Source organism: Pseudomonas sp. P1_F7 (assembly GCF_056405655.1).
Genome location: NZ_JBFUBR010000020.1, coordinates 1 through 96,775, shown reverse-complemented (window position 1 = coordinate 96,775; position 96,775 = coordinate 1). Strand labels below are relative to the sequence as shown.

The following is a 96,775-nucleotide window of genomic DNA, read 5'->3' as shown; positions in this document are numbered from 1 at the left end:
AGGGTCGCGTCGGTGCTGCCATCGTCGACGACGATGATTTCGTACGATTCAGCGGCCAATGCGACGCGGATTTCCTCAAGCAGTGGCTTGAGGTTGTTCGCTTCGTTCTTGGCGGGGATCAGTACGGATACAAAAATGTCTTGGCTCATCGGGTCTCTCTAGCCCTTTTTGATTTTTTCGAGATCAGAGGCGAACGCTTCAAATCCGGTAGAACTGTCGATACCACTTCACAAACTCGCCAACGCCGGTTTCGAGCGTCACCTGCGGGCTGAAGCCCACCCACTCGGCCAGTGCCGAGACATCGGCCCAGGTCTTGACCACATCACCGGCCTGCATCGGCATATAGTTGCGCCGGGCCTGCAGGCCCAGGGCGGATTCCAGGCAGTCGACGAAATCCAGTAACGCCACCGGCATGCCACGACCGATGTTGAAAAGCCGGTTTACCCCGGCGGCGGAGCCTTCCGGCACCGGAGGCTTCGGACGTAGTCGGGCGATACCTTCGACAATGTCGTCGACATAGGTAAAGTCGCGCGACATCTGCCCCTCGTTGTAAATGTCGATGGGCAGGTCTTTGAGGATGGCGTCGGTAAACTTGAACAGTGCCATGTCCGGGCGGCCCCACGGACCGTAGACGGTAAAAAAGCGCAGGCCACTGGCTTTCAAGCCATACAAATGGCAGTAACTTTCGGCCAGCAGTTCATTGGCGCGCTTGGTGGCGGCGTACAGCGAAACGGGATGTTCGACAGGATCCTCGACACTGAACGGCATCTTGCTGTTGGTGCCGTACACCGAACTGCTCGAGGCGTAGATCAGATGCTCGGGGCGATGGTGCCGACAGGCTTCCAGCACATTGAGGAAACCCACCAGGTTCGATTGCGCATAGACATCCGGGTTGTCCAGCGAGTAGCGCACTCCGGCCTGAGCAGCCAGGTGCACCACCTCGGTAAAAGCGTGTTCTTGAAACAGGCTCATCAGGGCCGGTTTGTCGACGATGTCCATTTTCCGGAAACGAAAACCCGGCAAAGTCTCCAGCACCTTGAGGCGTGCGTGCTTGAGCTCCACGTCGTAGTAGTCGTTGAGGTTGTCGATCCCGACAACCTCCTGACCCTCGCGGCACAAGCGCTGGACCGTATGAAAACCGATGAAACCGGCCGCACCGGTGACCAGAACGGTCATTGGATGCACGCCTGCGACTGCGCCGCGATCGGCGCGAGATTACTGATCCAGACCCTCGTCAGCTTCATATATAGCTCCTGCTTATGGCGTCATTCGCGCACGGTTTCGTTATGAAGCTTATAAAACAGAAACATTTCAGTTTCGATAACGCCTCGCACAACCAAAGCAAAAAAACAATATTTGGCCGAAAACGCCGCTACTATTTGGCCGATTCGTCATGGGGCTTGTAAAACCGGAACAAGCCGATATCCACGGTCTTGATGTATTGCGTGGCCCAATCCGGCTTGACCGTACGATCATGGAAATACAGGGCACCCTGGGTTCGGTCCGGCAGCTCCTTGTTCAGGGCCTTGCGCGCGATTTCCTTGGCCATCGTATAAGGCACCTCTTCCTGGACCGAATCGGACTTGCCGTCGCACCACCAGGAAAACTGGCAACTCTTGGTCTCCGAACCCTGTTTGACCACTTTGCACACCGTGTCCGGAAAGCCCTCGTGCCCCAGACGATTCATGACCACGTTGGCCACCGCCTCCATGTCGGCGGGGTCGTTGCCCCTGGCTTCCCAGTAAATGGACCGGGCCAGGCACGTGATCGCGTCGTCCAGCGGCGCGACACCCGCCGGGTCAACGGCCTGGACTTCGGACGGGGTAATCGCTTCAGCCTTAGGCACCGGTGCGGGGTTGTTGTTCTCCGCGGCTTTCTGTTCCAGCACCTCGGCCTTGTTCTCGGCCGCTTGCTGTTTTTGCTCTTGATCCGTAGCGGATACCGGGCTGGCAAGCAACATGAGGACGAGGCAAGTGGCGATCCAGTCGAGACGCATGGTCAGTGTCACTCGGTGAGCGGTTCGATTCAGTCTAGTAGTGAAATGATTCCACCCACCCCACTACACTCTGGATAAATCCGTTGCCCTGGATGGGCCAACTTCGCGCATCATGGGCGCAATCTGCTCAAGGGGGATCTTCATGGGTTTCATCTCATCCGCAATGCGTTTGACCGGCTTGTCTCTGGGCCTGGTATTCGCCGCCCACGCCGTGGCGGCGGACGAAGCGCAATTGATCGAATCGATCAACGTCTACCGCAGCCAACTGCAGCGCTGTGCCGGCCAGGTCTCATCGGAGCTGCCGCCGCTGTCGGCCGACCCGCGCCTGGTACTGTCCGGCCCGAGCATCGGCAATCTGCAGCAGGCCATGGCCACTGCGGGTTATCCCATGAAGAATGTGCAGGCCATCAGCCTGTCCGGGCCCCGTGATGCGGCCTCGGCGATGAAGGCAATTCAGGAGAGCTTTTGCCAGATCGTACTCGACCCGCAATTCGTCGATGTCGGCGTCAGCCGCCAGGACAATCAGTGGCGCATCGTCTTGGCGCGGCCACTGCTGAGTTCACGCCTGGGCGACTGGCAGACCGAGGGCCAGAAGCTGCTCATCGAACTCAACGCCGCACGGGCCAAGCCGCGTCAATGCGGCACCCAGTCTTTCAATGCGACCGCGCCGCTGGCCTGGAACGCCATACTGGGCACGGCCGCCGAAACCCACTCGCGCGCCATGGCCAACAACAACTTCTTCGACCACAAGGACCGCGATGGCCGCACCCCGGGTGACCGTGCGGAACTGGCGGGCTACGACTTCCAGCAGATCGGCGAAAACATCGCCGCCGGACAGGACAGCGTACGCAAGGTGGTCGAAGGCTGGCTGACCAGCCCTGGCCATTGCGCCAACCTGATGAACCCGCAGTTCCGCGAGTTGGGCGCGGCGTATGCGACCGACCCGAAGAGTGATGCGGGGATTTACTGGACGGCGATGTTTGGGGCGCAGTAAAGACAAGACTCTGTGCCCTTTAAGAAAGTTTTTGCGGTGAGACCGAAGTCCTTGGCGCACAGAGTGTGGCGTGGGCGGCCTTCCGACGGGGCAGATCAAGATCAAAAGCCAGAGCTACTTCGTACCTGTAGGAGCGATGCTTGCTCGCGAAAAACGTCTGAACAACGCGATCATTCAGACAGCACGCGTTATCGTTGACGTCCATCGCGAGCAAGCATCGCTCCCACAGGGAAACGAGTTCAATTGCGATCAGGCCGGCCGGTAGGCCGCCAAGCTTTTGCTTTGGCTTTAGCTTTTGATCTTCTTGCCCCCTCGAGAGGCCGAGTGGAGGTTCTGCGCAGTGGGCAACCCGGCATGGATGCCGGGTTAGCCGCCCCCGGCCATGGATGGCCGATGGCGGCGGGCCCACGGAGCAGGACCGGAGCGAGGGCATGCCGAGCCTAGGCGAGGCACCGAACGTCAGGGGCAAGAGCCCTTTGGTTACTTTGGGGCTTTTCCAAAGTGACCCGCTGTAAGAGCGGAACCATAGGTGGCCGTTACCGCAGGAATGGATATTCACCCAATCCAATCCATACGCCTCAAAGTGAACTGGAACCCTTTAATGACTTGCCATCAGTGGCTGCTCATCCCGGCCGCCTGCATCAACATCCGCAACGCCCCCGCCACCACACCCAACGCAACCACACTGCCCAGCCAGATCAACACCAGCCACCCAAGGCGCTTGTACCAAGGCGCCGGTGCTGGTTCACGGGAATCAATGGTAGCCATCGCCAATCCTCACTTTGCCGCGGAAAACGTAGTAGCTCCAGACCGTGTACATCAGGATGATCGGCAGGATGAACAGAGCGCCGATCAGGATGAACAACTGGCTGGTCGGTGGTGACGCCGCAGCCCACAGGCTGATCGAAGGCGGCACGATGTTCGGCCAGATACTGAACGCCAGGCCGATGTAGCCCAGGAACACCAGCATCAGGGTGAAGGCGAACGGCCAATGGGTGTGGCGTTGGCGCAGGGTCTTGAGCAAGCCGAACATCGCCAGCAAGGCCAGCACCGCCAGGCCACCGAACACCGCCAGGTGTGCATGGGCAAACCAGCGCGTGGCGATTTCCGGATGCAGGAGCGGCGTCCATACACAGATCACCCCGATCACCGCCAACAGCAGCCAGGCCAGGGGCCGGGTGAACAGACGCATCCGCGATTCGAGCATGCCTTCGGTCTTGACCAGCAACCAGGTGCTGCCGAGCAATGCGTAAGTGACGATCAGGCCGACTCCGCAGAACAGCGGAAACGGTGCCAGCCAGTTCAGCGAACCACCGGCGAACTGCCGGTCGACCACCGGGATGCCGGCAATGTAAGCACCGATCACCACGCCCTGGGAGAAGGTCGCCAGCAGCGAACCGCCGATGAACGCCATGTCCCAGACATGACGCTTTTCAGGGCTGGCCTTGAAACGAAACTCGAACGCCACGCCGCGGAAGATCAAGCCGCACAACATCAGGATCAGCGGCAGGTACAACGCCTCCAGAATCACCGAATAGGCCAGCGGGAATGCGCCATACAGCGCCGCGCCGCCCAGCACCAGCCAGGTCTCGTTGCCGTCCCAGACCGGTGCCACAGTGTTCATCATTACATCGCGCTCCTTCGCATCCGGGATCAGCGGAAACAGAATGCCCAACCCCAGGTCGAAGCCGTCCATGATCACGTACATCATCACGCCGAAGGCGATGATCACGCCCCAGATCAGCGATAAATCGATACCTTGAATACCCATGACTCAACTCCCTTCCTTCAATTGACGCGGGCGTCGGTTTCGAGGATTTCAGCGTCGGCGGACAGCGGCCGGCGCGGTGTGATGACCTGATCGGAATGCCCGTCGACGGGGTGCCCGTGATGCGGCTGCGGCCCTTTGCCGACCAGTTTCATCATGTAGCCGATGCCCACCGTGAACACCGAGAAATAGATCACCACGAACAGCGCCAGCGAGATGCTCAACTGCGCGACACTGTGATTGGACGCGGCATCGGCAGTGCGCAGCAGGCCATACACCACCCACGGCTGACGTCCGACTTCGGTGGTGATCCACCCGGCCAGCATGGCGATCAGGCCGCTTGGGCCCATCCACAACATCAGGCGCAGGAACCAGCGATTGCGGTAGATGGCACCGCTGCGGCGCAGGGCAAGACCGAGCACGCCGGCCAGCACCATCAACATGCCGAGCCCAGCCATGACGCGGAAACTCCAGAAGATCACCGTCGCATTCGGCCGGTCCTCTTTCGGGAAGCTCTTGAGCGCCGGGATCTGCTTGTCGAGGCTGTGGGTCAGGATCAGGCTGCCCAGGTAGGGAATCTCGATGGCGTATCGGGTTTTCTCGGCCTGCATGTCGGGGATGCCGAACAGCACCAGCGGCGTCGCTTCACTGCCGTTGTTTTCCCAGTGCCCTTCGATGGCAGCGATCTTCGCCGGTTGATGTTCCAGGGTGTTCAAACCGTGGGCGTCACCGACCACGGCCTGGATCGGGCAGACGATCAACGCCATCCACAACGCCATCGACAGCATCTTGCGCACTTGTTTGGTGTCGTTGCCGCGCAGCAGGTGCCACGCCGCCGACGAGCCGACAAAGAACGCCGTGGCCACGAACGCGGCGATCGCCATGTGCGCCAGGCGGTACGGGAACGACGGGTTGAACACGATGGCCAGCCAGTCCAGTGGCATCACGCGACCGTCGACAATCTCGAAACCCTGGGGCGTTTGCATCCAGCTGTTGGACGCAAGAATCCAGAAAGTCGAGATCAAGGTGCCGATGGCGACCATGACCGTCGAGAAAAAGTGCAAGCCACGCCCTACCCGGTTCCAGCCGAACAGCATGACCCCGAGGAACCCGGCTTCAAGGAAGAACGCGGTGAGCACTTCATAAGTCAGCAACGGCCCGGTGATGCTGCCGGCGAAGTCGGAGAAACGGCTCCAGTTGGTGCCGAACTCGTAGGCCATGACCAGCCCCGAGACCACGCCCATGCCGAAGTTGACGGCGAAGATCTTCGACCAGAAATGGTAGAGATCGCGATAGGTGTCGTTGTGGGTCTTCAACCAAAGCCCTTCGAGCACCGACAGGAAACTGGCCAGCCCGATGGTGATGGCGGGAAAGATGATGTGGAACGAAACCGTGAACGCGAATTGCATGCGCGCCAGGTCCAGTGCCTCCAGGTTAAACATGTCGATATCCTCATCGCGGCTGAAAAACGGCGGCACACGGCCGGGCCACCGTCAGGCCGGAGGGCCTGCAGCCAATACAAGTCGAAAGGGTTACGTGAGCGGCTTCGGGCCGCCCCCGGTGCTAGGCGGCGGAAGTCGAAATCAGGTTGCTGGCCTTCGCCTGCTCCAGCCGGATGGCGACGAACTTGGAAGTCGGGGTGAAGGTGCGGTCACCGTAACTTTCCAGCGGCACCAGCGGGTTGGTTTCCGGGTAGTACGCCGCCGCCTGACCGGCCGGAATGTCGTAGGCGATCAGGGTGAAACCGCTGACCCGACGCTCGCGCTCATCGTCCCACAGCGCCACCAGGTCGACCTTCTGCCCCGGTTCGAAACCCAGTCGACGAATGTCCTGCTCGTTGGCGAACACCACGTCGCGCATGCCGTAGACCCCGCGATAGCGATCGTCCAAACCGTACAGCGTGGTGTTGTACTGATCGTGGGAACGCATGGTCTGCAAAATCAAATGCGGCTTGACCGCCAGGTTACGCACGCCCTCGCTGATCAGGTGCTCCGGCAGCACGCTCGGGGTGAACTGAGCCTTGCCGCTGGCGGTTTTCCAGATGCGCTTGGCTGCGTCATTGGGCATGTGGAAACCGCCCGGATGCAGCAAGCGCCGGTTGAAGTCTTCGAAGCCGGGAATGGTGTCGGCAATCATGTTGCGGATACGGCCGTAGTCGCCGATGGCCCAGTTCCAGTCGATCGGGTGCTTGCCCAGCGTCGCAGCGGCAATTCCAGCAATGATTGCCGGCTCGGAGCGCAAGTTTTTCGACTTGGGTTTCAGTTGACCATGGGAGATGTGGATCATGCTGAAGGTGTCTTCCACGGTCACTCCTTGCGGCCCTTCGGCCTGGATGTCGATGTCGGTGCGGCCCAGGCACGGCAGGATCAGCGCTTCACGACCGGTGACCAGATGGCTGCGGTTAAGCTTGGTGGCGATGTGCACGGTGAGGTCGCATTTGCGCAACGCAGCGTGGGTGCGCGGCGTGTCGGGGGTGGCCTGGGCGAAGTTGCCGCCCAGGGCGATAAACACTTTCGAGCGCCCCTGTTCCATCGCGCCGATCGCCATCACGGTGTTGTGACCATGCTCGCGCGGCGGCTTGAAGGAGAAGCGCTTTTCCAGGGCATTGAGCAGCTCGGTAGGCGCCAGCTCGTTGATGCCCATGGTGCGGTCGCCCTGCACGTTACTGTGACCACGCACCGGCGACAGCCCCGCGCCGGGACGGCCGACGTTGCCGCGCAGCAGCATCAGGTTGATGACTTCCTGCAGCGTCGGCACCGAGTGCGTGTGCTGGGTCAGGCCCATCGCCCAGCACATGATCACCCGCTTGGACCGGGCGTACATGCGGGCGGCGAGTTCGATGTCAGCCAAAGTCATGCCCGACTGCTGTTCGATGTGCTCCCAACTGGTGGCGTCGACTTCGCCCAGGTAGGCGCCCATTCCCGAGGTGTGCTCAGCGATGAACTCGTGGTCGAACACCGGCTCGCCGCCGCTGACCTGTGCTTCGCGCTCCCACTGCAGCAGGAACTTGACCATGCCGCGCATGACCGCCATGTCACCGCCCAGTGCCGGGCGGAAGTACGCGGTGTTGGTCGGCTCGGAGCCGTTCATCAACATTTCGATCGGGTGCTGTGGATGCTGGAAGCGCTCCAGACCGCGCTCCTTGAGCGGGTTGATGCAGATCACCTGCGCACCGCGCTTGACCGCTTCGCGCAACGGTTCGAGCATCCGCGGGTGGTTGGTGCCGGGGTTCTGGCCGATGACGAAGATCGCATCGGCATGTTCCAGATCGTCAAACACCACGGTGCCTTTGCCCACGCCGAGGCTTTCGATCATGCTCACCGCGCTGGCTTCGTGGCACATGTTCGAGCAGTCCGGGAAGTTGTTGGTGCCGTAGGCCCGGACGAACAACTGATAGAGAAAGGCGGCCTCGTTACTGGCCCGGCCCGAGGTGTAGAACTCGGCCTGATCCGGCGATTCCAGCGCATTGAGGTGCCGGGCGATCGTCGCGAACGCTTCGTCCCAGGTGGTTTCCACGTAGCGGTCGGTGGCCGGGTCATAGCGCATCGGGTGGGTCAGGCGACCCTGATACTCCAGCCAGTAATCGCTCTGCTCGGCCAGCGCCGAGACGCTGTATTTGTTGAAGAAGGCCGGGTCGACCAAACGGCCCGTGGCTTCCCAGTTAACCGCCTTGGCGCCGTTCTCGCAAAACTTGACCATGCCGTTTTCCGGCGACTCGCCCCAGGCGCAACCGGGACAGTCGAACCCGCCGTTCTGGTTGGTCTTGAGCATGGCGCGAATATTCTTCAGCGCGTTTTCACTGCCCAGCCAGTTCTTGGTAACAGCGATCAGCGCGCCCCAACCGGCGGCGGCACCTTTATAGGGTTTGTATCGGTCGACTTGAGACATGGTACTTCTCCGTGACAATGCACACAGGCTTCGACCTGATTCAGGTCATTGTTCGATTTGCGGAGGAAGCATATGAATGGCGTTTAAATATTGTCTAATCGCTATTTACGACCACATTATCGAAACGCTCTATCATGGATTTTTTTCTTTGTTTTTCAGTAGCTTAAAATCAATAAACTTTCATTTAAGAACAAAATAAAGTTCATCATAGATCCGCTCGATCACACGGTTATTAATAGTGATTGGACACCCGTTAAAGTTGCTCTTAGCCTGCGCTCAACAAGTCCGTTAATGACGGAATTTCATACAAAAAAGCGCCAAGCGAGGGTGTCATGTCAGAACGAGTCTTGATCGATGGCTTCTCCCGGCGCGTGGACTATCTGCGGATGTCGGTCACCGACCGCTGCGATTTCCGTTGCGTGTATTGCATGGCCGAGGACATGCAGTTTCTGCCGCGCCAACGGGTACTAACGCTGGAAGAGATTTATCAGCTGGCCGAAAGCTTCGTCGCACTGGGCACCCGCAAGATCCGCCTGACCGGAGGCGAGCCGCTGATCCGTCCGGGCGTGGTGCAGTTGTGCGAGAAGATCGCCGCCTTGCCCGGCTTGCGTGAACTGTGCATGACCACCAACGGTTCGCAGCTGGCCAAACTGGCCGGGCCGTTGTTCGAAGCCGGGGTCAAGCGCCTCAACATCAGCCTCGACTGCCTGGACCCGCAACGTTTTCGCGAACTGACCCGCACCGGTGATCTGGCGCAGGTCATCAAAGGCATCGACGCGGCCAACCAGGCAGGATTTCGCAACAGCAAGCTCAATTGCGTGGTCATGAAAGGCCGCAACGACCATGAGATCAATGATCTGGTGAGCTTCGCCATCGACCGCAACCTCGACATCTCCTTCATCGAGGAAATGCCGCTGGGCACCATCCACGAACACAGCCGCGCCGAATCATTTTTCGCAAGCAGCCAGGTCCGCGAACGCATCGCCGAACGCTACACTTTGATTGATTCCGCCGAGTCGACCCAAGGGCCGTCGCGCTACTGGCGCCTGGCCGAGGCGCCGCAGATTCGCCTGGGGTTCATCTCGCCCCACAGCCACAACTTTTGCGGCACCTGCAATCGGGTGCGGCTGACCGTGGAAGGACGTCTGCTGTTGTGCCTGGGCAATGAGCACTCGGTGGATCTCAAGGCTGTCTTGCGCAGCCACCCCGGACAGCCCGAGCGCCTGGAAAAAGCCATTATCGAAGCGATGAAACTCAAGCCTTATCGACACAACTTCGAAGTGAACGACGATGTTCAGGTTGTTCGCTTCATGAACATGACGGGCGGCTGAAACCCATGATCGTGAGACCCAAACCCAACCTGATCGGCGTCCTGACGTCCCTCAAGGGTTCGATCGCCAAGCGCATTGCCTGGCGCAGCCTGATGGTGACGTTGCTCGCCTCGGCCATCGTGCTCATTGAAACCTTGCATCCCAGCTACTTTTCCAAGGTCAGCGCAACGCCCTTCACGCTGCTGGGTTTGTCGCTGTCGATCTTCATGAGCTTTCGCAACAACGCCTGCTACGACCGCTGGTATGAAGCGCGCAAGGCCTGGGGCGATGTGATCGTGGAGATCCGCTCGATGATTCGTGAAACCCTGGTGATCAAGGACACGGATGAACGCCACACGATCCTCAGCAACCTGTGCGGCTTCGCCCATGCCCTCAACGCGCGGCTGCGCCAGGAAAACGAACTGGCCGCCAGTGGCGACTGGCTGCAGCCGATGCCCAAGGGCAACACCACGGACATCAGCGGGCAAATCCTGATGCAGGTCGGTCAGCAGTGTTCGACACTCAACGAGTCCGGGGCGATCAACGACTGGCGCTACACGCTCATGGCCAACCACCTGGCCAGCCTGACCCACGCCCAGGCGGTCTGTGAACGGATCAAGAACACCCCGCTACCGTTCCCCTACACCCTGTTGCTGCACCGCACCATCTACCTGTTCTGCATCCTCCTGCCGTTTGCCATGGCCGAACCCCTGGGCTGGCTGACACCGATTTTCACCGCGATTGTCAGCTACACCTTTTTCGGCCTGGATGCGATTGCCGATGAACTGGAAGACCCCTTCGGCCGCGACGAAAACGACCTGCCCACCGACGCCATCGTGCGCAACATCGAGCGCGATGTGTTGGCGGCCCTGGGCGTGACGGAGTTACCGCCACAACTGGAGCCGGTGGATTTTGTGTTGAACTGATACTCAAGAAACACACAAATTCTGTGGGAGCGAGCTTGCTCGCGATAGCGGTCTGCCTGCCAACATCTCTATTGGATTTGCCGGCCTCATCGCGAGCAAGCTCGCTCCCACAGTTTGTTTGCGGAATTCAGAACAACTCGCTGAACGGAATAAACCGCGCCGTATCGCCCACTTCCAGTGTGCAACCTTCCGGCACTTCCACCAGTCCATCCGCCCAGGATGCGCCCAGCAATACGCCTGAACTCTGGTTCGGATACAGCACCGCCTGACCGCCTTCGAGTTTCACCCGGAGGTACTCGCGGCGACTCCCGGGTTTGGGCCAGGCAAAGCCGACCCTGGCCGGGAAGCTCAAAGGCTCGACGTCTTCGACGCCCTGAATCCGCAACAGATAAACCCGGGCCAACAGACCGAAAGTCACCAACGCCGATGTCGGATTGCCTGGCAGGCCAATCACCGGCACGCGGCCGAAGTGGCCCACGGTCAATGGCTTGCCGGGTTTGATCGAGAGTTTCCACAGCAACGGCTTGCCGCACTCGCGCAGCACCTGGCCGAGGCAGTCGGCGTCACCGGCGGACACGCCGCCCGTGCTGAGCATCAGGTCCGCCGTGTGTTGCAGCTGTTCGAGCTTGAACCGCGTCTGGCGTGGCTCGTCGGGGAGAATGCCGGCATCGATGACCTCGCAACCCAACGCACTCAACCAATGGCTCAACAAGGTGCGGTTGCTGTTGTAGATGCTGCCGGGCTTGAGTGGCGTGCCCGGTTCGACCAGTTCATCGCCGGTGGACAGTAACGCCACCCGTGGTCGCCGCACGACCTGCACATGGGTGCAACCCTGCGCCGCCGCGACCGCCAGTTCGAACGGGCCGAGGCGCTTGCCGGCGCGCAGCAGCACATCGCCGACGCGGTTCTCCTGGCCTTGCGGGCGGATGTTGCTGCCGGCGCTCAGGGGCTGCTTGAAACGGATACGTCCGTCATCCAGTACCTGCGTGTTCTCCTGCATCTCCACGCAGTTGGCACCCTGCGGAACCGGGGCGCCGGTGAAGATGCGCGCGCAGGTTCCCGGTGCCAGGGCTTCGGGGGCATGACCGGCAAATACCTGTTGCGACACGGTCAGTGGTTCCCCGTCCCAACCGTCGACATTCAGGGCATAGCCGTCCATGGCGCTGTTCGGCCAGGGCGGCAGATCGAGGGTCGCCACCAGGTCATTGGCCAACACCCGTTGCCTGGCGGCACTTAGCGGCACCGCTTCGCTGTCTTCAATCCACTGCGCCTCGGCCATTGTCAGCAACCGGTCAACGGCTTGCTCCACCGACATCAGCGATGAAGCGCTCATCCCCGCGTCCCGCAGGCTTGCACAGGCTTGAGGTGCGGCACGAAATTGCACGGCCGGTGGCGAGCATCGAGTTGCTCGGCGAGGATGCCTTCCCAGGCGGTGCGGCAGGCGCCCGTGGAACCCGGCAGGCAGCAGACCAGCGTGCCATTGGCCAACCCGGCCAGGGCCCGGCTTTGTACTGTGGAGGTGCCAATGTCGAGGATCGAGATCGCCCGGAACAGCTCACCGAAGCCATCGATCTGTTTATCCAGCAAACAGGCCACTGCCTCGGGTGTGCTGTCGCGGCCGGTGAACCCGGTGCCACCGGTGATCAGCACCACCTGAATGCCGTCGTCGGCAATCCAGTTCGCCACCTGCGCGCGGATCTTGTACAGGTCGTCCTTGAGCAGATTGCGCTCGCTGAGGGTGTGGCCGGCTTCCAGCAAACGACTGACGAGCAGTTGGCCGGAGGTGTCATTGGCATATTCACGGGTATCGCTAACGGTCAGCACGGCAATATTCAAAGGTATAAACAAGGCATCCGGTTTGACGCTCATGGAATTCTCCAGCAGGTATTAATTAAATAACTTCCTGAGACTAGATCGATAAAACTGACACTGTCTAATCACTCTAACCAACCAGACTATCGAGCCTGTCTATCAATATAAAAAGACCAGAAAACCACCGACGATAGAGCACATCGATAACCTCTTAAATACCAGTGATTGGACACACACCAAAGACAATGAGATCGTCCGCACCTAACGATTCCTGCCTCGCCTTGTGTCTTGCGCACCTGAGTCAATACTTACCCCTTCACTCCCCCGCCAGCAGGTGCCGTCATGGACATCAAACAACTCAAGTTCCTGATCGCCCTGGAGCAAACCCGCCACTTCGGCCAGGCGGCCGCGCGCTGCCACATCACCCAGCCCACGCTGTCGATGCGCCTGCGCAACCTGGAGGATGAACTGGACCTGGTGCTGGTCACCCGGGGCCAGCGCTTCGAAGGTTTTACCGAGGCCGGCGAACGTGTACTGGCGTGGGCCAGAACCCTGCTGGCCGCCCACGACGGGCTCTTCGCCGAAGCCGCCGCGTGCCGGGGCCAGCTCGTCGGCAACTTGCGCCTGGGGCTGGTGCCCCTCAGCAGCTTCAACCCGGTCACCTACATCCAGGGCCTGTCCCGCAGCTTTCCCGAGCTCAAGTACAGTCTGTCTTCCTTGAGTTCCGACCAGATCATCGAGGGCCTTGGCAACAATCAGCTGGACCTGGGCGTGTGCTACCTCGATCACGTCAACCCGAGCTATTTCGAGTTTTTCGAGATCGGCGAGACCCGCGTCGGCCTGCTGTACGACACCCGCCACTTCCATTTCGACGGCTCGCAAATGAGTTGGGAGGACGCCGCCGAACTGCCGCTGGGGATGCTCAGCAATGGCATGCACTACCGCAAATCCATCGACCTGAGCTTTCGCAGCCGCGGACTGGACCCGCAGCCGATCCTCGAAAGCGATTCGACCTACCAGTTGCTGCAGGCGATTCACGAAGGTTTCTGCTGCGCGATCATGCCGCTGGACAGTGGCCTGGAAGAGCCCATTGAACACCTGTCGTTCATCGAATTACCGGATGCCAGCGTACTCGCACCCCTGGGCCTGGTGATGCGCAAGACCGAACCGCGCTCGGCGATTGCCGAGAAGTGTTTCGCCGAAGCACGAACGTTATTCAGCCGGACCAACTGATCAAGTTTCAGCTTTATATAAAACCGAACCGGACATGTTTGCCCAGCTTGATAGACATCACCAATCGGCGCATCGGAACAAGCGATTGGACGCTATGAAAAGTTACCCGTAGCCTGAACTTAATTCAGCGCTTCGAGGTTCTTTTCATGTTGTGCCAAGTTGAACAAGCCGATGTTCGAAGCGACACTAACGCCCCCGCGCCCAAACCGCTGAGTGTGAACTTTCGCGAGTACGACAATGCCGCGTCAGTTTGTCAGGCGGCGCTGGCATCAGAGATTGCCCTGGCGATCACCTACAACGGTTTGAGTCAGGCCGTGATGATGGTGTCGCCGGGCAACCTCGAAGATTTTATCCGTGGTTTCAGCGTCAGCAACGACATCGTTGAGGACCAGAGCGAAATCTACGACCTGCGCCTCACCCACTTCGACCAGGCCGTTCAGGCAGACGTACAGATCTCCAGCCGCGCATTCTGGGCGCTGAAGAACCATCGCCGGCAAATGGCCGGCACCAGTGGCTGCGGGCTGTGCGGTGTGGAAGCGCTGGAGCAGGCCCTGCCGAAACTGGACATTCTCGACCCGGTTGCCCTGCCGCCCGCCGAGCACTTCATCGACATCCGCAACCGCATCGAACAGGCACAACAAATGGCCCGCAGCAGCGGCGCGCTGCACGCAGCTCTGTACTTCGACTCCCAAGGCAATGCGCTGATCTGCCGCGAAGACATCGGCCGCCACAACGCGCTGGACAAGTTGATCGGTGCCCTGCAGCACGCCGGCATCGACAGCCGCAGCGGCTTCACCCTGGTCACCAGCCGTTGCAGCCTGGAGCTGATTCACAAAGCCGTCAGGGCCAGGCTCGGCACGCTGGTCAGTCTGTCGGCGCCCACCGCCCTGACCGTGCAATGGGCGATCAAACATCGCCTCAACCTGATTCACGTGCCCCACCGCAACGCACCACGCATTTACAGCCCGGCATGATGCCTTCACCTGATCACCGCGCTGGCCAGCGCAGGAACTTCCCATGACAAACCTTTCAGATGCATCGCCCAATGGCCTGACCCACCTCGACAGCCAGGGTCGCGCCAACATGGTCGATGTCAGCGAAAAATCTCCGACGCAGCGTGAAGCCCAGGCCCAGGCCTGGGTGCGGATGCGCCCGGAAACCCTGAAGCTGATTCAAAGCAACGGCCATCCCAAAGGCGATGTGTTTGCCGTCGCACGAATCGCCGGAATCATGGCGGCGAAGAAAACCCATGAGCTAATTCCGCTGTGCCACACCTTGCTGCTCAGTTCGATCCACGTCGAACTCAAGGCCTGCACACCGGACAGCGTGAAAATCGTCGGCACATGCCGCGTCGAGGGCCAGACCGGGGTCGAACTCGAAGCCCTGACCGCCGTCAGCGTGGCGGCGTTGACCCTCTACGACATGTGCAAGGCGGTGGACCGCGGCATGGTCATCGATGACATCCGGCTGCTGAGTAAACAAGGTGGCCGCTCCGGTCATTTCAAGTTCGAGGACGCACAATGATCCTGATCAATTACTTCGCCCGTTACCGCGAGCAGCTCAACCTGGGTGGTGAAAAACTGCCCCTGACCGACAGCCTCAGGACCATCGAAGACGTGCGCCGATTGCTGATGGCCCGCGGTGAGCTGTGGAGCCATGTGCTCGGTGAAAATAACCTGATGTGTGCGCTGAACCAGGAGCTGTGCCATCCGGACCGGGTGATCGAGGACTATGACGAGATCGCCTTTTTTCCACCGGTCACCGGGGGCTGAGACATGACGGTTCGGGTCCAGCGTGAAATGTTCGACGTCGGCGGCTTGATCGACAGCTTGCAAGCCAACGATCCGGGCGTGGGTGCCGTGGTCAACTTCGTCGGCTACGTGCGCGACATCAATCAGGGTGAGGCGGTCGCCGGGCTGTTTCTGGAACACTACCCGGGCATGACCGAACGTTCGCTGCAGAAAATCATCGACAACGCCAGGGCCCGATGGCCACTCCGGGCCGTGGAGATCGTGCATCGGATCGGCCCGTTGTCGATCAGCGAACCGATCGTGTTTGTCGGCGTCAGCAGCCAGCACCGTCAGGCCGCTTTCGAAGCCTGTGCGTTCATCATGGACTACCTGAAAACCGACGCGCCGTTCTGGAAACGCGAAGACGTGGCGAGCGGCGCACGCTGGGTCGATGCCCGTGACAGTGACCGGTCAGCCGTCGCGCGCTGGGCAGATACGCAGCATCAGGCGACTATCCAACGCGCTCCGGCATTGCATTGCTGCGGTTCAAGCGCGGGGTGATCGAGGTGTTGATCGGCTGCGGGTTGATCGGCCTCGGTGTGCACCTGATGTTCTGAATCAAACATTTACACGCGTCACAATCCTCCCTAGTATCCAGCCATCCCCGGATGGCTTGTTCTACTGGCCACCGACGATTTCCGCCGCCGGAAACCTGCGCCATGCGTACTTTGCCGTCAGAACAGCACCTGCTGAACATTTCGATCCAGGCCTCCTCGCTGCTGACCGTGGACGGCATTGCATGAAGCGCATCGTCAACCTGCCCATGGCCCTGCGCCGTTCCAAATTGCGTCACTCCGCACGTCCGCCGGATAGCACCCTGCTCGCCTGATCGCGTCAACAACGCGTAGAGCCCTCTCCTTTGTTATCCCTTGCCTGCACGCCCCGGGTCTGTACCCGTCGTTGTGCCATGGCCTGAATTCGCGCGCCTGTGCGGCGCCAACGCGAGACAAGAACAATGACTCCACGTTGCAATTCCTACTACACCGCCACCCTCAACCAGGACACCGATTACCCGACGCTGCAAGGCCGGCACCGGGTGGACGTGGTGATCATCGGCGGCGGTTTCACCGGCGTGGCCACCGCCGTCGAGCTGGCGGAAAAAGGCCTGAAGGTCGCCATCGTCGAAAGCCACAAGATCGGCTGGGGCGCCACCGGACGCAACGGCGGCCAGGTCACCGGCAGCCTGTCGGGCGACGAAGCCATGCGCAAACAGATGCGCCGGACTATCGGCGATGAAGTCGACGATTTCATCTGGAACCTGCGCTGGCGCGGGCACCAGATCATCCAGCAGCGCGTGAAAAAATACGGCATCGCCTGCGACCTCAAGCACGGCCACCTGCACGCGGCGTACAAACCCGCGCACATGGACGGCTTGCGCAAGGATTACCACGAGGCGGTGCACCGTGGCATGGGCGATGAGGTCAGCCTGCTCGACCGCAGCCAGGTGCGCGATCTGCTGCAAAGCGACCTCTACCACGGCGCAATCAAGAACACCCGCAACATGCACCTGCACCCGCTCAACCTGTGCATCGGCGAGGCCCGCGCAGCCGAAAGCCTGGGCGCGTTGATCTTTGAAAACAGCGAAGTGCTGGAGATCATCCATGGAGACACACCAGGTGTGCGCACCGCCCACGGGCACATCGACGCCAATCAGGTGCTGCTGGCCGGCGACGTCTACCACAAGCTGGAACCGGGCAAGCTCAAGGGCAAGATTTTCCCGGCCATGGGCGGCATCGTCACCACCGCGCCGCTGGGCGATCTGGCCAGACAGATCAACCCTGAAGACCTGGCGGTGTACGACTGCCGCTTCGTGCTCGATTACTACCGCCTGACTGCTGACGGCCGCTTGTTGTTCGGTGGCGGCGCCAACTACAGCGGCAAGGATTCGCGCGACATCGCCGCCGAGCTGCGCCCGTGCATCGAGCAGACCTTCCCGGCGCTCAAAGGCGTGGCCATCGACTACCAGTGGAGCTGCGCAATGGGCATCGTGATCAACCGCATCCCGCAACTGGGCAAGCTGTCGGACAACGTCTGGTATTGCCAGGGCTACTCCGGCCACGGCATCGCCACCACCCACATCATGGGCGAAATCATGGGCCGCGCGATCACAGGAAAACTGGAGCAGTTCGACACCTTCGCCGCCTGCCAGCACATCCGCGTGCCCATGGGCGACCTGCTCGGCAACCCGATGCTCGCCGCGGGCATGTGGTACTACCAGATGCTTGAGCGACTGCGCTGAGGTTGTTGGCCAGCACATTCAGCATGGATGCTGCCTGGGCTGGCCTCTCGCGAGCAGGCTCGCTCCCACATTTTGATTTTCAGTGACCGCAAAAATTTGGTCACCCAAGATCCCTGTGGGAGCGAGCTTGCTCGCGATGGCGGTGTGTCATTCAGCAGTGATGTCGGCTGAAAGTACGCCATCGCGAGCGAGCTCGCTCCCACAAAAACTCACTCAAGCCTGCACCACCTCGATCCCCAGCGCCCGGTAATCCTCGACATTGCCTGACGCCACATGCCGTTCGGTGAACAGCGTGTGCACGCGGTTACAAGGCGCGACGACAAAGGGTTCCACCGCGCCGAGCTTGTCCGCCGTAGTCACGGCAATCACGTGGGAAGCACAGTCGAGCATCGCCTGTTTCACCGGCACTTCATCGAAGTGCAGTGAGCTGAGGCCCACCTGCGGGTGGATCGCGCAGACCCCGGTAAACAGCAGATCGGCCTTGATGCCCGCCAGCAGCCGCAGGGTTTCGTGGCCGCTGGCCGACATCGTCGCCGGGTTGAGCTGGCCGCCGGCCAGGATCACCTTGATGCCTTTGTATTCGGACAAGGTAATGGCCGTCATCGGGGACGCGGTGATCGCGGTGATGGCGATCTCCGCCGGCAGCGAACGCGCAATCTGCAAGGTGGTGGTGCCGGAATCGAACACCACGATCTGACCGTCCTGCACCCGTCGCGCAGCCAGTTGCGCCAGATGGGTTTTCACTTCATCGGTTTCACTGATCCGGGTGAAATAGTCCTTGCCCGTGTCTTTGGGCCGGGGCAACGCCCCGCCGTGCACCCGCTGCACCAGGCCGACACTGGCCAGCTCCGCCAGATCGCGGCGGATGGTGTCTTCGGACACTGCGAAATGCTGGCTCAACTCCGACGCCATGACCTTGCCGTCACGTTCGAGGATCAACAGGATTTTTTGCCGGCGCACTGATGGAAGTTCGGCAGCAGAATGGTTGTCATGCATGTTTTTGCTCGTTTATGCGTTAAGTTGCGCGTTTAGGCGAGATTAGCCAATGCACGGGGCAAACACAAACGGGCGGCCGGGCAAACAGCTCCAAGTATCATTTTTTTCGATCTTTCAAATCATTACGCCGAATTTTTCATTTTCCTGTGACCTGTTCAAGATGGCGCCGTCACTCATGTTTTGGATGGAAACTTCATGAATATCAATTTTGCTTTTGCGTGCATGATCGTGGTCTCGTTTACGATTGCACTGGTTCACGCCTGACCGGTGCCGGTCGTACAACAAAGCGGTAAAAGCCTGACAAATCAGGAATATGGCCTATAAACAGTGGTGTCATGATTTCCGATCAGGGGAACTGGAAGGCTCCCCCGGAAGTTGATCTCTAAAAAAGCTGCGGACAATTGAGTGCCCGCCTGGAGACACCACCGATGAAAGCTCTGAAAATCGCCGCCAGTGAAGGCGCATCCGAATGTTTCCTGAACGCCCGCGAGGTGGTCCCGCTCGGTCACACCGACTTCACCGACGTCGCCGTGGCCGTGGTGTCGGTCAATGATGTGTTGGCCGGAGCCCTGGACGCCATTCAGCGCACCGGTTTTGATATTCCGATTTTCCTGGTGGCGTCCCCCGGCACCAGCACCCACCCCCGGGAAGTCTACAAACACCTGAATGACGTGCTGCTGCAAGTGAACGGCATCTTCGACCTGTCACCCAGCAACGTCGAATACCATGGCAACCAACTGGAGACCGCGGCCAAAGCCTACGAAGAAAGCCTGCTGCCGCCGTTCTTCGACTCGCTCAAGCATTACACCGAAGCCGCCAACGCAACCTTTGCCTGCCCCGGTCACCAGGGCGGCCAGTTCTTTCGCAAGCATCCGGCGGGTCGGCAGTTTTTCGACTTCTTCGGCGAGACGCTGTTTCGCGCCGACATGTGCAATGCCGACGTCAAGCTCGGCGACCTGCTGATCCACGAAGGCCCGGCGCTGCTGGCGCAAAAGCATGCCGCGCAAGTGTTCAACGCCGACAAGACCTACTTCGTGCTCAACGGCACCTCGGCGTCGAACAAGGTGGTGACCAACGCCCTGTTGACCCCGGGCGATCTGGTGCTGTTCGACCGCAACAATCACAAGTCCAACCACCAGGGCGCGCTGTTACAGGCCGGTGCCACGCCGGTCTATCTGGAAACCGCGCGCAACCCTTATGGCTTCATCGGCGGCATCGACGCCCACTGCTTCGAAGAAAGCTACCTGCGCGAACTGATCGCCGAAGTCGCCCCGGACAAGGCGCAACTGCCCCGGCCATTCCGCCTGGCGATCATTCAACTGGGCACCTACGACGGCACCGTGTACAACGCCCGGCAAGTGGTCGACCGCATCGGCAAGCTGTGCGACTACATCCTGTTCGACTCGGCCTGGGTCGGTTACGAACAGTTCATTCCGATGATGAAGGACTGCTCGCCACTGTTGCTCGATCTGAACGAGAACGACCCCGGCATCTTCGTCACCCAATCGGTGCACAAACAGCAGGCCGGTTTTTCCCAGGCCTCCCAGGTGCACAAGAAAGATCGCCACATCAAGGGCCAGGCCCGCTATTGCAACCATCACCGGCTCAACAACGCTTTCATGGCCCAGGCCTCGACCAGCCCGTTCTACCCGCTGTTCGCTTCGCTGGATGTCAACGCGCGCATTCACTCGGGCCGCAGCGGCCTGCGTTTGTGGGAAGACTGCGTGAAGTTCGGCATCGAAGCGCGCAAGTTGATCCTCGAAGCCTGCACCATGGTCCGCCCGTTCGTGCCGTACACCATTGACGGGCGTGCGTGGGAAGACTATCCAACGGAAGACATTGCCAATGACATCCGCTTCTTCGAGTTCCATCCCAAGGATCGCTGGCACGCCTTTGCTGGTTATGCCGAGAAGCAGTACTTCATCGACCCGTGCAAGTTGCTGTTCACCACGCCGGGCATCGACCCGGTGGACGGCAGCTACACCGACTTCGGTATTCACGCCGGCATCCTGGCCAACTTCCTGCGCGAGAACGGCATCGTTCCGGAAAAATGCGACCTGAACTCGATCCTGTTCCTGCTCACCCCGGCCGAAGACTGGGCGAAGATGACCCACCTGGCCGCACAGATCGCCCGTTTCGAACGTTTCATCAGCGATGACGCGCCGATGAGCCGGGTGCTGCCGGCGATCTACGCGCAGCATCAGGAACGCTATCGCAACTACACCATTCGCCAGCTCTGCCAGGAAATGCACGACCTGTATCGCAGCCACAATGTGCAGCAGTTGCAGAAGGACATGTTCCGCAAGGAACACTTCCCGAAAAAGGCCATGAACCCGCAGCAAGCACAAATCGAGTACATCCGTGGCAACGTCGAACTGGTGGCGCTGGCGGATGCCGATGGCCGCATCGCCGCCGAGGGTGCGTTGCCTTACCCGCCGGGCGTCTTGTGCGTGGTGCCGGGCGAAATCTGGGGTGGCGCCGTGCTCAAGTACTTCCTGGCCCTGGAAGAAGGCATCAACCGCTTGCCCGGTTTCACACCGGAGCTGCAGGGCGTGTACCTGAAGCAGGAAGGCGGTCGTACCCGGGCGTATGGGTACGTGCTCAAGGCCTGATGACAGGCTGCAGGAGCCGGCCTGGGCTGACTCCTGCAGCATGCATCGATCAGAATTTTTCCGGGATGAACTTGAACGGATAGTTCGGATCCCGATAGTTGCCGGGACTTTGGCGCTTGGGCAGTTTCACTTTTGCCCGCGGTACTTCTTCATAAGGAATACTGTTCAGCACATCACTGATGATGTTCAGTCGCGCCCGTCGCTTGTCATTCGAGTTGGCGACCCGCCACGGGGCGAATTCGGTATCGGTGGCCTCGAACATGTCGTCCCGGGCACGGGAGTAGTCGTACCAGCGGTTATAGGACTTGAGGTCCATGGGTGACAGCTTCCAGATCTTGCGCCCGTCGGTGATACGCTCCTTGAGGCGTCGGGTCTGCTCTTCCTGGCTCACTTCAAGCCAGTATTTGATCAGGATGATTCCCGATTCGACCAGTGCATGCTCGACGCGCGGCACCACGCTGAGAAAATTGCGCACCTGCTCTTCGCTGCAAAACCCCATGACCCGCTCTACACCGGCGCGGTTGTACCAGCTGCGATCGAAGATCACCACTTCACCAGCCGCCGGCAGGTGCGGCAGATAACGCTGCACATACATCTGGCTTTTTTCCCGCTCGGTCGGCGCCGGCAGCGCCATTACCCGGAACACCCGAGGACTGACCCGTTCGGTGAGCGCCTTGATGGTCCCGCCCTTGCCGGCGCCGTCACGGCCCTCGAAGATGATGCAGACCTTGGCGCCCGTGTGCTGCACCCACTCCTGCAGCTTGACCATCTCGACATGCAGCTGCGCCAGCTCCTCGAGATACACCTTGTTCTTGAGCTTGCCGCCTTCAGCCGGTTTACCTTTCGATGCAGCCTTCTTCTTTGCCATGCCCGTTACCTCCTTCAATGCGTCACATAGCGTCCGGAGCGCGCCCGGCCACGTTCATTCAGCCTCGACTGCGCTGGTAGTGTTCAACCGCCTGCTCCAGGTTCAGGAACATGCGCGCCTCGCCCAACGTATGGCCCAAGGGTGCCTTGATAACCATGTCCCAGACGCCCGGGCTCATGCCCACCAGCCACAATGAAATGCCTTTTTCCTGCAGTCGCTGTTCCGCCCCGGTGAGCATTTTCAGGGCTGTGTACTCCAGGTCGAACACGCTGCGCAGGTCCAGAATCACCACGGCGGGTCTTGCTTGTTCGATCAGGGGCCGCATCTTCATACCGACGCGCTGGGCGTTGGCGAAAAAAATCCGGCCTTCCGGTCGCAGCAACAGCAGCCCGTCAAAGTGTTCGTCATCGAGGTGTTCGGCGGACTGCGGCCGGTACACATTGGTGCCAGGTTTGCGCCCGAGGATGTGCACGGGTGGGTCCGAGACCTGATAGGCCAGTGCCAGCAACGAAACCACGATTGCCACGACGATCCCTTGCAGCGTGCCCAGCAGCATCACGCCGATCATGGCCACCACGGCCCAGGCAAATTCGGTACGGCGAACCGACAGGATCTCGCGAAACTCCGCCGGCTCGATCAGGCCCACCGAATACACAATCACCACGGCGGCGAGCGTGGCGTTGGGCATCAGGCCAATCAGCGGCGCCAGCAGCAGGCAAGTGCCCAATGCCAGCGCAGCGGTGACCAGTGCGGCGAGTTGCGAACGGGCGCCGGCCAAGCGGTTCACCGCCGTTTGAGTGGTCCCGCCACCCGCGACCATGGCCCCGAGAAATGCGCCGCCGATGTTGGCAACGCCGGTGGCCAGCAGCTCCCGATTCGGCTGTGGCGCGGGCTCGTCACTGCGGGCGAACGCGCGTCCCGCCGCGATGGTTTCGGTGAAACTCATCAGCGCGATGCCCATCGCCGAAGGCCACAGGGTTTCGGCCAACGACCATACCGGCAGGGTCGGCGCGGGCAATCCGATCGGCACCAGGCCGACGGCGGACACACCAAAGCTCTCCAGGCCGAACAGGCTCATGGCGATGATGCCCAACGCCACCGCAATCAACGGTGCGGGCAGTCGTGGCGTAAAACGCTTCATGCCGACCAGCAGCACGACCATGAACACGCCGACCGCCACGGTCGGCAACGAGGCATGACCGATGCTCTGAACAGTGGCCAGCAGATTGTGCAGGAAGCCACCTTTGTCGATGTGAGTACCCAGCAATTTGGGTAGCTGGTCGAGCACGATGACCACGCCGATGCCAGCCTTGAAACCCACCAGCACCGGTTCGGAAATGAAATTGGCGACGAAGCCCAGGCGCAGCAATGCCGCGACGATCAGGATCGCGCCCACCATCAGGGCCAACGTGGCGGAAGCCGCGAGCAAGGTCGCCGCATCGCCATTGGGGCTGATCTGGCCCAACGCTGAGCCGGCGAGAATGGCCAGGGTGGTCGTGGTGCTGACACTGAGTGGGCGCGAAGTACCGAGCACGGCATAGATCACCATCGGCACCAGCACCGTGTACAGCCCGACCTGCACCGGCAAGCCGGCAATGGTGGCGTACGCCAGCGCCTTGGGAATGACCACCGCCGCTGCCGTCAGCCCGGCGACCACATCGCCTCGCAGCCAGTCGGGCCGGTAATTGCCGAGCCATTCCGGGATCAACAGGCTGCGCACGGTACCCCGCAATGGAGTGCCTGGAATCCGCTCTTGCGGATGGCTGCCTTGTTGATTCATGAGTCACTCCAGTCGCAATTCGTCCCATGCGGATGATGAGTAGACTCAACTGACCGCACAATCCTTTAACTGCACGCGTAACCACTGCAAACCTTCATCGGCATCAAAGCGTGTGTACCAGCAGGCAATCCACGCAGGCTCGGCCAGTTACAAATGTAGCCGGTTTGCACGGCTACGCCGCCATATGGCTGGCGAAGGGGACAGACGCCCCACCATCACCGGTCAAAAATGGAAAGCCTTATATGGACGACGCCATGAAAGCGATAAATGAGCTATACCCGCTAACTCCCCCCATTGCAGTTCTTCAGCTCAGGAGTTTGGCAATGAAGCTCAAAACCTCACTGGCAGCACTCATGGTTGCAGCAAGCCTTTTCGGCTGCACCACTTCATCGACCCACGGCGTGAACGTTACCCTGGTCGCCACCCGGCAAAACGCCGGTCAGATCGGCACCGTCACGCTGACGGACTGGGACAAGAAAACCGGGCTCAGTTTCTTCATCAGCGGTGCTCCAATGGGGGTTACCCTGCCCCTGCGTCTTTACTCCTTCATCAATAACGGCAGCTGCGAGCAACCCGGGTCAGTCGCCTACGCGATGAACGACACCGTCAACACCGAACGCCAACCCGTACGCGGTTGGTCTTTTACCAGGACCGCGCCTGTGCCGTTGCAAACCCTGGTTGACGGCAAGTATTCGGTGGTCGTGCGAACGGCTTCGACCGATGGCAACGTCGATATTTTTTGCGGGGATATCAAGCCTGAAGTGCCGGCGAAATAGCCGCGACCATTTCAGGCCAGCCCTCGGTACCGCTCGTGCCACCGGTTGTCCGGTGCGAGCGGTGGCGTCTGGTGAGTGCAAATGGGGCCGGTAGAAGCTGCGGTCACAAACCTGTCATTACTCACTGATAACGTCCAAGCGCTTTCCCGAACCGCATCCGCTCGATCTCCGATCGCCAGTTCCCTGTACCAGGGCTTTGCCCCTCCGCTCAAGGTGACACTTCAGGTGTACTCAAGCACGACGCGCAAGCAAATCATCATCCGATCCAACGACATGAGCTGCGACGACTTTGGCGCGTTGTTCTCGAACCTGTTCGGCAACCTTTATTCCGACTCTCCACCGCCACCGAAAAACATCATCATCGGCGGAGTCTATGGCAGGCATGAAGGTGTCAGTTTTCGGCGCATGTACTATCGCGGTGACTTCACGGTGGCTTTTCCCGCCCCCCTTGATGAAATCACCTTCGTCATTCCCACCGCCGGCAAGATCATCTTCAACCACGTTACCGAGTCGGTAGGTTTTGCCCAGGTCGGCCTGGCGATCGACAAAGCCGAGGTCCGCTCGGCGCGCTTTGTCGACAATCATGCGCAGCACGGGATTTCGATCAGCCGGGCGCTGATTACCGAACGACTGTCGATGCTGCTGGGCAAGCCGATCCTGCAAAAAATCTGTTTCGAGCCTGTGGTGGATCTGAACATATCCGCCTTTCAGGGCATCAAGGCACTGGTGGACCTGGCCACGGGCACCGAGTTCGACCTGCTGATCAACACAGGTTCGCTGATGCCTTCGCGCCTTCGCGAAATGCTGGTCGATGCGGTGCTCGAAACCTGGCCGCACAACTTCACCGAAGCCCTTCAACGCCCTTCCCCACTGATAGCGCCGCGGCATGTGAAGCTGGCCGTCGAGTACATTCAGGCACATCCCGACCACCTGGCCAGCGGCACGGAACTGGCGCAGTTGACCAACGTCAGCCTGCGCGCATTGCAGGAAGGTTTTCAGCGCTTCATGGGCACTTCGATCGTTGCCTATCAACGCCAGGTACGCCTGGAACGCGCCTATGCCGCGCTGTCCCAGGGGGTTTCGCCGTCGGTGACAGACGTGGCCTTGCAACACGGCTTCAGCAATGTCGGGCGGTTTTGCCAGTATTTCCAGAGTGCCTACGGCATCAGTCCCGCAGACGTGAGAAAGGGCCAGCGAACGCGGCCGATGGCGACCAATTGAGGCTCGCCCCCACCCTTTGATCGGTGTCGAACACAATTCCCACGCACGACAAAAAACCACTGTGGGAGCGAGCTTGCTCGCGATGGCGTCGTGTCAGGCAACATGGATGTTGAATGCGAAATCGCGATCGCGAGCAAGCTCGCTCCCACATTCAATCCGTGTCGCCCCACCAGTCCTGCGTAGGACAAACAACACCGCTCCCACTGATTGCCTAGACTGATCGTCAGAACAGATAACTGGCCTTCAGCCCGCCATTGAAGCCGTGGCTGTCGCCGCCACCGCTGGCGCCGATTTGCGCACCCACGCTCCACGCACCCAGGTTGGCCATGACGTTGACGCCACCGGTGAACTGGTCACGGTTATCGAAGGCGGCTTGCTGTTCAACGTCCAGGCCCAACAGGTGCCCTTCGCTGTCGACTTCAGGGTCGCCCAACACATGCTCGTAGCCCACTTGCACGCCAGGCACCACTTGCCAGGCGCCCAGGCCGACAGGTGCAAAGGATGCGTTGAGATTGGCCACCGCGCTCTTGCGGGTCTGGTGGATGCCGTCGACGTCCAGGGCCAGTTCGCTGCCTTTTTCCTGGAAGCCCGACAGGTTGACGTGGCTGACCCGCACGCCGAGGCTCGGTTCGAGGGTCACGCCGTTCACCGGCACACGGTAACCGAGCGCCAGGGTCGCGCCGGTGAGATTGCCATGGCTGTCGCCCTTGGCCGTGCCCAGACCGCCGCCGAGTTCGCGCTTGCTCTCGTAATCGAGATAGCCGGCGCTGGCATCGACATCCACAAACAGGCCGCGCTCCAGACCATTCGGTGCGAAGCGTGCGCCAACGCTGAAGAAGGTCAGGTCGGTATCGGCCTCGCCACCTGCGCCACCGACATTGCCGCTGCTGTAGCCGAAACCGGCATGGGCGCTGAGCTGTTCGGAAAAGCGCTGGGTCAGGCCAATCATCATGCCCTGGGTATGCTCATTGCTGCTGGAGGCCTGAGACGAGCCGTCGGTGCCCAGATACCCCGCCAGGGCGGTGCTCCACAGGCGATATTGCCCGGCCTTGAGGTCGATGCCGCTGGTGAACGGCGCCGCAGCCTGTTCGATCATCGCGCCCTGGCGCAGCAGATAGCTGGCAGCGTCGGCGTGCACCTGGCCGCCGATGGTGGACTGGACGCCGCCGAGGCTGCGCGCATCGATGGCCGATTGCAGGTAATAGTTGTAGGCGCTGTAGGTGCCCGACAGGTTGCTGCTCTGCAGTTGTTGCAACAGCTGCGCGCCGGCCGCGGCGTTGCCGGCCAGGTCCGCCGCGCCCGGCAAGCTGTTGTAGAACACCATCTTGCCGCGCAGCACGTAGATGGTTTCCTGAGACAGGCCGAGGCCTTGCTTGAGGTAGTTATCCATCGTGCCGTACTGCGCGGTCACTTGGTCCAGGCCGGCTTGCAGGTAACTGGCCTCCACACCGATCAGCGGCCCATAGATGGTCGCCATGCCCGGTGGCAACGCCGCCAGGGTCGCCTTGATGCGCGCGGCGGTGTAGTCGTTGGTCGCCAGGTAGTTGCTCATGATGGTGGCATCGTCGACCCCGGCGATGCTTTGCAGCACGGCGGCGGTCCAGCCCGTGCGGTCCTTGCCGGCCGTGCAATGGAACAGCGCGGCACCGTCGACCGCGGCCAGTTCATTGAACAGCTGGTTGAATTCGCTGCGCATCCCCGCGTTCCTGACGAAATCACGGTTGGTGTCCTGCATCATGGCGGTGGCTTCGGCGGCGCTGTGAAACGCGATGTTGGTGACGTTCGCGCCGGACGTGGAGCCGCCGATGATGTCGATGTTGGTGTACGTCGCGCCGGTGAGCATCTTGTCGGGTGTGGCGGCGATCTCGCTGGGCGTGCGCAGGTCGTAGACCGCCTTGATGCCCAGGCCGTTCAGGGTCGCCAGATCCGCCGCAGACGGCGTCAGCGCGTTGGAGCGGTAAAACACCCCGCCACGCAGGGTGCCGTCATTGGCCGTGGTGTACGCGGTGGTGAGACCGGCGACATCACGGAAATTGTCGATGCTCTTCAGGCGTGGCGTGTTGAGGGGGATAGTCTCGGCAGCCTGGGCGGCAGCGATGGACAGGCTCAAAACAGACAGCGAACACACAAGTCGTTGGAACACAGTGCAGCCTCATTGGAATACCGTTGGGCTGACTAATATCTACATTGAAATGACGCTGAACATGACAAATCGCCCGCGCAGGCAAATCACTGCGCGATGTGTCCGGGCGGCTCGTTTTCTGTCCGTGCAATGCCCGTTGTGCGGCGAACCTGGGGGGCAGGTTTTGAGTGATGGCTGGCGGGGAACAAGATGTGCGGTGGCCGTTGATCAGTTTCCGGGTATAAAAAAACCCGCCTTCCAGCGGGTTTTTGGCTTTTCAGAATCTGATCTCTACCGCTGCGAACTCAATGGGTTTTTTTCGAGGTCGACAGCCCGGCTTTACTCAAGCCTTTGGTGTTGTGCTCACCCGGGGTCGAGGCCGAAATAGCGCTGGCCTTGGCGACGCCACGGGTATCGGAGTGGGCGAGGCCCGAGGTCGTGGTGCCATGACCGTTATCATCATTGCGCTCACTACCGTAGTGGTTCCCGCTCAGGCCACGGTCGCGCACGGACTTGCCGGCATGGTCGCTGTCCAGCCCGTTACCGCGGCCGTTACTGCCGGAGTGGCCTGTACCGGCGTGTCCGCCACCCATACCGCCGCCGTGGCCTGCGCCGTTTCCGCCGCCATTTCCGCCACCATTTCCACCGCCGCCACCGCCGCCACCACCACCGCCACCGTCCTTCGCGTATGCCGAACCCATGATCGACAGGCTATCAGGGAGTAACGGGGCGGCTGCAAGCATCATGGCGCATGACATTACAGCAACGAGACTCTTGTTTTTAAAAAGCATGATTGCTTCCGTAGGAGGTTGATATCGCGTGACGTATGACGCGATATCCCTCCAACAGTTCAAGTACCACGACAAACGGCTGGAGCACCTTGAATCAGCGGGAAGACTACCTTCCACACTTTAATCAAACGCACCGTCGAGAATTTCATAGACAAGCCCGGTGGCCAGCGCAACCAGGATCAGGTCCGTGCCGACTTGCTGCCATTCGTAGCCGTCATAGTGGGGCAGCCTGCCGACCAGTCGGCCATCCAGTTTTTTGGCGATGCCGGGTGGAAGTGGTTTGCCTCGGGCAAGGTTCTTTTGAATACCCGGTGGCAAGTCGGATCCGGGGCTCCAGTAGCCGGTATTCACGCCAATGATCTCGAGCACGCTGCCACGGTTGATGCTCGGGCCATTGCTCCAGTCCCCGCCGCCGGAATTCTTGTTCTTGTTGCCATGACTGCCCTGGTTGCCATGGTTGACCTTCCCGTTGCCCTGGCCGTTACCGGGATCGGCCAGCGCCGTCACCGAGCCGCAGACCAGAGTCAAACAGGTAACAGCTGCAATCAATGATCGAGTCCTGAACATGATTCATTCCTTCGTGGTGGGGAATAGTCCCTGAAATTTAGACTTTATAGACGAAGTTGGTTCCATGAAGTCACCCACCGCCAAACCGTCTACGCTCATCCGATCGAAGCCTTGCGGGCATTTGCCGGAGGATGGGGCTTGTCGATTATAGGCATCTTGATACGTCGCAGATACTTCAGTGCGTGGCGCTGTTTCCCGATTGTTACCTCAGCGCCGCAGTTGTCACTTCTGCGCCGCCGAGCTGACCAATAGAGTATGGCCGTCGGTGTGGAACAGGGTCGTCGACTTGTCGGCCCGCGCTGGCACCGATCCCCCCATCACGGAAGAGGTGAATCATGAGTTTCGTCAAAGTGGAAAAAAACCAGAGCAGCGCCCCGTCGGATATCGACATGAAAAAAGCCATGGTCGAGTCGGGCGGCAAGCCGGGCGAGGTCACCGGGACCAATGCCGCCCGCACCCTGACCTACACCGGCGTGGTCAATCACACGGTGTACGAGAACAAGCTGATCGAGATCGCCAAGGGCAAACGCACCAGCTGGAACTTCGTCTGGGCCGATGCCAAGGCCGCCTGAGGTCAAGGCGGGGCGGCCGATCGGCTGCCCCGCTGACTCAGCCCCTGATACAACCCCGATACCCGCTTGTAACACCACGACACTTAGCCGCCCTGCCCCTCGCCCCTAGAGTGAAGCCGTCAATGGACTGCAGCGCCAGGCGCCAGCAACCCATTGATTGTCCAACACACCACCAAGGAAGAGGGAAACCATGAGCAAATCAATCGCTGTCAGCCAACAGAGCCAGCAGCTTCACAATGATGTGCAAGAAGCCGTCAAGTCGATCATGGGTGCAACGCAACTGAAGGCGGCAGATTACGGCCGGGTACTGAGGTCAGCCCTGGCAGCTTCGCAAAAAACCGTCACCATCGAAATCGCCGCCGGCGACCTGGCGCAGCTGAAGAAGTCCGGCTACAAGCTGTGCTTTGCCAAGAAGGTGGGTGACGCCGACTACAACGTGGTCTGGCAGTCCTATGACGCTTACCTGAGCAACAACGAGTTCAGCTGGACGCCTCAATATCAGCTGTTTGCGTCCAACCTGTTCAAGGCAAATGTGCAGGTCAAAGTCTCGACCAACATCGTCAATATCGGCCTGGGGCAAACATCGACACTCGATGAGCACGGTCTGCTGAGTTCGGCGGTTACCGGGGGGCCGAACATTTCCATGACCTTTGTAAACGACTACGCCCCCATCCATCCGGGTATCAACCAGCTATCTACCGGCATTGATGGCAATCAGGTCAGCACCCCCATTTACGTTGCGGTGGATCAGGTGGTCACCGGTGAAACCGTGCTGACGCCGGTGGAAACCATCCTCGTGTGGTTCGAACAGAACGTACAGACCAGCACCATGTTCAGTACCTCACGCTCCAAGGCGATCGAAATCGACTTGACGTTCGATAACACCGCAGGTCGCCTTTACGAAGGCGGTCAGTGGAAAACCGTGTAACCGTCATGCCGGGGCAACCTTGCGGTTGCCCTTTCACTCCTCTTTGCCCGCCGTGGCGAAGTAGCCCGTCAGCGAGCGACAGATCGACTGCGCGAGGTCCTCCTGGGTGGCGATGCCATGGGGTCGATCACGATCGAACTGCGCCGACCAGCGAATCCGCCCCTGCGCCACATCCACCAGGCGCAATGACGCTCGCACCCGCGAAGGCTCGACCCGCACGCTGCCCTCCAGGCAATAGCTGTAACGCCCGCCACGCTTGAAGTCCGGTACCGGCTCGCTGCTGCGTGCCACCCGCATCAACACATGATTGGTCCCGGTCTGCGCCTGCTCGAACGACTCGAACAGTCGGCAGCTCAACTCCTCGCACAAGCCCCGGGTAAAGTCATCGCCATCGCGGGTGAGGCAGGTAAACGGCTGGATCTGGACCACAGGATGGCGAGTGCCGACGCCCTTGGGCCGCAGCTGCTGATAGGTCAAACGATAACACCCCGGTGGAATGCTGAAGCGCACCGGGTCCTGCTGGCCGTTGCCGGCGTAATGCGCTGCGAGCTTGCGCCGCAAGCGCCCCACCTGCACTCGCACCACCGGATCGTCGCCCGTGCAATACATTGCCGGGTCACGACGAAACACCGCGATGCCGATGGCGTGTTCGGTCAACGGCGTATTGCAAGCCTGAAGGTCGTGCTCGACCAGAAAGCGCAACAGACTGCCCATGCGCCTGGACTTGGCAAATAACGGACTGACCAGCAACAGCGCCAGCACCCGCTCGATTTCTTCCCGATCGAGCGGCTCGGGAACCCCCGCCGCAGTCGAATCGGCCATGCTTTTGATCACCATCGCCTGCCTCCGTGCAGGTTGCCGACAGGAATGGATGTCGCACTCCGTGATTACCCTTGCAGCGTGAGCAGGAATGGGACTCGGGCACTGCAACGACCAAGCGTAGCAGCCGTGTTGATATCGGCAGGCAATTGCGATGGTAGCAACCCGCCATCCGACGAACGTTCAATCTTGACGCCTGAAAAATTTGTAGGACTTGTCCCTTTGTGGCGAGGGAGCTAGCTCCCGCTGGGCTGCGAAGCGGCCCTGATCCTTTGCAACTCATTTCCTCAGACCCATCGCAGTGCCCGGTTTTACGGCGGCAGAGCCGCCGAACGGGAGCAAGCTCGCTCGCCACAGGGGCCGTTTGGCGTCCTACAGGCCGGTTGCAGCACTGGTAATCGATGCCTAATGTGCGCCCGTCGCTGACTTGAATTGGCGACAGGGTTTCGCAGCCCTGTAGAAGATGGAACACAGCTAAATGACAACTGTGGCAAAATTTGCCGCCGTTTCGTTTTATGGCGGCTGTGTGTGGGAGACCTTCGGGTCTGCCGGTTTCACTCTTCTCCGGTCTGCGAACCCGCACATAGCTGCCACCCATTTGTTTCGCAGCAAAAGGTGGCACTTCATGATCCTTTGAAGAGTTCTACCTTATGACAATGCAAAACCCGCCTCGCCGCTTCACCCCCATGAAACAAATCGCCACCAGCTACCCCGTCCTTCTCATCGACAGCGACGCCCCGCTGCGCGAACTCCACAACTGCGCCGCCGAACGCCTCAACGCCGTCCTGCAATACCTCAACCTCATGGCCTGCACCAGCCTCCCCGACTACGCCGAAAACGACATCAACACCGTCACCAACATTTCGCGGATTCTGCTGCAGGATGTGCGGGATGTGTTTGGGGTGATTGAGCAGCGGGGGTTTGAGGTGCCGAAGAAGCAGTGACATTTTTCAAGCACAAAAAACCCGCATTTCTGCGGGTTTTCAATGGCCATCGTTCAGTTGGCTTTAGCAGCCATCAGCAGACTGACGCACAGGAACTGTTTTTGAATACCGTCTAAAAAATTTATCTCCCCGGCCGATTCATTTAGACTCGACTGTTGGCTCATGGGGCCAGGCCAAGCCCTATAACGGATATCCAAGACAGCTCTTCATGAAAAAAATAATCAGTTATTTGCGAAATAGTTACTGGAAACGATGGATTCGCAAACACAAATGCAAAGTGGCGGGCGGTGTATTGTCACTGCACAAAAGATCGACACTGACCATTGAAGAAGGCGTGACGCTTGGGCATGTGGTCATAGAGTCGAAAAAGCTGGAAATCGGTGCGCATACCTATATCCGCAGTGACTGCTTCCTTTCGGCGGTCTCATCCATTGGCAGGTTTTGTTCCATTAGTAGCAGCTGCTTTATCGGCCAACAAAAGAGCTCGCATCCGTTGGACTGGCTCAGTTCACATCCCTTTCAATATTCCGACACTGCGCTGGTTTACGACCCGGAGGTTGCGGACATCACGATTGGGCATGACGTCTGGATCGGCCATAGCGCGATGATCCTGGAAGGCGTGACCATTGGCACCGGCGCAGTCATCGCAACCCGCGCCCTGGTTGCCCATGACGTGCCACCGTACGCCATTGTTGCCGGCACCCCGGCAAAAGTTGTCAAGTATCGGCACACACCCGAGTTGATTGAGGCGCTGATCAACAGCAAGTGGTGGGATGTTGATGTCGAGGTACTCAAGACATTACCGCTCAATGATCCGCAAGCCACTTTGTCTCTGTTGGCCACCCTGCAGAAAGAAACGCGCGCCGACTACCAACAGATCGAGATATCCCGCAAAGGGTGCAGTATTTCGTCTTGAACAGCAGGAATGGCCACCATTGAACATTCAAGATGCCAGGCCATAACCAAATCCGAATGATAAAAAACCCGCATCAGATGCGGGTTTTAACGGCTGGCTGTTGATGAACCCTGCCCGCAAAGCGGTTATCAGAAGTTCGCCGGAGTGTTGGCACTGATGATTTCCGCCTCATCCGCCCCGATATTACGAAACCGATGCGGCAACGTCGTCGGGAAGTAGTAGCCATCCCCGGCGTTCAGCACGCTCACCTGCCCATCCACGGTCAATTCCACCGTGCCGCGTGTCACCAACCCGCACTCCTCGCCTTCGGAATGCACGATCGGCTCTTCGCCGGAGCTTGCGCCCGGTGCATATTGCTCGCGCAGCAAGCGCATCTGCCGGCTTGGCACGGACGCGCCGATCAGCAGCAGGCGCAGGCCATGGCGGCCGAGGTCGGGCTGTTCGTTGGCGCGGAAGACGTATTGGTGTTCGCGCGGTGGCTGATCGAAGGTGAAAAAGTCGGCCAGGGACATGGGGATGCCCTCCAGCAATTTCTTCAGGGAGCTGACGGAAGGACTGACCCGATTCTGTTCGATCAGGGAGATGGTTGCATTGGTGACGCCGCTACGCCGGGCCAGCTCGCGCTGGGACATTTTGTAGCTTTCGCGTACTAATTTGAGTCGTGAGCCCGTGTCCATGACAGCCTTATGTGCGTGCTACTTAAGGGTAATGGGGGTGGAGTGCAGGCGCGGATCACGCCGTTTTCCGGTCCCGGAAACGTGAAAGGCGGCTATTAAATCACGTTTGTTCGTAATGCTCAGCAGGTTCGATAAACGGCAGAAGAAAAGAACCTGTTGATGATAATTCTGAGTCAAGACACAGACCTGTGGGAGCGAGCTTGCTCGCGATGGCGGCGGGTCAGTCAACATCAATGTCGAATGTCAGACCGCTATCGCGAGCAAGCTCGCTCCCACAAAGGGCGGCGGTGTTTCTGGTGTTAAAAAGCCGGCAGCACCCTTTGGGGAGTAGCCGCCGGCGAGGTAAAGCTTAGATGCCGAAACGGTCGCGCAGCGAGTAGTACACGGCGCCGAGGGCGGTCAACGGCGCCGAGAAGGTGCGCCCGCCGATCATTGGCATGTGCGGCAGCGAGGCAAACGCGTCAAAACGCTCGGCGTCACCACGGATCATTTCCGAGATCAGCTTGCCGGCCAGGTGCGAACAGGTCACGCCGTGGCCGCTGTAGCCCTGCATGTAGTAGGCGTTTTTCTCGATACGGCCGAATTGCGGCATGCGCGACATGGTCAGCAGGAAGTTGCCCGTCCAGCGGTAGTCGATCTTCACGTCTTTCAGTTGCGGGAAGGTCTTGAGGATTTTCGGGCGGATCAGTTGTTCGATGTCATCCGGCTCGCGCGCCCCGTAGACCACGCCACCGCCATAGAGCAGGCGGTTGTCAGCAGTGAGGCGGTAGTAGTCGAGCAGGTAGTTGCAGTCTTCGACGCAGTAGTTGTTTTTGATCAGGCTGCGGGCCTGTTTTTCCGACAACGGCTCGGTGACGACGATCTGCGAACCGCACGGCATGCTCTTGCTGGTCACGCGGTTGTCCAGGCCTTGCGGCAGGTAGGCGTTACCGGCGATCAGCAGGTACTTGGCCTTCACCACACCTTTTGCGGTGCGCACGGTGATTGGCTCGCCGTAGGTGATTTCCACCGCCGCCGATTGCTCGTAGATCTTGCCGCCCAGGCCGATGATCGCCGAGGCTTCGCCGAGGGCCAGGTTCAGCGGGTGAATGTGGCCGCCCTGCATGTCCAGCAGGCCACCGACGTAGGCATCGGAACCGACTTCGCGCTTGATGTCGGCCGCGTCGAGCATTTTCAGGTTCTTGTTGCCGTAGCGTTCCCAGCTCTTCTTCTGTTCGGCCAGGCCCTTGAGTTGCTTTTTGTTCATCGCCGCGAAAATACCGCCGGGACGGTAGTCGCACTGGATGTCGTAGTGCTGTATGCGCTGACGGATGATGTCGGCGCCTTCGAAAATCATGCTGCCGAGGATTTCGGCGGTCTTGTCGCCGTAGCGCTCTTCGATGACATCGACGTCGCGGCTATAGGAGTTGACCAGTTGGCCGCCGTTGCGACCACTGGCGCCGAAGCCGACCTTGGCCGCTTCGAGCACGGTCACGCTGTAGCCCGCTTCGGCGAGGAACAGCGCCGAGGACAGACCGGTGTAGCCGGCGCCGATCACGCAGACGTCGCAGTCCACCGCCCCTTCCAGCACCGGGAAATCGCCGGTGAAGTTGCGGGTGGCGGCGTAGTAGCTGTTTACATGCTGTTGATTAGAAGAGCTGTGTTTCATAGGTTTCTCCGAGGGCCGCCGGCAACGTGCAAGCGGCCGTCGCTATAAAGGTCTTAGAGCTTGATCCAGGTCGCCTTGAGTTCGGTGTACTTGTCGAACGCGTGCAGCGATTTGTCCCGACCGTTACCCGACTGCTTGAACCCGCCGAACGGCGCGGTCATGTCGCCGCCGTCGTACTGGTTGACCCAGACGCTGCCGGCACGCAGGCCACGGGCGAAGGTGTGGGCCTTGCTCAGATTGCTGGTCCATACGCCGGCGGCCAGGCCGAAGATGCTGTCGTTGGCAATCGCCAAAGCTTCTTCAGCGGTGTCGAAGGTGATGACCGACAGCACCGGGCCGAAGATTTCTTCCTGGGCAATGGTCATGGCGTTGGTCACACCGTCGAAAATCGTCGGTTCCACGTACTGGCCACCGGTGCCTTCGAGGGTGCGGCTGCCGCCGGCGATCAGTTGACCACCCTGCTGTTTGCCGACTTCGATGTAGCGCAATACGTTTTCCAGCTGACGCTGGTCGACCACCGCGCCGACGGTCGTCGCAGGATCGAGCGCGTGCCCCGGCTTCCAGGCTTGCAGGGCTTCCACCAGCAATGGAATGAACTGCTCGCGAATCGAACGCTCCACCAGCAAACGTGAACCGGCGGTGCAGACTTCACCCTGGTTGAAGGCGATGCCGCTGGCCGCTGCCTGTGCTGCCGCCCGCAGATCCGGTGCGTCGGCAAACACCACGTTCGGGCTCTTGCCCCCCGCTTCGGCCCAGACGCGTTTCATGTTGCTTTGCCCGGCGTAGATCATCAATTGCTTGGCAATCGCCGTGGAGCCGGTGAAGGCCAGCACGTCGACGTCCATGTGCAACGCCAGCGCCTTGCCGACGGTATGGCCGTAGCCCGGCAGGACGTTGAACACGCCTTTCGGGATGCCCGCGTCCAGCGCCAATTGCGCGATGCGGATCGCCGTCAGCGGGGACTTTTCCGAAGGCTTGAGGATGAACGAGTTGCCCATCGCCAGGGCCGGGGCGAATTTCCAGCTGGCCATGATCAGCGGGAAGTTCCACGGCACGATGGCCGCGACCACGCCGACCGCTTCGCGCGTCACTAGACCAAGCTGATCGCGGGGCGTGGCGGCGACTTCGTCGTAGATCTTGTCGATGGCTTCGGCGGTCCAGCGGATCGCATTGGCGGTCGCTGGAATATCGATGCTCATGGAGTCGCTGATCGGCTTGCCCATGTCGAGGGTTTCGAGCAGGGCAAGCTCTTCCTGGTTCGCCAGAATGAGATCGGCGAAACGGATCAGGATGCGCTTGCGCTCGGCCGGGGCCAGGTTGGCCCAGACGCCGGATTCGAAGGTGCGGCGCGCTACGGCGACTGCAGCGTTGGCGTCGGCTTCGTCGGTGCTGGCGACGTTCGCCAGGAAACGACCGTCCACGGGGCTGATGCATTCGAACGTGGCGCCACTGGCGGCCGCGCAGTATTGGCCGTCAATGAATGCGCGACCTTCGATAGTTAGGGACTGGAAGCGTTGCTCCCAATCGCTGCGAGTGTTTGTCATGGTTGTGACTCGATAAGTGATCGTCGGACTGATGCCATTCGGTGATGGATCAGAATGCCGCAGTACCTGTGGGAGCGAGCTTGCTCGCGATAGCGGTGGAACAGTCACTATTAATGTTGAATGTGACGGCCTCATCGCGAGCAAGCTCGCTCCCACAGGGGACTGGTGGTGTCACAGGCTCTGTGTACACCACCCATCCACGGGGCCATCAAACGGTATGCAAGTACCAGTTGTACTCAAGGTCCGAGATGGAGTTCTCGAACTCGGCCAACTCGCTTTCCTTGCACGCCACGAACACGTCGATGTACAGCGGGTCGATGTACTTGGCCATGACTTCGCTGTCGTCCAGCTCGCGCAGGGCATCGCGCAGGTTATTCGGCAGGCTCTGCTCGTTTTGCTCGTAGCTGTTGCCTTCCACCGGTGCGCCCGGTTCGATCTGGTTGGTCAGGCCGTGGTGAACACCGGCCAGAACCGACGCCATCAGCAGGTACGGATTGGCATCGGCGCCCGCTACGCGGTGTTCGATGCGCACCGAGTCTGGCGAACCGGTCGGCACACGCACCGCTACGGTGCGGTTGTCGATGCCCCAGCTCGGCGAGTTCGGCACGTAGAACTGCGCGCCGAAACGACGGTACGAGTTGACGTTCGGGCAAAGGAACGCCATCTGCGCCGGCAGGGTCTCGAGCACACCGCCGATCGCGTGTCGCAGCGCGGCGTTCTGCTCGGGATCCTCGCTGGCAAAGATGTTGTTGCCTTCTTTGTCGAGAATCGAAATGTGCACGTGCAGACCGTTACCCGCCTGGCCCGGATACGGCTTGGCCATGAAGGTGGTGTCCATCTCGTGGTCGTAGGCGATGTTCTTCACCAGACGCTTGAGCAGGACGGCGTAGTCGCACGCCTTTATAGGGTCAGCCACGTGATGCAGGTTGACTTCGAATTGCGCCGGGGCGCTTTCCTTGACGATGGCGTCAGCCGGGATGCCCTGCTCTTTCGCGCCTTCGAGGATGTCCTGCAGGCAATCGACGTATTCGTCGAGGTCGTCGATCAGGTACACCTGGGTCGACATCGGACGCTTGCCGGACACCGGCGAACGTGGCGATTGCGGACGACCGTTCACGTTGTCCTGGTCGATCAGGTAGAACTCCAGTTCGAACGCGGCGCAGATGGTCAGGCCCATTTCGTCGAACTTGCGCACGACATTGGCCAGCACTTCACGCGGGTCGGCGAAGAATGGCTCGCCTTCGAGTTCGTGCATGGTCATCAGCAGTTGCGCAGTCGGGCGCTTCTGCCAGGGTTCGATGCTCAGGGTGCCCGGGATTGGGTAGCAGATCCGGTCGGAGTCGCCGATGTCCAGACCCAGGCCGGTGCTTTCCACCGTAGAACCATTGATGTCCAGAGCAAACAGAGACGCCGGCAGGTTAATGCCTTTCTCGTAAACCTTATGAAGACTGGTGCGTTCGATGCGCTTGCCGCGCACCACACCGTTCATATCCGCAATCAGAAGGTCGACGTACAAAACCTCAGGATATTTCTTAAGGAATGCGTTTGCTTCGTTGAGTTGAACGGTACGCAGAGGGACCGACATGATGCACCTATTTTTTACTGTTAATTATTATGTTCACCGCCCTTTCACGAGCCCAGTCAATCCGAAAGGCAAAGTGAAGTCAATAGCGAACACCTGGCCGTTCAGCGTTTATTTTAGGGGCTCCCAGAAGGAGGAGAGTGCCAGATATGCCCTCAAACACGCGTAAATCCTGAAGATCAGACGTGCGGCGTTTAGAATTTTTTACATGAGAGTTGTTAATTAAAATCAACAAGGCTAAGCTCCAGAAAAGCTCGTTCAAGTGTCAAACTTCGAGGTGATAAAAATGGCATTCAAGCCATTGATCGGCGTTACTGCGTGCGTCAAACAGATTGGCCTGCACCCCTACCACATCAGCGGTGACAAGTACTTGCGTGCTGTCAGCGTTGCGGCGCTGGGGCTGCCTGTCGTTATTCCTTCTTTGGCTGAACTGACCGAAATCGATGACCTGCTGCCGCAGCTCGACGGTCTGTTGCTGACCGGCTCGCCGTCGAACGTGGAACCCTTCCACTATCAAGGCCCCGACAGCGCCCCCGGTACGGATCATGATCCGGCGCGGGATGCCACCACCCTTCCCCTGATCCGCGCCGCTATTGCAGCTGGCGTTCCGGTCCTCGGCATCTGCCGTGGCTTCCAGGAAATGAACGTGGCGTTCGGTGGCAGCCTGCATCAGAAAGTCCATGAGCTCCCCGGTTTCCTTGATCATCGCGAGGCCGACCATCCGGACCTGGCCGTGCAATACGCACCCGCCCATGGGGTGAATGTGCAGCCCGGTGGCGTGTTCGAAGCGCTGGACCTGCCTGCTGTGTTCCAGGTCAACTCGATTCACAGCCAGGGCATCGACCGCCTCGCGCCCGGCCTGCGCGCCGAAGCCGTCGCGCCCGATGGCCTGATCGAAGCGATCTCGGTCGAGCACAGCAAGACTTTCGCCCTCGGCGTGCAATGGCACCCTGAATGGCAAGTGCGGGATAACCCTCCTTATTTGAGTATTTTCCAGGCGTTCGGCGAAGCCTGCCGACAACGGGCGGCGCTGCGTCACTCGAGCTGACGACCTGATACCCACATCCAACGATTAACTGCCCACCGCGAGCGGGCAGGCGCTTTTGCGTGCCCCGCTCGCGGAAACAACACACTGCGATAACAACAAGTACGACCAGGCAGCCAGGAAGGCGGCGCCGAATTAACCCGCCGCTGCGGGTTTGCAATCCACTATTAAGCCGGGCCGTGTTGGCCTGGCGACTGAAACCTGTTGGGAGTTTCACATGGCAAACGCCTCCAGCATTTACAGGAAGGCTCTTGAAGGTCACCAGGCACCGAAAAAGGTGTTGGTGAAAGTCGATCGCGTCACCAAGAAATTCGACGAAACCACCGCGGTGGACGACGTGTCCCTGGAGATCCATCAGGGTGAAATCTTCGCCCTGCTCGGTGGCTCCGGCTCCGGCAAATCGACCCTGCTGCGCATGCTCGCCGGTTTCGAGCGCCCGACCGAAGGCCGGATTCTGCTCGACGGTGTCGACATCACCGACATGCCGCCGTACGAACGACCGATCAACATGATGTTCCAGTCCTACGCCCTGTTCCCGCACATGACGGTGGCGCAGAACATCGCCTTCGGCCTCAAGCAGGACCGTTTGCCAGCGGCCGAAATCGAAGCCCGCGTGCAGGAGATGCTGCGTCTTGTGCACATGACCCAGTACGCCAAGCGCAAGCCACACCAACTGTCCGGCGGCCAGCGTCAGCGCGTGGCCCTGGCCCGCTCCCTGGCCAAGCGTCCGAAGCTGCTGCTGCTCGACGAACCGATGGGCGCCCTGGATAAAAAGCTGCGCTCGCAAATGCAGCTTGAACTTGTCGAGATCATCGAGCGCGTGGGCGTGACCTGCGTGATGGTGACCCACGACCAGGAAGAGGCCATGACCATGGCCGAGCGCATCGCGATCATGCACCTGGGCTGGATCGCCCAGATCGGCAGCCCGGTCGACATCTATGAAGCACCGGTCAGCCGCATGGTCTGCGAATTCATCGGCAACGTGAACGCCTTCGACGGCACCGTTGTAGAAGATCTGGAAGGTCACGCGATCATCCACAGCCCGGACCTGGAGCAGAAAATCTACGTCGGTCACGGCGTCAGCACCTCGGTGCAGGACAAGTCGATCACCTACGCGATCCGCCCGGAAAAACTGCTGGTCAGCACCGTCAAGCCCGAGAACCGCTACAACTGGTCCAGCGGCAAGGTGCATGACATCGCCTACCTCGGCGGCCACTCGGTGTTCTACGTCGAGCTGCCTGGCGGCAAGATCGTCCAGTCGTTCATGGCCAACGCCGAACGCCGTGGCGCGCGTCCGACCTGGGACGATCAGGTCTACGTGTGGTGGGAAGACGACAGCGGCGTGGTACTGCGCGCATGAAAACCTTCAATCAGCAATTTCTGAGACTGGTCCCCAGCGGGCGCAAGTTCGTCATCGGGATTCCATTCATCTGGCTGTTCCTGTTCTTCATGCTGCCGTTCTTCCTGGTGATGAAGATCAGTTTTTCGGAAGCAGCCCTGGCCATTCCGCCCTACTCGGAGATCTACACCTACGCCGAGCAGAAATTTCAGCTGCTGCTCAACATCGGCAACTACAGCCTGCTGACCCAGGACGAACTGTACATCTCGGCGTACCTCGGCTCGTTGAAAGTAGCGTTGCTCAGCACGATGATGTGCCTGGTGATCGGTTTCCCGATGGCCTACGCGATCACCAAGGCCAGCAAGGAAGCGCAAAACGTCCTGCTGCTGTTGATCATGATGCCGACCTGGACCGCGATCCTGATCCGCGTTTACGCGTGGATGGGCATCCTCAGCAACAACGGTTTGCTCAACGCATTCTTGATGTGGACCGGGCTGACCTCGGCGCCGATCGAGATCCTCAACACCAACATCGCCGTCTACATCGGGGTCGTTTACGCCTACCTGCCGTTCATGGTGTTGCCGCTGTACGCCAACCTGGTCAAGCACGATGGCAGCCTGCTGGAAGCCGCGTCGGACCTGGGTTCGAGCAACTTCAACAACTTCTGGAAAATCACCGTGCCGTTGGCCAAGAACGGCATCATCGCAGGCTGCATGCTGGTGTTCATTCCGGTGGTCGGTGAGTTCGTGATTCCGGAACTGCTCGGCGGCCCGGAAACCCTGATGATCGGCCGTGTGTTGTGGCAAGAGTTCTTCAACAACCGCGACTGGCCGGTGGCGTCTGCCCTGGCGGTGGTGATGCTGTTGATCCTGATTGTGCCGATTCTGCTGTTCAACCGCAGCCAGGCCAAAGAGATGGAGGCACGGGGATGAAACGCTTCGGATTTTCAAAGTTCATGCTGATTTTCGGCCTGTCGTTTATCTACCTGCCGATGCTGATTCTGGTGATCTACTCGTTCAACGCCTCGAAGCTGGTGACGGTGTGGGGCGGCTGGTCGTTCAAGTGGTATGCCGGTTTGCTGGACAACACCCAACTGATGGGTTCGGTGGTGCGCTCGCTGGAAATCGCCTGCTACACCGCGATTGCGGCGGTGGCACTGGGCACGCTGGCGGCGTTCGTCCTGACTCGCGTTACGCGCTTCAAGGGCCGCACGCTGTTCGGTGGCCTGGTCACCGCGCCGCTGGTGATGCCTGAAGTGATCACCGGTCTGTCGCTATTGCTGCTGTTCGTGGCCATGGCGCAGTTGATCGGCTGGCCGCAGGAGCGTGGCATCGTCACCATCTGGATCGCCCACACCACGTTTTGTGCCGCCTACGTGGCGGTGGTAGTCTCCGCCCGCCTTCGCGAACTGGACCTGTCCATCGAAGAAGCGGCCATGGACCTGGGGGCGAAGCCATTCAAGGTGTTTTTCCTGATCACCATTCCGATGATCGCGCCGTCCCTGGCGGCCGGCGGCATGATGTCGTTCGCCCTGTCGCTGGATGACCTGGTGCTGGCGAGCTTCGTGTCCGGCCCGGGTTCCACGACCCTGCCGATGGAAGTGTTCTCGGCGGTGCGTCTTGGGGTCAAGCCCGAGATCAATGCCGTGGCCAGCCTGATTCTGCTGGCGGTGTCGATCGTAACCTTCATGGTCTGGTACTTCAGCCGCCGTGCCGAAGCCACCCGAAAACGCGCGATCCAGGAAGCCATGGACCAGACCGCCAGCGAATCCTGGCAGCAACCTGAAAAGAAAATGGCAGGAGTCACCGCTTAATGTAGGAGCTGCCGCAGGCTGCGATCTTTTGATCTTGCTTCTAAAAATCAAAAGATCGCAGCCTCGTTTCACTCGACAGCTCCTACAGGATGATGGGTACCCTCCCTCGTCACAGGTGTTGTGTTCACTGTTTTGTGTATTTGAATAAAAAAGAAATGGAGTTGTACCGATGAAAATGTTTGGCAGGACTCTGCTGACACTGTCCTTATTGGGCGCAATCGCCACTGGCGCCCAGGCCAATGACAAGGTTCTGCGCGTCTACAACTGGTCGGATTACATTGGCCCGGACACCGTCAAGAAGTTCGAAGACGAGACTGGCATCCAGGTGACCTACGATGTCTTCGACAGCAACGAAACCCTTGAAGCGCGCCTGTTGGCGGGCAAATCCGGCTACGACATCGTCGTGCCGTCCAACAGTTTCCTGGCCAAGCAGATCAAGGCCGGCGTCTATCAGGAACTGGACAAGTCGAAGCTGTCGAACTGGAAAAACCTCAACCCGGTGCTGCTGAAAAACGCCTCCGCGAGCGACCCCGATAACGCCCATGCCATCCCGTACATGTGGGGCTCGATCGGCATCGGCTTCAACCCGCAGAAGGTCAAGGAAGTGCTCGGCGCCAACGCCCCGACCAACTCCTGGGACCTGCTGTTCAAACCGGAAAACGCCGAGAAGCTCAAAGCCTGCGGCATCAGTTTCCTCGATTCACCGACTGAAATGATCCCGACCGCTCTGCACTACCTGGGCTACCCGGTGAACGATCAGAACAAACAGCACATCGCCGAAGCCGAGGCGCTGTTCATGAAGATTCGCCCGAACGTGGCGTACTTCCATTCGTCGAAATACATCTCGGACCTGGCCAACGGCAACATCTGCGTGGCCGTCGGTTACTCCGGCGACATGCTGCAGGCCAAGGCCCGCGCCCAGGAAGCCGGGGACAAGGTGAAGATCGACTACAGCATCCCGAAAGAAGGCGCTGCCAGTTTCTACGACATGCTCGCCATCCCCCGCGATGCCGCCAACGTCGAGAATGCGTACCTGTTCATGAACTTCCTGATGCGCCCCGACGTGATTGCCGACATCACCAACAACATCGGCTACAGCAACGCCAACGCGGCGGCCACGCCGCTGGTCGATGAAGCGATCCGCAACGATCCAGGCTCCTATCCGCCGGAAGCGGTGATGGCCACGCTCTATGCCGTGCCGGACCAGCCGATTGCCATCCAGCGGATCATGACCCGTGGCTGGACCAAGGTGAAGTTGGGCCAATAGTTCACTCAATTGATCTACTGAGTCTGACATTGCCATCGCGAGCAAGCTCGCTCCCACAGGTACCGCGTGTACCTTGAAGTTCGCGCTATCCCTGTGGGAGCGAGCTTGCTCGCGATGAGGCCAGAACATCCAGCACACATTTCAGCTTTACCAATTTCCGTTCACGCAGCGCCTTACCACCGCTGCCTCTCCTGCAAGTAGAACGGCCTCACCTGGCTCCCTCGGTTCAGGTGAAGTTTGGCGCCCTCGGGCGCCTTTTTTATTGGGGATCAATCAAAGGCCATTCGGCCAGCGCCCGATAACGGCCCTTGTGGGATTCGAACAGGGTGAATCGATCAGCCCGCAGGAAGAACTCGGGCGGTGTCGCGGACTCCGGCACCGGCTCCCGATACTGCCGTGCCAGGGTCAGGTGCGGACGATATTCCCTTGGTGCTTCCTCCAGCCCAAACGGCAACATCGCCTGTTCCAGGGCATACACCAGGCGCAGCAATGCCGGGGACGCCTGCTGCGGCGCGAGCACCAGCGCCCCTGCCCTGCGCCACACGTCCAGCCGATCCAACACCACCGTCAAGCGCTCGCCCGGTGTGCGGATGGATGCGGCAGCGGTGCAGAGGTCGGCGATCTGCGCCACACCTACCGCCCCCAAAAACTTCAGCGTCAGGTGAAAGTTTTCAGCTGGCACCGGCCGTCCGTTGCGCAGTTGCAGCGCACTGCGCCACTGGGCGATATCCCGGCGCAGGGCCGGGGCGCAGTTCAGCGCAAAGAACAGGCGCTTGAACGGCTCGCGGATCTCGTCGTTCATGCCGGGCACCTCCTGGGAAGACTGCCTGAGTGTACTCAACCCTCGCGTACCGGCCAGCGCATTTCTGACGCCGCCCGGCAGGCGCGTTATAGTTCTACCATCCCGAAATACCGGAGGGGCCATGCGACAGATCATCAGCAAAGAGCCATGGTGGGCCACACCGCCCGAGCCTGGGCAGGATGAACTCAAGCTGGAATGGGGCTGGCTGGTGCATTACAACGAAGGTGAGCCGCGCTTCGAGTTCATCCGCGAGCGGCCGACGGACGAGGAAATCCGGCAGCGCAAGAGTTGCAGGATCACTCCGACGCCGGAGTGATCCCACGGCCGGCTTCAGACTTTCAGAAGCACTTCAAACCCGCCATACACCATGCGCTGACCGTCGAATGGCATCGGATTGACGTTCGGTTGCATGCGCGGGTCCTGCATCATCTTGTCCATCCCGGCATTACGGGTGGCCTTGTCCGGCCAGATGATCCAGCCAAAAGCCACGGTTTCGCCGTCCTTGAGTTTCACCGCCATTGGGAATGAGGTGACCTTGCCTTGCGGCACGTCTTCGCCCCAGCATTCGACCACGTTCAAGGCACCGTTTTCCTTGAAGATCGAGGCGGCGATTTCGGCGTGTTTGATGTATTGCTCACGGTTGGCGGTGGGTACGGCAGCGATGAATCCATCGACGTAAGACATGCGTTTTTCTCCTTGGGTCATGGGGTGTGCTGCAGGTTAGTCGGTTGCGCTGGCGTCCGATCGACAGTGCCGGCGCTCAAACCGACCGGCGGTGCAGTACGGTCCGCCAGGCTGCCTTCGATCTGCGCCGCCATGTAAAGCGTGCAGGCCATGACGCCGCTGGTCGGGCTCTGCACCAGTTTGGTCCAGGCCTTGTCGAAGGTATTGCCCAGGCTACGGCGAATCAGCGCCTCGCTATCGGGCCGGTCAAAGGCCTGGATGAATGCGCGAATGCCAGCCACCCCTAGCGTGATCAAGCCACCGGCCAGTTTCCCGGTCGCTGCGGCCACGGCGCTGGCGGCCCCSCGCGGGGCCATCTCGGCTTCCATCCGCCGGCTGGCGCGCCTGGCCACCGGCGCCATCGCGGTGTCGGTCGAGCCCACCCCCTTGTCGCCACCGGCCTTATGGACTTTGTCGATCAGCGCGGCGAAGGCCGGCAAGGAGTTCAGCGGTTCGGTGTGCATGACCTGGTACAACGAGGCGTCCCTCGTCGGCGGAGGCCCGAGGGCGATGGCCGGGACTTTCTGGATGCGCCCGTTGAGTTGGGCCATCGGCACGCCGTGGCGGTTGGAGATTTTCTGCAGCTCTTCCTTGAGGATGTCGACATAGAACGCCGCTGCCAGGCCGAGAATCGCATCGGGATCGACTTCCACGGCCACCGGCGCCAGGACCTTCTCCTGATAGGCTTCGAGCAGGTACGCCGCCAGGCGTTTTTCCACGGCGTCCTGCTCACCCTTGGTGCTGATGGTGTACCAGCTGACCTTCATCGACAGCCATTCCTGGGTCCAGTAACTGCTGAACCACGGAATGAAATTCTGTTCGGTCAATTCATAGACCCGTGTGCGCCAGTATTCCATGGCGCCGCGGGCGTAGATTTTGGTCTCCTCGGTCGCCGCCTGCGACGCGGCGACGATCTCCCGGTCCACTTGTTGCCAGGTGCTGGCAGGAACGATGACCGGTGCCACTTCCACCGGCGCGCGCACAGGCGTGGCACACCCCGCCAACACCACCAGCACGGCAATGATCAGCGAACGCAGGTTCAAGATAGCGGCTTCCAGCTGTTGGCACCGGGCGAAATGCCCGACACGCGAAACTTTCGGTTTAAGTATAGGTGGCAGTCTCCCGGAGCCCGCGAAAGGGCCCGCATCTACAGCGAAAAAACCACCATCACTTGCGTCGATAATCACCATCGCCGCGATTGCCTTCCGCTTGATGGCCGTCAGCGTAGGATCGATCCCAAGCCAACACGAAACCCCGAATCGGAGGGGAACATCATGCTGATCCATCTGCTGACCTGCCTGGCCCTGACGGCGTTCACATTGGGTGTATTTTCCTGGTACGTCCTGAGCGAGGAACAAACATCATGATTCACACCGTCACCCTCGCCGTGCGTTTTCCGGTGTTCGGCAACAATTTCTACGCGCAGAAATTCGAGTCGCGTAAAGAGTTGACTCTGCTGTTCGACGAGAAGTTCGAGGCGTTGCTGATCCCGGCAGCCGATCATCACTTCAGCAACGAAGTGGTCGGGCTCAATGATCAGTTCCGTTTTTTGAATGACGTGCTGGTCGAGCATCTGCTGGATGTCGAACTGGCAAAAGGCTCGGCCCGTTCGTTCGGATTCTGACAGCGACCGCCGGTCGCCCGGGCACGGACGGGAATCGCTCACAACGTTCGCTGGCTATTGCCAATCCCCTTCGCAATATCGATCCCCCAGTCCATCGCCGCTTCCATGTCCAGCAAGTGCGGCCGTGGGTCGTGGTTTTCATCGATGGCTGTGCCGTCCGGCCGATAGACACCGATGAACATGCCCAACGAGCCGTCTTTCAATATCTCGGCTTTGACTTTGATACTGCATCCGTTCGATAGCGTTTCCTTGTGCTCCATATGGCGCTCGGTCATGGCTGCATTCCTCCCCTGGCTGGATTCAGACCCTACCCGCCATGCTAGCTCAGCCCCCGGAACTGCGCCGACCCGCTGGACCGGAGGCCTGCCCTGACAGCGGCGCAATGCCACCTATACTGAAGTCCACCTCCCCCCCAGGGGATCTGCACGTCCAACAATAAAAAGCAGAGGTGGAACATGGTCTGGCAGCAAGTCTACGATCCGTTCGGTAACCCGGTGCTTTCAACGCTCATGGCCGCCGTACCGGTGGTGGTGATGCTGGCGTCCCTCGCGTTTTTCCATGTCAAGGCGCACCTGGCGGCATTGCTCGCCCTGACCTCGGCCCTGCTGATCGCGATCTTCGCCTTCGGCATGCCGGCGAACATGGCAGGTTCGGCGGCACTGTTCGGTGCGGCCAACGGCCTGCTGCCGATTGGCTGGATTGTGTTGAATATCATCTTCCTGCACCGCCTGACCACCGAGAACGGCTCGTTCAAGGTGTTGCAAGACTCCTTGGCGCGCATCACCGATGACCGACGCCTGCAATTGCTGCTGATCGCCTTCTGCTTCGGTGCGTTTTTCGAAGGCGCGGCCGGTTTCGGTACGCCGGTGGCGGTGACCGGGGCGATTCTGATCGGGCTGGGGTTTTCGCCACTCGCCGCCTCGGGGCTGGCGCTGATTGCCAATACCGCCCCCGTGGCGTTCGGCGCCCTCGGCACGCCGATCATCACCCTGGCCAAGGTCACCGGGCTGGATGAAATGGAGCTGTCGATGATGGTCGGCCGGCAGTTGCCATTCTTCTCGGTGCTGGTGCCGTTCTGGCTGATCTGGGCCTTTGCCGGCTGGCGCAAGATGCTGGAAATCTGGCCAGCGATCCTGGTGGCCGGTGTCAGTTTTGCCGTGCCGCAGTTCCTCGTGTCCAACTATCACGGGCCGATGCTGGTGGACGTGATCGCCGCACTGATTTCCATGGCCTGCCTGGCCGGTTTCCTCAAGGTGTGGAAACCGGCCACCGTACACACCTCCGCAGCGCTGTCCGGCCGGGTCGACAACTCGAAGATCGACGCCGAACACGACGAAAAGCCCGTACCGACTGCAACCTTCGCCAATGAGGCAAAACCGGCGGTGATGCGTGCGTGGATGCCGTGGATCATCCTCACGATCTTCGTGTTCATCTGGGGTACGCAAGGCTTCAAAAACACCTTCGACACCCGCCCGGCGATTGACCCGCAAACCAGCGCCGCCAAGCTCGATCCCCAGGGTAAACCACTGCGCGAGGCGAACCCGCTGTTCGCGCCGGTCGTGACCTTCACCACCCTGCACTTGCAGGTCGAGAAAGTCCCGCCCGTGGTGCCTGCGCCGAAAACCGAAGAAGCGGTGTACAAGTTCACCTGGTTCACCGCCACCGGCAGCGGCATTTTGCTGTCGGCGATCATCGGTGGCTTGCTGATGGGTTACTCGATCCCGCAACTGATTCGCCAGTACCTGCGCACCCTGTGGGTGGTGCGTTACTCGCTGATCACCATTGCGGCGATGCTCGCCCTGGGCTTCCTCACGCGCTACTCGGGCCTGGATGCGACCATGGGCCTGGCCTTCGCCGCGACGGGCATTTTCTACCCGATGTTCGGCACCTTGCTCGGCTGGCTCGGCGTGGCGTTGACCGGCTCGGACACAGCGTCCAACGTGCTGTTCGGCGGCTTGCAACGGGTGACTTCCGAGCAACTGGGCATCAGCCCGGTGTTGATGGCCGCCGCCAACAGTTCCGGCGGGGTCATGGGCAAGATGGTCGATGCCCAGTCGATCGTGGTCGCCTCCACCGCCACCCGCTGGTACGGCCATGAAGGGGAAATCCTGCGCTACGTGTTCTTCCACTCGATTGTGCTGGCGATTCTGGTCGGCGGATTGGTGACGTTGCAGGCCTACGTCGCGCCGTTCAGCCATATGGTGGTGGGCGGACATTGAGTCTGCGCGCCCTGCCCACAACATTTGCAACGCCCGGGTTCCATCGCCCGGGCGTTGGCATTTTCCGCACAGATTTATTGAATGAATGCCCGCTTCAGGCTGACAAATACCCCATGGACAGTCGGCGGTATCAGGCCAATGATGAAGGTCAGTGGCCTCCAGCGAGAATCGTGATCCCATGAACATTCTCTACGATGAACGCGTTGACGGCGCCTTGCCCGACGTCGACAAACAGGCGCTGTTGCACGCCCTGCAAACCCGGTTGCCGGCTCTGGAAATCCTGCATCAGCAGGAAGAGCTCAAGCCCTACGAATGCGACGGACTGTCGGCCTATCGCACCACGCCGATGCTGGTGGTGCTGCCCCGGCACATTGACGAAGTCCAAGGGGTGCTGCGGGTCTGTCATGAACTGCACGTCCCCGTGGTGGCCCGTGGCGCGGGCACCGGTTTGTCCGGCGGTGCGCTGCCCCTGGAGAAAGGTGTGCTGCTGGTGATGGCGCGCTTCAACAACATACTGAGCATCGACCCCGCCGCCCGTACCGCACGGGTTCAGCCCGGCGTGCGCAATCTGGCGATTTCCCAGGCGGCGGCACCGTTCGGCCTGTATTACGCGCCGGATCCGTCCTCGCAAATCGCTTGCTCCATCGGCGGCAACGTCGCGGAAAATGCCGGTGGCGTACACTGCCTGAAGTACGGCCTGACCGTGCACAACGTGCTCAAGGTCGACATTCTTACCGTCGATGGCGAGCATTTGAGCCTGGGCTCCAACGCCCTCGACGCCCCCGGCTTCGATCTGCTGGCGCTGTTCACCGGTTCCGAAGGCCTGCTCGGGGTGATTACCGAAGTCACGGTCAAGCTGCTGCCCAAACCGCAGACTGCCAAAGTGCTGCTGGCGGCGTTCGACTCCGTGGAAAAAGCCGGGCGCGCGGTCGGCGACATCATCGCCGCCGGCATCATCCCCGGTGGCCTGGAAATGATGGACAACCTGGCGATCCGTGCCGCCGAGGATTTCATCCACGCCGGTTATCCGGTGGACGCCCAGGCAATTCTGCTGTGCGAACTCGATGGTGTTGAAGCCGATGTCTCTGATGACTGCGACCGGGTGCGCCAGGTGCTGCAACAGGCCGGCGCGATCGAGCTGCGCCAGGCGAAGGACGAAGCCGAACGCGTGCGTTTCTGGGCCGGGCGCAAGAATGCTTTCCCGGCGGTGGGCCGCCTCTCCCCGGACTACTACTGCATGGACGGCACCATCCCCCGTCGTGAACTGCCCGGCGTGCTGCACGCCATCGCCGAACTCTCGAAGGAATACGGCCTGCGGGTGGCCAACGTGTTCCATGCCGGCGACGGCAACATGCATCCGTTGATTCTGTTCGATGCCAATCAACCCGGTGAACTTGATCGCGCCGAAGCCCTGGGCGGCAGGATTCTGGAGTTGTGCGTGAAAGTCGGCGGCAGCATCACCGGCGAACACGGCGTGGGCCGCGAGAAGATCAACCAGATGTGCGCGCAGTTCAACAGCGATGAGCTGACCCTGTTCCATGCCATCAAGGCCGCCTTCGACCCGAGCGGCCTGCTCAACCCCGGCAAGAACATTCCGACCCTGCACCGCTGCGCCGAATTCGGTGCCATGCACATACACGGCGGTCAATTGCCCTTCCCTGAGCTGGAGCGTTTCTGATGCGCGGCCCTGAAGATTTCGATGACAGCCCGTCACTGCTGGAACAGGTCAATCAGGCGCTGGAAAACGCTACGCCGTTGCGCATCCAGGGTTCCAACAGCAAAGCCTTTCTCGGCCGCACCACGGCCGGGGAAATTCTCGATACCCGCTCGCACCTGGGCATCGTCAGTTACGACCCGACCGAACTGGTGATCACCGCCCGTTGCGGCACACCACTGTCGCAGCTGGCGCAGGTGCTGGACGCCGCGCAACAGATGCTGCCCTGCGAGCCACCGGCCTTTGGCGATAATGCAACTGTCGGCGGCATGATCGCCTGTGGGCTGTCCGGACCACGGCGCCCATGGGTCGGTTCGGTGCGGGACTTCATTCTTGGCACACGGGTCATCACCGGTCAGGGCAAGCTGTTGCGCTTCGGGGGCGAGGTGATGAAAAACGTCGCCGGCTACGACCTGTCGCGCCTGATGGCCGGCAGTTACGGCTGCCTCGGGCTGATCACCGAAGTCTCGCTAAAAGTGCTGCCAAAACCCCGCCAGGCCTTGAGCATCAGCCTGGAAATGGACCCTGAGCGCGCCTTGCTGCGCCTGGCGGAATGGGGCCAGCAGCCGTTGCCGATCAGCGCCGCCTGTCACGACGGCGAACGCCTGCACCTGCGGCTTGAGGGCGGAGAAGGTTCGGTGGCGGCGGCCCATGAGCGCCTCGGTGGCGAACGGCTGGAGGCTTCCTTCTGGGACGATCTCAACCAACAGCGCTTGAGTTTCTTCGATGAAGACCAACCGCTTTGGCGCCTGTCACTGCCGCACAACACGCCGCTCCTGTCGCTGCCGGGGCGCCAGTTGATCGACTGGGGCGGCGCCCAGCGCTGGCTGAAATCCGATGCCGAAGCGGCGTTCATCCGCCAGGTCGTCGACGAGGTCGGCGGCCATGCCACCTGTTTCAGCCACGGCCTGACCGACAGCCCGTTCCATCCGCTGCCCCCGGCCCTGATGCGTTATCACCGCAACCTGAAACAACAACTCGATCCACGGGGCATCTTCAACCCTGGACGCCTGTACGCGGAGCTTTGAATCATGCAGACGACCTTGAGTGAAAGCGCCAGCCATCTGCCCCGCGCCGCAGAAGCAGAAAGCATCCTGCGCACCTGCGTGCACTGTGGGTTCTGCAATGCCACGTGCCCGACCTATCAATTGCTCGGCGATGAACTGGACGGACCGCGGGGCCGCATCTACCTGATCAAGCAAGTGCTGGAAGGCAACGACGTCACGCAGAAGACCCAGCAGCACCTGGATCGTTGTCTGTCGTGTCGCAACTGCGAAACCACCTGCCCGTCGGGCGTCGATTACCACAACCTGCTGGACATCGGGCGGGCGGTGGTCGATGCGGCGGTGCCGCGCCCGCTCGGTCAGCGTCTGTTGCGCGAAGGGCTGCGCCAGACCGTGCCGCATCCAGACCTGTTCAAGAGTCTGGTCAATGGCGGTCAGGTGTTCCGTGCGCTGCTGCCAGGCGCCCTGCAAAGCAAGTTGCCGCGCAGTGTCTACCCGGCCAAGCCGCGACCCATGACCCACCGTGAGCGTCAGGTGCTGATGCTCGAAGGTTGCGTGCAGCCCAGCCTGTCTCCCAACACCAATGCCGCGGCGGCACGGGTGCTGGACCGGTTGGGGATCAGCGTCATCGCGACCCGCGAAGCCGGTTGCTGCGGTGCCGTGGACTATCACCTGGACGCCCAGGCCGCCGGTCTCGATCGCGCCCGGCGCAACATCGACGCATGGTGGCCGAGCATCGAAAAAGGCGCCGAAGCGATTGTGCAGACCGCCAGCGGTTGCGGCGCTTTCATCAAGGACTACGGGCATCTGCTCGCCAGCGACCCGGCCTATGCCGACAAGGCAAAAAAGGTCAGCGAGCTGGCCCAGGACCTGGTGGAAGTGTTGCGCGACGAGCCGCTGGAAAAGCTCGGCATCCATGCCTCACAGCGCGTGGCCTTCCATTGCCCCTGCACCCTGCAACACGGACAGAAACTCGGCGGTGCCGTGGAAGCGCTGCTGACCAAACTCGGTTTCAACCTGACGTCCGTCCCCGACGGGCACCTGTGCTGCGGTTCGGCGGGCACCTATTCGCTGACCCAGCCCGAACTGTCGCGACAACTGCGCGACAACAAGCTCAACGCCCTGGAAAGCGGCCACCCCGAGGTGATTGTCACGGCCAACATCGGCTGCCAGTCGCACCTCGACGGCGCGGGCCGAACCCCGGTGCGGCACTGGATCGAACTGGTCGAAGCCGCCCTGCCTTAACCGAATCCTGGAGATGCCCATGAACCGCAAAGCCGTCCTGAGCCAGACCGAAGTCGGCCAGATCATCAAAGCCGCCCGCGCCGAAGCACAGGCCAATCAATGGGCCGTGACCATCGTGGTGGTCGATGACGGCGGCCACCCGCTGGCCCTCGAACGCCTCGACGGCTGCGCCCCCGCCAGCGCATATATCGCCACCGAAAAGGCGCGCACCTCAGCCCTCGGCCGGCGCGAATCGAAAAGTTATGAGGACATGGTCAACGCCGGGCGCTACGCTTTCCTGTCAGCACCGTTGCTGACCTCGCTGGAGGGTGGCGTACCGATTGTTTTCGATGGCCAGGTGATTGGCGCTGTCGGGGTGTCGGGGGTCAAGGCCGAACAGGATGCGCAAGTGGCCAAGGCTGGTGCGCAGGGCCTGAAATAAGATGTCGGCATCACCATTCCCCCTGTGGGAGCGAGCTTGCTCGCGATAGCGGCAGACCAGTCGACATCGATGTTGAATGACACTCCGCCATCGCGAGCAAGCTCGCTCCCACAAGGTCCGTCCCACAGAGTCCGTGTTAAACCAGCCGAGAGGAGTTGCAGCCATGACCCGTCTAACTGCCAAAGATTTCGCCCCTGAACTGCTGGAACTCTACGACTACTACGCCCACGGCAAGATCAACCGCCGGGAGTTTCTCGATCGCGCGGCGTTGTTTACCTTCGCCGGTTTGACCGCTGGAGCCCTGCTCGCCGCGCTAAGCCCCGACTATGCGCTGGCCGAGCAGGTCGCGTTCACCGATCCTGACATTTTTGCCGAGTACATTACCTACCCTTCGCCCAAGGGCCACGGCCAGGTTCGCGGTTATCTGGTGCGCCCGGCCAAGGCCACCGGCAAAGTACCAGCGGTGGTGGTCGTGCACGAAAACCGCGGGCTCAACCCCTACATCGAAGACGTGGCCCGGCGGCTGGCCAAGGCCGGTTTCATCGCCCTTGCCCCGGACGGCCTGAGTTCGGTCGGCGGTTATCCGGGCAATGACGACAAGGGCCGCGAGCTTCAGGCCAAGGTCGACCCGGAAAAGCTGATGAACGACTTTTTCGCCGCCGTCGAGTGGATGATGAAACACCCTGCCGCCAGCGGAAAAGTCGGCATCACCGGATTCTGCTACGGCGGTGGCGTGACCAACGCCGCTGCCGTGGCCTATCCGGAACTGGGTGCCGCCGTGTCGTTTTATGGTCGCCAGCCAGCGACCGAGGACGTGCCCCGCATCAAGGCACCGGTGATGCTGCACTACGGCGAGCTGGATACGCGGATCAACGAAGGCTGGCCCGCCTACGAGAAAGCCTTGAAGGCCGGCGGCAAGACCTATGAGGCCTACATTTACCCGGGCTGCAATCATGGTTTCCACAACGACTCCACACCGCGCTTCGACGAGGAGGCGGCCAAGCTGGCGTGGGAGCGGACGTTGGGGTGGTTTCGCAAGTATCTGGTTTGACCAGAGGTTGAGGCCGGCAGGACTGGCCTCATCGCGAGCAAGCTCGCTCCCACAGGGATCTCCAGCGAACACAAGAAATGTGTACGACAGAGATCCAATGTGGGAGCGAGCTTGCTCGCGATGGCGATATCCCTGCTGGTGACTACTTCGGCTGAGCCACGGTCCGCAGATACGGCTTCAGAGTCTTGAAGCCATCCGGGTATTTCTTCTTCGCGTCCTCGTCAGACACCGAGGTCGGAATGATCACATCCTCACCCGGCCGCCAATTCACTGGTGTGGCGACGGTGTGCTTGGCATTGAGTTGCAGGGAGTCGAGCAGGCGCAGCACTTCGTCGAAGTTGCGCCCGGCGCTCATCGGGTAGATCAACATGGCCTTGACCTTCTTGTCCGGGCCGACGATGAACACCGAACGCACCGTGGCGTTGTCCACTGCCGTGCGCGCGCCGCCGCTGGCATTGGGGTGGATCATGTCGTAGAGCTTGGCCACCACCAGGTTTTCATCGCCGATCAGCGGATAGTTGACCGCCGTGCCCTGGGTCTCGGCGATGTCACCGACCCAGCGGTTGTGGTCACTTACCGGGTCGACGCTCAGACCCAGAACCTTGGTGTTGCGCTTGTCGAATTCCGGTTTGAGTTTAGCCAGGTAACCCAGTTCGGTGGTGCACACCGGGGTGAAATCCTTGGGGTGGGAAAACAGGATGGCCCACCCATCGCCGATCCATTGGTGAAAGTTGAGGGTGCCTTCGGTGGTGTCGGCGGTGAAATCCGGTGCTTCGTCGCCAATACGGATAGCCATGTTCGATCTCCTTGCAGTGATGGACAGGGACGCCGTCAGGGCAACGAATGCGCTTTCAACGGCATGGACGCGAGACAGTATAGGAGAGGTTAGACGACTCGCCGGGACGGGTTGAATAAGTCGCTAGCCCACCAGCGCAATCAGCTGCTGACGCTGGGCATCGGTCAGCATCGGACCGAAACCGGCCCGGGCATTTTCCGCCATGTAGCGCGGGTTGCCGGTGCCCGGAATCACACACGTCACCGCCGAATGCGACAGCAGGAACTTCAGCGCCAGTTGCGGCCAGCTCTTGACCCCGACTTGCGCCGCCCAGCCTGGCAGCGGTTTATCTTTCAGTTTGGCCAGCAAGCCGCCACCGCCAAACGGCCGATTGCAGATCACCGCCACGCCCCGCTCACGGCACAACGGCAGCAAGCGTTTCTCGACACCACGATCATCCAGGGCGTAGTTGATCTGCAAGAAATCCAGTGGCTCGGCCTTGAGTACCGCTTCCACTTCTTCATGGGCCGACGCCGTGTAATGGGTGATGCCGATGTAGCGAATACGCCCTTTTTCCTTCCAGTGGCGCAGGGTCGGCAGGTGCGTCTGCCAGTCCAGCAGGTTATGGATCTGCATCAGGTCGATCCGGTCGGTCTGCAACAGGGCGAAGGATTGCTCCATCTGCGCGATGCCTTCTTCGCGGCCCCGGGTCCACACCTTGGTGGCCAGGAACGCCGGCGAGCGCGGCTCATGGATCGACAGCAACTCGCCGTTGGTCTGTTCGGCGCGACCGTACATCGGCGAGCTGTCGATCAGCTTGCCACCCTTGTCGAACAACGCATCCAGCACCGCGGGCAAGTCTTTGTACGCCGGTTGCGAAGGCTCGACATCGAATCCGCGATAAGTGCCCAACCCTACGATCGGCAAGGACTCGTTGCTGGAAGGAATGGCGCGGGTCTGCATGGTTTTGCCTCCTGTTCCCGTCGACGGCACGGGTTGTGCACCCGCCGGTCCGAACGTGAAGACCGCCGAAGCACCGGCGGCCAGCGTGAGTATTGCTCTACGGGTGTCCCCCCTCAGGATGGCTCATAAAACGCTTCTCACCAATCGCCCGGGTTCGGCCTGTTGCGCCGACAATCCGGATAACCCGCGCCAAGGGTCGATTGACTACACTCACAAAACCTTGCGGCGCTAGCCACTTTCAAACCCCGAGCAGTCAATGCCGCCCACTAACGTTAGTCGAATGTCGCGCACCCTGGTGTTACTCGTCGTCATCATCGCTGCGTTGTACCTGGCGCTGTGCGTGGCGCTGTTCGTGTTTCAACGGGCGCTGATTTACTACCCGCAACCGCGCGCCGTCGGGACAGCCGTGACGCTGCTCACACTGCCGATTGCCGACGCACAGGTGCTGGTCTCCGTCCGGCCTCACGATGGCCCGAACGCGCTGGTTTATTTCGGCGGCAATGCCGAAGACGTCTCGCGCAATTTGCCTGAATTCGCCCAAGCGTTCCCTGACTACGCGCTGTATCTGCTGCATTACCGGGGCTACGGCGGCAGTTCCGGCTCGCCCTCCGAAGAGGCCATTGCCCGCGATGCCGTCACGTTGTTCGACCAGGTATATGCCAACCATCCGCATGTGGCGGTGGTCGGACGCAGCCTGGGTTCCGGGGTTGCCGTGCGCCTGGCCAGCCAGCGTCCGGTGGCACGACTGGTACTGATCACGCCCTACAACAGCCTCGAAGGGCTCGCCGCCCGTCAGTTTCGCTGGTTTCCGGTGCGCTGGTTGTTGAAGGACAAATACCCGTCCTGGCGCTATGCCGCCCACATCACGGTGCCGACTCGTCTGATTGCCGCCGAGCATGATGAAGTGATTCCGCGCCCGAGCACCGAGCGTTTGTACACACACTTCGCCAAAGGCGTGGCGTCACTGCAGGTGATACCGGGGACGGGGCATAACTCGATCAGCGAAAGCCCTGAATACTTAAAGGCGCTGGGAGATGGGTTGTAGCAAGTTGGAGGTTTGGGCTGGCGAAAAAAAACGGTCCGGGCAAGCGCGACCACGCTTGCCGGACCAAAGGACCCTACACGCAATCAAAAACGCGGTTTGACCGCCTTCCACTCCGGTTTGTATCGCTGCATCTGCTTCACGTCATCGCGTTGGCGAATGCCGCACGTCAGGTACTGGTCATGCAGCTTGCCCAACTGGTCGTGGTCCAGTTCCAGCCCCAGGCCCGGGGCGCGGGTGATTTTCACGCAGCCATCGACAATCGGCAGCTTGCCGCCCCTGATCACCTCTTCGTCAGGCTCCTGCCAGGGGTAATGGGTGTCGCAGGCGAAATCCAGATTCGGCACCGCAGCGGCGACATGCGCCATGGCCATCAGGCTGATGCCCAAATGCGAATTGGAATGCATCGACACCCCAAGACCAAAGGTTTCGCACATTTTCGCCAACGCCTGCGTGTCACGCAGGCCACCCCAATAATGGTGGTCGGCGAGGACAATCTGCACACTGTTCTGCGCCACGCTGCGGCGCAACTCGTCGAAATCCGTGACCACCATATTGGTCGCCAGGGGCAACCCGGTGCGCTTGTGCAGTTCGGCCATGCCCTCCAGGCCCGGCGTCGGATCTTCGTAATACTGCAGGTCATCACCGAGCAATTCGGCCATGCGGATCGAGGTTTCCAGCGACCAGTTGCCGTTCGGATCGATGCGCAGCGGGTAACCGGGGAAGGCCTTTTTCAGCGCCTTGATGCATGACACCTCATGCTCCGGCGGCAAGGTGCCGGCCTTGAGCTTGATGCTCTTGAAGCCGTAGGCCTCGATCATCCGTCGCGCCTGGGCAACGATCTGTTCTTCGTTCAGGGCCTCGCCCCAGTTGTCGGGCTTGTAGGGTGAATCGACGTGTTGCGCGTACTTGAAGAACAGGTAGGCGCTGAACGGAATCTCCTCGCGGATGGCCCCGCCCAGCAAGTCCACCAAGGGCACGTTCAGGTAGTGCGCCTGCAAATCCAGGAACGCCACTTCGAACGCTGAATAGGCATTGCTGACCGCTTTGCTGGCATGAGAGCCCGGCGCCAGTTCGGCACCGGCAATGCTCACCGGTTTATTCGCCGCCACCGTGGCCTGGACGATGGCACGCAGTTGATTGAGGTTGAATGGATCAAGGCCGATCAGTTGCGTTTGCAGCTGCTGCTGAATCGCCAGCGCCGGAGCGTCACCATAACTTTCACCCAGGCCGATGTAGCCGTTGTCGCTCTCGATCTCGATGATCGAGCGCAGCGCGAAGGGTTCGTGGATGCCACTGGCGTTGAGCAAGGGCGGATCACGGAAGGCGATGGGCGTAACAGTGACTCGTTTGATTTTCAAGAGGCGGCTCCCGTTGGATCAGTTTTCAGGGCTGGATGACTGCTGGGCTTTTTTGCTGGCGTGCCTTCGGCCGGTTGGCCGGTCAGCGCACGGAGGGCATCGCCACGCGGGGCGGTACGGGCGAAAAAGATCACGATGGCGGCGACCAGCGAGGTGCCAGCCAGGCCGTACAGGCCGCCTTCGATGGAACCGGTGGTCTGCTCCAGAAAACCGAACGCGGTCGGCGCGACGAAACCGCCTAGGTTACCGACGGAGTTGATCAGGGCGATCACCGCCGCGGCGATCCGGGCATCGAGATAACCTTGGGGAATCGGCCAGAACAACGCCGAGGCTGCCTTGAAACCGATCGCGGCAAAACAGATGGCGACGAAGGCAAAGACCGGACCGCCAGTGGTGGACATGAACATGCCGAACGCGGCGATCACCAATGTCACCGCGACCCAGGCCTGCTGGTACTTCCATTTGCTGGCCATGGCCGCGAAGCCATACATCGCGATGATGGAGATGATCCACGGAATCGAGTTGAACAGGCCGACCTCGAAATCGCCGAGGTTGCCCATTTTCTTGATCATGCTCGGCAGCCAGAACGTGGCGCCGTAGATGGTCAGGGCGATGGAAAAGTAGATGAAGCAGAACAGCATGATCTGCCGGTCGGCCAACAGTTTGAAGATCGAGGGTTTGACGCTCTGCGAAGCTTCGCGAGCCTGTTGTTCCTGAGCGATAGCGCCGATCAGCGCGGTTTTTTCTTCGTCGCTCAGCCACTTGGCTTGCCGAGGGTGGGATTGCAGCCAGAACCAGACGAACCCGCAGAGCACGATGGAAGCAAAGCCTTCGATCAGGAACATCCACTGCCAACCGTGCAGGCTCAAGCCGCTGACGTTGAGCAATGCACCGGACACCGGGCCGGAAATCACCGAGGCAATGGCCGAACCACTGAGGAAAATCGCCATCGCCTTGCCGCGCTCGGTCGACGGTAGCCATTGGGTGAAGTAGTAAATGATGCCGGGAAAAAACCCCGCTTCGGCGGCGCCGAGTATGAAACGCAGAACGTAGAAGCTGGTTTCGCCACGGACAAACGCCATGGCCATCGCGGCGGCGCCCCAGGTAAACATGATCCGCGTCAGCCAGGCGCGGGCACCGTAGCGTTGCAACAGCATGTTGGACGGCACTTCGAAGATCGCGTAACCGATGAAGAACAGCCCTGCGCCCAGGCCATAGGCGGCGGCGCCAATGCCCAGGTCGGTTTCCAGGTGGCTGCGCACGAAACCGATATTAACCCGGTCGATGTAGTTGACGATGAACATCACCACGAACAGCGGCAGTACATGGCGCTTGACCTTGGCGGCGGCGCGGGCGAGCACGTTCGGGTCTGGCGGACTCTGGAGGGTTTTCAAGGGGCGACTCCCGATCATTGTTTTTTTAGGGATAGCTTTGGGGATTGCTTGAGGCGTGGCCCGATCATGGACGCGAGTATTGATCCCGTCTAATCTAACTTGGCATTCGATTGATACCTGGATTAGATCAATGTTCGAACTGACTCAACTGCGATGCTTCACCACCGTGGCAACCGAACTGAATTTCCGCCGCGCTGCCGAACGGCTGAACATGACCCAGCCGCCTCTCAGCCGACAGATTCAATTGCTGGAACATCACCTGGGCGTCGCATTGTTCACCCGCAGCACCCGCAGCGTCGCGCTCACCGCCGCCGGCCGGGCCTTCTTTATCGAAGCCCAGAACCTGCTGGAGCGCGCCCAGCAAGCGGCGGTGACCGCGCGGCGATTCGCCGAGGGCGACATCGGTTCGGTCAATATCAGCTTCGTCGGCAGCGCGGTCTACGAGTTCCTGCCCAAGGTCATCGCTGAGGCGCGACTCAAACAGCCCCACGTGAAAATCGATCTGTCGGAGATGAACACCTACCAGCAACACGAAGCCCTGCGCGCCCGCCGCATCGACCTCGGCATTGCCCGGTCGCCGCTGCTGGAACCTGGCTACTCCACCGAATGCCTGGTGCGCGAACCGTTCGTGCTGGCGGTGCCGAGTACGCACCGCCTGGCCAGCGCCGAATCGGTATCGGTCCAGGACCTCGATGGGCAGCCGTTCCTGATGTACTCCCACGCCGCCTACCCGCCATTCAACGAACTGCTGACCGGCATGCTGCGCTCGGCCCGCGTCGCCCCGGATTATGTGCAATGGCTGGGCTCGTCCCTGACCATCCTGGCGCTGGTCAACGCCGCCATGGGCCTGGCCCTGGTGCCGCGTTGCGCGACAAGCGTGGTGTTCAAGAACGTGGTGTTCCGCGATATCGATTTGGGCGAAGGCGTGCAGAGCGAGCTGCACCTGATCTGGCGCGAGAACAACGACAACCCGGCGTTTGCGATGTTACTGGAGGGGATTCGGCGGGCGGTGCGGGAGGGATGGGGGGTGTAGATCAGGTTTGAAAAATCCGCTATCAGACAAACACCTGTGGCGAGGGAGCTTGCTCCCTCGCCACAGACAAGCCCTTAAGTCGCGACCATTGGTCCGAGATTATGTCTTCGCCCAATAAAAACATATTTTTATGCCTATATTGATATTGTCGAACGTTCCCACTCTCAGAGGGTGCCGTCATGAATATCAAAACCCTGGCTTTGCTCCTGCTGGCTTTCTGTGCGCAACCGGTCTGGAGCCAGACGCCTGCCGCCTCACCCGCCGCTGCCGACAGCCCCGCGCTGACCACGCGCCTGGCCGAGCGTGACCTTTGGGTCGAACACATTTTCTGGATCAGAAACTACGCGTTGGCCAATCAATCCGCCGACAAAAAGCAAGCCAAAGTCGCGGCGGACCAAGTGGTCGACAACGCCACCAAAATCGCCAACAGCATCGCCCCGCTCTACGGCCAACCGGCGGCGGATCAACTGCTCAAGCTGCTTGCCGGCCATTGGGGCGCGGTGAAACACTACAGTGATGCCACCGTCGCGAAAGATGCGAAAGGCAAACAGGCTGCCGTCACCGAGTTGACCAGCAACGCCAAGGCGATTGCGGCGTTTCTGGCTACGGCGAACCCCAATCTGCCTGAGGCGACACTGGTGACGATGTTGTCAGCCCATGGCGGTCACCACATCACCCAGATCGATGAATTCGCGGCACACGATTACGCTGGCGAAGCCCGTACCTGGGCGATGATGCGCACGCACATCCTGGCCCTGGCCGACGCCTTGACCGGCGCGCTGGTCAAGCAATTCCCGGATAAGTTCTGATATCGCGCGAGGGCACACCATGCTGGAAGGACTGGGCCGAACACAGCAGGACCTGCTCAATGCGCTGCTGCACCATGGGGGTGGCATGAGCATTGACGAGTTGGCTGAACAACTGGCCGTCACGCGCACGGCGATCCGCCAACACCTGGCGGCGCTGGAGCGTGACGGTCTGGTGCTGCGCGGCGATACCCGGCCGACGGGGCGTCGCCCGGAGCAACTGTATCGGCTCACCGACCACGCGCGGGAGCAGTTCCCTCGCCACTATCAGCTACTGGCCAGCGTATTGATTGATGAAGTGGCGGGCATCATCGGTCCCGAAGCCCTGACTTCACTGATGCGCAGCATGGGCCGCAAGCTGGCTTTGGACCGTGAACGAGAGGTCGTGGATGAAGCCAGGATCGTCCAGCACATGAACCAGGCAGGCTACGAAGCCGAGGTGTTTTTTCGCTCAGGCGACACCCCGGAAATCGTTGCGCATAACTGCGTCTTCCATCGCCTGGCCGCCAAGCACCCGGTGGTCTGCGAACTGGACCTGGCCTTGATCGGCGCGTTGGGCGGCGGCGAAGTCGAGCACAGCGAGTGCATGGTGCGTGGCGGGCATGTCTGTCGCTTCAGACTGCGACCGAGCGAAACCCCGGACGTCGCGACTGACGCTGCTCCAGCCAATACCGACCAGCCAACCTAGCGCTTGCGTGACAGCCGTTGCTGCCAGTTTCCGGCGTTGTCCCGCTGGCAGGCTTCTTCAGAGTCGAAAAACACATGGGGCGCCACCGGACCAACCTGAACTTGCGCCTCACCCAAGGCCATGGCAGTGAATTCGACCATGCGTTCGCCCTGCCCTTTGCCCAGCGCCTGCTCCCTGGCGGCCTGCGTATCGAAGACCCAAACCACCTTGAGACTGGCCGGAAATCGGGCATAGTCGGCGACATGGGTCAACCACTGAAACCCGACGATTTCCGCTTTGGCCGTCTCGCACGCTTCGGTCAGGGTGGCGACCAGACGCCGTTCGATATGTGCCTGATCGCGTTTGCTCAAACCCATGGATTGCTCCTTGTCTGGGGCGAAAAGGTCCCATCATACAGCCCCGCCGACACCCTTCGTCGGACTCATGGCTTCGCCCGAAAATAGACATGTCTGCGGCGTGAACCTTGTTTCGAGGCGCCAGTCATAGCCCAGCGCTTTTCCCCACTTTCTTCGTTGTCATCTCATCAGAGTTGTCCGTCCATGCGCCAAACTGTCGTTGCCTTGCGCTTTTCTTCGCTGTGCCTGTTGTCCCTGCTCCCCGTTTTTGCCAGCCCCGCCCACGCCGATGGGCAACGGCAACTGGTAGACGCCATCAACGACTATCGCGCCCATCCGCAACGCTGCGGTCTGAGACCGACGCAACGTTTATCACCCCTGACACTCAAGTCGAACCTGGCCTTACCCGTTGGCTATGGCGGTGGGTTGCGGGACCGGTTAAAGGCTTCCGGCTATCAGGCAACCATGGTGCGGTCGATCCGTGTGGTGGGTGCACGGGATGCCGAAGAAGCCTTCGATATGTTCCAGGACGAGCACTGCGCCGCGCTGCTCGACAACCAATACGCAGACATCGGCGTCAGCCGCGCCGGGAGTGAGTGGCAAGTGGTGCTGGCGCGGCCGGTGCTCGACGGGCAAACCGGCGATCCACGCAGCGCCGCGCAGGCATTGCTGGCACAGGTCAACGCAGCGCGGGCCAAGCCGCGACTTTGCGGTCGCCAGCGTTTTGCCGCCGCACGGCCGCTATCCTGGAGTGCAGCCTTGGGCTCCGCAGCACAAAGCCACAGCAAGGATATGGCCTACGGTAACTATTTCGCCCACCAGGACCCCGACGGAGACATGCCCTATGACCGTGCCAAGGCCGCCGGCTACCGTGGCCGGCAGATCGGTGAAAACATCGCCGCCGGGCAAGGTTCACCCAGCAAGGCCATGGCCGGCTGGCTCGCCAGCCCCGGGCACTGCGCCAACCTGATGAACCCGATGTTCACCCAGGTCGGTGCCGCCTACGCCGCCAACGCTCGCAGCGACAACGGCGTTTACTGGACGATGCTGTTTGGCGCCCCTTGAGCCGCTGACCGGACCCACCTTGCGGGCATTAAAAAGCCCGCACTGGGCGGGCTTCGTGGGTGAATGTAATAAGTAGGTGGCCGGCGCTGGTCTCCGGCTTACAAGGTTTATCAGGCCTCCCACAAAAGAGCCGTGAAACTGTAATGGAACTCTTCTGCTTCACACGGCATAAGGGCTGGATCCCAGCGCGGGGATCTTTCTAACCGTGTACCCTTCGGAACGCGCCCCACGTCCCCTTGCTATCCTTTTGCGCATCAGTCTGCGTCTTCACCTACAAGGTTGAGGATAGCAAAACAGGCACGATTGCCAACCGCGCTTTTAGACCGATTTCGACCAGCAGAAAACATGGCAGGACAGAAAAATACTATCGATCCAGGGATGACTTTACATGGATGAGTTTCACCACGGCAGTTGCCTCTGCGGCGCCATCAAGTACGGCCTGTCGACCGAGCTGAAAGCCGTCACCCATTGCCATTGCAGCCAATGCCGCAAGGGCCATGGGGCTGCGTTTGCAACCTATGCCAGCGCGCCCGCCTCGGCACTCTCGATCATGACTGGCGCAGATTCACTGCAGGCCTATGAATCGTCCAGGGGTGTCACGCGACAGTTCTGTTCCCGCTGCGGATCTTCGCTGTTCTGGACTGACTCGACAGGAGCGTTTTCCGATTGGGTTTCGGTTGCCCTCGCTACGCTGGATACGCCACTACGAACAGGCAAGCAAAAACACGTTTACGTCAGCTCGAAAGCGGATTGGTACGACATCAACGATCAGCATCCACAAGCGGACTGAATGGTGGTGCGAGCAAGCTCGCTCCCACAGTGACTTCGGTTGCTCACAGATTTTGCGTACACCCACTAACCCTGTGGGAGCGAGCTTGCTCGCGATGGCGTCCTTACAGCCAGCATCGCTGTGACTAACCCACCGTTATCGCGAGCAGGCTCGCTCCCACAAAGGTTGTACCTGGTGATCTGGCTGCAGCGCCTCACGAAGGCCGACGCACTACCCTCACCTTGCCGCTATCACCGCCACCGCAGAACAACCGCTCGCCACCATCGGACTCCAGCCCCGACACGCCGACGCCTTCCGGCATCTTGAGGCTCTCCAGTACTTCACCGGTTTGCGAGTCGATGCGCCGCAGTTCACTCTCGTCGCCCTCCCAGGTGCCATGCCACAGCGAACCTTCAACCCAGGTCACGCCGGTGACGAAACGGTTGGATTCGATGGTGCGCAGGATCTTGCCGGTCTCGGGGTCGATCTGGTGGATCTTGCGTTCGCGATACTGGCCCACCCACAACGTCCCTTCGGCCCAGGTCAGGCCCGAATCGGTGCCTGCGCCGGGGGCAGGAATCGTCGAGAGGATGCGGCCGGTGCGGGGGTCGATTTTCTGGATGCGGTCTTCGGCGATCTGGAACAGATGCTCGCCATCGAACGCGGTGCCAGCATGGGCAGCGACATCGATCGAGCTCAGCAGCTTGCCGCTTTCCGGGTCCAGGGCATTGATTTTGCTGTTGCTGGCGAACCAGACCTTTTCGCCGTCCCAGGTGACGCCGCACACATGGTCGACATCGGCAAACGGGCCATATTCACGAATGATTTCAGCAGTTGCGTGTTTCATCTGGCATTCCTCGATGGGGGTTGGTGGCGTTCATCCTAGCCACCGGGCAGCGGCGCCGGGAGTAACAAGGTCGTCGCGAATCCCGGCACGGGCGGTGTCATCCAGCGCCGCGCGCGGCCACGGCCAAACCACTGCACCTTGCCCTCTTCCGCCAGCGTATCGAGCGCCCGTTGCACTGTGCGCTGGCTGGTGCCCAGTGCCAAGGCCAGGGCGGAACTCGACCACGACTCACCATCGGCGAGGCAGGCAATTACCGCGGCAAATTTTTCCTCGACCGGTTGCGCCAGTGTCACCACCTCCGTACACACCGGCGATTGCAGGGCATAACCACGGGCCGTCGCGATGACGTCGGCCAACGGCTTGAGTGCCTTACGCAGCCTGCCGATTTCCACACGAAGCCGGGCGCGATGGGATTCATCCGAGAGCTTCAGACGGAACGCCCGGGCGATCAGCGTTTCCCGCGCAACGTCGGCGGGCCACGCTTCGGCCAATGCGCGGGCAAGCATGAACAGGATCGGGCGTGTAGCGAGCGACACCGACATGCCACAGCCACGCACCGCGTACCGGCAGGCATCCACCACCAGCGACGTTGAACAGAGCAACGCTTCAACTTCATCGAGCAACAGCGGTCGTGCTTCACCCTGGGCAATCAGGCGTGCTGCGGGTGCGTCGAGCAGGCGCGCAGCGTGTTCGACCTCGGCCATCAGCGCGGCAATCCCGGTTTGACCGGCCGCCTGTCTGGCCCTCGCCAGCGCATCCCGTGCCGCGTGCGATTGCAGGCGTCGAATGGCGATCCCCGCCATGACCAGTTCATGGGTCGCACGCAATGCCGGCGGCAATGGGCCGGGGTCGAGTTCGGCCAGTAACTGCTGCGCCTCATCGAGCTGACCAATCAACAGCAACCGGCGGATTTGCAGATAACGGGCATGGGCGGCATTGACCCGGTCACCGTGGTGTTCAAGGGTGACCCGCGCCATTTCGAGCGCCTTGACCGGCCACCCGAGTTCTCGCGAAGCCAGGGCGATTTCGGCCTCGGCCACTACACAGCGCGCACGGGCCAATACTTCCTTGGGCGCAAAGGCCCGCTGCGCGCGTTTGACCAGCGCCCGAGCCCGAACCAGATCGCCCAGTTGCGCCATGGCGATACCGCGCAGGGCCAGCGCCGGCGCATCGTCGCGCAAGGCCACGCGGTCCAGTGCACCCAGCGGATTGCCCGCCGCCAGCGCCTGGGCGGCTGCCGTGATCATCGAGTCCATCGAAATCCCGCCACGCTTGTCACTCCCACCATTCGATACCCGGGTTTAGTCTAAATCACGACCTTTCACCAGGAGCGTACAACGATGAACACGCACAAAACCGCGACCCGGGAACAATGGCTGGCGGCACGTTTGCAACTGCTTGAAGCGGAAAAGGCCCTGACCCGACGCAGCGATGAAGTGGCGCGACAACGCCAGGCATTGCCATGGGTTCGCCTCAACAAGGCTTATCGCTTCGATACCGACAACGGCAGCGCAACCCTGGCCGAGCTCTTTCAAGGGCGCTCGCAACTGCTGGTCTATCACTTCATGTTCGGCCCCGACTACACGGCCGGCTGCCCTTCCTGCTCAGCCATCGCCGATGGCTTCGACCCCGTCGTCGTCCACCTGGCGAACCACGACGTGACCCTGATGGCGATATCCCGCGCGCCGTTGGCGAAACTCCAGGCCTACAAGCGCCGAATGGGCTGGACCTTCCCCTGGGCCTCGGCCGCCGATAGCGACTTCACCGCCGACTACAACGTCTACTTCACCGAGGCGCAGCAACGTGAAGGCTTGGTTGAGTACAACTACCAACGCGGCGGCCATGCGATGGACGCCAGCCAGATTCCGGAACCGGTGAAACAGTTCGCCGCGACCTGTGGAACCGATGCGCCGACCTATACCCGCGACAGGCCAGGGCTGAGTACGTTTGTGCTGGAAGACGGCGAGATTTATCACACCTACTCCACCTACGCGCGAGGTCTGGACGGATTGTGGGGCATGTACCAATGGCTCGACCGCGCGCCCAAGGGACGCAATGAAACGGGCCCCTGGTGGCGCCGGCATGATGAGTACCAGTGAGCGCCAGCGGGGTCACTGACCGCCGATGAAGACATCCGCCAGTTTGTCCACCAGTGCAGGTTTGGTCTGGGAGACCCAGCGTCGGGTCGCCCATTCCTGCCATTCCTCGGCACGGTCCAGGGTGTATCGCGGCACAAAGTCGCCGAGGAAACGGCCGAGGTTCTGCAGAGTGACTTCATGCCCGGCGTTGGCCATTTGCTCAAGCAAATCCCTCAGGGCCACTTCGAATTCGGGCGGCCACTGTTCGCCGGCCAACACCTGCTCGACCGAAGGGCGTCGATCACAGCCAAGTGAATGACGGACTGGCATTGGCATTTTCCTCGGTACGGCGTTGTGAATGATGCATCCCTGAAACTGGTGGTTACTCAATTCGCTCCGCCTTTATTACAAGCAAAGGCAGGAATTACGCCTGATTAATCTAGAAATGCGACACCAGCATTGAGCTCAAACACGGGCTGATATAGAACACCTCGGCAGCATTTGCCGCAGTTGCTCAATCCGCGTTCTAAGGGCTCGAATGTGAAAATAAAAACAAACAAAATCCTGGTCTCCCCCTTGCTCCTCTCTCTGCTGATGCTTCATGGGGCTCCCACCTTTGCCGAGGAAGTTGCCAGCCCCCCTTCAAATCTTTTAACGGCCGCCGTCGCCTGGAAGCAAACAGCAGCTGAGTTTGAGGCGCTTTACTATCAAGGGTTCAACGTAGCAAGAATGCAACTGGATCGAGCCCTCCAGGCTCACAAAGCTGGCGATCGACCTTTAGCTATCATCAGCGATGTCGACGACACCGTTCTGAATAGCAATAGCTATTGGGGCTACATGATCAATGCCAATAAAGAGTTTTTCGACGACACTGCGTGGGATAAATGGGTGGCTGAGAATGGCCCGGTTGCAACGCCTGGTGCGGTGGATTTCTTGAGCTATGCGCAATCGAAGGGTGTTGAGGTTTTTTACGTCACCAGTCGTGACCAAGGCGAAAAAACCTTTGAATACGCCTTGGCGAATCTTCGGAAAAACAATCTTCCGTTTGCCGATGAAAAACATCTGACGGTTTATCGTGAAAGCTCCAACAAGGAGCCGCGTCAATCAGAGATCGCCAAGGATTACGATGTGGTGGTGATGCTTGGTGACAACCTCAACGACTTTAAGCGCAAGTACTACGTCGCTGACGTTAAACAACGTAATAGCCTTATGACCGAAGACAAAGAGCAGTTTGGCCGCAAGTTTATTATCTTTCCGAACCCTACCGATGGCCACTGGCTCAAAGCCATTTTTGGCGATTCAGAACCACCGGCCACGCCGGAAAACCGTGCTAAGTTCAAGGCGGCGGCTAGCTCTACAGCCTGGCAGCTTAAGCAATAACAGGGCTGGGTCTGACAGCAGGTTTGAGGAGGCGGTATGAACCATCATGGCGCCCCCCCTTAACCAGCCAGGCCAAGATGGGTTTTCTCACTTTTTCCTGGTCGTAGTCGGCCCAAATACCCCGATAGAACGCGACACGTTTTCAGCATCGTAAACGTGTCGCGACATCTGCCATGCCGACATTGGAGATCTGAATCACTCTCGGTTTGAAGGCACCTTCGAGCGCTGACATGAGGCTCCCCCAGAAGCGAATGCCCCGGTTTCACTCATATGACGATGTCAGACGTGCACCTACGGGCCGTTTTCAGCCTGTCGCGACAGGCCACAATCGGCTGTGGATTCAACCGGTTGACGCAACAGATTGGCTAAATCGTTCAGCGGGTGTTTCGTAGTCTAGTGTTTTCCGAGGGCGGCTGTTGGCAGCTGTTCGCGAGGAGGCAGTGCAGCGCAATTGCGATCACTTCGTGCTAGATACCGGCCTGCATATGCCGCTGGCCCAACGCTTCTATTTTCGCCAGTGGCTGCTGGCCCACGGCATGCACTTCACTCAGAGCCTTCAGACAGAGAATCAGGCATGAATAATGTTCTGTTGATCAATGCCAGCCCGAATGGCCAAGTTTCCCATGCGAACCAGGTCGCACTGGAATTAGTGGCATCCCTGCGGCACCGGTATCCGGGGCTCGAACTGGTTGAACGCGATCTGGGCAGGCATCCGCTGCCACCGCTCGGTATGGACTACGCCCATGCCCTGGGCTACAACTACACCGTTCGACTCACCTACGTTCGAGGTCTCCGAAGCGCTGATCGGCGAGTTGGAGCGCAGCGATATCCTGCTCATTGCCACCCCGATGCACAACTTTACGCTCCCTGCCGCGCTCAAACTCTGGATCGACTACGTCCTGCACATTCACCGGACATTCAGTTCAGGCCCCGAGGGCAAGACCGGTCTCCTGAGCAACCGTCCGGTGTACGTGTTGGTTGGTTCCGGTGGCTTTCATCAGGGCGAGTTGGCACGGCAACCGGATTTTCTAACGCCTTACCTACGCCAGGTACTTAACACCCTCGGACTGTTCAACCCGCACTTCACCTACCTTCAGGGTTTGGTGTTCGGTGAAGAGGCCGTCCGAGCAACGGTCCATGATACCCGTGCCCGACTGTCACTGGAGCCGCTGTTCAGCAACCTCATTTGCGACGGATCCGCCGGGGCTCAGAATTGCCATTTAGCGTCTCGCCAAGGCTCACAAGCTCGCTGCGCTCAAAGGCGTAACAATACGCACTGAAGTTGCCGCGTATTGCCCCTTTCGCATCTCAAGGAGTTCGCCTTGAAGACAATCGCTCTGGTCGCTTTCGACCAACTCACTGATATCGACCTGTTCCTGATGTGGGACATTCTAGGCCGCAACACCGAGGACTGGCACGTCCGGATACTGGGCTCCAGCCCTATCGTGCGATCGGCGCACGGCCTGCCTGTTTCGGTGCACGGTCCGCTTTCCGAGGCCAATAGCGCCGACGCAGTACTGTTCGTCAGCGGCAAGGAGGGGATACCCGCCGCGCTTGCCGCTCCGGATTTCCTGCCGTCGTTTGAACTCGATCCCAGACGCCAGCGAATCGGCTCCATCTGCGCCGGAGCCTTCATTCTCGAACGGCTCATCAGTAGAACTCGTCTAGCAAACAGTAAAACGCTATACGTTGCTGATCTGGCTCTACACCATAGGCGCGAAAAAATGGCGCTACCCATGCCTGTCCAAGGTTGCGCTCTATGCTTCGGACAGCCAGTGCAAGATCTTGATAGATGTCACTGATGCCTAGCCGGCCGCAGTCGATGTAGCCGGTAAAGCTGCTTCCTTCGACCATGAAATTCGGTAGGCAGGCATCGCTGGAAGTGGTTGCACACGTTTTTCTGTTGGGGGTTGGCGCTACCGTCGTCATGGATTTGTGGATGTTCCTCATGAAGGCCTTTGGCGTTCCAACGCTGAATTTCGCTTTCGTCGGGCGCTGGGTAGGTCATGTATGCCAAGGCAAATTCGCTCATGCCAGCATTGGACAAGCGATGCCGGTGCGAGGTGAAGTGGTCCTGGGCTGGGTGGCGCACTACGCCACGGGTGTTGCTTTCGCGGTGTTACTGGCGTGCATTCAAGGAGTCGCCTGGCTGCAGGAACCAACTTTCCTGCCAGCAATCGCTTTGGGCGTGGCAACAGTGGCAGTCCCTATCTCGAGCTGGAATGTGAGTACAACCTGGATCTGACAGCCCCCCTCAGCGTCAGTACTCCGACATCACCACCATCACTTCAGCGTCAGTGCCATCCTCGCTTTCAGCCAGATAAATATGACCTATTGAGCTGTTGAAATAGGCTGTTTCGCGACAGCCAATGCTGAGGGATTCACCCGTTTCGAATTGAATGCGCACACGACCTGAAAGGACGACGGCGAACTCTTGTCCGGGGTGACGGATGTAGTCTTCGAACTGATTCAGTTCGCGCGCACAGATCCGCGCGTACATGGGCGTCATGCTGCGTCCGGGGAAATCCCCCGCCATCGGGTGATATTCGTAATTGCCCGTACTGTAACCCGCCGCACTGTCGATGGCGGTGCTGACCACCGTGGGCTGTACAGCACTGACGCCCGCCTTGGCCGGACTGAAAAGCTGGGAAATGTCCACACTCAGGGCCCGAGCTGCGGCCGCGAGTTTTTCGTAACTCACCGACACTTGCGCCAGCTCCATCTTCGACAAGGTCGACAGCGCCACGCCTGAACGCTCAGACAGTTGTTTAAGCGTCAACTTCTGGTTTTTGCGGATGACACGCAGGCGGGCACCGACCTGGGCGCGATCTATCAAGGGATGGTCCGTGGGACACGAGACTCGATCGGAACTCATGCAGACTTCTCTGTCGTACGAAAAACGGTGCCTGGGGCTGAGCCAAGGCAAGGGCTGGAATAATACCTCAAGGTAATGGGTTGACTGGGAAATTCTCATATCTTACATTTCTCTTATCTGAGAATTATAAAAACAGAGGGAAGAACATTTCTTCCCCATCCCCAGAGACAGGAGGTACTTCGGTATGCACGACAGCGAATGTTTCGATTTCGCCATCATCGGCGGTGGTATTGCGGGGGCCTCCCTGGCCTATCGCTTGGCCGGGCAAGCCAGCGTTGTGGTACTCGAGCGTGAGAGCCAGCCGGGTTATCACGCCACCGGACGCTCCGCCGCAATGTTCATGGAAAGCTATGGCACACCGCAGATCCAGGCATTGACCCGCGCCAGCCGGGACTTCTATGAGCAACCGCCAACTGACTTCACCGAACATGCGCTGCTGGAACCTCGCGGCTGTCTGTATGTCGCAGGCGAGGGGCAGCAATCCCTGCTGAAACAAACCTTCGAAGTCAGCCAGGCACAGGCTGGAAATGTTTCATTGATTGATACCGAGCACGCCCTCGCGTTGGTGCCGTGCCTGCGCCCAGAGGCGATTGTCGGGGCGATGCTCGAAACCGACGCCCGTGACCTGGACGTCCACGCGCTGCACCAAGGTTTTTTGCGGGCCATGCGCCGAGCCGGTGGCGTGCTGCAGTGCGACGCCCAACTGAGCGTCGCCACCCGCGAAGGTCGACACTGGCACCTGACACTGGCCGACGGCCGCCAGTTGCGCGCACGCAATCTGGTGAACGCCGCAGGTGCCTGGGCCGACCAGGTGGCGCAGCAATGCGGTGTGAAGCCCATTGGGATGCAGCCCTGCCGACGCACCGCCTTTACCTTCGACGGCCCTGAGGGCATGGACTTCTCACGATGGCCTGCGGTGATCGGCATCGACGAAAGTTTTTACTTCAAACCGGACGCTGGCCAACTGCTTGGCTCGCCGGCCAACGCCGATCCCGTCCCGCCACAGGACGTGATGCCCGAAGAGCTGGACATCGCCACCGGGATCTACCACATCGAAGCCGCCACCTCCTTGACCATCCGCCGCCCACGCCACAGCTGGGCCGGCCTGCGCTCGTTCGTCGCCGACGGTGATCTGGTGGTCGGCTGGGACGATCACCGCGAAGGCTTCTTCTGGCTGGCGGCACAGGGCGGTTATGGCATTCAGTCCGCGGCCGGCGTATCGCAACTGGCCTGTGCCCAATTGTTCGATCAACCCCTACCCGAAACACTGCGCCGCCAGGGCGTCGAGCCACAACGCCTGGCACCTGGCCGCCTGCGTTAATCATTCATCCCAATGAGGTTCCGTACCATGTCTGACAATCTCCAGCGTTACCCCAGCCACCTGCCCTATCCGTTCTCCAAAGCCATTCGAGTCGGCGATTTTTTGTTCCTCTCAGGGCAAGTACCGATGACCCCTCTGGGCGAGGTGGTGCTCGGTGATATCCGCGAGCAAACCGAGGCCGCCATGGCCCGCATCGGCGAGACCCTGGCCGAATGCGGGGTGGGTTTTGATCACGTGGTGAAGGCCACGGTGTGGCTGTCGGACATGCAACATTTCGCCGGTTTCAACGAGGTGTACAAGCACCACTTCCAGAACGGTTTTCCGGTGCGTTCCACGGTCGGCGGCGCCCAGTTGGCGCTGGGGGTCGATGTGGAGATCGAAGTCCAGGCGTGGGTCGGCGCCCGCTGACCCACCCCTGCTGTTTGCCAGTGCGATGCCCCGGGAGGGCCATGAACAGTGGTCGTCCCCATAAGCCATAACAAAAACAACTTGAGGGAAATCGTCATGAAAGAAAGTCTGAAAATAGCCGGTGCATTTGTTGGTGTGATTGTCGGTGCAGGATTCGCCTCCGGTCGGGAGCTGCAGCTCATGTTCGTGGATTTCGGCGTATGGAGACTGCTCGGGGCGGTGGTCAGCGCCGCACTCTTCACCTTTCTCGGGATGGCATTGGCGGGCATGGGTAGCCGACTGCGGGCAAGGTCCCATAAGGACGTGGTGTATGCACTGTGCGGACGCTACCTGGGCACCTTTGTCGACATGATGGTCACCTTCTTCATGTTTGCGGTGACCGTGGTCATGTTGGCCGGCGGCGGCGCCTTGCTGGAACAACAGTTCGGCATCCCCGCCATGTTCGGCAGCGTGGCGGTGACCCTGATCGTGGTTGCCATCGTGTGCCTGGATGTGCAGAAGGTCATTGGCATGATCGGCGCCGTCACTCCGCTGTTGATCCTGACGGCGGTAGCGGTTGCCTTTTATGGCGTCGCCACCCGAGGCTTGAGTTTCGGTGAACTCAATCAACTAGCCAGCCAGCAAGACGCTGGCGCAAGCCATTGGCTGCTGGGAGCGTTGTTGTACGTGTCTTACAACATAGTGGCCGGGGTGCCGTTTCTGGCGATCATGGGCGGCGCCGCAAAATCCGAGAAGCAAGCCATTTGGGGTGGCATCTTCGGTGGCGCGTTGCTGGGGCTGCTGATGCTGGTGATGAGCCTGGGATTGCTGTCACGCCTGGACAGCGTGGCGGATTTGCCAATGCCCATGCTGTCCATCGCCACGGAGGTTTCGCCAGTCCTCGGTCTGCTGATGGCGGTGATCATTTTCCTGATGATCGTCAACACGGCCGTCGGTACCTTGTATTCCTTTTCGGCCCGGCTACTGCCGGCAGGCACTCGCAAATTCCGCGTCGGCTCAGCGGCCGCTGGCGCACTGGCTTTCGTCGGTAGCCTGGTCGGGTTTGTCAACCTGGTGGGCCAGGTCTATCCACTCTTTGGCTACCTGGGCTTCTTGCTGATTGGCGCAGTGGTCGTTGGCTGGTTACGCGTAGGACGCCTGGCCCAGGCTTAATCAGTCGATAGTGGCATGCTGAGCAAAAGAACGATCAGTGCGACCATGACCATCAACGGAATCGGCTGGCCGTACGGGGCGATACTCATGCCAGCGGCCCAAATAGACTGTCAGCGTCCAGAGCAAACCGGTGCTGGCGTTGGCGGTCACAGTTCCAGCCCCATGTATTGCTGATCGATCAGAATCAGTGCCAGGTAAATCTGCAAACGGAGGACCGTTGCGCGGAGCACGCATTTGGCACAATGTTTTCTTCCTGACTCAATCGTTGAGGCCTCATGATCCGCGACTTTCGAAACGTTGACCTAGAGCCCGTATTGGACATTTGGCTACGAGCGTCAATCCAGGCGCATCACTTCATAGCCCCCGAATTCTGGCGTAGCCAGCTTGCTGCTATGCGTGAGGTCTACCTACCCGGCGCCACGTCCCGAGTGTTTGAGGCAGACGGGACGGTAGTAGGATTCTGCTCTGTATATGGAGACACACTTGCGGCACTATTCGTATCGCCTGAGCGTCAGGGGGACGGTATAGGTACGCAGCTTCTCGCGGACGCCATGGCATCTAAGTCAACTCTACAGCTGACTGTGTATTCAGCGAATGCGCCTAGTATCCATTTCTATGAGAACCAGGGCTTTGTAGTTCTCAATGAACAACTGGACGTGCACACTGGCCACCTTGAGAAGGTGATGCGCTGGGTCGCCTAATCTGACTAATGTAGCTATAGGCGAAAGGAAAACGACAGGTCGCGCTAGCTTCAGCGTAAGCGTCTGCCCAACTGACCTTACGTCGTTAAGGGCCCGTGATTTTCGATGGGAAGACAGACAAGGAGCAATCAACAGCTGGCGCAAACCCGGCGGGTACTCCGTACCAGTCTCCGGATGTTTTCTTCGAGGACAAACAAACCCCTACCTGCGTACGCAAATAGGCGACGCGATCCCCGACTTGCACATTGCTGACACCGTCCCCACAACGGCGACACGCCCAGCGCCTTAAAGCCCAAGCCCGGATGGCAACGCAATGGGCACCGCTCCCTTACGTTGGGTAACGTCGAGGAAGTTGACACCAATAGCTTCTTGCTCGAGCCAAACCTCGCCTTGTCCTGGCGATTGTTGGCTCAGTGTCTCCAGGTTCAGTACTTCAGGATTGCCGGACTGGCTAAACCGGATCGCAGATACCATGGTCATTTCCCCTTAGTCAGAAGCTGACTTCACATAGTTGTCTCTAGCGTGAGAGCTGATCCCCTGATGAACAATACTGACTTGCTGCAGATAATTAGTGCACAGATTGCAGCAGTCACATCTCTGATACCAAGCGTTATTGCGTGGAGCGTTGCGGGTCGTAGCGATTATGGAGACGCCAAAGGTTATCGCCGAACGTCCACTTCACGCCCTTCGTGACTGAGAGCAATCGGCCAAATGCAGACTATAACGGTGGCACGCGGTTATGATCCGGGATAACCAGGCTCCCTTGGACCCACGCTTATGCCCGCCTCGCAAATCCGCCCCTCACCCGCGCCACTGCTCAAACCAGGAGAGACGGTGGTCTTGTTTGACGGTGTCTGCAAGCTGTGCAATGGCTGGGTGAGGTTCGTGATTCGCCATGACCGCCAGCGGCGCCTGCGGTTGGCGGCGGTTCAGTCACCCGAGGGACAGGCTCTGCTCGCATGGGCAGGTTTGCCCCTGGATCAATTCGACACCATGGCGGTGATCCGCGACCGACACTACTGGGTGCGTTCGCAAGCATTTTTCGAAATCTTTGCCCGGTTACCCGCACGCTGGCGCCCCGTGAACCTGTTGCGCATCTTCCCTCGCAAACTTCGAGATTGGGCATACGACCGCATTGCGCTTAATCGTTATCGGCTCTTCGGGAAATACGACACATGCCTGTTGCCGGATCCTGATCATGAACAGCGCTTTTTGAAAGCGCCCCTATGAACGCCTGCAGGTGACGTGACGACCTGGATCAATACTCGGGTTGAAGCTATACCGAAAGGGTTCAGAGTGGGGATGGACCACACGCTCGATTAGCGACTGAGGAGAACTTCGCGGTGTCGAATCAGCTGGTCATACGCAACATGACCCGTCCCGAGCTGGACGAGCTCGTCGATTGGGCTGCCCGTGAGGGTTGGAATCCCGGCCTTCACGATGCCGAGCTGTTCTGGGCTACGGACCCTGCCGCCTTCATCGCGGCGTCCCGGGGCGGCGAATTGATCGGCGGCGGTGCCATCACCTCCTACAATGGCGAATTCGGTTTCATGGGTTTTTTCATCGTCCGGCCTGAATATCGCGGTCAAGGTCTGGGTAATACCCTCTGGCATGCGCGCCGCGAGCGACTCCTCGCCCGCCTGCGCCCAGGCGCGAGCATCGGCATGGACGGCGTCTTCGCGATGCAGGACTACTACGCCAAGGGTGGTTTCGTCTTCTCCCATCGCAACATGCGTTTTCGTGCCAATCTCAGCGCCCGCCCGACGACCTCGCAGGTAGACGACCAGGACATCGTCCCGTTGGCCTCCTTCCCGTTCGATCAGGTTGTCGATTACGACCGCACCTGCTTCCCCGCCCCGCGCGCAAGCTTCCTGAGCGGGTGGATAGCCCAAGCCGACGCACTTACTGTGGGTTGCCAGCGCGAGGGCAGGCTAAGCGGCTATGGCGTAGTAAGGCGCTGCCGGGAAGGCTACAAGATCGGCCCCTTGTTCGCCGATGACGCCCTGGCAGCCAATGCCCTCTACGCGCGCCTGGCAGAATTTGCCGAGGGTGGCCCGCTGTTTCTCGATGCCCCGGAGAATAACCCCGCCGCGATGGCGCTCGTGCACCAACAGGGCATGATCGAGGTTTTCGGCTGCGCACGCATGTACCTCGGCCCTCCTCCGGCGATCGCGCACGAACGTGTGTTCGGCGTCACGACCTTCGAGCTGGGCTGATGTCCGCTCGCGACCTCATCGGTTATGGCGGCTGCCCACCCCACCCGCGATGGCCCGGTGAGGCGCATGTCGCGGTCCAGTTCGTACTCAACATCGAAGAGGGCGCGGAGTCATGCACTCTCAATGGCGATGCACAGTCGGAGGCCTGGCTTCACGAACTACCGGGCCGCCCGCCGCGTGTGGGGGAACCGGACTTGAGCGTCGAGGGCATGTACGAATACGGATCGCGCGCAGGTGTGTGGCGCATTCTGGAGCTGTTCAGCGCCCGAGGTCTGCCGCTGACCGCCTTCGCCGTCGGCCGGGCACTGGAACTCACCCCGGCGATTGGCCATGCGCTCTGCGCTGCCGGGCATGAGATTGCCGGGCATGGCTACCGTTGGCTGGACTATCGCGATATGCCTGAAGACCAGGAGCGGCGCCATATCCGCCTCACCCTCGACGTGATCGAGCAAATCTGCGGTAAACGCCCCGTAGGTTGGTACACAGGAAGGGTCAGCCAGAACACCCGCCGCCTGTTGCGTGAGGAAGGTGGGTTTCTCTATAGCTCAGACGCCTACAACGATGATCTGCCCTATTGGCTCCCAGGTTCGCCCGCCCACCTGGTGATCCCTTACACACTGGTCAACAACGACGCCCGCTATCTGCTGCCGAATGGTTTCGCCTGCGGTGAAGACTTCTTCCGGCTGCTCAAGGATGCTTTCGACCTGCTGTGGCAGGAGGGCACGCAACACCCGAAGATGATGAGCGTCGGCCTGCATGGGCGGATCAGTGGCCATCCTGGTCGTGCGATGGCGCTGGCGCGCTTTCTCGATTACGTGCAAGGCCACGACGCGGTGTGGATCTGCCGGCGCGAAGAGATTGCCAGGCACTGGATAGCCCAATTCCCCGCCTGAGTGGCAAGTGGTTCGGAACGGCCTGAGCCACGCTGGCGTTCTGAATTCGGCACACTCGCCCGTGCGCTGGCCCTGGCCGCGCTCAAGGCGTCATCGCAGACTATTCTTGATCTGGGTAACCGACCGGGCGCACCGAAGGAGGTCACTCGTTTATGCACTGTGTCTTTTTCGAAATCCGCGCGGTTCGATCTGATGCATGAAGGCAAATCGATCCGCGCCGTTATCGAGTTCCGATGAACTACCGGTCTGGGGCACGGCCCCAGGCACTTTTGTCTGACACCCTGAAACGGAGACGCCAGCATGAGCACCTTGCAACTTCACCCTGCACTGGACAATGGTATCCAACCCGCCGCCGCGAATTTCACAGGTGGCACCCTGCAATGCCTGTGTGCGACCGACAAGGTCGAGGTCAAGATCGACGCACAAACTCTGCATAACCACGCGTGCGGCTGCAGCAAGTGCTGGAAACCACAAAACGCGACATTCGCCGTCATCGCCGTGGTGCCTCGAGATAAGGTCAGCGTCATTGCCCACGGTGAAAAACTGGCGATTGTCGACGAATCTGCCACCATCCAGCGCCACGCCTGCAAGCAGTGTCACGCCCATCTCTTTGGGCGCATCGAGAACAAGGACCATGCGTTTTATGGCCTGGACTTCGTCCACACCGAGCTTTCGCCACAGAGCGGATGGGCTGCGCCGGGATTCGCGGCGTTCGTGTCCTCCATCATCGAAACCGGCACACCGCCAGCGCAAATGAAGGCTATCCGCGAGCGCTTGCGCTCGATCGGCCTGGAACCCTATGACTGCCTGTCCCCGGACTTGATGGACGCACTGGCGACTCATGTCGCCAAACAGAAAGGCTTGCTCCCCGCCGCCTGATTGATCGGTCGCCGGCACCCCCGGCTTGCCGAGCCAGCCCGCCGGCCATACGATTCGACTATTCCTCAGGCGGAGGAGTCATTGTGAAGCCGGTGATGCTCCTGACGTGCATCCTGGCGCCTGCCATCGCTCTGGCGCTGGCATCCGCCGGCCTGCATGCCGACGACCCGTTCGCGCCGTTGCGCGACGCCATGGTGCGGGAGATCGCCAACATGTCGTCCGTCACCCGCGACGAAACCGGCAGGGTCGAGTTTGCCGCGCCGGTGATGGCCGCGATGGCCAAGGTGCCACGCCATGAGTTCGTCCCGCCCGACGAGGTGCCCTACGCCTACGAGAATCGCCCGCTGCCGATCGGCTACGGCCAGACCATCTCCCAGCCCTACATCGTCGCCCTGATGACCGATCTGACGCAGGTCGGGCCCGGCGACGTGGTACTCGAGATCGGCACTGGCTCGGGCTACCAGGCGGCGATCCTCGCCGAGCTGGCGCAGGCGGTCTACACGATGGAGATCATCGATCCGCTGGCAGTGCAGGCCGGGGAGCGCCTGGGCCGTCTGGGATATGCGAAGGTGCAGGCCCGGCTGGGCGATGGCTACCACGGCTGGCCCGAGCACGGGCCTTACGACGCCATCCTCGTCACCGCCGCCGCCAGCCATGTGCCGCCGCCACTGATCGCCCAGCTCAAGGCCGGCGGACGGATGGTAATCCCGGTCGGCGCGCCGTTCATGATCCAGTACCTGCTGCTGATCGAGAAGGCCGGCGACGGCAGTGTGTCCACCCGGCAGGTGCTGCCTGTGCGCTTCGTACCGCTGGTCGGAGGCGGTTGAGCATGCATTCGCCGCCATTACTCGCCCTGGCGCTGCTGTCTGCCTCCGCGCTCGGCTATGAGGTGCTGCTGCTGCGACTGCTTTCGATCATCCAGTGGCACCATTTCGCCTACATGATGATCAGCGTCGCGCTGCTCGGCTACGGCGCTGCCGGCACCGCCGTGGCGCTGGCGCGGCCTGTGCTGGCGCCGCGCTTCCACGGCGTGTTCATCGGCGGCGCGGTGCTGTTCGGGCTGAGCGCCATCGCCTGCTTCAGCCTGGCCCAGCAGGTTCCGTTCAATCCCCTCGAGATCCTCTGGGACGCGCGGCAGTCGGCGCGCCTGCTGATGATCTACCTGCTGCTGTTCGTGCCGTTCTTCTGCGCGGCGGTGTGCATCTGCCTGACCTTCACCTGCTTTCAGGAACAGATTCATCGGATCTACGCCTTCGACATTCTCGGCGCCGGCGTGGGCAGCCTGGCGATCGTCGCCGCGCTGTTCGTCCTGTCGCCCGTCGATGCGCTGCGGCTGCTGGGAGGCACCGGCATCGCCGCCGGGGCGCTGGCCGGCATGGCTTGCACGGGGCATAGGCACTGGCTCGCGCCGTTGCTGCTGGCGGCGGCCGTCGCGGTGCCGGCCGGCGTGCCCGGGCGCTGGATCGCCCTGTCGCCCTCCGAGTACAAGGAACTGAGCCAGATGCTGCGTATTAAGGATGCGCGCGCCATCGCCCAGACCTGGAGTCCGCTGGGCCTGCTCACGGTCGTCGACAGCCCGACCATTCCCCTGCGCTACGCGCCGGGCCTAAGCCTCAACGCGACGCAGGAACCGCCCGCACAACTGGCCATCTTCACCGACGGCGACGGCCTTTCCGTGCTGAACCGCTATGACGGGCGCCGCGAGCCGCTCGCCTACCTGGACTACCTGACCTCGGCTCTGCCCTATCACCTGCTGCGGCAACCCCGCGTGCTGGTGCTGGGCAGCGGCGCCGGCGCCGATGTGCTGCAGGCGATCTACCACGGCGCCAGTGCGGTGGATGCCATCGAACTGAACCCGCAGGTGATCGATCTGGTTCAGCGCCGCTTCGCCGATTTCTCCGGCAAGCCGTACAGCGCGCCCAACGTCCGTGTGCTGATCGGCGAGGCGCGCGGCCTGGTGGCTTCGCGCGGCGAGCCTTACGACCTGATCCAGATCGCCCTGCTGGACTCCTTCGGCACCGCCTCGGGCGGCCTGCATGCGCTGTCCGAGAACTACCTGTACACGGTGGATGCCTTCGCCGAGTACCTGCGCCATCTCGCGCCCGGCGGCCTGTTGGCCATCACCCGCTGGGTCACCCTGCCGCCCCGCGATGTTCCCAGGCTGCTGGTCACCGCGGCCGCGGCCATCGAGAGCGACGGGCAGGCCAGCGCGGCGCGCCGCATCGTCATGATCCGCGGCTGGAAGACCGCGACGCTGCTGGTCAGCAACAGGGATTTCGACGACGCCGGCATCGCCGTGCTGCGGGAGTTCTGCCGGGCGCGCTCCTTCGACCTGGCCTACTACCCCGGGATGACCGTGGCGGAGGCGAACCGCTACAACCTGCTTGACCGGCCCTGGTTCTTCGAAGCGGCGCAGGCCCTGCTGTCCGGCGAGCGCGCGGAGTTCCTGGCACGCTACAAGTTCGACGTGCGTCCGACCATGGATGACCGGCCGTATTTCTTCCACTTCTTCAAGTGGCGCTCGCTGCCGGAACTGCTGGCGCTGAAGGAGCAGGGCGGCCTGTCAATGCTGGAGTGGGGCTATCCGGTGCTGATCGCCACGCTGCTGCAGTCCAGCGTGGCCGCCGTGCTGCTGATCCTGGCGCCGCTATGGGTGGCGCGGCGGCGCCAGCGGCGCTCTCGGAATGCGGCTTTGGCCAGGTTCGAACGTCGGGTCGTGTCCTACTTCGCCGCCATCGGCTTCGCCTTCATGTTCGTGGAAATCGCCTTCATCCAGAAGTTCACCCTTTTCCTCAGCCACCCGTTGTATTCGGTGGCGGTAACGCTCAGCGCGTTCCTGATCTTCGCTGGCCTTGGCAGCCGTTACTCCGGCCGGCGGCGGGGGGACATTGGAACGGGTGTGGGGCCCCGTCATCCGCTCGCGCGGCCAGTCCTGGCGATCTGCGCGATCGCCCTGCTCTACCTGATCGCCCTGCCCCCGTTGTTCCAGCTGCTGGCGCCGGTGCGGACCCTCGCCAGGTTCGGCATCTGCGCCGCGCTGGTAGCGCCGCTGGCGTTCGCCATGGGCATGCCGTTTCCGCTCGGACTCGGGCGCGTCTCCGCGCGCGCCGAAGCACTGGTGCCGATCGCCTGGGGCGTCAACGCCAGCGTATCGGTGGTGGCGGCCGTACTGGCGACCCTGCTGGCGATCCACCTGGGCTTCACCGTGGTGTTGCTGCTGGCGTTGCTACTGTATCTCGCGGCGGCGGTCATGTTTCCCTGATCGCGGCGGTTCGCAGCGAAAGTCAACAGACCCTGGTGAGACGAATGGCCTGTTGGAACGCCGCTTGCCGCAGTTCGCACGTCTCGCCGTGACGATCAGCGAGGGTGACGCCTTTCCTGCTTCGAAGCTAAACATTTGAAAATGTGGACGTGTGCGTCATGCCAAAGATGAGAGGTTCCGTGCCGCAAGCAATTGGTTTTGGCCGACGCAGTCGAGTCGTCAGAGGTGGCTTTCATCCCATAGCTGCCGGTGGTGACCGGCAGAAACCCGCCGATTCTGTTGAAAAAACCGGTCTGCCCAAACTGCCTGATCATTGACTGGTGAAAACGCCTTTTTTGCACGCTGCTACGTGAAATCCGAGTCCGGGAAGCCTTTGCCAAAAGTAAAGATTTCAATCTCGGACGCGTACTTTTCTGATGCGCAAACGATGGCCGACTTTTTCAACAGAATCGGCCAAAAGCGCTCGGTGGACAGATGAGTCCAACTTCCCGCCCCCGCGCCACAACAACGGGAGGGCTCCGGTTTTTGTGAGCGACTGGGATTGAGTGCTTACCCGCCCAGTTCCGCCCCCATTGCAGCCATCCTCGTCAGTGTTTCGGACTGTGCGACAGATTTCGAAAAAAATCGCAAACCCCACGACGCTTCAGGGCTTGCGACTCATTGGCGATACGCCCCTCAAGTTCCCGAGACGTTTTCTACGGCCAGGCCTGCCGTGTTCATTACGGAACGTGCTGGCCTAGTTGTGTACCTCAACCGCGTCGAAATCCGGGGCGTCTGGGGCGTCCGCCACATCCTCTCGGGCATCTTTCGCCTCAACTTTGGCAGCCTCTCTGGCTGCTTTCGCGTCAGCTTTGGCGGCGTCCCTGGCTGCATCTGCAGCAGCCCTGGCAGCATCTCTGGCTGCATCTGCGTCTGCCTTGGCGGCGTCCCTGGCTGCATCCGCAGCGGCCCTGGCAGCATCTCGGGTTGCATCTGCGCCTGCTACGCCAGCAGCTTTTGCGGCGTCTCTGGCTGCATCCGCCTCAGCTCTGGCGGCGTCTCTGGTTGCATTTGCAGTAGCTTTTGCCGCATCCCGGGCTGCATCTGCGTCGTTTCTGGCAGCGTCCCTGGCTGCATGTGCGGCATCGTTGTCATTGTCATCCGCGTTGTCGTTGTCTTTCGCGTTGTCGTTGTCTTTCGCGTTGTCGTTGTCATGCGCATTGCCCGGGCCTCTGTTCCCGGCCATACCACCATGGTCAGCGTCGCCGCGCCCCGGGCCTCCATGACCGTCACCGTCATGGCCTGCTGCACCATGATCGCCACCCTCTCCATGGTCGCCGCCACCGTGACCGCCACCGCCGTCACCACCGTGACCGCCACCTCCGGAGCCTCCACTACCGGAGCCACCGCTGCCACCACCGTGGCCGCCACCGCCTTCGCCGCCGTGACCACCGCCTCCGGAGCCACCGCCACCGCCGCCGCCATCTTTGGCATACACGCTGGAGAAACTACCGATGTAATCGGGCACCAGGACAGTCGATGCCGACAGGACTCCGCCAATCGCCAGAGCCAATAAACATTTTTTGAGCTGCATGTTGCAACCTCCGCTTGGAGTTGCGTCGTCATCTCCCTATTGAACGCAATGTCCAGTGAGTTCCCGGCCGCCCATTGGAGCGGCCAGCCAACCGGCACGGTTATCAATCTGCAGCATTAACGAGCAACTGCGGTTTCCGCACGATCCCTCAAAGCCAGTCAGTATCGTTGCGCGGGAAATTTTCCCACGTTTATGTTAGAGGAGTGCTTTCAGCCAGAGTTCAACAAATGAGTATCAGGACCAAAGCATGCGTTGAGCAAAAACTTCAACTTGACCTATTGGAATCGCCCCTCAAACGATCGGCTGGTTTAACGAGATGAGTTTTTTCAATGGGATAGACCAGGAGTCTGGCATTCGGATTTACCTAGGGAACCAGGGTCGAATCAAAGAGCCAGTCATGGCGCTGGCTCGCCTGCCCGTGCTGGCATAGAGCGACTGATCGTGGCCGATTTCTGCCTTTGGTCAACGACAGCTTTGGGTTTGCGGCCTTCGCGACAGGTAGCAATCGGCCAAAAACGGTCATTCACAGCTGGTGTACCCCCCGAATGTCGAGGCCAATCACTGCGAAAGGGGTAAATCTTGAGGGTCCTTGCGCGAGTCGAGTCTATAATTTTCCAGATATCGGCCCCATTGGTCAGTGAATACAAATGCCCGCAGATGACGAGTCGCAGCCCGGTTCTGACGTTCTCTCCGACGAAGCTGACTGTGGCTTACTGCTGACCGCAGAAAATGGCGAGATCGCACAGGTCAACCTCACGTTCTGCCGCTGGTTAGGCTACCGGCGAAAAGAGCTGCTCGGTCGTCACATCCAGGACTTGATGAAACACGAGGGAAGGACGTTCCACAAGATGTACTGGGCGCCCCTCATGCAGATACAGGGCGTCGTGGCTGACGTGAAGTTCGATCTCGTTCACTACAACGGACATTCCATTCCAATGATGCTCAGCGCCATCAGCTGTGAGCATTCTGCTGGCATATTTCATGAAATGACCCTGTTCAAAGCCGCGGATAGCCAAAGGTACGAGCGCGAACTGCTCAATGCCCGAATGCTTGCCGAAAGGCATTTGGCGAAACACCTCAAGGACCAACGCGTACTGGATATGACCCAAGACAAGTTGCGTATCACGTACGCTGCGGCTGAAGACAGAGCCCTGTTCGCCGAGCAGCTTATCGGGATTGTCAGTCATGACCTGCGCAACCCATTGTCGGCGATAAAAATGGCGACGGAACTGCTGGGCCGCAGGGAGATGGATGCTAAACAAGCACAAATACTTGGCCACATCACCCACTCGGTAGAGCGCGCACAGCGTCTGGTGGCCGATCTGCTGGATTTCACCTTGACGCAAGTCGGGCGAGGTATCTCGGTCCTGCCCAAACCCGTTGATCTACACGAACTGGTGGCCGATTGCCTGGACGAGTTGAGCCTGGCTTTTCCCGGGCATAAGTTGACCCATCTGCGGTATGGGCAAGGTGATTTTTCTGCAGACAGTGATCGGCTCTATCAGCTCATCGGCAACCTGGTCGCCAATGCAGTCGCCTACGGCGCCGCCGATAGCGAAGTCACCGTTTCTACACGCGTTGAAGATCAAGCGGTCATTATTACTGTGCACAATTTTGGTACCCCAATACCTGAGGTGTTGCTTGGGGATTTGTTCGAACCGATGATCCGTGGCAGTCATGACAATGCCGAACTCAGAAGTGTCGGGTTGGGTCTGTTCATCGTTCGGGAGATTGTAAGGGCGCACTACGGCGAAGTGGCTGTAACTTCTACTCTCACCACCGGTACAACATTCACTGCAACCTTCCCTCGCACCTTAAATTAGCTTGGATTACCCCTCACTCAACCCCATCGCCCCTCCATTACTAGCCGACGATAGCCTGGCGTGACTGGCCGTTGTGGGTCGACCGGTTGAATCCACAGCCAATAGCAGTCATTCAGGATCGGGATTGAATTACTTCCGCCGCTGTTACCGAGGTCTTTGCGCTGATGTGATCGTATCTGCATCACTCGCGACTGCCCCTTTCTGAGACAGTTGTACGGGTTCGATACAACTCCCCCATGTCCGTAATTGCCTGGGTTGCCTGCCGATAAAAGCTGAGCCAAGTGCCCACGACACTTTCCTATGGCTGGCACACCCGTTGCACCAAGGTCACGAACAAGACCCACAACAACGAGGCCTCACCCATGGACCATCTACCGCTGCATCACAAGACCGTCGAATTCCTTGCCAGGCAACCGCGCATGTTGATCGGCGCCGAATGGATGTTTGCTTCCAGCGGCGCGACCATGGCCGTGCGCAATCCGGCTACTGCCAACCTCTTGTTGGAAGTGCCATCCGCTGACCATGTCGATGTGGACCGCGCCATACAGGCCGCGCGCCATGCCTTCGACGACTCCGCCTGGAGTCGCATGCGCCCGCGCGAGCGGCAAAACCTGCTGTGGCGTCTGGCCGAACTCATCGAGCGCGATGCCCAGGTAATCGCCGAACTCGAATGCCTGAACAACGGCAAGAGCGTGCAGATGGCCCGCCTGGTGGATGTGCAATTGTCCATCGACTTCCTGCGCTACATGGCTGGCTGGGCGACCAAAATTTCGGGCAGCACTGTGGATCCGTCTCTGCCGCTGATGCCGGATTCTGACTTCCACGCCTTCATCCGTCGTGAGGCGGTAGGTGTGGTCGGCGCCATCGTTGCCTGGAATTTTCCTTTCATGCTGGCGTGCTGGAAACTTGGCCCGGCCCTGGCCACCGGTTGCAGCCTGGTACTCAAACCGGCCGACGAGACACCGGTCAGTGCGCTCAAGCTGGCCGAACTGGTGCTGGAGGCCGGTTATCCCGCCGGTGTGTTCAACGTGGTCACAGGGACCGGGCTCAATGCCGGTGTTGCCCTTACCCGCCACCCCGGCGTGGACAAGCTCACGTTCACCGGCTCCACCGAAGTAGGCAAGCAGATCGGCAAGACGGCCATGGACAACATGACCCGCGTCACCCTGGAACTGGGCGGCAAGTCCCCCACCATCGTCCTGGCCGATGCCAATCTGCAGCAGGCCGCCGCCGGCGCTGCCAACGCCATCTTCTTCAATCAGGGCCAGGTATGCTGTGCAGGTTCACGCCTGTATGTACAGCGCAAGCACTTCGACCGGGTGGTGGGTGACATCGTCGACGTCGCCAATGGCATGAAGCTCGGCAACGGCCTCGATCCGAACGTGGACATGGGGCCGCTCATTTCCGCCAAACAGCAGGACCGGGTGCACCACTACATCGAGATGGGCCGCGAGTTGGGCGCCACCATCGCCTGCGGCGGCGAGAAATCAGGCCCCGGTTACTTCGTCAAACCCACGGTGATCGTCGACGTCGACCAGACACATCGCCTGGTCCAGGAGGAAATCTTCGGCCCGGTGCTGGTGGCCATGCCCTTCGACGATATCGACGAAGTCGTGCGGTTGGCCAATGACAACCCCTACGGCCTGGGTGCGAGCATCTGGTCTAACGACTTGGGGGCGGTACATCGCATGATCCCGCGCATCAAGTCGGGCTCGGTGTGGGTCAACTGCCACAGTGCCCTCGACCCGGTATTGCCCTTTGGAGGCTACAAACTTTCCGGTGTGGGCCGTGAAATGGGGGCGGCGGCCATCGATCACTACACCGAAATGAAAACAGTAATGATCAAGCTGTAGCCCCTTTTTCAGGCTGGGGCCGGTTCACGCGGCCACCGCCAATTTTTTATACTGGAGGGTGCGCCATTGCTCACCCACTACTCACTTCAAGGAAACGCCCATGCCAAAATATGTGATCGAACGAGAAATCCCAGGGGCCGGAAAGCTTTCGGCGCAAGAACTCCAGGCGATCTCGCAAAAGTCGTGTGCCGTGCTTGGCACCCTGGGGACACAGATTCAATGGCTGCACAGTTACGTGACGGACGACAAGATCTACTGCCTGTACATCGCGGCGAACGAGCAACCCCCCCCCGGGGCCACGGCGGGGCCCCCCCCCCCCCCCGGAGCGCAGCCTTGCTCACAGCGTCAACTTTCCTCCATGCCTTTGAGCTTGCGGTACAGCGTCGCCCGACCGATGCCCAGGCTGCGCGCTGTGGCCGAGAGATTGCCGCCGTTGACCTCCACCGCTGCCTTGATGGCGCGCATTTCGCTGGCGTGCAAGGTAACCCGTTCCTGAGGTTGCGGCGTGCCTGGACTCACTTCGGTCTGGGCAGCACAATTTTCAAGGACCTCATCCGGCAGGTGCTGCAAACCAATTTCCCCCTCATTTTCCGCCAGAGCGGTTGCCAAACGCAGGGTTTGGTAAAGCTGTCGGATATTGCCTGGCCAGCGGTAGGCCAACAGCGCCTGCAACGCAAGGTTGCTCAGTTGAACCGGCTGGTATGCGGAGGTTTCAGCGCGCAGCAGATGGCCAATCAGCGCCTGAAGGTCGCTGCGTTCGCGCAGGGCTGGCAGGGACACACGCAGGCCGTTGATGCGATAGTACAGATCCTCGCGAAAGCCCCGGTTGTCTGTGAGTTGTTTGAGGTCGCGGTGGGTGGCACAGATCAGCGCGCAATCCACCTTGATCAACTGGCTGCTGCCAAGACGGCTCAGGCTGCGCTCTTGCAGAACTCGCAGCAGTCGGCCCTGAAGCTCCAGGGGCATGTCGCCGATCTCGTCGAGAAAAAGCGTGCCCTTGTGGGCCTCTTCGATCTTCCCGCTGGCGCCTCCCTTGCGGCTACCGGTAAATGCACCTTCAACGTGGCCGAACAGCTCAGATTCGATGAGGCTGGCCGGGATGGACGAGCAGTTGATCGCGACGAAGGCTTCGCCGGCACGGTTGCTGCCTTCGTGCAACAGTCGGGCGAAGACGTCCTTGCCCGTGCCGGTTTCGCCGTTGACCAGCACCGGGATGCCGTGGGCGAAGGCCTTGCGTGCGCGGGTCAGGGCATCCTGCAAGGCAGGGTCCTCCAGGCATGGCCTGGATTGCGGCGCTGGAGGCTGTTCGGCGACGATGGCTGGCAGGAATTTCGCAGGCTGGCTCCGCGCCGCTGTCTGGCCAGGCCCCATGGTGATGCAAGCGTGCAGCTCGCCGCTATGGTGACTGCGCAGGCGCAGCGGTGCGCTGAGGTCGTGACGGCGGTAGCAGGCGGCATGGATGAAGGGCATGTCGAACAGCTCGGCGAAATCCAGGCCAATCTGGATTTCGCCGAGTCTCAACAGCTGACCGGCGATGCGGTTGGCGCACCGTAGCTTGCCGGCCGGGTCGAAAGCCAGCAGCCCTTCCATGGGCGTGCCAAGGATGTCCAGGCGGTGATGCACGTGCACCAGCAGCACCTCGCCGAGCTGGGCGAACATGCGGTTTTCTATGGCACGGGCGGCAAACACCAGGGACTCCAGGGTGTAGATCGAAGGCGCACCCTGCTTACTGCTCGCATCCAGTACACCGACGATGCCGCCGTTCAGACCGAAGATCGGCGTGGCCAGGCAGGAAAATTGGCGCGCCTCTTCCAGATAATGTTCCTCACCGACGAAAAAAACCGAATCGCGCTCGGTCAGGGCGCAGCTGGGTGCGGTGGTGCCGACATTCTGCTCGGAAATCTGCGCGCCAACGCGGAATACCTGATTCAACTCACGATTGTCGGTGTTGCGCCGGCCCAGGCTACTGATCACCACGCCTTCCAAATCAAGGCACGCCAGTACCCAGTCCTTGGGCGACAGGGCCGCGTGCAGTTGTTCCATTTCCGGGGTGGCACAGCTCAATAGCAGGCGATTGCTTTCAGCGATCTGCGAACTGCTGGCGACTACCGGCGCTTCGAAAAGCAGTTTGTCGCGATGGCATATTCCGTAATTCTGCGAACGCTGCCACGAGCGTTCGACCACTTGGGAATCGACGAATCGTTTGCGGGAAGGAGGCGTCGCAGAGGGGGGGCTGATTTTGCGCATGGCTGGCATCTCGCGGGCGGGTGTCTCGAACTGGGTCAACCTGACCCCAAGCCACTGTCTCAGTTTGAGTCAGCGATACAGCGGGACAAATCCCGCGCTTGCTTCGACCACTCTTAATGTTATTCATCTTATTGATTTATATGAATTATTCACCAAACAGAAAAAACTGGCACAGACCCTGCTCAATGACATCACCAAGCCGGACATCCCCTCCGGCCTTGCGTTAATCATAAACAAAAACAATAAAGGTGAAGTCATGAAAATGAGCACAGGGCCGGCTCGCGCCAACCTGGGTCGGTTATCGCGCGAGCTTCTTCAAGCGCATCTGTTGCACGCTTCTCTGTTTAGCCTGATGGCCGGCTTTTCCTGCGGCGCCCTGGCCCTGGACGTCGATGCCGGCGATTACACCGCCCTTCCCAAAGATACAAACCTGGGTCTGCTTTATTACCAACATACCGAACGCAATGCGCTCTATGCCGATGGCCATAAGGTGCCGATCCATGCCGGGCTGGATTCGGATGTCGGTATCCTGCGTGGCGTGCATTTCATGCAGTTGGGCGATTACATCGTAGACCCACAGTTTCTCCTGCCATTCGGCAACGTGCGGGCCAGGGACGACCTGAAGGACCTGGGCAGCGACAGCGGCACCGGCGATCTGATCCTTGCCGCTACCGTCTGGCTGGTGAATGAACCTGAAAAACGCCGCTACTTCGGCATCACCCCTTTTCTCTTCGTGCCCACCGGCAGCTACGACAAACACAACGCAATCAACCTGGGCGAGAACCGCTGGAAGTTCACGTTGCAGAGCGGCTACATCACCGGCCTGACCGACAAGCTGACCCTCGATCTGGTGGGCGATGTAACGTTCTTCGGCCACAACAACGACTACGGCAGCGCAGGTGTTACCCAAAAGCAGGATCCGCTTTACCAGGGCCAGGCTTTTCTGCGCTACAACTTTACCGAGCGCTTCGATATACGTGCCGGAGTATCGAAACTCTGGGGTGGCGAAAGCCAAATCGCCGGGCTGGATATGGACGACAAACCCGGCACCAGCAAATACACAGTGGGCACTTCTTACTTCGTCACGCCGAGCACCCAGCTGATGGCCAATTACGGCCAGGACATGTCCGTGGACAATGGTTTCAAAGAGGAAAAGCGCATCAACCTACGCATCCTGCAACTGTTCTAGCTTTCCCGCAGCGAGCACGCAAAGCGATCTACCTACAACAAGTACAATAGGACTCTTGCGTAATGATCAAGACCCAGTCAGCACCTCTGAAAATCGCCGGCCTGGCCCTGGCCCTACTGGCCCCGATAGTCGGCGCCAACCCGGTCGACCAAGCCGCCATCGTCGCCAGCGAGAACGACGGCAGCCAGTGGCTCAGCCACGGTCGTACCTACGCTGAACAACGCTTCAGCCCGCTCAAACAAATCACCGACCAGAACGCCGATCAACTGGGCCTGGCCTGGCACCTCGACCTCGACAATCACCGGGGACTGGAAGCGACGCCGCTGTTCTCGGACGGCGTGCTTTATGCCTCGCTGTCCTGGAGCAGGGCCATCGCCATCGACGTCAAGACCGGCAAGCAACTATGGGCCTTCGACCCGCAGGTCGATCGCGGCAAAGCCCGCGATGCCTGTTGCGATGCAGTCAACCGCGGTGTCGCACTGTGGAACGGCAAAGTTTACATCGGCACTCTCGACGGCCGTCTTATCGCCCTTGATGCCAAGACCGGTCAACAGGTGTGGAGCCAGCAGACAACCGACAACAGCTTGCCCTACACCATTACAGGTGCGCCGCGGGTGGTCAAAGGCAAGGTGATCATTGGCAACGGCGGTGCCGAATATGGCGTGCGTGGCTACTTTTCTGCTTACGACGCCGAAAGCGGAAAAATGGAATGGCGCTTCTACACAGTGCCGGGCGATCCGAACAAACCCTACGAGCATCCAGAGCTGGCCGAGGCAGCCAAGACATGGACCGGTGACCAGTACTGGAAGCTCGGCGGTGGCGGCACTGTATGGGACAGCATGGCCTACGATCCGCAACTCGACCTGCTCTATATCGGCACCGGCAACGGCGGTCCGTGGAACCGCAATATCCGCAGCCCGCGCGGCGGCGACAACCTCTACCTGTCATCGATCCTCGCCATCCACCCCGACAGTGGCCGTCTGGCCTGGCACTACCAGGTGACCCCGGGCGACACCTGGGACTTCACTGCCACCCAGCAACTGACACTGGCGGAGCTGGAGATTGCCGGCAAAACGCGCAAGGTCATCATGCAGGCTCCCAAGAACGGCTTCTTCTATGTTCTGGACCGCGAGACCGGCAAGCTGCTTTCCGCCGAAAAATTCGGCAAGGTGACCTGGGCCGAGAAGATCGACATGACGACTGGCAAGCCAGTTGAGGTACCTGGTGCGCGCTACAAGGACAAACCTGTGGTCATGTGGCCTAGCCCGTTCGGCGCACACGGTTGGCACTCGATGTCGTTCAACCCGAAGACCGGCCTGGTGTACATCCCCTATCAGGAAATTCCAGGCGTCTACCGCAACGAAGGCAAGGACTTCGTAAGGCGCAAGGCCTTCAACACTGGCGCAGGGTTCTCCGACACCACTGAAATCCCGCGCGAAGCGGTATCCGGTGCATTGTTGGCTTGGGACCCAGTGAAGCAAAAGGAAGTCTGGCGTGTGCCCTACTCGCACTACTGGAACGGCGGCACCCTGAGCACCGCGGGGAATCTGGTGTTCCAGGGAACCGCCGACGGCAACTTCATCGTCTACTCCGCCGATAAAGGCAAGAAGCTGTGGTCCTTCGCCGCCCAGACCGGCATCGTCGCGGCCCCCATCAGTTATCTTTTCGAAGGCGAGCAGTACATTGCCGTGATGGCCGGTTGGGGCGGTGTCGCGCCCTTGATTGGCGGTGACGCCGCTAATGCGCCGGGAGTCCGCAACGTCAGTCGCCTGCTGGTGTTCAAAATCGGCGGTACAGATGCTCTGCCGCCTATGCCTGACAGGGTACAGACCGTCAGCCGCATACCGAAACCGGTTGATGTTCCCGCTGCTGACCTCGCCGCCGGCCAGCAAATGTTCGGCACCTACTGCTCCGTCTGTCACGGCGTGGGTGCGGTTAGCGGCGGATTGATACCCGACCTGCGCAAGTCAGACGAGGCGCGGCGCAGCCTGTTCCAGCAAATCGTCCTTGACGGCGTGTTGAAGCCTTTGGGCATGCCTTCATTCAAAGACACGCTGGAACCCGCCGATGTTGAGAAGATCAAGCAATACGTGATGAGCCGGGAATACGCGGACTACCTCAAGCTGCAGCAAGCAGCCAAGGCTGCACCATGATTACCCGGCGTTAACGCAACGGCGGCGAGCCTGCTTGAATGGGCTCGCCGTCATGTCGAGCAAGGATGCGCAACACGCTTTTTGAGATGAACCATCCAACAACAATGAGGAACTCGATCATGTGGACTAAACCTACTTACACCGACCTGCGTATCGGCTTTGAAGTCACCATGTACTTCGCTAGCCGCTGACCCCCGGAGCTTGGTGCTGCGCGCTGCTCCGCTTCCAGATTCTAGGTTCCGCTGCCGGCGGCGGCTTCCCCCAGTGGAACTGCAACTGCGTGAACTGCGCAGGCTTTCGCGACGGCAGCCTGCGGGCCAAGGCGCGGACGCAATCGTCCATCGCGATTTCCGATGACGGCGTGAACTGGGTGCTGTGCAACACCTCCCCGGACATCCGCGCCCAACTCCAGAGCTTCGCCCCGATGCAGCCGGGCCGCGCCCTGCGCGATACCGGGATCGGCGCGATCATCCTGATGGACAGCCAGATCGACCACACCACCGGCCTGCTCATGCTGCGYGAAGGYTGCCCGCATCAGGTCTGGTGCACCGACATGGTCCACGAAGACCTGAGCAGCGGTTTTCCGCTGTTCACCATGCTCAACCACTGGAATGGCGGGCTGACCTGGAATCRCATCGARCTCGACCAGWGCTTCAGCGTACCGGCATGTCCGAACCTGCGCTTCACCCCGCTGCCACTGCGCAGTGCCGCGCCGCCCTACTCACCGCATCGCTTCGACCCGCATCCGGGCGACAACATCGGCCTGATCGTCGAAGACCTCAACACCGGCGGCAAACTGTTCTACGCCCCGGGGCTGGGCAAGGTAGATGCACCGTTGCTGGAGATCATGGCTGGCAGCGATTGCCTGTTGGTCGATGGCACCTTGTGGGATGACGATGAAATGCAGCGTCGTGGCGTCGGCACCCGCACCGGTCGCGAGATGGGACACCTGGCGCAGAACGGCCCTGGTGGCATGCTTGAAGTCCTTGAGCAATTGCCCAACCAGCGCAAAGTACTTATCCACATCAACAACACCAACCCGATTCTCGACGAGGATTCGCCGGAACGCGCGGAGCTGGAACGGCGCAATGTTGAAGTGGCGTATGACGGCATGAGTATTGTGTTGTAAGCAATCGAGACCGCTGCGCGGTCTATCGCGAGCAAGTCGGATCGCCGCACCGTCGCTCCCACAGTTGACCGCATTCCCCTGTGGGAGCGAGCTTGCTCGCGATGTGGCCGGCACAGGCACTAGACCTCTACGGTTGTTTCCCGGAGAACCGCAATGACTGACACCCCAATGTCCCCCACCGAATTCGAGGCCGCCCTGCGCGCCAAGGGCGCCTACTACCATATCCATCACCCCTACCACGTGGCGATGTACGAAGGCCGGGCCACCCGCGAACAGATCCAGGGCTGGGTCGCCAACCGCTTTTACTATCAGGTGAACATCCCCCTGAAGGACGCGGCGATCCTCGCTAACTGCCCTGACCGCGAGATCCGCCGCGAATGGATTCAGCGCCTGCTCGACCACGACGGTGCACCCGGGGAAGACGGCGGCATCGAAGCCTGGCTGCGCCTGGGCCAGGCCGTGGGCCTCGACCCGGACCAGTTGCGCTCCCAAGAACTGGTGCTGCCCGGCGTACGCTTCGCAGTGGACGCCTATGTCAATTTCGCCCGCCGCGCCAGTTGGCAGGAAGCCGCGAGCAGCTCGCTGACCGAACTGTTCGCCCCGCAGATCCACCAATCGCGCCTGGACAGCTGGCCGCAGCATTACCCGTGGATCGACCCGGCCGGCTACGAGTATTTCCGCACACGCCTGGGCCAGGCACGGCGTGATGTCGAGCATGGCCTGGCGATCACGTTGCAGCACTACACCACCCGTGAGGGGCAGGAGCGCATGCTGGAAATTCTCCAGTTCAAACTGGACATTCTTTGGAGCATGCTCGATGCCATGAGCATGGCCTACGAACTGAAACGCCCGCCGTATCACAGCGTCACTGAACAACGGGTCTGGCACAAAGGAATCACCTTATGAGTTTCGATCGCAGCAAGACCCCGACCTGGCGTCCTGGCTACCGTTTCCAGTACGAACCGGCGCAAAAAGGCCA

General features: G+C 60.5%; 92 protein-coding genes and 6 pseudogenes. 61 read left to right on the top strand and 37 right to left on the bottom strand.

The features are described 5' to 3' along the window. From AC1D1M_RS26665 to AC1D1M_RS26655, 3 genes are all read right to left on the bottom strand, one after another. Nucleotides 1–149, bottom strand: a 149-nt coding sequence (locus AC1D1M_RS26665) for a glycosyltransferase family 2 protein (protein ID WP_477777800.1), incomplete at its 3' end; no start/stop codon positions are given. A 49-nt stretch (nt 150–198) separates the two neighbouring features. Further along, nucleotides 199–1,176: an NAD-dependent epimerase gene (locus tag AC1D1M_RS26660; protein ID WP_477777964.1), complete on the bottom strand. Its 978-nt coding sequence runs from the start codon at nt 1,174–1,176 to the stop codon at nt 199–201. A 199-nt stretch (nt 1,177–1,375) separates the two neighbouring features. Next, a complete protein-coding gene (locus AC1D1M_RS26655) occupies nt 1,376–1,996 on the bottom strand; it encodes a cell wall hydrolase (protein ID WP_477777963.1) in 621 nt (206 codons plus the stop codon). A 142-nt stretch (nt 1,997–2,138) separates the two neighbouring features. Between AC1D1M_RS26655 and AC1D1M_RS26650 the strand changes: the two genes are divergently transcribed. Then, entirely contained in the window at nt 2,139–2,990 is an 852-nt protein-coding gene (locus AC1D1M_RS26650; RefSeq protein WP_477777962.1) for a CAP domain-containing protein, read from the top strand. Nucleotides 2,991–3,602: 612 nt separating this feature from the next. Here AC1D1M_RS26650 and AC1D1M_RS26645 read toward each other — a convergent pair. The 4 genes from AC1D1M_RS26645 to AC1D1M_RS26630 form a co-directional block, all read right to left on the bottom strand. Then, nucleotides 3,603–3,758, bottom strand: a complete 156-nt coding sequence (locus AC1D1M_RS26645) for a DUF2474 domain-containing protein (RefSeq protein ID WP_008051210.1) — start codon at nt 3,756–3,758, stop codon at nt 3,603–3,605. After that, nucleotides 3,745–4,761, bottom strand: coding sequence for a cytochrome d ubiquinol oxidase subunit II (gene cydB, locus AC1D1M_RS26640; protein ID WP_477777961.1), 1,017 nt, complete (start codon nt 4,759–4,761; stop codon nt 3,745–3,747). The genes AC1D1M_RS26645 and cydB overlap by 14 nt, the downstream gene beginning before the upstream one ends. Nucleotides 4,762–4,778: 17 nt before the next feature. Further along, nucleotides 4,779–6,200 (bottom strand): cytochrome ubiquinol oxidase subunit I, encoded by a 1,422-nt coding sequence (locus AC1D1M_RS26635; RefSeq protein ID WP_477777960.1) that lies wholly within the window; start codon nt 6,198–6,200, stop codon nt 4,779–4,781. A gap of 121 nt (nt 6,201–6,321) precedes the next feature. Then, entirely contained in the window at nt 6,322–8,646 is a 2,325-nt protein-coding gene (locus AC1D1M_RS26630; RefSeq protein ID WP_477777959.1) for an FdhF/YdeP family oxidoreductase, read from the bottom strand. A 332-nt stretch (nt 8,647–8,978) separates the two neighbouring features. On the opposite strand from AC1D1M_RS26630, the gene moaA reads away from it, so the two are divergent. After that, a complete protein-coding gene (moaA, locus tag AC1D1M_RS26625; protein WP_477777958.1) occupies nt 8,979–9,977 on the top strand; it encodes a GTP 3',8-cyclase MoaA in 999 nt (332 codons plus the stop codon). Nucleotides 9,978–9,982: 5 nt separating this feature from the next. Beyond that, nucleotides 9,983–10,882: a bestrophin family protein gene (locus AC1D1M_RS26620; RefSeq protein WP_477777957.1), complete on the top strand. Its 900-nt coding sequence runs from the start codon at nt 9,983–9,985 to the stop codon at nt 10,880–10,882. 127 nt (nt 10,883–11,009) lie between these two features. On the opposite strand, the gene AC1D1M_RS26615 is transcribed toward AC1D1M_RS26620, so the two are convergent. Together AC1D1M_RS26615 and moaB are read right to left on the bottom strand one after the other, a co-directional pair. After that, nucleotides 11,010–12,215, bottom strand: a complete 1,206-nt coding sequence (locus tag AC1D1M_RS26615; protein WP_477777956.1) for a molybdopterin molybdotransferase MoeA — start codon at nt 12,213–12,215, stop codon at nt 11,010–11,012. Beyond that, nucleotides 12,212–12,751: a molybdenum cofactor biosynthesis protein B gene (gene moaB, locus AC1D1M_RS26610; RefSeq protein ID WP_007976036.1), complete on the bottom strand. Its 540-nt coding sequence runs from the start codon at nt 12,749–12,751 to the stop codon at nt 12,212–12,214. Before moaB ends, AC1D1M_RS26615 begins: the two co-directional genes overlap by 4 nt. A 285-nt stretch (nt 12,752–13,036) precedes the next feature. Here moaB and AC1D1M_RS26605 point away from each other — a divergent pair, with 285 nt between their 5' ends. The 6 genes from AC1D1M_RS26605 to AC1D1M_RS26580 all read left to right on the top strand — a co-directional run bounded on the left by AC1D1M_RS26605 (nt 13,037) and on the right by AC1D1M_RS26580 (nt 17,956). Beyond that, nucleotides 13,037–13,927, top strand: coding sequence for a LysR family transcriptional regulator (locus AC1D1M_RS26605; protein WP_477777955.1), 891 nt, complete (start codon nt 13,037–13,039; stop codon nt 13,925–13,927). A gap of 146 nt (nt 13,928–14,073) precedes the next feature. Further along, entirely contained in the window at nt 14,074–14,901 is an 828-nt protein-coding gene (gene fdhD / locus AC1D1M_RS26600; RefSeq protein ID WP_477777954.1) for a formate dehydrogenase accessory sulfurtransferase FdhD, read from the top strand. 43 nt (nt 14,902–14,944) lie between these two features. Further along, nucleotides 14,945–15,451 (top strand): cyclic pyranopterin monophosphate synthase MoaC, encoded by a 507-nt coding sequence (gene moaC / locus AC1D1M_RS26595; protein ID WP_477777953.1) that lies wholly within the window; start codon nt 14,945–14,947, stop codon nt 15,449–15,451. Continuing rightward, nucleotides 15,448–15,699: a molybdopterin converting factor subunit 1 gene (gene moaD / locus AC1D1M_RS26590; RefSeq protein ID WP_477777952.1), complete on the top strand. Its 252-nt coding sequence runs from the start codon at nt 15,448–15,450 to the stop codon at nt 15,697–15,699. Before moaC ends, moaD begins: the two co-directional genes overlap by 4 nt. A gap of 3 nt (nt 15,700–15,702) precedes the next feature. Further along, nucleotides 15,703–16,218: a molybdopterin synthase catalytic subunit MoaE gene (moaE, locus tag AC1D1M_RS26585; RefSeq protein WP_477777951.1), complete on the top strand. Its 516-nt coding sequence runs from the start codon at nt 15,703–15,705 to the stop codon at nt 16,216–16,218. A gap of 454 nt (nt 16,219–16,672) precedes the next feature. Further along, nucleotides 16,673–17,956 carry an NAD(P)/FAD-dependent oxidoreductase gene (locus tag AC1D1M_RS26580; RefSeq protein ID WP_477777950.1) on the top strand — a complete coding sequence of 428 codons (1,284 nt, stop codon included), beginning with the start codon at nt 16,673–16,675 and terminating at the stop codon, nt 17,954–17,956. Between the two features lie 213 nt (nt 17,957–18,169). On the opposite strand, the gene AC1D1M_RS26575 is transcribed toward AC1D1M_RS26580, so the two are convergent. Beyond that, the gene (locus AC1D1M_RS26575; RefSeq protein ID WP_477777949.1) at nt 18,170–18,952 is read right to left on the bottom strand and encodes a DeoR/GlpR family DNA-binding transcription regulator; all 783 of its coding nucleotides are present in this window, start codon (nt 18,950–18,952) and stop codon (nt 18,170–18,172) included. 428 nt (nt 18,953–19,380) lie between these two features. Here AC1D1M_RS26575 and speF point away from each other — a divergent pair, with 428 nt between their 5' ends. Further along, nucleotides 19,381–21,564 carry an ornithine decarboxylase SpeF gene (gene speF, locus AC1D1M_RS26570; protein ID WP_477777948.1) on the top strand — a complete coding sequence of 728 codons (2,184 nt, stop codon included), beginning with the start codon at nt 19,381–19,383 and terminating at the stop codon, nt 21,562–21,564. 49 nt (nt 21,565–21,613) lie between these two features. Here speF and ppk2 read toward each other — a convergent pair whose 3' ends face one another. Continuing rightward, entirely contained in the window at nt 21,614–22,432 is an 819-nt protein-coding gene (gene ppk2 / locus AC1D1M_RS26565; protein ID WP_477777947.1) for a polyphosphate kinase 2, read from the bottom strand. Between the two features lie 58 nt (nt 22,433–22,490). Further along, a complete protein-coding gene (locus AC1D1M_RS26560; RefSeq protein ID WP_477777946.1) occupies nt 22,491–24,212 on the bottom strand; it encodes a SulP family inorganic anion transporter in 1,722 nt (573 codons plus the stop codon). Between the two features lie 323 nt (nt 24,213–24,535). On the opposite strand from AC1D1M_RS26560, the gene AC1D1M_RS26555 reads away from it, so the two are divergent. Together AC1D1M_RS26555 and AC1D1M_RS26550 are read left to right on the top strand one after the other, a co-directional pair. Next, complete coding sequence (locus tag AC1D1M_RS26555; protein ID WP_477777945.1) at nt 24,536–24,988, top strand: hypothetical protein; 453 nt, start codon at nt 24,536–24,538, stop codon at nt 24,986–24,988. Nucleotides 24,989–25,261: 273 nt separating this feature from the next. Continuing rightward, nucleotides 25,262–26,209, top strand: a complete 948-nt coding sequence (locus AC1D1M_RS26550; protein WP_477777967.1) for a helix-turn-helix transcriptional regulator — start codon at nt 25,262–25,264, stop codon at nt 26,207–26,209. Between the two features lie 223 nt (nt 26,210–26,432). On the opposite strand, the gene AC1D1M_RS26545 is transcribed toward AC1D1M_RS26550, so the two are convergent. From AC1D1M_RS26545 to AC1D1M_RS26535, 3 genes are all read right to left on the bottom strand, one after another. Beyond that, entirely contained in the window at nt 26,433–28,352 is a 1,920-nt protein-coding gene (locus AC1D1M_RS26545) for a tyrosine-protein phosphatase (protein ID WP_477777944.1), read from the bottom strand. 284 nt (nt 28,353–28,636) lie between these two features. Further along, a complete protein-coding gene (locus tag AC1D1M_RS26540; protein ID WP_477777943.1) occupies nt 28,637–29,122 on the bottom strand; it encodes a hypothetical protein in 486 nt (161 codons plus the stop codon). A gap of 120 nt (nt 29,123–29,242) precedes the next feature. After that, nucleotides 29,243–29,689 (bottom strand): anti-virulence regulator CigR family protein, encoded by a 447-nt coding sequence (locus AC1D1M_RS26535; protein ID WP_477777942.1) that lies wholly within the window; start codon nt 29,687–29,689, stop codon nt 29,243–29,245. A 335-nt stretch (nt 29,690–30,024) separates the two neighbouring features. On the opposite strand from AC1D1M_RS26535, the gene AC1D1M_RS26530 reads away from it, so the two are divergent. Together AC1D1M_RS26530 and AC1D1M_RS26525 are read left to right on the top strand one after the other, a co-directional pair. After that, a complete protein-coding gene (locus AC1D1M_RS26530) occupies nt 30,025–30,261 on the top strand; it encodes a hypothetical protein (protein ID WP_477777941.1) in 237 nt (78 codons plus the stop codon). Nucleotides 30,262–30,451: 190 nt separating this feature from the next. Continuing rightward, nucleotides 30,452–31,189, top strand: coding sequence for a hypothetical protein (locus AC1D1M_RS26525; protein WP_477777940.1), 738 nt, complete (start codon nt 30,452–30,454; stop codon nt 31,187–31,189). Between the two features lie 33 nt (nt 31,190–31,222). Here AC1D1M_RS26525 and AC1D1M_RS26520 read toward each other — a convergent pair whose 3' ends face one another. Further along, complete coding sequence (locus AC1D1M_RS26520) at nt 31,223–32,026, bottom strand: hypothetical protein (protein ID WP_477777939.1); 804 nt, start codon at nt 32,024–32,026, stop codon at nt 31,223–31,225. A gap of 632 nt (nt 32,027–32,658) precedes the next feature. On the opposite strand from AC1D1M_RS26520, the gene AC1D1M_RS26515 reads away from it, so the two are divergent. Further along, nucleotides 32,659–32,952, top strand: a complete 294-nt coding sequence (locus AC1D1M_RS26515) for a fructose-bisphosphate aldolase (RefSeq protein WP_477777938.1) — start codon at nt 32,659–32,661, stop codon at nt 32,950–32,952. A gap of 208 nt (nt 32,953–33,160) precedes the next feature. Next, nucleotides 33,161–33,868: a CatB-related O-acetyltransferase gene (locus AC1D1M_RS26510; protein ID WP_477777937.1), complete on the top strand. Its 708-nt coding sequence runs from the start codon at nt 33,161–33,163 to the stop codon at nt 33,866–33,868. Nucleotides 33,869–33,996: 128 nt separating this feature from the next. Here AC1D1M_RS26510 and AC1D1M_RS26505 read toward each other — a convergent pair whose 3' ends face one another. From AC1D1M_RS26505 to AC1D1M_RS26490, 4 genes are all read right to left on the bottom strand, one after another. Then, nucleotides 33,997–34,545, bottom strand: coding sequence for a cupin domain-containing protein (locus tag AC1D1M_RS26505; RefSeq protein WP_046042404.1), 549 nt, complete (start codon nt 34,543–34,545; stop codon nt 33,997–33,999). Nucleotides 34,546–34,894: 349 nt separating this feature from the next. Beyond that, nucleotides 34,895–36,193 (bottom strand): NAD(P)/FAD-dependent oxidoreductase, encoded by a 1,299-nt coding sequence (locus AC1D1M_RS26500; protein ID WP_477777936.1) that lies wholly within the window; start codon nt 36,191–36,193, stop codon nt 34,895–34,897. 53 nt (nt 36,194–36,246) lie between these two features. Further along, nucleotides 36,247–37,737 carry an aldehyde dehydrogenase gene (locus tag AC1D1M_RS26495; RefSeq protein ID WP_477777935.1) on the bottom strand — a complete coding sequence of 497 codons (1,491 nt, stop codon included), beginning with the start codon at nt 37,735–37,737 and terminating at the stop codon, nt 36,247–36,249. A gap of 208 nt (nt 37,738–37,945) precedes the next feature. Further along, on the bottom strand, nt 37,946–39,322 hold the full coding sequence (locus tag AC1D1M_RS26490; protein ID WP_477777934.1) for a glutamine synthetase family protein: 1,377 nt from the start codon (nt 39,320–39,322) through the stop codon (nt 37,946–37,948). Between the two features lie 283 nt (nt 39,323–39,605). Between AC1D1M_RS26490 and AC1D1M_RS26485 the strand changes: the two genes are divergently transcribed. The 5 genes from AC1D1M_RS26485 to AC1D1M_RS26465 all read left to right on the top strand — a co-directional run bounded on the left by AC1D1M_RS26485 (nt 39,606) and on the right by AC1D1M_RS26465 (nt 44,783). Next, nucleotides 39,606–40,367 (top strand): gamma-glutamyl-gamma-aminobutyrate hydrolase family protein, encoded by a 762-nt coding sequence (locus AC1D1M_RS26485; RefSeq protein ID WP_477777933.1) that lies wholly within the window; start codon nt 39,606–39,608, stop codon nt 40,365–40,367. A 214-nt stretch (nt 40,368–40,581) separates the two neighbouring features. Beyond that, nucleotides 40,582–41,724, top strand: coding sequence for a polyamine ABC transporter ATP-binding protein (gene potA, locus AC1D1M_RS26480; RefSeq protein ID WP_477777932.1), 1,143 nt, complete (start codon nt 40,582–40,584; stop codon nt 41,722–41,724). Next, entirely contained in the window at nt 41,721–42,635 is a 915-nt protein-coding gene (locus AC1D1M_RS26475) for an ABC transporter permease subunit (protein WP_477777931.1), read from the top strand. Before potA ends, AC1D1M_RS26475 begins: the two co-directional genes overlap by 4 nt. Further along, entirely contained in the window at nt 42,632–43,516 is an 885-nt protein-coding gene (locus AC1D1M_RS26470; protein ID WP_477777930.1) for an ABC transporter permease subunit, read from the top strand. The genes AC1D1M_RS26475 and AC1D1M_RS26470 overlap by 4 nt, the downstream gene beginning before the upstream one ends. A gap of 169 nt (nt 43,517–43,685) precedes the next feature. Further along, nucleotides 43,686–44,783, top strand: a complete 1,098-nt coding sequence (locus tag AC1D1M_RS26465) for a polyamine ABC transporter substrate-binding protein (RefSeq protein ID WP_477777929.1) — start codon at nt 43,686–43,688, stop codon at nt 44,781–44,783. A gap of 259 nt (nt 44,784–45,042) precedes the next feature. Here AC1D1M_RS26465 and thpR read toward each other — a convergent pair whose 3' ends face one another. After that, the gene (thpR, locus tag AC1D1M_RS26460) at nt 45,043–45,585 is read right to left on the bottom strand and encodes an RNA 2',3'-cyclic phosphodiesterase (RefSeq protein ID WP_477777928.1); all 543 of its coding nucleotides are present in this window, start codon (nt 45,583–45,585) and stop codon (nt 45,043–45,045) included. Between the two features lie 121 nt (nt 45,586–45,706). Here thpR and AC1D1M_RS26455 point away from each other — a divergent pair, with 121 nt between their 5' ends. Continuing rightward, on the top strand, nt 45,707–45,901 hold the full coding sequence (locus tag AC1D1M_RS26455; RefSeq protein ID WP_007986425.1) for a hypothetical protein: 195 nt from the start codon (nt 45,707–45,709) through the stop codon (nt 45,899–45,901). Between the two features lie 14 nt (nt 45,902–45,915). Here AC1D1M_RS26455 and AC1D1M_RS26450 read toward each other — a convergent pair whose 3' ends face one another. Together AC1D1M_RS26450 and AC1D1M_RS26445 are read right to left on the bottom strand one after the other, a co-directional pair. Then, entirely contained in the window at nt 45,916–46,269 is a 354-nt protein-coding gene (locus tag AC1D1M_RS26450) for a DUF1428 domain-containing protein (RefSeq protein ID WP_477777927.1), read from the bottom strand. A 17-nt stretch (nt 46,270–46,286) separates the two neighbouring features. Next, the gene (locus AC1D1M_RS26445; protein WP_477777926.1) at nt 46,287–47,351 is read right to left on the bottom strand and encodes a hypothetical protein; all 1,065 of its coding nucleotides are present in this window, start codon (nt 47,349–47,351) and stop codon (nt 46,287–46,289) included. Between the two features lie 320 nt (nt 47,352–47,671). On the opposite strand from AC1D1M_RS26445, the gene AC1D1M_RS26440 reads away from it, so the two are divergent. Continuing rightward, nucleotides 47,672–47,932 (top strand): hypothetical protein, encoded by a 261-nt coding sequence (locus AC1D1M_RS26440; protein WP_223457620.1) that lies wholly within the window; start codon nt 47,672–47,674, stop codon nt 47,930–47,932. Between the two features lie 38 nt (nt 47,933–47,970). Here the strand turns inward: AC1D1M_RS26440 and AC1D1M_RS26435 are convergent, their stop codons facing one another. Further along, nucleotides 47,971–48,207, bottom strand: a complete 237-nt coding sequence (locus AC1D1M_RS26435) for a hypothetical protein (RefSeq protein WP_477777925.1) — start codon at nt 48,205–48,207, stop codon at nt 47,971–47,973. Between the two features lie 180 nt (nt 48,208–48,387). Here AC1D1M_RS26435 and AC1D1M_RS26430 point away from each other — a divergent pair, with 180 nt between their 5' ends. The 6 genes from AC1D1M_RS26430 (at nt 48,388) to yghX (ending at nt 55,586) form a co-directional block, all read left to right on the top strand. Then, nucleotides 48,388–50,151 carry an L-lactate permease gene (locus AC1D1M_RS26430; protein ID WP_477777924.1) on the top strand — a complete coding sequence of 588 codons (1,764 nt, stop codon included), beginning with the start codon at nt 48,388–48,390 and terminating at the stop codon, nt 50,149–50,151. 178 nt (nt 50,152–50,329) lie between these two features. Then, on the top strand, nt 50,330–51,829 hold the full coding sequence (gene glcD / locus AC1D1M_RS26425) for a glycolate oxidase subunit GlcD (protein ID WP_477777923.1): 1,500 nt from the start codon (nt 50,330–50,332) through the stop codon (nt 51,827–51,829). Continuing rightward, nucleotides 51,829–52,893 (top strand): glycolate oxidase subunit GlcE, encoded by a 1,065-nt coding sequence (gene glcE / locus AC1D1M_RS26420; protein WP_477777922.1) that lies wholly within the window; start codon nt 51,829–51,831, stop codon nt 52,891–52,893. The genes glcD and glcE overlap by 1 nt, the downstream gene beginning before the upstream one ends. 3 nt (nt 52,894–52,896) lie before the next feature. Next, nucleotides 52,897–54,114 (top strand): glycolate oxidase subunit GlcF, encoded by a 1,218-nt coding sequence (glcF, locus tag AC1D1M_RS26415; RefSeq protein WP_477777921.1) that lies wholly within the window; start codon nt 52,897–52,899, stop codon nt 54,112–54,114. A gap of 19 nt (nt 54,115–54,133) precedes the next feature. Next, nucleotides 54,134–54,535, top strand: coding sequence for a heme-binding protein (locus AC1D1M_RS26410; protein ID WP_477777920.1), 402 nt, complete (start codon nt 54,134–54,136; stop codon nt 54,533–54,535). A gap of 163 nt (nt 54,536–54,698) precedes the next feature. Beyond that, a complete protein-coding gene (gene yghX / locus AC1D1M_RS26405) occupies nt 54,699–55,586 on the top strand; it encodes a YghX family hydrolase (protein ID WP_477777919.1) in 888 nt (295 codons plus the stop codon). 142 nt (nt 55,587–55,728) lie between these two features. Here yghX and AC1D1M_RS26400 read toward each other — a convergent pair whose 3' ends face one another. Then, entirely contained in the window at nt 55,729–56,382 is a 654-nt protein-coding gene (locus tag AC1D1M_RS26400; RefSeq protein WP_056727305.1) for a peroxiredoxin, read from the bottom strand. A 123-nt stretch (nt 56,383–56,505) separates the two neighbouring features. Further along, nucleotides 56,506–57,324 carry an aldo/keto reductase gene (locus AC1D1M_RS26395; protein ID WP_477777918.1) on the bottom strand — a complete coding sequence of 273 codons (819 nt, stop codon included), beginning with the start codon at nt 57,322–57,324 and terminating at the stop codon, nt 56,506–56,508. 256 nt (nt 57,325–57,580) lie between these two features. Here AC1D1M_RS26395 and AC1D1M_RS26390 point away from each other — a divergent pair, with 256 nt between their 5' ends. Further along, nucleotides 57,581–58,369 carry an alpha/beta hydrolase gene (locus tag AC1D1M_RS26390; protein ID WP_477777917.1) on the top strand — a complete coding sequence of 263 codons (789 nt, stop codon included), beginning with the start codon at nt 57,581–57,583 and terminating at the stop codon, nt 58,367–58,369. Nucleotides 58,370–58,452: 83 nt separating this feature from the next. Here the strand turns inward: AC1D1M_RS26390 and AC1D1M_RS26385 are convergent, their stop codons facing one another. After that, complete coding sequence (locus AC1D1M_RS26385; protein ID WP_477777916.1) at nt 58,453–59,727, bottom strand: glucarate dehydratase family protein; 1,275 nt, start codon at nt 59,725–59,727, stop codon at nt 58,453–58,455. Then, complete coding sequence (locus AC1D1M_RS26380; RefSeq protein WP_477777915.1) at nt 59,724–61,121, bottom strand: MFS transporter; 1,398 nt, start codon at nt 61,119–61,121, stop codon at nt 59,724–59,726. The genes AC1D1M_RS26385 and AC1D1M_RS26380 overlap by 4 nt, the downstream gene beginning before the upstream one ends. 130 nt (nt 61,122–61,251) lie before the next feature. Between AC1D1M_RS26380 and AC1D1M_RS26375 the strand changes: the two genes are divergently transcribed. The 3 genes from AC1D1M_RS26375 to AC1D1M_RS26365 all read left to right on the top strand — a co-directional run bounded on the left by AC1D1M_RS26375 (nt 61,252) and on the right by AC1D1M_RS26365 (nt 63,648). Next, nucleotides 61,252–62,154 carry a LysR family transcriptional regulator gene (locus AC1D1M_RS26375; protein WP_477777914.1) on the top strand — a complete coding sequence of 301 codons (903 nt, stop codon included), beginning with the start codon at nt 61,252–61,254 and terminating at the stop codon, nt 62,152–62,154. A 179-nt stretch (nt 62,155–62,333) separates the two neighbouring features. Next, nucleotides 62,334–62,963 carry a hypothetical protein gene (locus AC1D1M_RS26370; protein WP_477777913.1) on the top strand — a complete coding sequence of 210 codons (630 nt, stop codon included), beginning with the start codon at nt 62,334–62,336 and terminating at the stop codon, nt 62,961–62,963. 19 nt (nt 62,964–62,982) lie between these two features. Beyond that, on the top strand, nt 62,983–63,648 hold the full coding sequence (locus tag AC1D1M_RS26365) for a helix-turn-helix transcriptional regulator (RefSeq protein WP_477777912.1): 666 nt from the start codon (nt 62,983–62,985) through the stop codon (nt 63,646–63,648). On the opposite strand, the gene AC1D1M_RS26360 is transcribed toward AC1D1M_RS26365, so the two are convergent. After that, nucleotides 63,645–64,004, bottom strand: coding sequence for a hypothetical protein (locus AC1D1M_RS26360; RefSeq protein WP_477777911.1), 360 nt, complete (start codon nt 64,002–64,004; stop codon nt 63,645–63,647). The two genes, AC1D1M_RS26365 and AC1D1M_RS26360, sit on opposite strands and share 4 nt — an antisense overlap. A 183-nt stretch (nt 64,005–64,187) precedes the next feature. Between AC1D1M_RS26360 and AC1D1M_RS26355 the strand changes: the two genes are divergently transcribed. Both AC1D1M_RS26355 and AC1D1M_RS26350 read left to right on the top strand, forming a co-directional pair. Beyond that, nucleotides 64,188–65,048 (top strand): CAP domain-containing protein, encoded by an 861-nt coding sequence (locus AC1D1M_RS26355; protein ID WP_477777910.1) that lies wholly within the window; start codon nt 64,188–64,190, stop codon nt 65,046–65,048. Between the two features lie 388 nt (nt 65,049–65,436). Then, complete coding sequence (locus AC1D1M_RS26350; RefSeq protein ID WP_477777909.1) at nt 65,437–65,838, top strand: GFA family protein; 402 nt, start codon at nt 65,437–65,439, stop codon at nt 65,836–65,838. 193 nt (nt 65,839–66,031) lie between these two features. Here the strand turns inward: AC1D1M_RS26350 and AC1D1M_RS26345 are convergent, their stop codons facing one another. Both AC1D1M_RS26345 and AC1D1M_RS26340 read right to left on the bottom strand, forming a co-directional pair. After that, nucleotides 66,032–66,664, bottom strand: a complete 633-nt coding sequence (locus tag AC1D1M_RS26345) for a Vgb family protein (protein ID WP_477777908.1) — start codon at nt 66,662–66,664, stop codon at nt 66,032–66,034. 35 nt (nt 66,665–66,699) lie between these two features. Then, complete coding sequence (locus tag AC1D1M_RS26340) at nt 66,700–67,920, bottom strand: helix-turn-helix domain-containing protein (RefSeq protein ID WP_477777907.1); 1,221 nt, start codon at nt 67,918–67,920, stop codon at nt 66,700–66,702. 84 nt (nt 67,921–68,004) lie between these two features. On the opposite strand from AC1D1M_RS26340, the gene AC1D1M_RS26335 reads away from it, so the two are divergent. Next, nucleotides 68,005–68,763: a DUF899 domain-containing protein gene (locus AC1D1M_RS26335; RefSeq protein ID WP_477777906.1), complete on the top strand. Its 759-nt coding sequence runs from the start codon at nt 68,005–68,007 to the stop codon at nt 68,761–68,763. A gap of 12 nt (nt 68,764–68,775) precedes the next feature. Here AC1D1M_RS26335 and AC1D1M_RS26330 read toward each other — a convergent pair whose 3' ends face one another. After that, complete coding sequence (locus tag AC1D1M_RS26330) at nt 68,776–69,072, bottom strand: hypothetical protein (protein ID WP_477777905.1); 297 nt, start codon at nt 69,070–69,072, stop codon at nt 68,776–68,778. A gap of 210 nt (nt 69,073–69,282) precedes the next feature. On the opposite strand from AC1D1M_RS26330, the gene AC1D1M_RS26325 reads away from it, so the two are divergent. The 4 genes and pseudogenes from AC1D1M_RS26325 to AC1D1M_RS26310 all read left to right on the top strand — a co-directional run. Further along, complete coding sequence (locus tag AC1D1M_RS26325) at nt 69,283–70,122, top strand: 5'-nucleotidase, lipoprotein e(P4) family (protein ID WP_477777904.1); 840 nt, start codon at nt 69,283–69,285, stop codon at nt 70,120–70,122. Between the two features lie 410 nt (nt 70,123–70,532). Continuing rightward, nucleotides 70,533–70,700: pseudogene (locus tag AC1D1M_RS26320) on the top strand (GNAT family N-acetyltransferase); the annotation flags it as partial. Further along, a pseudogene (locus AC1D1M_RS26315) lies at nt 70,697–71,312 on the top strand (FMN-dependent NADH-azoreductase); the annotation flags it as partial. The pseudogenes AC1D1M_RS26320 and AC1D1M_RS26315, both read left to right, overlap by 4 nt. A gap of 132 nt (nt 71,313–71,444) precedes the next feature. Continuing rightward, a pseudogene (locus tag AC1D1M_RS26310) lies at nt 71,445–71,771 on the top strand (DJ-1/PfpI family protein); the annotation flags it as partial. Nucleotide 71,772: 1 nt separating this feature from the next. Here AC1D1M_RS26310 and AC1D1M_RS26305 read toward each other — a convergent pair. Then, on the bottom strand, nt 71,773–71,976 hold the full coding sequence (locus AC1D1M_RS26305; protein WP_477777903.1) for a phosphotransferase: 204 nt from the start codon (nt 71,974–71,976) through the stop codon (nt 71,773–71,775). On the opposite strand from AC1D1M_RS26305, the gene AC1D1M_RS26300 reads away from it, so the two are divergent. Further along, on the top strand, nt 71,975–72,367 hold the full coding sequence (locus AC1D1M_RS26300; protein ID WP_477777902.1) for a DUF2938 family protein: 393 nt from the start codon (nt 71,975–71,977) through the stop codon (nt 72,365–72,367). The two genes, AC1D1M_RS26305 and AC1D1M_RS26300, sit on opposite strands and share 2 nt — an antisense overlap. A 15-nt stretch (nt 72,368–72,382) precedes the next feature. On the opposite strand, the gene AC1D1M_RS26295 is transcribed toward AC1D1M_RS26300, so the two are convergent. Then, the gene (locus AC1D1M_RS26295; protein ID WP_477777901.1) at nt 72,383–72,997 is read right to left on the bottom strand and encodes a helix-turn-helix domain-containing protein; all 615 of its coding nucleotides are present in this window, start codon (nt 72,995–72,997) and stop codon (nt 72,383–72,385) included. 184 nt (nt 72,998–73,181) lie between these two features. Between AC1D1M_RS26295 and AC1D1M_RS26290 the strand changes: the two genes are divergently transcribed. The 4 genes from AC1D1M_RS26290 (at nt 73,182) to AC1D1M_RS26275 (ending at nt 76,579) form a co-directional block, all read left to right on the top strand. Next, entirely contained in the window at nt 73,182–74,318 is a 1,137-nt protein-coding gene (locus AC1D1M_RS26290) for an NAD(P)/FAD-dependent oxidoreductase (protein WP_477777900.1), read from the top strand. A 27-nt stretch (nt 74,319–74,345) separates the two neighbouring features. After that, nucleotides 74,346–74,726, top strand: a complete 381-nt coding sequence (locus tag AC1D1M_RS26285) for a RidA family protein (RefSeq protein WP_477777899.1) — start codon at nt 74,346–74,348, stop codon at nt 74,724–74,726. 96 nt (nt 74,727–74,822) lie between these two features. Then, nucleotides 74,823–75,878, top strand: coding sequence for a YkvI family membrane protein (locus AC1D1M_RS26280; RefSeq protein WP_477777898.1), 1,056 nt, complete (start codon nt 74,823–74,825; stop codon nt 75,876–75,878). 275 nt (nt 75,879–76,153) lie between these two features. Further along, a complete protein-coding gene (locus AC1D1M_RS26275; RefSeq protein ID WP_477777897.1) occupies nt 76,154–76,579 on the top strand; it encodes a GNAT family N-acetyltransferase in 426 nt (141 codons plus the stop codon). Between the two features lie 181 nt (nt 76,580–76,760). Here AC1D1M_RS26275 and AC1D1M_RS26270 read toward each other — a convergent pair. Then, nucleotides 76,761–77,053 (bottom strand): annotated as a pseudogene (locus AC1D1M_RS26270) (alcohol dehydrogenase catalytic domain-containing protein); the annotation flags it as partial. A 303-nt stretch (nt 77,054–77,356) separates the two neighbouring features. Between AC1D1M_RS26270 and AC1D1M_RS26265 the strand changes: the two are divergent. From AC1D1M_RS26265 to AC1D1M_RS26240, 6 genes are all read left to right on the top strand, one after another. Beyond that, a complete protein-coding gene (locus AC1D1M_RS26265; protein WP_477777896.1) occupies nt 77,357–77,809 on the top strand; it encodes a thiol-disulfide oxidoreductase DCC family protein in 453 nt (150 codons plus the stop codon). A gap of 113 nt (nt 77,810–77,922) precedes the next feature. Next, a complete protein-coding gene (locus tag AC1D1M_RS26260) occupies nt 77,923–78,795 on the top strand; it encodes a GNAT family N-acetyltransferase (protein ID WP_477777895.1) in 873 nt (290 codons plus the stop codon). Further along, nucleotides 78,795–79,688, top strand: coding sequence for a polysaccharide deacetylase family protein (locus tag AC1D1M_RS26255; protein WP_477777894.1), 894 nt, complete (start codon nt 78,795–78,797; stop codon nt 79,686–79,688). Before AC1D1M_RS26260 ends, AC1D1M_RS26255 begins: the two co-directional genes overlap by 1 nt. Before the next feature lie 300 nt (nt 79,689–79,988). After that, complete coding sequence (gene gfa, locus AC1D1M_RS26250) at nt 79,989–80,567, top strand: S-(hydroxymethyl)glutathione synthase (RefSeq protein ID WP_095053526.1); 579 nt, start codon at nt 79,989–79,991, stop codon at nt 80,565–80,567. Nucleotides 80,568–80,650: 83 nt separating this feature from the next. Further along, on the top strand, nt 80,651–81,394 hold the full coding sequence (locus AC1D1M_RS26245; protein WP_477777893.1) for a protein-L-isoaspartate(D-aspartate) O-methyltransferase: 744 nt from the start codon (nt 80,651–80,653) through the stop codon (nt 81,392–81,394). Between the two features lie 2 nt (nt 81,395–81,396). Next, nucleotides 81,397–83,829 carry an SAM-dependent methyltransferase gene (locus AC1D1M_RS26240; protein WP_477777892.1) on the top strand — a complete coding sequence of 811 codons (2,433 nt, stop codon included), beginning with the start codon at nt 81,397–81,399 and terminating at the stop codon, nt 83,827–83,829. A 736-nt stretch (nt 83,830–84,565) separates the two neighbouring features. On the opposite strand, the gene AC1D1M_RS26235 is transcribed toward AC1D1M_RS26240, so the two are convergent. Continuing rightward, on the bottom strand, nt 84,566–85,054 hold the full coding sequence (locus AC1D1M_RS26235; RefSeq protein ID WP_477777891.1) for a hypothetical protein: 489 nt from the start codon (nt 85,052–85,054) through the stop codon (nt 84,566–84,568). A gap of 66 nt (nt 85,055–85,120) precedes the next feature. Between AC1D1M_RS26235 and AC1D1M_RS26230 the strand changes: the two genes are divergently transcribed. The 4 genes and pseudogenes from AC1D1M_RS26230 to AC1D1M_RS26215 all read left to right on the top strand — a co-directional run. Further along, nucleotides 85,121–85,384 carry a hypothetical protein gene (locus tag AC1D1M_RS26230; RefSeq protein ID WP_477777890.1) on the top strand — a complete coding sequence of 88 codons (264 nt, stop codon included), beginning with the start codon at nt 85,121–85,123 and terminating at the stop codon, nt 85,382–85,384. 665 nt (nt 85,385–86,049) lie between these two features. Further along, nucleotides 86,050–87,225: a PAS domain-containing sensor histidine kinase gene (locus AC1D1M_RS26225; protein WP_477777889.1), complete on the top strand. Its 1,176-nt coding sequence runs from the start codon at nt 86,050–86,052 to the stop codon at nt 87,223–87,225. Between the two features lie 362 nt (nt 87,226–87,587). Next, a complete protein-coding gene (locus AC1D1M_RS26220) occupies nt 87,588–89,078 on the top strand; it encodes an aldehyde dehydrogenase family protein (protein ID WP_477777888.1) in 1,491 nt (496 codons plus the stop codon). 100 nt (nt 89,079–89,178) lie between these two features. Continuing rightward, nucleotides 89,179–89,361, top strand: a pseudogene (locus AC1D1M_RS26215) (DUF4242 domain-containing protein); the annotation flags it as partial. 62 nt (nt 89,362–89,423) lie between these two features. Here AC1D1M_RS26215 and AC1D1M_RS26210 read toward each other — a convergent pair. Then, the gene (locus AC1D1M_RS26210) at nt 89,424–91,325 is read right to left on the bottom strand and encodes a sigma-54-dependent Fis family transcriptional regulator (protein WP_477777887.1); all 1,902 of its coding nucleotides are present in this window, start codon (nt 91,323–91,325) and stop codon (nt 89,424–89,426) included. Here AC1D1M_RS26210 and AC1D1M_RS26205 point away from each other — a divergent pair. The 6 genes and pseudogenes from AC1D1M_RS26205 to AC1D1M_RS26180 all read left to right on the top strand — a co-directional run. Then, on the top strand, nt 91,324–92,514 hold the full coding sequence (locus AC1D1M_RS26205; protein WP_477777886.1) for a transporter: 1,191 nt from the start codon (nt 91,324–91,326) through the stop codon (nt 92,512–92,514). The genes AC1D1M_RS26210 and AC1D1M_RS26205 overlap by 2 nt on opposite strands. A gap of 65 nt (nt 92,515–92,579) precedes the next feature. Further along, complete coding sequence (locus AC1D1M_RS26200; RefSeq protein ID WP_477777966.1) at nt 92,580–94,667, top strand: PQQ-dependent dehydrogenase, methanol/ethanol family; 2,088 nt, start codon at nt 92,580–92,582, stop codon at nt 94,665–94,667. A gap of 119 nt (nt 94,668–94,786) precedes the next feature. Beyond that, nucleotides 94,787–94,858: a pyrroloquinoline quinone precursor peptide PqqA gene (gene pqqA, locus AC1D1M_RS26195; protein ID WP_074750225.1), complete on the top strand. Its 72-nt coding sequence runs from the start codon at nt 94,787–94,789 to the stop codon at nt 94,856–94,858. 23 nt (nt 94,859–94,881) lie between these two features. After that, nucleotides 94,882–95,796: a pyrroloquinoline quinone biosynthesis protein PqqB gene (pqqB, locus tag AC1D1M_RS26190; RefSeq protein WP_477777965.1), complete on the top strand. Its 915-nt coding sequence runs from the start codon at nt 94,882–94,884 to the stop codon at nt 95,794–95,796. Nucleotides 95,797–95,949: 153 nt separating this feature from the next. Next, nucleotides 95,950–96,702, top strand: a complete 753-nt coding sequence (pqqC, locus tag AC1D1M_RS26185) for a pyrroloquinoline-quinone synthase PqqC (RefSeq protein ID WP_477777885.1) — start codon at nt 95,950–95,952, stop codon at nt 96,700–96,702. Continuing rightward, a pseudogene (locus AC1D1M_RS26180) lies at nt 96,699–96,775 on the top strand (pyrroloquinoline quinone biosynthesis peptide chaperone PqqD); the annotation flags it as partial. The gene pqqC and the pseudogene AC1D1M_RS26180, both read left to right, overlap by 4 nt.

Bases quoted from the DNA above. Each gene is read 5' to 3' on its own strand.
- AC1D1M_RS26660 (WP_477777964.1), bottom strand. From the start codon at position 1,176: ATGACCGTTCTGGTCACCGGTGCGGCCGGTTTCATCGGTTTTCATACG.
- AC1D1M_RS26655 (WP_477777963.1), bottom strand. From the start codon at position 1,996: ATGCGTCTCGACTGGATCGCCACTTGCCTCGTCCTCATGTTGCTTGCC.
- AC1D1M_RS26650 (WP_477777962.1), top strand. From the start codon at position 2,139: ATGGGTTTCATCTCATCCGCAATGCGTTTGACCGGCTTGTCTCTGGGC.
- AC1D1M_RS26645 (WP_008051210.1), bottom strand. From the start codon at position 3,758: ATGGCTACCATTGATTCCCGTGAACCAGCACCGGCGCCTTGGTACAAG.
- cydB (WP_477777961.1), bottom strand. From the start codon at position 4,761: ATGGGTATTCAAGGTATCGATTTATCGCTGATCTGGGGCGTGATCATC.
- AC1D1M_RS26635 (WP_477777960.1), bottom strand. From the start codon at position 6,200: ATGTTTAACCTGGAGGCACTGGACCTGGCGCGCATGCAATTCGCGTTC.
- AC1D1M_RS26630 (WP_477777959.1), bottom strand. From the start codon at position 8,646: ATGTCTCAAGTCGACCGATACAAACCCTATAAAGGTGCCGCCGCCGGT.
- moaA (WP_477777958.1), top strand. From the start codon at position 8,979: ATGTCAGAACGAGTCTTGATCGATGGCTTCTCCCGGCGCGTGGACTAT.
- AC1D1M_RS26620 (WP_477777957.1), top strand. From the start codon at position 9,983: ATGATCGTGAGACCCAAACCCAACCTGATCGGCGTCCTGACGTCCCTC.
- AC1D1M_RS26615 (WP_477777956.1), bottom strand. From the start codon at position 12,215: ATGAGCGCTTCATCGCTGATGTCGGTGGAGCAAGCCGTTGACCGGTTG.
- moaB (WP_007976036.1), bottom strand. From the start codon at position 12,751: ATGAGCGTCAAACCGGATGCCTTGTTTATACCTTTGAATATTGCCGTG.
- AC1D1M_RS26605 (WP_477777955.1), top strand. From the start codon at position 13,037: ATGGACATCAAACAACTCAAGTTCCTGATCGCCCTGGAGCAAACCCGC.
- fdhD (WP_477777954.1), top strand. From the start codon at position 14,074: ATGTTGTGCCAAGTTGAACAAGCCGATGTTCGAAGCGACACTAACGCC.
- moaC (WP_477777953.1), top strand. From the start codon at position 14,945: ATGACAAACCTTTCAGATGCATCGCCCAATGGCCTGACCCACCTCGAC.
- moaD (WP_477777952.1), top strand. From the start codon at position 15,448: ATGATCCTGATCAATTACTTCGCCCGTTACCGCGAGCAGCTCAACCTG.
- moaE (WP_477777951.1), top strand. From the start codon at position 15,703: ATGACGGTTCGGGTCCAGCGTGAAATGTTCGACGTCGGCGGCTTGATC.
- AC1D1M_RS26580 (WP_477777950.1), top strand. From the start codon at position 16,673: ATGACTCCACGTTGCAATTCCTACTACACCGCCACCCTCAACCAGGAC.
- AC1D1M_RS26575 (WP_477777949.1), bottom strand. From the start codon at position 18,952: ATGCATGACAACCATTCTGCTGCCGAACTTCCATCAGTGCGCCGGCAA.
- speF (WP_477777948.1), top strand. From the start codon at position 19,381: ATGAAAGCTCTGAAAATCGCCGCCAGTGAAGGCGCATCCGAATGTTTC.
- ppk2 (WP_477777947.1), bottom strand. From the start codon at position 22,432: ATGGCAAAGAAGAAGGCTGCATCGAAAGGTAAACCGGCTGAAGGCGGC.
- AC1D1M_RS26560 (WP_477777946.1), bottom strand. From the start codon at position 24,212: ATGAATCAACAAGGCAGCCATCCGCAAGAGCGGATTCCAGGCACTCCA.
- AC1D1M_RS26555 (WP_477777945.1), top strand. From the start codon at position 24,536: ATGAAGCTCAAAACCTCACTGGCAGCACTCATGGTTGCAGCAAGCCTT.
- AC1D1M_RS26550 (WP_477777967.1), top strand. From the start codon at position 25,262: ATGAGCTGCGACGACTTTGGCGCGTTGTTCTCGAACCTGTTCGGCAAC.
- AC1D1M_RS26540 (WP_477777943.1), bottom strand. From the start codon at position 29,122: ATGCTTTTTAAAAACAAGAGTCTCGTTGCTGTAATGTCATGCGCCATG.
- AC1D1M_RS26535 (WP_477777942.1), bottom strand. From the start codon at position 29,689: ATGTTCAGGACTCGATCATTGATTGCAGCTGTTACCTGTTTGACTCTG.
- AC1D1M_RS26530 (WP_477777941.1), top strand. From the start codon at position 30,025: ATGAGTTTCGTCAAAGTGGAAAAAAACCAGAGCAGCGCCCCGTCGGAT.
- AC1D1M_RS26525 (WP_477777940.1), top strand. From the start codon at position 30,452: ATGAGCAAATCAATCGCTGTCAGCCAACAGAGCCAGCAGCTTCACAAT.
- AC1D1M_RS26520 (WP_477777939.1), bottom strand. From the start codon at position 32,026: ATGGTGATCAAAAGCATGGCCGATTCGACTGCGGCGGGGGTTCCCGAG.
- AC1D1M_RS26515 (WP_477777938.1), top strand. From the start codon at position 32,659: ATGACAATGCAAAACCCGCCTCGCCGCTTCACCCCCATGAAACAAATC.
- AC1D1M_RS26510 (WP_477777937.1), top strand. From the start codon at position 33,161: ATGAAAAAAATAATCAGTTATTTGCGAAATAGTTACTGGAAACGATGG.
- AC1D1M_RS26505 (WP_046042404.1), bottom strand. From the start codon at position 34,545: ATGGACACGGGCTCACGACTCAAATTAGTACGCGAAAGCTACAAAATG.
- AC1D1M_RS26500 (WP_477777936.1), bottom strand. From the start codon at position 36,193: ATGAAACACAGCTCTTCTAATCAACAGCATGTAAACAGCTACTACGCC.
- AC1D1M_RS26495 (WP_477777935.1), bottom strand. From the start codon at position 37,737: ATGACAAACACTCGCAGCGATTGGGAGCAACGCTTCCAGTCCCTAACT.
- AC1D1M_RS26490 (WP_477777934.1), bottom strand. From the start codon at position 39,322: ATGTCGGTCCCTCTGCGTACCGTTCAACTCAACGAAGCAAACGCATTC.
- AC1D1M_RS26485 (WP_477777933.1), top strand. From the start codon at position 39,606: ATGGCATTCAAGCCATTGATCGGCGTTACTGCGTGCGTCAAACAGATT.
- potA (WP_477777932.1), top strand. From the start codon at position 40,582: ATGGCAAACGCCTCCAGCATTTACAGGAAGGCTCTTGAAGGTCACCAG.
- AC1D1M_RS26475 (WP_477777931.1), top strand. From the start codon at position 41,721: ATGAAAACCTTCAATCAGCAATTTCTGAGACTGGTCCCCAGCGGGCGC.
- AC1D1M_RS26470 (WP_477777930.1), top strand. From the start codon at position 42,632: ATGAAACGCTTCGGATTTTCAAAGTTCATGCTGATTTTCGGCCTGTCG.
- AC1D1M_RS26465 (WP_477777929.1), top strand. From the start codon at position 43,686: ATGAAAATGTTTGGCAGGACTCTGCTGACACTGTCCTTATTGGGCGCA.
- thpR (WP_477777928.1), bottom strand. From the start codon at position 45,585: ATGAACGACGAGATCCGCGAGCCGTTCAAGCGCCTGTTCTTTGCGCTG.
- AC1D1M_RS26455 (WP_007986425.1), top strand. From the start codon at position 45,707: ATGCGACAGATCATCAGCAAAGAGCCATGGTGGGCCACACCGCCCGAG.
- AC1D1M_RS26450 (WP_477777927.1), bottom strand. From the start codon at position 46,269: ATGTCTTACGTCGATGGATTCATCGCTGCCGTACCCACCGCCAACCGT.
- AC1D1M_RS26440 (WP_223457620.1), top strand. From the start codon at position 47,672: ATGATTCACACCGTCACCCTCGCCGTGCGTTTTCCGGTGTTCGGCAAC.
- AC1D1M_RS26435 (WP_477777925.1), bottom strand. From the start codon at position 48,207: ATGACCGAGCGCCATATGGAGCACAAGGAAACGCTATCGAACGGATGC.
- AC1D1M_RS26430 (WP_477777924.1), top strand. From the start codon at position 48,388: ATGGTCTGGCAGCAAGTCTACGATCCGTTCGGTAACCCGGTGCTTTCA.
- glcD (WP_477777923.1), top strand. From the start codon at position 50,330: ATGAACATTCTCTACGATGAACGCGTTGACGGCGCCTTGCCCGACGTC.
- glcE (WP_477777922.1), top strand. From the start codon at position 51,829: ATGCGCGGCCCTGAAGATTTCGATGACAGCCCGTCACTGCTGGAACAG.
- glcF (WP_477777921.1), top strand. From the start codon at position 52,897: ATGCAGACGACCTTGAGTGAAAGCGCCAGCCATCTGCCCCGCGCCGCA.
- AC1D1M_RS26410 (WP_477777920.1), top strand. From the start codon at position 54,134: ATGAACCGCAAAGCCGTCCTGAGCCAGACCGAAGTCGGCCAGATCATC.
- yghX (WP_477777919.1), top strand. From the start codon at position 54,699: ATGACCCGTCTAACTGCCAAAGATTTCGCCCCTGAACTGCTGGAACTC.
- AC1D1M_RS26400 (WP_056727305.1), bottom strand. From the start codon at position 56,382: ATGGCTATCCGTATTGGCGACGAAGCACCGGATTTCACCGCCGACACC.
- AC1D1M_RS26395 (WP_477777918.1), bottom strand. From the start codon at position 57,324: ATGCAGACCCGCGCCATTCCTTCCAGCAACGAGTCCTTGCCGATCGTA.
- AC1D1M_RS26390 (WP_477777917.1), top strand. From the start codon at position 57,581: ATGCCGCCCACTAACGTTAGTCGAATGTCGCGCACCCTGGTGTTACTC.
- AC1D1M_RS26375 (WP_477777914.1), top strand. From the start codon at position 61,252: ATGTTCGAACTGACTCAACTGCGATGCTTCACCACCGTGGCAACCGAA.
- AC1D1M_RS26370 (WP_477777913.1), top strand. From the start codon at position 62,334: ATGAATATCAAAACCCTGGCTTTGCTCCTGCTGGCTTTCTGTGCGCAA.
- AC1D1M_RS26365 (WP_477777912.1), top strand. From the start codon at position 62,983: ATGCTGGAAGGACTGGGCCGAACACAGCAGGACCTGCTCAATGCGCTG.
- AC1D1M_RS26360 (WP_477777911.1), bottom strand. From the start codon at position 64,004: ATGGGTTTGAGCAAACGCGATCAGGCACATATCGAACGGCGTCTGGTC.
- AC1D1M_RS26355 (WP_477777910.1), top strand. From the start codon at position 64,188: ATGCGCCAAACTGTCGTTGCCTTGCGCTTTTCTTCGCTGTGCCTGTTG.
- AC1D1M_RS26350 (WP_477777909.1), top strand. From the start codon at position 65,437: ATGGATGAGTTTCACCACGGCAGTTGCCTCTGCGGCGCCATCAAGTAC.
- AC1D1M_RS26345 (WP_477777908.1), bottom strand. From the start codon at position 66,664: ATGAAACACGCAACTGCTGAAATCATTCGTGAATATGGCCCGTTTGCC.
- AC1D1M_RS26340 (WP_477777907.1), bottom strand. From the start codon at position 67,920: ATGGACTCGATGATCACGGCAGCCGCCCAGGCGCTGGCGGCGGGCAAT.
- AC1D1M_RS26335 (WP_477777906.1), top strand. From the start codon at position 68,005: ATGAACACGCACAAAACCGCGACCCGGGAACAATGGCTGGCGGCACGT.
- AC1D1M_RS26330 (WP_477777905.1), bottom strand. From the start codon at position 69,072: ATGCCAGTCCGTCATTCACTTGGCTGTGATCGACGCCCTTCGGTCGAG.
- AC1D1M_RS26300 (WP_477777902.1), top strand. From the start codon at position 71,975: ATGAAATTCGGTAGGCAGGCATCGCTGGAAGTGGTTGCACACGTTTTT.
- AC1D1M_RS26305 (WP_477777903.1), bottom strand. From the start codon at position 71,976: ATGGTCGAAGGAAGCAGCTTTACCGGCTACATCGACTGCGGCCGGCTA.
- AC1D1M_RS26295 (WP_477777901.1), bottom strand. From the start codon at position 72,997: ATGAGTTCCGATCGAGTCTCGTGTCCCACGGACCATCCCTTGATAGAT.
- AC1D1M_RS26290 (WP_477777900.1), top strand. From the start codon at position 73,182: ATGCACGACAGCGAATGTTTCGATTTCGCCATCATCGGCGGTGGTATT.
- AC1D1M_RS26285 (WP_477777899.1), top strand. From the start codon at position 74,346: ATGTCTGACAATCTCCAGCGTTACCCCAGCCACCTGCCCTATCCGTTC.
- AC1D1M_RS26280 (WP_477777898.1), top strand. From the start codon at position 74,823: ATGAAAGAAAGTCTGAAAATAGCCGGTGCATTTGTTGGTGTGATTGTC.
- AC1D1M_RS26275 (WP_477777897.1), top strand. From the start codon at position 76,154: ATGATCCGCGACTTTCGAAACGTTGACCTAGAGCCCGTATTGGACATT.
- AC1D1M_RS26265 (WP_477777896.1), top strand. From the start codon at position 77,357: ATGCCCGCCTCGCAAATCCGCCCCTCACCCGCGCCACTGCTCAAACCA.
- AC1D1M_RS26255 (WP_477777894.1), top strand. From the start codon at position 78,795: ATGTCCGCTCGCGACCTCATCGGTTATGGCGGCTGCCCACCCCACCCG.
- gfa (WP_095053526.1), top strand. From the start codon at position 79,989: ATGAGCACCTTGCAACTTCACCCTGCACTGGACAATGGTATCCAACCC.
- AC1D1M_RS26240 (WP_477777892.1), top strand. From the start codon at position 81,397: ATGCATTCGCCGCCATTACTCGCCCTGGCGCTGCTGTCTGCCTCCGCG.
- AC1D1M_RS26235 (WP_477777891.1), bottom strand. From the start codon at position 85,054: ATGGCCGGGAACAGAGGCCCGGGCAATGCGCATGACAACGACAACGCG.
- AC1D1M_RS26230 (WP_477777890.1), top strand. From the start codon at position 85,121: ATGATCGCCACCCTCTCCATGGTCGCCGCCACCGTGACCGCCACCGCC.
- AC1D1M_RS26225 (WP_477777889.1), top strand. From the start codon at position 86,050: ATGCCCGCAGATGACGAGTCGCAGCCCGGTTCTGACGTTCTCTCCGAC.
- AC1D1M_RS26220 (WP_477777888.1), top strand. From the start codon at position 87,588: ATGGACCATCTACCGCTGCATCACAAGACCGTCGAATTCCTTGCCAGG.
- AC1D1M_RS26205 (WP_477777886.1), top strand. From the start codon at position 91,324: ATGGCTGGCATCTCGCGGGCGGGTGTCTCGAACTGGGTCAACCTGACC.
- AC1D1M_RS26210 (WP_477777887.1), bottom strand. From the start codon at position 91,325: ATGCGCAAAATCAGCCCCCCCTCTGCGACGCCTCCTTCCCGCAAACGA.
- pqqC (WP_477777885.1), top strand. From the start codon at position 95,950: ATGACTGACACCCCAATGTCCCCCACCGAATTCGAGGCCGCCCTGCGC.